Annotated in this window: 116 protein-coding genes, 1 tRNA gene and 1 riboswitch (1 of these 118 running past the window's edge); of the genes, 20 read left to right on the top strand and 97 right to left on the bottom strand. The window is 41.5% G+C overall.

The window, feature by feature from the left end; all coding sequences use genetic code 11:
• The 8 genes from DL92_RS0105195 to DL92_RS0105160 form a co-directional block, all read right to left on the bottom strand.
• Positions 1 to 929, bottom strand: partial view of an HD domain-containing protein gene (locus DL92_RS0105195; RefSeq protein ID WP_026667108.1) — the 5' portion only. 1636 nt of this gene lie to the left of the window's left edge; the window shows 929 of its 2565 coding nt (coding positions 1-929); its start codon is at positions 927 to 929; its stop codon lies off the left edge, out of view.
• 255 nt (positions 930 to 1184) lie between these two features.
• Positions 1185 to 2297 carry an HpaII family restriction endonuclease gene (locus DL92_RS0105190; protein ID WP_026667107.1) on the bottom strand — a complete coding sequence of 371 codons (1113 nt, stop codon included), beginning with the start codon at positions 2295 to 2297 and terminating at the stop codon, positions 1185 to 1187.
• Between the two features lie 5 nt (positions 2298 to 2302).
• Positions 2303 to 3310, bottom strand: coding sequence for a DNA cytosine methyltransferase (locus DL92_RS18330; protein ID WP_034468478.1), 1008 nt, complete (start codon positions 3308 to 3310; stop codon positions 2303 to 2305).
• Positions 3303 to 3722 (bottom strand): very short patch repair endonuclease, encoded by a 420-nt coding sequence (locus DL92_RS20985; RefSeq protein WP_026667106.1) that lies wholly within the window; start codon positions 3720 to 3722, stop codon positions 3303 to 3305. The genes DL92_RS18330 and DL92_RS20985 overlap by 8 nt, the downstream gene beginning before the upstream one ends.
• A gap of 257 nt (positions 3723 to 3979) precedes the next feature.
• The gene (locus DL92_RS20110; RefSeq protein WP_051625230.1) at positions 3980 to 4888 is read right to left on the bottom strand and encodes a GIY-YIG nuclease family protein; all 909 of its coding nucleotides are present in this window, start codon (positions 4886 to 4888) and stop codon (positions 3980 to 3982) included.
• A 211-nt stretch (positions 4889 to 5099) separates the two neighbouring features.
• Positions 5100 to 5306 carry a hypothetical protein gene (locus DL92_RS0105170; RefSeq protein WP_026667105.1) on the bottom strand — a complete coding sequence of 69 codons (207 nt, stop codon included), beginning with the start codon at positions 5304 to 5306 and terminating at the stop codon, positions 5100 to 5102.
• A 14-nt stretch (positions 5307 to 5320) separates the two neighbouring features.
• Positions 5321 to 5536: a HigA family addiction module antitoxin gene (locus DL92_RS18320; protein WP_034468541.1), complete on the bottom strand. Its 216-nt coding sequence runs from the start codon at positions 5534 to 5536 to the stop codon at positions 5321 to 5323.
• A gap of 35 nt (positions 5537 to 5571) precedes the next feature.
• Positions 5572 to 6726, bottom strand: coding sequence for an AAA family ATPase (locus DL92_RS0105160; protein ID WP_026667104.1), 1155 nt, complete (start codon positions 6724 to 6726; stop codon positions 5572 to 5574).
• 197 nt (positions 6727 to 6923) lie between these two features.
• Between DL92_RS0105160 and DL92_RS0105155 the strand changes: the two genes are divergently transcribed.
• Both DL92_RS0105155 and DL92_RS0105150 read left to right on the top strand, forming a co-directional pair.
• Positions 6924 to 7211 carry a hypothetical protein gene (locus DL92_RS0105155; RefSeq protein ID WP_026667103.1) on the top strand — a complete coding sequence of 96 codons (288 nt, stop codon included), beginning with the start codon at positions 6924 to 6926 and terminating at the stop codon, positions 7209 to 7211.
• 30 nt (positions 7212 to 7241) lie between these two features.
• The gene (locus tag DL92_RS0105150) at positions 7242 to 8327 is read left to right on the top strand and encodes a radical SAM/SPASM domain-containing protein (protein ID WP_026667102.1); all 1086 of its coding nucleotides are present in this window, start codon (positions 7242 to 7244) and stop codon (positions 8325 to 8327) included.
• Positions 8328 to 8382: 55 nt separating this feature from the next.
• Here the strand turns inward: DL92_RS0105150 and DL92_RS20105 are convergent, their stop codons facing one another.
• From DL92_RS20105 to DL92_RS0105115, 7 genes are all read right to left on the bottom strand, one after another.
• The gene (locus DL92_RS20105; protein WP_139233789.1) at positions 8383 to 8844 is read right to left on the bottom strand and encodes a hypothetical protein; all 462 of its coding nucleotides are present in this window, start codon (positions 8842 to 8844) and stop codon (positions 8383 to 8385) included.
• Between the two features lie 401 nt (positions 8845 to 9245).
• Positions 9246 to 9734 carry a flavodoxin family protein gene (locus DL92_RS0105140; protein WP_026656025.1) on the bottom strand — a complete coding sequence of 163 codons (489 nt, stop codon included), beginning with the start codon at positions 9732 to 9734 and terminating at the stop codon, positions 9246 to 9248.
• 74 nt (positions 9735 to 9808) lie between these two features.
• Entirely contained in the window at positions 9809 to 10009 is a 201-nt protein-coding gene (locus tag DL92_RS18310) for a hypothetical protein (RefSeq protein WP_051625229.1), read from the bottom strand.
• A 172-nt stretch (positions 10010 to 10181) separates the two neighbouring features.
• On the bottom strand, positions 10182 to 10625 hold the full coding sequence (locus DL92_RS0105130; protein WP_026667101.1) for a GNAT family N-acetyltransferase: 444 nt from the start codon (positions 10623 to 10625) through the stop codon (positions 10182 to 10184).
• Positions 10626 to 10641: 16 nt separating this feature from the next.
• On the bottom strand, positions 10642 to 11094 hold the full coding sequence (locus DL92_RS0105125) for a PaaI family thioesterase (protein ID WP_026656027.1): 453 nt from the start codon (positions 11092 to 11094) through the stop codon (positions 10642 to 10644).
• Between the two features lie 21 nt (positions 11095 to 11115).
• Positions 11116 to 11895 carry a recombinase family protein gene (locus DL92_RS0105120; RefSeq protein ID WP_026667100.1) on the bottom strand — a complete coding sequence of 260 codons (780 nt, stop codon included), beginning with the start codon at positions 11893 to 11895 and terminating at the stop codon, positions 11116 to 11118.
• 269 nt (positions 11896 to 12164) lie between these two features.
• Positions 12165 to 12932, bottom strand: a complete 768-nt coding sequence (locus DL92_RS0105115) for a nucleoside phosphorylase (protein ID WP_026667099.1) — start codon at positions 12930 to 12932, stop codon at positions 12165 to 12167.
• A gap of 281 nt (positions 12933 to 13213) precedes the next feature.
• Between DL92_RS0105115 and DL92_RS0105110 the strand changes: the two genes are divergently transcribed.
• Entirely contained in the window at positions 13214 to 15259 is a 2046-nt protein-coding gene (locus DL92_RS0105110) for a methyl-accepting chemotaxis protein (RefSeq protein ID WP_026667098.1), read from the top strand.
• 67 nt (positions 15260 to 15326) lie between these two features.
• Here the strand turns inward: DL92_RS0105110 and DL92_RS0105105 are convergent, their stop codons facing one another.
• From DL92_RS0105105 to DL92_RS20980, 3 genes are all read right to left on the bottom strand, one after another.
• Complete coding sequence (locus tag DL92_RS0105105; RefSeq protein WP_026667097.1) at positions 15327 to 15575, bottom strand: hypothetical protein; 249 nt, start codon at positions 15573 to 15575, stop codon at positions 15327 to 15329.
• 43 nt (positions 15576 to 15618) lie between these two features.
• Entirely contained in the window at positions 15619 to 15873 is a 255-nt protein-coding gene (locus tag DL92_RS0105100) for a helix-turn-helix domain-containing protein (protein WP_026656033.1), read from the bottom strand.
• 710 nt (positions 15874 to 16583) lie between these two features.
• Positions 16584 to 16664, bottom strand: a tRNA-Leu gene (locus DL92_RS20980).
• A gap of 552 nt (positions 16665 to 17216) precedes the next feature.
• On the opposite strand from DL92_RS20980, the gene DL92_RS20100 reads away from it, so the two are divergent.
• Positions 17217 to 19316: a pectate lyase family protein gene (locus DL92_RS20100; protein WP_051625228.1), complete on the top strand. Its 2100-nt coding sequence runs from the start codon at positions 17217 to 17219 to the stop codon at positions 19314 to 19316.
• Between the two features lie 77 nt (positions 19317 to 19393).
• On the opposite strand, the gene DL92_RS18305 is transcribed toward DL92_RS20100, so the two are convergent.
• The 12 genes from DL92_RS18305 to msrA form a co-directional block, all read right to left on the bottom strand.
• Positions 19394 to 20524: a phosphoribosyltransferase domain-containing protein gene (locus tag DL92_RS18305; RefSeq protein WP_051199000.1), complete on the bottom strand. Its 1131-nt coding sequence runs from the start codon at positions 20522 to 20524 to the stop codon at positions 19394 to 19396.
• A gap of 311 nt (positions 20525 to 20835) precedes the next feature.
• Positions 20836 to 22509: a vWA domain-containing protein gene (locus DL92_RS0105085; protein ID WP_026667096.1), complete on the bottom strand. Its 1674-nt coding sequence runs from the start codon at positions 22507 to 22509 to the stop codon at positions 20836 to 20838.
• A complete protein-coding gene (locus tag DL92_RS0105080) occupies positions 22506 to 23312 on the bottom strand; it encodes a hypothetical protein (RefSeq protein WP_026667095.1) in 807 nt (268 codons plus the stop codon). Before DL92_RS0105080 ends, DL92_RS0105085 begins: the two co-directional genes overlap by 4 nt.
• Positions 23309 to 23719 (bottom strand): hypothetical protein, encoded by a 411-nt coding sequence (locus DL92_RS0105075; RefSeq protein WP_026667094.1) that lies wholly within the window; start codon positions 23717 to 23719, stop codon positions 23309 to 23311. The genes DL92_RS0105080 and DL92_RS0105075 overlap by 4 nt, the downstream gene beginning before the upstream one ends.
• A 382-nt stretch (positions 23720 to 24101) precedes the next feature.
• The gene (trxA, locus tag DL92_RS0105070; RefSeq protein ID WP_026667093.1) at positions 24102 to 24419 is read right to left on the bottom strand and encodes a thioredoxin; all 318 of its coding nucleotides are present in this window, start codon (positions 24417 to 24419) and stop codon (positions 24102 to 24104) included.
• A 42-nt stretch (positions 24420 to 24461) separates the two neighbouring features.
• Positions 24462 to 24632, bottom strand: a complete 171-nt coding sequence (locus DL92_RS0105065; protein WP_155841038.1) for a hypothetical protein — start codon at positions 24630 to 24632, stop codon at positions 24462 to 24464.
• Positions 24633 to 24766: 134 nt separating this feature from the next.
• Positions 24767 to 25030, bottom strand: a complete 264-nt coding sequence (locus DL92_RS0105060) for a hypothetical protein (protein ID WP_026667091.1) — start codon at positions 25028 to 25030, stop codon at positions 24767 to 24769.
• Between the two features lie 120 nt (positions 25031 to 25150).
• The gene (locus tag DL92_RS20095) at positions 25151 to 25558 is read right to left on the bottom strand and encodes a hypothetical protein (protein ID WP_051594165.1); all 408 of its coding nucleotides are present in this window, start codon (positions 25556 to 25558) and stop codon (positions 25151 to 25153) included.
• A 46-nt stretch (positions 25559 to 25604) separates the two neighbouring features.
• Positions 25605 to 26033 carry a hypothetical protein gene (locus DL92_RS0105050; protein WP_026667090.1) on the bottom strand — a complete coding sequence of 143 codons (429 nt, stop codon included), beginning with the start codon at positions 26031 to 26033 and terminating at the stop codon, positions 25605 to 25607.
• Positions 26011 to 26271 carry a hypothetical protein gene (locus DL92_RS0105045; RefSeq protein WP_026667089.1) on the bottom strand — a complete coding sequence of 87 codons (261 nt, stop codon included), beginning with the start codon at positions 26269 to 26271 and terminating at the stop codon, positions 26011 to 26013. The genes DL92_RS0105050 and DL92_RS0105045 overlap by 23 nt, the downstream gene beginning before the upstream one ends.
• 120 nt (positions 26272 to 26391) lie before the next feature.
• A complete protein-coding gene (locus DL92_RS20660) occupies positions 26392 to 27048 on the bottom strand; it encodes a metallophosphoesterase family protein (RefSeq protein ID WP_081816835.1) in 657 nt (218 codons plus the stop codon).
• A gap of 21 nt (positions 27049 to 27069) precedes the next feature.
• Complete coding sequence (msrA, locus tag DL92_RS0105035) at positions 27070 to 27561, bottom strand: peptide-methionine (S)-S-oxide reductase MsrA (RefSeq protein ID WP_026656044.1); 492 nt, start codon at positions 27559 to 27561, stop codon at positions 27070 to 27072.
• A 133-nt stretch (positions 27562 to 27694) separates the two neighbouring features.
• On the opposite strand from msrA, the gene cobI reads away from it, so the two are divergent.
• Positions 27695 to 28354 (top strand): precorrin-2 C(20)-methyltransferase, encoded by a 660-nt coding sequence (gene cobI / locus DL92_RS0105030; protein WP_026667088.1) that lies wholly within the window; start codon positions 27695 to 27697, stop codon positions 28352 to 28354.
• Positions 28355 to 28367: 13 nt separating this feature from the next.
• On the opposite strand, the gene DL92_RS0105025 is transcribed toward cobI, so the two are convergent.
• The 20 genes from DL92_RS0105025 to DL92_RS18275 all read right to left on the bottom strand — a co-directional run bounded on the left by DL92_RS0105025 (position 28368) and on the right by DL92_RS18275 (position 45022).
• Entirely contained in the window at positions 28368 to 29048 is a 681-nt protein-coding gene (locus DL92_RS0105025; RefSeq protein WP_155841034.1) for a Pr6Pr family membrane protein, read from the bottom strand.
• A 193-nt stretch (positions 29049 to 29241) separates the two neighbouring features.
• A complete protein-coding gene (locus DL92_RS20090; RefSeq protein ID WP_051198997.1) occupies positions 29242 to 31404 on the bottom strand; it encodes a DUF6055 domain-containing protein in 2163 nt (720 codons plus the stop codon).
• Between the two features lie 296 nt (positions 31405 to 31700).
• On the bottom strand, positions 31701 to 32234 hold the full coding sequence (locus DL92_RS0105015; protein WP_026656047.1) for a transcription repressor NadR: 534 nt from the start codon (positions 32232 to 32234) through the stop codon (positions 31701 to 31703).
• An 8-nt stretch (positions 32235 to 32242) separates the two neighbouring features.
• A complete protein-coding gene (gene nadC, locus DL92_RS0105010) occupies positions 32243 to 33094 on the bottom strand; it encodes a carboxylating nicotinate-nucleotide diphosphorylase (protein WP_026667086.1) in 852 nt (283 codons plus the stop codon).
• Positions 33095 to 34405: an L-aspartate oxidase gene (locus tag DL92_RS18285; protein WP_026656049.1), complete on the bottom strand. Its 1311-nt coding sequence runs from the start codon at positions 34403 to 34405 to the stop codon at positions 33095 to 33097. It abuts the gene before it with no gap.
• On the bottom strand, positions 34405 to 35316 hold the full coding sequence (gene nadA, locus DL92_RS0105000) for a quinolinate synthase NadA (RefSeq protein ID WP_026667085.1): 912 nt from the start codon (positions 35314 to 35316) through the stop codon (positions 34405 to 34407). Before nadA ends, DL92_RS18285 begins: the two co-directional genes overlap by 1 nt.
• Before the next feature lie 404 nt (positions 35317 to 35720).
• Positions 35721 to 36476, bottom strand: a complete 756-nt coding sequence (locus DL92_RS0104995; RefSeq protein ID WP_026656050.1) for a tRNA threonylcarbamoyladenosine dehydratase — start codon at positions 36474 to 36476, stop codon at positions 35721 to 35723.
• 137 nt (positions 36477 to 36613) lie between these two features.
• Positions 36614 to 37300 carry a DUF4143 domain-containing protein gene (locus tag DL92_RS18280; RefSeq protein WP_026667084.1) on the bottom strand — a complete coding sequence of 229 codons (687 nt, stop codon included), beginning with the start codon at positions 37298 to 37300 and terminating at the stop codon, positions 36614 to 36616.
• Positions 37266 to 37481, bottom strand: a complete 216-nt coding sequence (locus DL92_RS0104985; protein ID WP_026656051.1) for a hypothetical protein — start codon at positions 37479 to 37481, stop codon at positions 37266 to 37268. The genes DL92_RS18280 and DL92_RS0104985 overlap by 35 nt, the downstream gene beginning before the upstream one ends.
• A 158-nt stretch (positions 37482 to 37639) precedes the next feature.
• Positions 37640 to 37951 (bottom strand): type II toxin-antitoxin system PemK/MazF family toxin, encoded by a 312-nt coding sequence (locus DL92_RS0104980; protein WP_026667083.1) that lies wholly within the window; start codon positions 37949 to 37951, stop codon positions 37640 to 37642.
• The gene (locus DL92_RS0104975; RefSeq protein ID WP_034468474.1) at positions 37948 to 38190 is read right to left on the bottom strand and encodes an AbrB/MazE/SpoVT family DNA-binding domain-containing protein; all 243 of its coding nucleotides are present in this window, start codon (positions 38188 to 38190) and stop codon (positions 37948 to 37950) included. Before DL92_RS0104975 ends, DL92_RS0104980 begins: the two co-directional genes overlap by 4 nt.
• A 94-nt stretch (positions 38191 to 38284) precedes the next feature.
• On the bottom strand, positions 38285 to 38836 hold the full coding sequence (locus DL92_RS0104970; protein WP_026667081.1) for a flavin reductase family protein: 552 nt from the start codon (positions 38834 to 38836) through the stop codon (positions 38285 to 38287).
• 27 nt (positions 38837 to 38863) lie between these two features.
• Positions 38864 to 39343: a YbaK/EbsC family protein gene (locus DL92_RS0104965; RefSeq protein WP_026667080.1), complete on the bottom strand. Its 480-nt coding sequence runs from the start codon at positions 39341 to 39343 to the stop codon at positions 38864 to 38866.
• 325 nt (positions 39344 to 39668) lie between these two features.
• A complete protein-coding gene (locus DL92_RS0104960) occupies positions 39669 to 40118 on the bottom strand; it encodes an Hsp20/alpha crystallin family protein (RefSeq protein WP_026667079.1) in 450 nt (149 codons plus the stop codon).
• Between the two features lie 456 nt (positions 40119 to 40574).
• Positions 40575 to 41348 (bottom strand): HD domain-containing protein, encoded by a 774-nt coding sequence (locus DL92_RS0104955; protein WP_026667078.1) that lies wholly within the window; start codon positions 41346 to 41348, stop codon positions 40575 to 40577.
• A gap of 101 nt (positions 41349 to 41449) precedes the next feature.
• Positions 41450 to 41605 (bottom strand): hypothetical protein, encoded by a 156-nt coding sequence (locus DL92_RS20975; protein ID WP_155841032.1) that lies wholly within the window; start codon positions 41603 to 41605, stop codon positions 41450 to 41452.
• Positions 41606 to 41612: 7 nt separating this feature from the next.
• Entirely contained in the window at positions 41613 to 42032 is a 420-nt protein-coding gene (locus DL92_RS0104945; RefSeq protein ID WP_026667077.1) for a 2-thiouracil desulfurase family protein, read from the bottom strand.
• Between the two features lie 137 nt (positions 42033 to 42169).
• Positions 42170 to 43591: an ATP-binding protein gene (locus DL92_RS0104940; protein WP_026667076.1), complete on the bottom strand. Its 1422-nt coding sequence runs from the start codon at positions 43589 to 43591 to the stop codon at positions 42170 to 42172.
• Positions 43592 to 44022: 431 nt separating this feature from the next.
• The gene (locus tag DL92_RS0104930; protein ID WP_026667075.1) at positions 44023 to 44748 is read right to left on the bottom strand and encodes a MerR family transcriptional regulator; all 726 of its coding nucleotides are present in this window, start codon (positions 44746 to 44748) and stop codon (positions 44023 to 44025) included.
• 55 nt (positions 44749 to 44803) lie between these two features.
• Complete coding sequence (locus DL92_RS18275) at positions 44804 to 45022, bottom strand: hypothetical protein (protein WP_196803696.1); 219 nt, start codon at positions 45020 to 45022, stop codon at positions 44804 to 44806.
• 665 nt (positions 45023 to 45687) lie between these two features.
• Between DL92_RS18275 and DL92_RS0104915 the strand changes: the two genes are divergently transcribed.
• Both DL92_RS0104915 and DL92_RS0104910 read left to right on the top strand, forming a co-directional pair.
• Entirely contained in the window at positions 45688 to 46650 is a 963-nt protein-coding gene (locus DL92_RS0104915; protein ID WP_026667074.1) for a hypothetical protein, read from the top strand.
• On the top strand, positions 46641 to 47393 hold the full coding sequence (locus tag DL92_RS0104910) for a hypothetical protein (RefSeq protein ID WP_242845833.1): 753 nt from the start codon (positions 46641 to 46643) through the stop codon (positions 47391 to 47393). The genes DL92_RS0104915 and DL92_RS0104910 overlap by 10 nt, the downstream gene beginning before the upstream one ends.
• Before the next feature lie 548 nt (positions 47394 to 47941).
• On the opposite strand, the gene DL92_RS0104900 is transcribed toward DL92_RS0104910, so the two are convergent.
• From DL92_RS0104900 to DL92_RS20085, 5 genes are all read right to left on the bottom strand, one after another.
• Positions 47942 to 49174 (bottom strand): site-specific integrase, encoded by a 1233-nt coding sequence (locus DL92_RS0104900; RefSeq protein ID WP_026667071.1) that lies wholly within the window; start codon positions 49172 to 49174, stop codon positions 47942 to 47944.
• Between the two features lie 39 nt (positions 49175 to 49213).
• Positions 49214 to 49378 carry a CopG family transcriptional regulator gene (locus DL92_RS18270; RefSeq protein ID WP_242622791.1) on the bottom strand — a complete coding sequence of 55 codons (165 nt, stop codon included), beginning with the start codon at positions 49376 to 49378 and terminating at the stop codon, positions 49214 to 49216.
• A 99-nt stretch (positions 49379 to 49477) separates the two neighbouring features.
• Positions 49478 to 49756, bottom strand: a complete 279-nt coding sequence (locus tag DL92_RS0104890; protein WP_242622789.1) for a DUF6462 family protein — start codon at positions 49754 to 49756, stop codon at positions 49478 to 49480.
• 563 nt (positions 49757 to 50319) lie between these two features.
• Complete coding sequence (locus DL92_RS0104885) at positions 50320 to 50562, bottom strand: hypothetical protein (protein ID WP_155841028.1); 243 nt, start codon at positions 50560 to 50562, stop codon at positions 50320 to 50322.
• Entirely contained in the window at positions 50549 to 50986 is a 438-nt protein-coding gene (locus tag DL92_RS20085) for a sigma-70 family RNA polymerase sigma factor (RefSeq protein ID WP_051625227.1), read from the bottom strand. Before DL92_RS20085 ends, DL92_RS0104885 begins: the two co-directional genes overlap by 14 nt.
• A 172-nt stretch (positions 50987 to 51158) precedes the next feature.
• Here DL92_RS20085 and DL92_RS0104875 point away from each other — a divergent pair, with 172 nt between their 5' ends.
• From DL92_RS0104875 to DL92_RS0104855, 4 genes are all read left to right on the top strand, one after another.
• Positions 51159 to 51776, top strand: a complete 618-nt coding sequence (locus tag DL92_RS0104875) for a type IV toxin-antitoxin system AbiEi family antitoxin domain-containing protein (protein WP_026667068.1) — start codon at positions 51159 to 51161, stop codon at positions 51774 to 51776.
• 16 nt (positions 51777 to 51792) lie between these two features.
• Positions 51793 to 52647 carry a nucleotidyl transferase AbiEii/AbiGii toxin family protein gene (locus DL92_RS0104870; protein WP_026667067.1) on the top strand — a complete coding sequence of 285 codons (855 nt, stop codon included), beginning with the start codon at positions 51793 to 51795 and terminating at the stop codon, positions 52645 to 52647.
• 438 nt (positions 52648 to 53085) lie between these two features.
• Complete coding sequence (locus DL92_RS0104860) at positions 53086 to 53430, top strand: plasmid mobilization protein (RefSeq protein ID WP_026667065.1); 345 nt, start codon at positions 53086 to 53088, stop codon at positions 53428 to 53430.
• The gene (locus DL92_RS0104855; RefSeq protein WP_026667064.1) at positions 53379 to 54830 is read left to right on the top strand and encodes a relaxase/mobilization nuclease domain-containing protein; all 1452 of its coding nucleotides are present in this window, start codon (positions 53379 to 53381) and stop codon (positions 54828 to 54830) included. Before DL92_RS0104860 ends, DL92_RS0104855 begins: the two co-directional genes overlap by 52 nt.
• A gap of 50 nt (positions 54831 to 54880) precedes the next feature.
• Here the strand turns inward: DL92_RS0104855 and DL92_RS0104850 are convergent, their stop codons facing one another.
• On the bottom strand, positions 54881 to 55864 hold the full coding sequence (locus DL92_RS0104850; protein ID WP_026667063.1) for a zinc ribbon domain-containing protein: 984 nt from the start codon (positions 55862 to 55864) through the stop codon (positions 54881 to 54883).
• A 16-nt stretch (positions 55865 to 55880) separates the two neighbouring features.
• Entirely contained in the window at positions 55881 to 56171 is a 291-nt protein-coding gene (locus tag DL92_RS0104845) for a hypothetical protein (RefSeq protein ID WP_155843281.1), read from the bottom strand.
• 177 nt (positions 56172 to 56348) lie between these two features.
• Between DL92_RS0104845 and DL92_RS0104840 the strand changes: the two genes are divergently transcribed.
• The 6 genes from DL92_RS0104840 to DL92_RS18260 all read left to right on the top strand — a co-directional run bounded on the left by DL92_RS0104840 (position 56349) and on the right by DL92_RS18260 (position 60093).
• Positions 56349 to 56594 (top strand): DUF6061 family protein, encoded by a 246-nt coding sequence (locus tag DL92_RS0104840; protein WP_026667061.1) that lies wholly within the window; start codon positions 56349 to 56351, stop codon positions 56592 to 56594.
• Positions 56595 to 56765: 171 nt separating this feature from the next.
• Entirely contained in the window at positions 56766 to 57383 is a 618-nt protein-coding gene (locus DL92_RS0104835) for a TetR/AcrR family transcriptional regulator (protein WP_026667060.1), read from the top strand.
• Entirely contained in the window at positions 57380 to 58267 is an 888-nt protein-coding gene (locus DL92_RS0104830; RefSeq protein ID WP_026667059.1) for an ABC transporter ATP-binding protein, read from the top strand. The genes DL92_RS0104835 and DL92_RS0104830 overlap by 4 nt, the downstream gene beginning before the upstream one ends.
• A 13-nt stretch (positions 58268 to 58280) precedes the next feature.
• Complete coding sequence (locus tag DL92_RS0104825) at positions 58281 to 59075, top strand: ABC transporter permease subunit (RefSeq protein WP_026667058.1); 795 nt, start codon at positions 58281 to 58283, stop codon at positions 59073 to 59075.
• A 12-nt stretch (positions 59076 to 59087) separates the two neighbouring features.
• A complete protein-coding gene (locus tag DL92_RS0104820; RefSeq protein ID WP_026667057.1) occupies positions 59088 to 59873 on the top strand; it encodes an ABC transporter permease subunit in 786 nt (261 codons plus the stop codon).
• Between the two features lie 58 nt (positions 59874 to 59931).
• The gene (locus DL92_RS18260; protein WP_034468524.1) at positions 59932 to 60093 is read left to right on the top strand and encodes a nuclear transport factor 2 family protein; all 162 of its coding nucleotides are present in this window, start codon (positions 59932 to 59934) and stop codon (positions 60091 to 60093) included.
• A 511-nt stretch (positions 60094 to 60604) separates the two neighbouring features.
• On the opposite strand, the gene DL92_RS0104805 is transcribed toward DL92_RS18260, so the two are convergent.
• The 29 genes from DL92_RS0104805 to DL92_RS0104660 form a co-directional block, all read right to left on the bottom strand.
• A complete protein-coding gene (locus tag DL92_RS0104805) occupies positions 60605 to 61405 on the bottom strand; it encodes a helix-turn-helix domain-containing protein (protein WP_002575858.1) in 801 nt (266 codons plus the stop codon).
• A 206-nt stretch (positions 61406 to 61611) separates the two neighbouring features.
• A complete protein-coding gene (locus DL92_RS0104800; RefSeq protein WP_026667056.1) occupies positions 61612 to 62991 on the bottom strand; it encodes a hypothetical protein in 1380 nt (459 codons plus the stop codon).
• A gap of 51 nt (positions 62992 to 63042) precedes the next feature.
• Positions 63043 to 71949, bottom strand: coding sequence for a YodL domain-containing protein (locus DL92_RS0104795; RefSeq protein ID WP_026667055.1), 8907 nt, complete (start codon positions 71947 to 71949; stop codon positions 63043 to 63045).
• Between the two features lie 72 nt (positions 71950 to 72021).
• Positions 72022 to 73170, bottom strand: coding sequence for a DUF5688 family protein (locus DL92_RS18255; protein ID WP_051212532.1), 1149 nt, complete (start codon positions 73168 to 73170; stop codon positions 72022 to 72024).
• Positions 73167 to 73322 carry a hypothetical protein gene (locus tag DL92_RS20965; protein WP_155244367.1) on the bottom strand — a complete coding sequence of 52 codons (156 nt, stop codon included), beginning with the start codon at positions 73320 to 73322 and terminating at the stop codon, positions 73167 to 73169. The genes DL92_RS18255 and DL92_RS20965 overlap by 4 nt, the downstream gene beginning before the upstream one ends.
• Positions 73312 to 73470, bottom strand: a complete 159-nt coding sequence (locus DL92_RS20960) for a hypothetical protein (protein WP_155244368.1) — start codon at positions 73468 to 73470, stop codon at positions 73312 to 73314. The genes DL92_RS20965 and DL92_RS20960 overlap by 11 nt, the downstream gene beginning before the upstream one ends.
• 5 nt (positions 73471 to 73475) lie before the next feature.
• Positions 73476 to 75581, bottom strand: a complete 2106-nt coding sequence (locus DL92_RS0104775) for a DNA topoisomerase 3 (RefSeq protein ID WP_026667054.1) — start codon at positions 75579 to 75581, stop codon at positions 73476 to 73478.
• Positions 75582 to 75591: 10 nt separating this feature from the next.
• Complete coding sequence (locus DL92_RS0104770; RefSeq protein WP_026667053.1) at positions 75592 to 76080, bottom strand: hypothetical protein; 489 nt, start codon at positions 76078 to 76080, stop codon at positions 75592 to 75594.
• 60 nt (positions 76081 to 76140) lie between these two features.
• A complete protein-coding gene (locus DL92_RS18250) occupies positions 76141 to 78057 on the bottom strand; it encodes a CD1107 family mobile element protein (protein ID WP_081816832.1) in 1917 nt (638 codons plus the stop codon).
• Complete coding sequence (locus DL92_RS18245; protein ID WP_034468466.1) at positions 78035 to 78346, bottom strand: hypothetical protein; 312 nt, start codon at positions 78344 to 78346, stop codon at positions 78035 to 78037. The genes DL92_RS18250 and DL92_RS18245 overlap by 23 nt, the downstream gene beginning before the upstream one ends.
• 15 nt (positions 78347 to 78361) lie before the next feature.
• Positions 78362 to 80839: a CD1108 family mobile element protein gene (locus DL92_RS21435; protein ID WP_026667052.1), complete on the bottom strand. Its 2478-nt coding sequence runs from the start codon at positions 80837 to 80839 to the stop codon at positions 78362 to 78364.
• The gene (locus tag DL92_RS18240; RefSeq protein ID WP_330371025.1) at positions 80820 to 83408 is read right to left on the bottom strand and encodes a VirB4-like conjugal transfer ATPase, CD1110 family; all 2589 of its coding nucleotides are present in this window, start codon (positions 83406 to 83408) and stop codon (positions 80820 to 80822) included. The genes DL92_RS21435 and DL92_RS18240 overlap by 20 nt, the downstream gene beginning before the upstream one ends.
• Positions 83335 to 83763 carry a PrgI family protein gene (locus DL92_RS0104745; protein ID WP_026667051.1) on the bottom strand — a complete coding sequence of 143 codons (429 nt, stop codon included), beginning with the start codon at positions 83761 to 83763 and terminating at the stop codon, positions 83335 to 83337. The genes DL92_RS18240 and DL92_RS0104745 overlap by 74 nt, the downstream gene beginning before the upstream one ends.
• 19 nt (positions 83764 to 83782) lie before the next feature.
• On the bottom strand, positions 83783 to 84655 hold the full coding sequence (locus tag DL92_RS0104740; protein ID WP_026667050.1) for a VirB6/TrbL-like conjugal transfer protein, CD1112 family: 873 nt from the start codon (positions 84653 to 84655) through the stop codon (positions 83783 to 83785).
• Between the two features lie 17 nt (positions 84656 to 84672).
• Positions 84673 to 84888, bottom strand: coding sequence for a Maff2 family mobile element protein (locus DL92_RS0104735; protein WP_026667049.1), 216 nt, complete (start codon positions 84886 to 84888; stop codon positions 84673 to 84675).
• A gap of 304 nt (positions 84889 to 85192) precedes the next feature.
• On the bottom strand, positions 85193 to 87139 hold the full coding sequence (locus DL92_RS0104730) for a VirD4-like conjugal transfer protein, CD1115 family (protein WP_155841024.1): 1947 nt from the start codon (positions 87137 to 87139) through the stop codon (positions 85193 to 85195).
• Entirely contained in the window at positions 87136 to 87612 is a 477-nt protein-coding gene (locus DL92_RS0104725; RefSeq protein ID WP_026667047.1) for a PcfB family protein, read from the bottom strand. Before DL92_RS0104725 ends, DL92_RS0104730 begins: the two co-directional genes overlap by 4 nt.
• Before the next feature lie 209 nt (positions 87613 to 87821).
• The gene (locus DL92_RS0104715) at positions 87822 to 88502 is read right to left on the bottom strand and encodes a hypothetical protein (RefSeq protein ID WP_026667046.1); all 681 of its coding nucleotides are present in this window, start codon (positions 88500 to 88502) and stop codon (positions 87822 to 87824) included.
• A gap of 46 nt (positions 88503 to 88548) precedes the next feature.
• Positions 88549 to 89787, bottom strand: coding sequence for a zinc-ribbon domain-containing protein (locus tag DL92_RS18235; protein WP_051625226.1), 1239 nt, complete (start codon positions 89785 to 89787; stop codon positions 88549 to 88551).
• A gap of 3 nt (positions 89788 to 89790) precedes the next feature.
• Positions 89791 to 90111 carry a DUF6050 family protein gene (locus DL92_RS0104705; RefSeq protein ID WP_026667045.1) on the bottom strand — a complete coding sequence of 107 codons (321 nt, stop codon included), beginning with the start codon at positions 90109 to 90111 and terminating at the stop codon, positions 89791 to 89793.
• Positions 90104 to 91219, bottom strand: coding sequence for a DUF6017 domain-containing protein (locus DL92_RS0104700; protein WP_026667044.1), 1116 nt, complete (start codon positions 91217 to 91219; stop codon positions 90104 to 90106). The genes DL92_RS0104705 and DL92_RS0104700 overlap by 8 nt, the downstream gene beginning before the upstream one ends.
• A gap of 1 nt (position 91220) precedes the next feature.
• The gene (locus DL92_RS0104695) at positions 91221 to 92141 is read right to left on the bottom strand and encodes a ParB/RepB/Spo0J family partition protein (protein ID WP_026667043.1); all 921 of its coding nucleotides are present in this window, start codon (positions 92139 to 92141) and stop codon (positions 91221 to 91223) included.
• The gene (locus DL92_RS0104690; RefSeq protein WP_026667042.1) at positions 92131 to 92916 is read right to left on the bottom strand and encodes a ParA family protein; all 786 of its coding nucleotides are present in this window, start codon (positions 92914 to 92916) and stop codon (positions 92131 to 92133) included. Before DL92_RS0104690 ends, DL92_RS0104695 begins: the two co-directional genes overlap by 11 nt.
• Positions 92917 to 92938: 22 nt before the next feature.
• Entirely contained in the window at positions 92939 to 93136 is a 198-nt protein-coding gene (locus DL92_RS20645; protein ID WP_081816829.1) for a DUF3970 family protein, read from the bottom strand.
• Positions 93137 to 93963: 827 nt separating this feature from the next.
• Positions 93964 to 95184, bottom strand: a complete 1221-nt coding sequence (locus DL92_RS0104680) for a tyrosine-type recombinase/integrase (RefSeq protein WP_034462090.1) — start codon at positions 95182 to 95184, stop codon at positions 93964 to 93966.
• 162 nt (positions 95185 to 95346) lie between these two features.
• A complete protein-coding gene (locus DL92_RS0104675) occupies positions 95347 to 95568 on the bottom strand; it encodes a DUF6462 family protein (RefSeq protein ID WP_026513616.1) in 222 nt (73 codons plus the stop codon).
• A 12-nt stretch (positions 95569 to 95580) separates the two neighbouring features.
• Positions 95581 to 96129 (bottom strand): sigma-70 RNA polymerase sigma factor region 4 domain-containing protein, encoded by a 549-nt coding sequence (locus tag DL92_RS0104670; protein ID WP_051563168.1) that lies wholly within the window; start codon positions 96127 to 96129, stop codon positions 95581 to 95583.
• A 111-nt stretch (positions 96130 to 96240) separates the two neighbouring features.
• Positions 96241 to 96615, bottom strand: a complete 375-nt coding sequence (locus DL92_RS18230; protein ID WP_034462092.1) for a helix-turn-helix domain-containing protein — start codon at positions 96613 to 96615, stop codon at positions 96241 to 96243.
• Positions 96616 to 96888: 273 nt separating this feature from the next.
• Positions 96889 to 97131, bottom strand: a complete 243-nt coding sequence (locus DL92_RS0104660; protein ID WP_026513614.1) for a hypothetical protein — start codon at positions 97129 to 97131, stop codon at positions 96889 to 96891.
• 254 nt (positions 97132 to 97385) lie between these two features.
• A riboswitch (cyclic di-GMP riboswitch) is annotated at positions 97386 to 97461 on the bottom strand.
• Between the two features lie 192 nt (positions 97462 to 97653).
• On the opposite strand from DL92_RS0104660, the gene DL92_RS0104650 reads away from it, so the two are divergent.
• On the top strand, positions 97654 to 97938 hold the full coding sequence (locus DL92_RS0104650) for a hypothetical protein (RefSeq protein ID WP_026513613.1): 285 nt from the start codon (positions 97654 to 97656) through the stop codon (positions 97936 to 97938).
• 43 nt (positions 97939 to 97981) lie between these two features.
• Here the strand turns inward: DL92_RS0104650 and DL92_RS0104645 are convergent, their stop codons facing one another.
• The 5 genes from DL92_RS0104645 to DL92_RS0104625 form a co-directional block, all read right to left on the bottom strand.
• Positions 97982 to 98422 carry a flavodoxin family protein gene (locus tag DL92_RS0104645; protein WP_026667040.1) on the bottom strand — a complete coding sequence of 147 codons (441 nt, stop codon included), beginning with the start codon at positions 98420 to 98422 and terminating at the stop codon, positions 97982 to 97984.
• Between the two features lie 100 nt (positions 98423 to 98522).
• The gene (locus DL92_RS0104640; protein WP_026667039.1) at positions 98523 to 98903 is read right to left on the bottom strand and encodes a hypothetical protein; all 381 of its coding nucleotides are present in this window, start codon (positions 98901 to 98903) and stop codon (positions 98523 to 98525) included.
• Between the two features lie 20 nt (positions 98904 to 98923).
• Positions 98924 to 100456, bottom strand: coding sequence for a DNA/RNA non-specific endonuclease (locus tag DL92_RS0104635; protein ID WP_026667038.1), 1533 nt, complete (start codon positions 100454 to 100456; stop codon positions 98924 to 98926).
• Position 100457: 1 nt separating this feature from the next.
• Complete coding sequence (locus tag DL92_RS0104630) at positions 100458 to 103469, bottom strand: ATP-binding protein (RefSeq protein ID WP_026667037.1); 3012 nt, start codon at positions 103467 to 103469, stop codon at positions 100458 to 100460.
• Between the two features lie 3 nt (positions 103470 to 103472).
• Positions 103473 to 105107: a hypothetical protein gene (locus DL92_RS0104625; protein WP_026667036.1), complete on the bottom strand. Its 1635-nt coding sequence runs from the start codon at positions 105105 to 105107 to the stop codon at positions 103473 to 103475.
• Positions 105108 to 105331: 224 nt separating this feature from the next.
• Here DL92_RS0104625 and DL92_RS0104615 point away from each other — a divergent pair, with 224 nt between their 5' ends.
• Positions 105332 to 105709 (top strand): hypothetical protein, encoded by a 378-nt coding sequence (locus tag DL92_RS0104615; RefSeq protein WP_026667035.1) that lies wholly within the window; start codon positions 105332 to 105334, stop codon positions 105707 to 105709.
• A gap of 159 nt (positions 105710 to 105868) precedes the next feature.
• The gene (locus DL92_RS0104610; protein WP_026667034.1) at positions 105869 to 107548 is read left to right on the top strand and encodes a hypothetical protein; all 1680 of its coding nucleotides are present in this window, start codon (positions 105869 to 105871) and stop codon (positions 107546 to 107548) included.
• Between the two features lie 285 nt (positions 107549 to 107833).
• On the opposite strand, the gene DL92_RS0104605 is transcribed toward DL92_RS0104610, so the two are convergent.
• The 6 genes from DL92_RS0104605 to DL92_RS0104580 form a co-directional block, all read right to left on the bottom strand.
• On the bottom strand, positions 107834 to 108595 hold the full coding sequence (locus DL92_RS0104605) for a hypothetical protein (RefSeq protein WP_026513608.1): 762 nt from the start codon (positions 108593 to 108595) through the stop codon (positions 107834 to 107836).
• 44 nt (positions 108596 to 108639) lie between these two features.
• Positions 108640 to 109221 carry an alpha/beta hydrolase gene (locus tag DL92_RS0104600; RefSeq protein ID WP_026667033.1) on the bottom strand — a complete coding sequence of 194 codons (582 nt, stop codon included), beginning with the start codon at positions 109219 to 109221 and terminating at the stop codon, positions 108640 to 108642.
• 86 nt (positions 109222 to 109307) lie between these two features.
• A complete protein-coding gene (locus tag DL92_RS0104595) occupies positions 109308 to 110105 on the bottom strand; it encodes a hypothetical protein (RefSeq protein ID WP_026513607.1) in 798 nt (265 codons plus the stop codon).
• Positions 110106 to 110190: 85 nt separating this feature from the next.
• Positions 110191 to 110835 (bottom strand): MBL fold metallo-hydrolase, encoded by a 645-nt coding sequence (locus DL92_RS0104590; RefSeq protein ID WP_026667032.1) that lies wholly within the window; start codon positions 110833 to 110835, stop codon positions 110191 to 110193.
• 87 nt (positions 110836 to 110922) lie between these two features.
• Positions 110923 to 111513, bottom strand: coding sequence for a hypothetical protein (locus tag DL92_RS0104585; protein WP_026667031.1), 591 nt, complete (start codon positions 111511 to 111513; stop codon positions 110923 to 110925).
• A gap of 30 nt (positions 111514 to 111543) precedes the next feature.
• The coding region (locus DL92_RS0104580) for an AAA domain-containing protein (protein ID WP_026667030.1) at positions 111544 to 115343 on the bottom strand (3800 nt) is incomplete at its 5' end.

Raw genomic sequence — 115343 nt, 5'->3', positions numbered from 1 at the left:
CACTTATACAATAAGTCATTTGACTTTCTCAATTCATTATCAAGAAGTTTTACCATATCATACGCAACATTCCAGGCCGCAACATCTTTTTCCTCAAAAGATTTGTTTGATTTTATTACTAATCTAGATGCATCATCCCTATCAATCATTATCTGTGATAGGTAGTTCTGTGCTATCCAATGATTCTTTGATATTCCATCAATTCGTCTTGAATGAAATATCAAATCGGGTGCTCTATTTCCATCTATATGACCAGCATCGGCACATCTAAGAATACATGCTATTTTTATAGGATTTATACTCCATTCAATAGGAAAACCAGCGGGTGCTCCGAATTGATTATCAAGTTCTTCAACCTCTTCTATGCTCCAATGATGACTTGCAGCAATCTTTCCAATAAGTTCGCCCAGATGTTCTCTTAAACTCAAATCATCAATTATATAAAAGCTAGTCCCATCTTCTCTTTGAAAAATCTTTGAAAAAATCTCCTCAGCTTTATTAGCATGTAATAAACGTATTGTCTTAAAATCACACTCTTTCAATATTTCTTCTGATTCCACATTTGAATCATAGTCCGCATAATAGTCTTTCCACTCACTGGTACTTCTAAGTACATCTACACCGCCAATCGCATCATATGACAAAACTGCATCATGCACCAAAAAAGCACACCCCAAAACAAAACCTTCTAGTGGATTTATCTCGTAATCCTTTCCAGTTATTGTACTAGCGATGTGCCATAAGTTATCAATATGTGATATATCATGCATCGTCAAATTTGGAAAATCTTTCTGAATTTTAGCCAGTAAAAATTCTGCCTTTTTCCGCGATGATTCATACTCATCACACAAGCTTTTTCGCAATCTTACTTCCTGATAGCTTTCATTTCCCAACGAATTACACCATAAACTCGATTCTTTATAGTCCATACACCCTCCCATTCTCCATACACTCGTCTGCCTCGGTGTATATTTTCACTTGCCATGATTTCGATACAATCTAAACATGCGGTAACCAAAGGGTACCATCATACATCATTCAATAATAATATCATCAAATAACGTTTTTTACTCTATTTTTATCAGCGTATACGGTAAAACACGCTTAGTATTCACCATCGCCAGTCCTTAGCTATCTTTATGTATTTTAGTCTGATACTCCCCTTATTCTAAACTGACATATTATTACTTAATCCTGACTTGAAAATTCAGTTTAAAATAATATTCCCCATTCTCTTCGTATATTCTTCCATAATCACCATGCTTGGGATCCGTAGAAGGGAAATCTAAATAGCAATGTTTAAACAGAAAATTCTTAAAGCTCTCAGATTCAAGAGCATAGTTTGCGACAACCTCTCCTGTCTCCTTAACGGTGATATATCCGCCTTTCACATTACTTCGACCATCCCATAACGTACTGGCTGTCATTCCGCAATATGCCGAATAAAGAAACATCTTTACCATATATGGATATTTACTCTCGCCAAGCGATATATCACATGGATTCTCCGTTATAATTCTGTTTGTGACAGATTCAATATCAATTTCGGTCTGGCCTGACATAAAATGGTTCCACATCATTCTCTCAATAACATATGGAAGCCTGGGATTGATTTGATCAAGATTTTCTTGAAAAGCACAACACTTTGCTCTTGGTGCGTACTCATACCCAACAAAGCTTAAATCGCATCCATTTTCTCGCAACAAAGCGCATCTACCTGTAACAGAAGCATGTCCTTTTGCATCGATAATAGAATTGATTCTGTCCATTAGTTGCGAATTCATTCCTGAAATACGATATTTAGCAGCGGACGCTTTTGCTGTATTGAACAAAGTTGGATTCTCACCAAATTCACACTTGATGGAAAAGCCGATATTTTCTCTAACAATTGAATTTCTGGGATCTCTTGCACTGATAAAAATATCGCTTTTTTCAATACTTTTTGCTTTTAAGTGATGCATCTCAGCGCCTTTAATAAACTCCAGCACTTCATCAGATACATTAAACGATCTTCCTTTTGCACCACAAATATCTTCTTTAAGAGACTCTGCTATTCTAAGAAAATATTCAGCAGGAATCGTCGAAACATGCCGCTCATTAACTACAACATCAACATTCATATCATTAACATTGCAATTATATGTAACCAAACGATCTGCTGTCTCCTGACGAACAACTTTTAAAACTTCCATCCATTCATTGGGATTTGCATTACCATCTTCGTCGGAAAGAAAAAGTTTTCTATCTCCAAGCAGTCTCAGCGCTGCATAAGGTTCCCCCCATTCGCCACGATTCATAAATATTACCCCTCTAAAATCTTATATATTTCTTTCGCAATTGCTTCTATAACATTTACCGTTACGCTATTTCCAAATTGCTTATATAAATGCGTATCTGCAAGTTCCAATTTAAAATCTTCAGGAAAACCTTGCAACCTAGCCCACTCACGCGGTGTCATCTTTCGAATATTTTCTTTATTTATTTCGCCCTTTATATGCGTTGTGGGAACCATCGAATGTTCTCTGTCGTCAACAATCAAATTGCGTTCTCTTCCCATTCCTCCGCACACTATAGTTCCGGCTATATCATTAATATTCCTAACTTCATAACCGAACCCGTGTCCTGCTGCTTCATGCCTTGCACGATGTTTTCTCAATGTGTCCAAATATACATCGCTCAAATAATACTTGGATGGAACAGGAGCCGGATCCATAATGTCGCGAATACAAGTATCCTTATCATCTCCGACAGGAAAAATAAACCATTCAGAACATCTTTCCTTAATCAGATCATTTCGAATACAAACCAGATATATTCTTTCTCTGTTCTGCGGAACACCAAAATCCTTGCTGTTCAAAATTTTATCGTATACAGTGTAACCGATTTGCTCAAAAGCTCCCTTTATTACTTTGAACGTTCTTCCTCTGTCATGAATCGTCAACCCTTTTACATTCTCACAAAAAATGATTTTAGGTTTATGATATTCACATATTCTGACCACATCTTGAAAAAGTGTTCCTCTGCACTGTCCCTTATAATCATCCTTAAAGCCCATATGCTTGCCTGCCATTGAAAATGCCTGGCAAGGAAATCCTGCCAAACATATATCGAAAGGTGGAATATCTTTCTCATCTATTTGAGTGATATCCCCTGCAATTTCAAAGGGATCATCAAAATTAGCTTTGTACGTCTTTTGTGCAAATTCATCCCATTCGCTCACAAATACCGTCTCTATATCTTTTCCGAAAGCCTTATCAAACCCCTTTCTTATTCCTCCGATTCCCGCAAACAAATCAATTGACTTATACATTCTTTCTCTCCTCGATGGCGACTTGTATTACGTCCGCGCATCTTTTTGTTTCTTTCTTTATTTCTTTTCCCCAAAACCTTATGACTATCCAGCCTTCACTTTTGAGTTTTTCATTTACTTCTTTATCTCGTTCTATATTTCTTTCGATTTTTGGGATCCAAAAATCTTGGTTTGATTTAAAATCCTTCTTCCGTTCTTCCCAGTTATAGCCATGCCAGAATTCACTATCACAAAAAACTGCGATTTTTAGCCCAATAAAAACAATATCGGGATTTCCATATATTTTTCTGACATTCTTTCTATATCGTATACCTCTTTGCCATAGTTCTTTCCTAAGCAAAAGCTCTATATCGGAATCTTTATTCTTTACTTGGCGCATATTGTAACTAATCTGTTCTTCCGTCTTTTTCATACTATCACCGCCATAAACCATCTTCCGTCTTTAAACGAATAATATATGCCCCTAATATGCATATAAAAAAGTATACCACAGCACGTCTCCAGAAAATTTAAAAACTAACTTTTTTCTATATAAATCTTTAATCCACAAATAAAATTACCATAACTATGAGTCCCATAAAAATACCTGTTATGTGCTCAAAAAAACATCTTACAAAGATGCAAAAACGGAGTAATCTCTTTTGAGACTGCTCCGTTCAATTTCGCATATCAGTATTCTACTCGTTTAACTATAAATCTACTGAAATCTATTCCGCTTCTTTTATCTACAAATCCTTGAACATCAAGCTTTAAATCAATCAATTCCGGTTTATCACTTCTCACAAACAGCCCGTTTTCATCACTCTTTGAAAGTTTTAGCGAATTAGCCGGAATACACATTATTATCAATTCCATCCTTGAGGTATCATTAAGAATAATGTCCCAATCTTCTTTTAATAACTTCGTTCTGGGATTAGCCCAAAACGATGATTTATCGTCAGACAATACCGAATATGTAGCTTTATTATCTATAGCAACTCCATTATCGTTTAAAAAACTTATTGCTTCGGACTTAGCTCTTTTTCCCAATGCAAGTTTTGTTTTTATATCGATCGTATTTATCAACGCCGCCCCACCTGTCTTGACATCTGAAAAAACATTAATCCCAATAAGCTGCATAAGAAATAATGCTTCATCAAGATACTGCCCTAAGTATACTTCTCTGAATTTATCTACTTTAGGCTTATTGCCTTTATTCTTATTGTCGCAATCAAGTTTCCCTATCTTTCTTGCCTTATCAATCAATACAGATTCAAGAAAATCAATATCTGAATGCGTAAAGCTGTCATCCTTGGTCGTAAGAATTAAAACACTTTCCCACCAATCTTTTCCCATTATATGCTGAGTGATTCTTTTAGCAAGATCCGATGATTGTCCCACATATACCATATCTTTGGAAAGCAAAAGATATACTCCATACTTCTTACAAGCATCAGTATCAAGAAGATCATTAACAGAATCTCTGGGTGCAGAATACAATTCTCCGGAATTCCAGCCGGAATCCTCTATACTTATTACTCCTGATAAATTTCCTTCGTATAAAAGAAGATTAATTGTTTTTGCTTGTGCATTCGCCATTTATATCCCCCTTTAGAAAAACCCTTACTTCAAGTATAGTTGCATATAAATGTGCGATCAAATACTTTTTCTCTATACACAAAAACTCCTTAGACACTGACTCATCTGCAGCATCTAAGGTGCTTTTTTCACCATCTGTCACTTGGCAATTCTTCCCTCTGTCTTTCCATATCTATGGTAATGCTTAATTAGGTTTTATTTCTATTATTTATCAATCATTAGTGATGATATCATATTTTTTGTAAAGAGCTTCAATAACATCATCTTCTGCATTTAATGCAATTAAGAAATCATCAGAATCTCTAGGAATAGTTCTAAGAAGGAGCTGATATTCTTTTCGTCCTTCTATTCGTCCTTCTTTTCGTCCTTCTTCAAGTTTTTCTCTATCTCTCATTAGAAGTGTCATATTCTGCCTCATAATAATATCTCTTTCTACTGCATGTTCATCCAGCTCTCTACAGATGTTCCTGTTACTTTACTAATTCTCAATGCCAAATCCGAACTCAAAGGTACTTTTTCATTTACAAAATCAGCCAAAGAATCCGTGCTTACACCAAGCATTTTTGCTGCATCATCCACTGTTATATTTAAAGGTTTCATTACGTCTTCTAAAAATATATTTCCTGGATGCGTAGGTTTTCTGATCATAGTTCTCCTAATGTACATTACAATCTTTTGTACATTTATTCCTCCAAGCTCTTAATAATACGCTTTTGCAAAGCAACCAGTGATTTATACTTCGGCGCTGTTCCTCCTAGGAAATTGCTCTGATACACTTCGCTCTTTTTCATATCATTTCTGCTTAAGAGCGAATTGAGATTATCAACGCCAAGCCCTTTATCACTTCTGGTTATAAATACTGAATCATTTCTATCAAGCTCGTCCAAAAGCTCCGGATAATGAGTTGAAAAGATAATAACCGCGCCCTTAGGATTTGTTTTTTTATTTGTGAACAAACGAATCAACGATGCGACCAATTCACGATTAAAATGATTCTCAATCTCATCAACAAGTAAGTATCCACCATTTTTCAGCACTCTTGCAGCATCAGTAAACACTCTTACACCTTTAACAGTTCCGGATGAAAGATATACGTTTAATTCATTTGGCTCCAAAAGTACAAGTTCATTCTGATTGAAGAACTTTAATCTGGTGATAACCTTATCATTTACATTCTCTACTGTGATATGTTCAATAGTAGGATCGAGTAATGTAATAATCTCTGTCGGAATATCTCCTCCCTCCGGGAAAAAGAGATTAACATTGGTAAATGCTACAAGATCAACAAATGTAATCTTATCTTTTATCTGTTTATTTACGGCAATCATAATACTGACATCGTCCGGTAAATATTCATCTGAACTATCGCGAACTCTGGACGGTGCTATTTTATCAAAAGAGAGTAAGTTCGTTTTATTAACTTTACTCGTAATACTTTTTTCCCACAATTTCTCTGATAGTATTTGGACAACGTTACTGCCATCAGCATTCCTGTTTTTTACAATCCGGCTATAAAGATGGCAAATCTTATTATCTACATAAAAATCAATATCAAATTCTACCTTGGTGTTCTCTCCTAAAATCTGCGGAATAAAATCTGCATTTAACGGCATTGCTCCCAAAAGCATACTTGCGAAAGAAATAACCTTCAATGCCATTGTTTTTCCGGAAGCATTTATTCCCGCAAATGCCTCAACAGTGTTCACATATATATTTCCAAACAAGTTATAAACAGAATTCATGTGATTACTCTGAACCCTTTGAACAGCGCAAAATGAAACGTCAAATGGCTCTTTATACAGCGGAAGCCCGTTTACTCGTATTCTTAATATTTTCATTTTTGCTCCTTAAAAACAAATATCGTGTTGTTATTCGTTTGTATAGCAATATAATACATTATCTCGCTTCTGCTTGCAACGTAATTTTCGTTTTTATAATCCCGAACAACAATTATATATACCTTCACTGATTGCCCAATTTGATAATTTTTCCCTTTTAGATTAATATATTATTAATATATTTGGAGGCATTGCTTATGAAAAAAAAGACAAAAAAGGTAGTGATAGCCACATCAGTAAGTGTCGCTAGCATGGTACTTAACGCCGCTTGCGCTTATGGTCCACCGCAACATTATGAAGATGCCGATACCTACAGCTCATATGAATCATCTGTTGCTGATGAAGAATCATCTATTGATAATGCAAACGCTGACACTTCAGAAGCACCTGAATCCGCTGAACCGACTGATGATGCGCAAGACAAGAATCCTGATATTGATTTTGAAAAAGGACCTGTAGTATACGGACCGCCTAAGGCAAAGTAATAACCGTTTGATAGTATTAGGAAATCTGATATGAATAAAAATAAAATGAAGTTGTCACACCTTGATCTTCAGTATGATGTGAGAAAAAAGTTTTTTAAAAAGCCCGTTCTCAAACAGCTTTTCTTTGAACTTACTCTCAACTGCAACGAGCACTGCTGGCACTGCGGTTCAAGATGTGGTGATATAAAAGCAGAGGAAATGAATCCTCAGGAATGGAAAAATATCCTTGATCAGTTAAAAGAGGACTTTAAAAACCGACTTCCGCAAATAAATGTTACAGGCGGAGAGCCTCTTTTATACCATGGTTTTGAAGATGTTATGGGTTATGCCCACTCACTTGGTTTTAAGTGGGGAATGACTTCCAACGCGGTTCTTATCACTCCCGAAGTTGCCAAGATGCTTCAAAGATGCGGCATGAACACCATATCTGTCAGTATCGACGGACTCCCCGAAACGCATGATAAGATAAGGGGACTTGACGGTGCGTATAAAAGAGCCATGGAAGGTATTCAGAACCTCATAGATCTTGATTGCTTTGATGAGATCATGGTGACAACCGTCGTTAATCACCAAACTATATGCGAATTAGAGCCTCTTTACGAAATAATGTCCGATATAGATATCGACAGCTGGCGTATCATGGGCATTGAGCCTATCGGTAGAGCACTTGATCATCCCGAGCTTCTTCTTACCGCTGATGATCAACGAAATCTTCTGAACTTTATCCGTGATAAAAGAGCCGATAACGAGCCAGTGACCTACGGTTGCTGCCACTACTTAGGCCTTGAATACGAAAGAGAAGTAAGGGACTGGTACTTCTTTTGCATGGCAGGCATTACTGTTGCCAGCATAACTGTGACAGGTGACGTTTACGGTTGTCTTGATATAGACAGAACACAGCCCGGTATAATTCAGGGCAACATACATGACAGGCGTTTCTCCGACATCTGGGAAAACGAATTCAAAGCTTTTCGTTATGACAGATCCAGCGATAACGAGAAATGCGCAAACTGCTCAAGCAACAAGTATTGTATGGGCGGAGCTTTCCATACATGGGACTATGTAAACAAAACTCAGCGCCTATGTCTTATGGATTCACTTGAAAAAAAGATATGAAATGCACCCCGAACGCTGTCTCTCCTGCAGCATGCGAGGTGCATTTTTTTGAACCCTATCTTCTCTTTTCTTCTTTTGCGATTCTTTCCTCTTCCTTACCCTGTTCGATAAAGTGCTCCAGAAGGGCATCACCGTCGGGGCCGATCTCGATCTGGAGATCAATATTGTTCATGTAGTAAGTGTATGCGTTGAATTCTTTGGTGTTTCCTTCGTAGGTCTTTAGTGCTTCAATTTCTTCTTCAACTTCACTTGTAAGCGGAACCGTATCAAGCGCTACGGGGTAGCAGTTTCTGCATGGTTTATAGCCATCGTCTATCGCCTCCTGAAGTGTTATCGAAATGCAGCTCTTACGAAGACTGTTACAACCTGAGCTATGATAACAATCGCCTGTCTTGGTAACATACACGGTAGTATCACTACTTGCTCCCGCGCCTGCAGCATTGCTCTTTACCTCACCCGTTACAAACATTGCGGCAATCACGAGAAACGCTGTTATCACAGATAGATTTCTTTTCACAAACATCTCAATTGCATTTCCTCACTTTCTACAAATTATGTAATTGCAATTATAATCATGAGCGCCGACAAATGAAACAAACTCGGGATAAAAAGAATGTAAAAATATTTTCCCTAAAAATAAAAAAAGTATAGAAAAAATGCACTTCTTATGCTGATCTCTCCTGCAGCATATGAAATGCATTTTTCCCTGACTCTTTCCTTTTGCGTTATACCTCAGCCTTACCCTATCACTTCAACGTTAAATAATGATCAGGTTGGCCTATCCTGCCTACGCCCGGTACAGTCCATAAGCTCGAACACTGCATACCGAAACGCGACTGGGAAGTATGTAATTGCAATTATATATGTTCGGGTCACCAAATAAAACAAAAATGAAATTAAAAGATTATAAATTAATTTTTATTGATTGAGCGCCACGCAAAAACCGTTGATCTGCGCCTCTTTCTCAGCGTTTGGCGCTGCCTTGGGATCTATAAAAATTGAAGTAGCTTCAAAGCCGGGTATCTCAAGAAACTTCGCAAGTTTACCTATAGCTTTTGCTCCGCCCGATCCGGCCATGCAGGCATAAGCGCAGAATCTTTTTCCCGCGAGGTTTTTTCTGTTATCCTCGACGAAAGTACGAATCGGCGGTGTGAAAGTTCCTGCCCACACAGGGAAACCAAAAATGATGCGGTCATACTTTGAAAAATCAACACTGTAATCTTCAAGCTCAGGCTTTTCCGCCATGAGCGCACTCTTTCCGCCCCAGAAGAACTTTGCAAAACCCTTGTCGTTATAGGCTTTCTTGGGCACAAGGCGAAGTGTATCGGCATCTACCTTTTCTTTTACCTTGTCTGCAACGTACTGCGTGTTTCCTTCCATTGAGTAGTAAACTATCAGCGTCTTCATGCGACCTCCCTCTCTCTTCAATTGTCAGCATCCTAATTGCACTTCAATTGTAACGAACAATTTTCCGCTTGTCATTAATTGAATAAATCATCCATAAGCACTTCTTTTCCAATATAATTACTGTACATATTCTTTTTCACACCATACGTAGTAATCATGGTAACTATTATTGTGTTAGTGTTTTTAGTAGCTTTTCTGAAAACTTCAACCTTATTTTTTAGCGCAAGGTCATACGTTTTGTCTATCTCATATTCACGCCCTATAAGATTTTCCATAACGGCCTCCTGAACGACTTTTATCTTTATCTCTGTTTATTATTGAGATAAAGATAAAAGTCGTCATTTTTACTTGCCGCAATATTTCTTTATGGCCTTGTACGCGAATTCTGCAGTTCCGGTGCCGCCAATTTTATCTTTTTGATAGGGGCATACATGCTTCATTATCAAGTTATTTTGTGGCTCGTTCCATCTTCACATGAGGAATCCCGTCCTCCATAAAGACATCTGATACAACTTCAAAGCCTTCTTTAGCGTAGTAGCCAATGGCATACTCCTGAGCTTCAAGATATATCTTTTTTGCGCCAAGCTGTTCTGTCGCTATCTCTACGCCCTTATGAAGAATCTCTCGGCCTATTCCTTTGCCGTGTTCAAGCGTCACAACCCTTCCAATCTGTGCAATGCCGGATGCTTTGTCATTCCAGAATACTCTAAGGCATCCGGCCACACGACCACTGTCATTTATGCAAAAGACATGAATCGCGTCCTGATCTTTATCATCAAGGTCTTGGTATATGCACTCCTGCTCGGTTACGAATATCTCGAATCTGGTTTTCAATATTTCATAGAGCTCGCGTGTGCTAAGCTCATTGAAATGTTTTACGATCAATTCCATAATCAGTTAACCCTTATCAGAATTTAAGATTGTCACCAAGTACCGGAACTTTGCTTGCAAAGAATGAAAATTCTCCACTATCCAGAAGATTTCCGTTATCATCGGTAACTCTGATATCGAATACAAGGATGTGCTTACCTGTCTTAAGCTTCATGCACTCGCAGTAGATATACTCAGTGTTTACTGCAGGAAGTAAGAAGTTCAGATTCGCTGATACGGTCGTAACATAATGTCCGCTCATGCTTCCTGTTGCTCCCGCCATTGCATCGACAAATGAAAGAAGTGCTCCACCATGGATGCTTCCGTATGTGTTGTGCAATCTTGAATCAGCTTTGATTCTGGCTTTACTGTATGTTGAGCTTAATTCCAATATTTCAAAACCTATAAATTTATTGTATTCGTTTGCATATAATTCAGGGATTATCTTTTCCCTCATTGCATTTTCTTTTTCTGTGTGTGTTGGTCTCATTTTGGTATTCCTTCTTTCCTATTACTTAGCATCCGCATACTCTTTGTATCTTCTTAAAAAAGTCGATTTACTTATTCCAAGCATTTTGGATGCCTCTGCGCTTTTTATTTTTTTTGCCGAATAATCCAAGAATATATCTTGCGCGGCTAGTTTGTCTATCCTTATTCTTCCTCTGCCCTTATAATTGCCTTTCTTAGCCGAAGCGGCAATTCCTGCATTTCTGCGAGAATCATGGAATCTTCGTTCTGTACTATATATTGCCATCAATAACTCAAAGTACTGTTTTCTGTTTTTATCATCAACTTTAAATTCCGGTGTTAACACAGTATTTCCATAACATATAGCATCTAACATTTTTCTGCATATAACCGCACTTCGGTTTCCGAGAGCGTTTACCGAATCTGCTTCTATTGTTTTATCCTCCGGTCTTTGAACAAAAAGCTTATCGCCGGAATACTGAGTTTTTGTTCTTATAAGCCACTCTAACTGATTCAAATATTGCATATCGCAATCTTTTAGCAGTTTCCAAAGATCCTCGCGATTCTTCCCCGGAGCCCTTTCACTGATAAATACAGGCACTATATTTTCTCTTATATACGTCTTCTTTTTAAGACTCAGATCTATTCCGGGTATCCCCTGAAAATCTTTTACAGACAAAAGACTAATAACACTATAGTTAGGCTTTATCTTATATATAAAGCTTTCATCTTCGCGTTCGGTATAAAGAATTTCAGCGACCTTATAAATAATATTGTATTCATCTTTTAAACAAATATCTCCACGTGTCGTTATTTCTCTCATCTTATTAACCTCTTATCGCAAGTCTGTCAAAAGACTCTTTGAGAATTTTATCATAAAATCTAATGAGTTTTCGCGTCAATAGAGTTCCGTTTTATTTTTGACACACCTTAATCTTCTGCTATAATTTCATCTGCGTCAAAATTAAATCAGAACTCTATTGACGCACTTTTATTTATAAAAATAGGCAGCTATCCATTGCAAATAGCTGCCCCACACTTAATTCACTCCCATTTTTTTGTTCCAAATATCTGTATATTCATTTCTTTTCCTCACTTGTAACTTCTTAATATGTCCAGTCCCAGCAAAAGAGCTTTCTCGTGCGAATCCATTCCGAAATCGCGAAGATCGTATTCATGCACATTTGCAAGTGAATCTGCGGTAAACAGGAACTGTCCAAACTTTGCTCCACGCTTTCTGCAGCAGGCCGCGAGCGCCGAGCACTCCATCTCGACTACAGAACAGCCTTCTTCCAAGCGGTACTTCACCATATCTTTTGTCTCCCTGAAAAAGCCGTCGGTAGACCAGGTTGTGCAGGTCACAAAAGGAAGGTTGTGGGATTTGAAGCAGTTCTCGATAACTGATATCGGCTCTTCATCAAGCTCTATATATCTTGAAGCAGGCAGATACTGATACGATGTGCCTTCGCCGCGAAGTGCTCTTGTCGGAACAAGAAACGCATTCTCGGGTATATCAGCCAAAACTCCGCATGAACCGACCGCGATTACTTTTTTACACCCGCAATTAACAAGAAAATCCATCAGCCCCGTTGCGGCAGGAGCGCCAATTGTCGGCTGGACAAGGCAAATATCCTCTTCTTCCTCATGCAATATATAAACGTTCACGTTATGTGAGACGGTAATGTATTCATTTGCAATTTCCGCATCATGCTCTTTTGCATAATTATGTACAACATCCCCAAGGAAAGCAAACAAGCACTTCTCCGGAAGCTTTAAGTCCTCATTACCATGATTCGGCGTAATAACTTCCAACGAACTGTCATCATATTCAAGTATAGGTATCTCATTTTTTATAATCATATTGTCTCTCCTTATAATGTCAATTTACTTAATATAAATACTAACTTCTTTTTACGTCAATAAGGTTTCTAAAAATTTGATAAAAAGTCTATAAATATGCATTATTTTGTTTATTTTCATTGTAAAATTGAAATTGACCCCTTTATTGAGATTATTTCTTTTTTTTCATTTATTTAATAGTAATTTACTATCAACATCCATAGCGGAGCGTTTTTTATATCATAGGAAAGCAATTTTCTATGATATAAAAAAGTTTTCTTGATTTCTTCAAGGAGGTATCTATGGCGGCGAAATCTAATGTTAGTAGCAAAAATGCAAGCAGTAACATCAGTTTCAAAGACAGCATCAAGACAAAACTGGTCGCAATCTTACTGGCAGTTGCAGCAGTTCCTCTCACAATTGCCGTAATCGTAAGCTACCAGACTTCCACAACCAAGGCAAAGAATGATGCCTTAAACCTTCTTACTTCTGATGCAAAAGTGGTTGAAGGTAAATTTGCAACAATTGTCCAGCAGAATGTAATAGCACTCCAGACCTGTGCCTCAGCGCAAAGTACCGTTGATTATCTTAAAACTTTTAATATGAGCGGTGCTGAGAAAAAAAGTGAGCTTATCATGGCACAGATGGATGCCATCAATACGAACATCAATGATGGCAATACTAACTGCATTCTTTCTATTTCCACCGGTGATCAGCTTCTTAGAACCGACCGTAAAGAACACACAAATATAGCTGACAGAGCATATTTCCAGGAATGTTGGGCTAACAAAGCCATCGCTGTATCAGAGATTGTCGTAAGTAAAGCAGCCGGAAACAGAATAGTTATCATCATTGTTCCTGTCTTAGATCCGGAAACAGGTGAAATGATCGGTTCTTTGCAGCGAAGCTTTGATCTTAACGTATTGCACGAATTCCTTGCAGACAACGTTAAAAACGGATATATCCTCGATAAAGCCGGAACTGTAGCCGCACATTCGCAGTTTGAGATATCTCCTGAGGATGAGCCCATAGTACATACTGATGAAGAATACATGACTTCTTCTCTTACAAGCAACATTTTTAACAGTGTGATTGACGGCAAGCCCACATATACGGCATGGATAAAAGAGCCTGCAACAGGCTTCGTGGTCGCGGTTTCCGAGACAAACGCAGAGATAATGGGACCTGCAATTCGCTCAGCACTCACCGTTATAATAATCGGAATAATTCTCCTTATTGTCGCTACAGTTATTTCACTTATGATGGCAAAGAGCTTTACCGATCCCATCGCTGCAGTTAACGAATCACTCGGAGCTCTCGCTGACGGAAGATTTGTGAAGGTTGACAAGTTCGATAAGAGAAATGACGAATTCGGAACCATTTCCAAAGCTACCAACTCCGTCATCGGAACTCTTGACGATATAGTAAGCCATATAAAAGAATCTGCATCCAGCGTAGGAGTATCATCGGAAGAACTCTCCGATATGGCCAACCAGATTTCTCAGACAGCGGAAGATGTTTCAAACGCAGTTCAGGAAATTGCTTCGGGAGCCACACAGCAGGCGGATGAGATTCAGAGTGCTTCCGAAAATGTAAGTCTCATCGGCGACGCGGTAACTGAAGTACAGACATCTACCGGTAATCTTTCTGACCTTGCAGGTAAGATGAAAGAAGCATCCGAAGTATCAAGTAAATCACTTACATCTCTTCAGACTTCATCCGTTGAGATGACATCTAAGATAGATGATATTGCTAAGACCATTCAGGCAACTCAGGAAGCTGTTGATAATATCAGTGAAAAAGTTGAAGGAATCACATCGATCGCAACGCAGACCAACCTCCTTTCACTCAACGCTTCAATCGAAGCTGCAAGAGCAGGAGAAGCCGGAAAAGGCTTTGCGGTTGTTGCGGAAGAAATCGGAAAACTCGCCGACGATTCCAAGGCAATGGCTGACGATATCATGAAAGAAATGAGCACACTTCTTGAACAGAGTAAAGCTGCCGTTTCTGCTGCCGAAGATGTAAAGAACGGAAATAACGAGCAGCAGATTGCTATCGGAGAAACACTCGATGCCGTAAACGGAATGCTTCAGGACATCGGAAGCACTGTAGGCGGAGTAAAAGATATTTCAAACGGCGCCGACACCTGTGCTTCATCCAAGAATGCCGTAGTCGACACTATGAGTGCTCTTTCAGCCATCTCTGAAGAAAACGCCGCTTCTTCACAGGAGACGGGAGCATCCATGCAGGAACTTTCCGCTACAGTTACTACTCTTGCATGCTCAGCCGACAACCTGAAAGATATCGCCGAACAGCTCAATGAAGAAATAAAGTTCTTCAAATCATAAATCAACATGGCTCAGCATAACCAAAAGGAGACGGTCGCATCAATATCAATGGCCGTCTCCTTTTATTTTATTCACCGCTCAATTCTCTATTTGTCATAAACATGGAAACAAATGTCCAGATCAGGTTCTTGATAATAAGATTCCAGATTACTCTGACTATCAGATATGGAAACAAGAAAATCCCGATTGCAGCCCATATAAGGCCAAAAACAATATAAAAGAAAAAAGATTTTCCGAAGATCATTAATATGGCTACCTTTCTAAATAAAAGAAAACAGGGGATGTCACCGTTTTCCTGCGAATCTACGCAAAACATGCGGAACATCCCCTGCATTTATGTCTGAGACGATCATGCTTTTTCAAGCACAGATACGTGCTCTTGCACCTGTATCCAAAACAATGATGTCTTCCATAGATACTTGAAAGATCATTGCAAGAGCAATAAGGTTGTCAATGGTAGGCATTGTTGTTCCATGCTGCCATTTGTAGATTGCCTGTGGAGTTGCAAAACCAAAAATGTGCTGCAATTCTTTAACAGTCAATCCAGCTGCCTTTCTCATCCTTACAATATTTCTACCTGTAGCCGCCATATCTATGGAAGGCATTGTTATCATCTCGTCCTCCTATTCCGGCATCCGCCAAAGAGATGGTTTCTCCTTGACGCGATGCCTTTATGTATTTAAAATGAGTATTATTATGTCAATGGATTATGTTTTACAGTTTCTCTGAGTACATATTTTTATGTCCTCCTAGCCCCTTGTATGTCATAGGTTTCTCTGTTCAATGTATTTTCTTTACAATTCTGTTTTTAGATGATCTCTAAGCTTTCCTCAACAAAAATCTATTTAGAATCAGCACTTTCTCTCTACAATGGGCTGCTGTTTTGCGCCCCTTCCGTTACAACTCCACCTGTCTCAATATAATTATGTGCATCAAAAAGCTTAAACCCGAATTCATTTCCGTTATACCAAACCAGCAATCAAGTTCATTAAACGCCTCTTCTCTTCACCCTGTCCCATTTACACGTATAGTCTGATCGTTTGGTTTTATATAAATACGTTCCGAATCCGATATCGGTGCAGCCAACTAAAGAACTGTCTACCTGTAAGAATTATATGTGGTTCCTATGGCTCAACCTCTACCGGACCGAACGCCGGTCATAATTTCGGTCGTATAACCTCTGTCGCAGGATAATCACATATCCGTCTTGTCTATTTAGCTATCTCGTCTTTGACTATCCTTAAAACAAAAGATTTTACTATAGTCTCCTTTCACTACGGATCATTTTCCAAAAACTATATTGTTCAACAAAATCATTGAACAGTACACGAGGAGGGATTCGAACCCACATGCATTTCTGCCGCTGACTTTACGTCAGGTGCGATTACCGGTTTCGCACTCGTATAAGGAATTACAAGCTTCACCAGGCTCGAAAGAACCTCGCCAAATGAACTCGTATGGTTCGCACTAAACTCGGTAACACCTCGTTAAGTGCTCTACACAAAAAACCGCTTGCCTTCATACAAGGCAAGCGGTTTGCTTTTATGTTTATCTATATGCTTTGATTCTTTATTGAATCTCTGCTAAACCAACATCTTCCAGCATCTGCTTTGTCTTATATGAACGCACAAAAGAAAATCCCCACTCGAATCGTTTAACGAATGATGATTTTTTAAAGGATTTCATATTTTTTTTGCAGAACATGCTATTGAATGTTGTCACTTTAATTCTTTTTCCTTTCCCAGAGCCTTTTTGCAAGCCCCGTTTGTAGCTTATGAATGTATGATAGCACCATTTCAAAAAACTGTCATTATACTTCTGGTATAAATATATAAGATGTCAGATTATTTGCATCATATGGCCATATTTGTTACTTGCTTTTTAACATATCTACTGCTATAAATATCTGTATAAAGGCGAATACCGCCAATTTGCAATAAACGGAGGAAGAAAAGGTATGGTCAAATTATCAAAGCGCATCGGCTCACTCTTAACAGGTGTAGCAATGTTCGCTTGTTCATTGTATATAATACCGCCAATTACGGCTCACGCCGAGGCTATAACGCCCGAATCAGGCAGTGTTTACTATCTTAAGAGCAAAAATAGCGGATTATATCTAACAGTTGAGAACGATTCCGCAACAAATGCCGCTAACGTAGTGCAGTCTAAGGGAACAGGCTCTCCCGGTCAGAAATGGATCTTAGAGGAAAACAGCTTGGGAACATATCGCTTGCATCCCGCAACAGATACATCAGGCGGCATGTCTCTTGATGTAGCATACGGTTCGGCAAAGGATGCGACCAACGTTCAGATTTATTCCAACAACGGTGCTTCCGCACAGAACTTTAAGCTCGTAGAGGCAGATTCCAAAAAGGGCTACTATATAGCAACAGAAGCTTCTAACTTTGCATCCGTACTTGATGTAAACAGAAAGAGCACTTCATCGGGCGCAAATGTACAGCAGTACAGAAACTTAAAGCAGAGCAATCAGATCTGGTACTTTGAAAAAACTGATATGCCTTCCGGCGGCAATTCTTCCAAAAACAAAAGAAGTAATAACAGCAATTCCGGAAACAATACATGGAATCAATGGTGGAATAACAATAGCAACAACAATAATAACCAACCCGCAGATCCGCAGCCTGCTAATCCGCAGCCAAGCGGCAACAGCTCAAACACTGCTTCAGCAAAGCTTGATTCAACATATCCTCAGCAGCAGATGCAATTCCAGAACTGCTCTGACGGAAAGTACGTAACTGCAAACGGCGGCTCGGTTACAACAAGTAATTCATCTTCAGCAAACACAAGATGGGTCATTGATTATATAAGTAACGATTCATTCAGAATTATAAATGTAGCAGACGGAACATGCCTTACTCAGGCAAACAACGCAGTGTCCACGGCACCTGCTTCTTCTAATGATAATGCTCAGTGCTGGACCATAGCTTCCGTAAAAGCTGACGCAAACGGTATTCCTCTTAACTACAAGATCGTAAGTAAGACCAACAACTCACTTGCGCTTACTCTTTCAGGAAACAACTATACCCTTAGCTCTTTTAACGGATCTGCAGCGCAGTGCTTCAGACTTAATTCATACGGTGCAGAGGGCTTTGCGGGATACAGTCTTGATATGAGCAAAAGAGAAAAAGCATCCGTAACGGGTGGTGTTCTCGGACAGGTTGTAAAAGTAAACAACCTCTCAGATTTACAGCGTTGTGCTCAGGGCTCTAATCCATGCACAATCGTAATAACCGGTGACATATCGGCAAACTCACTTACAAAAGTATCGGTTGGAGCAAATAAGACCTTTATCGGATCTTACGGCGCACATACGCTTAACAACATACACTTTAGAAACATATCCGCTTCAGGAAACAATATATATAAGAACATTACTTTCGCGCACTCTGTAAACATCAACGATAACGACGATATTCAAATGTACATTACAGACGGAAATAATTTCTGGCTCGACCACTGCTCATGGACAGGCCATGACATGGCAAAAGACGGAAATATTCACGGAAATGACAAAGACAAGTTCCTCTATGTAGGACTTAAAGCAAACTTCGTATCAGTTACAGGCTGCTACTTCGGCGGACATAAATACGGTCTTATCCTTGGTTATCCCGAAGAGAACGGCGCTCCTACATATAACGGATATCCTTGCATGACTATATGCAACAGCTACTTCAACGGTACTCAGACCAGAGCACCGGGACTTATGAGATACGGTTATTTCCATTGCTATAATAACTTTGTCTACAACTTTAATATAGGATATACACCTTATACCAATTGTAATATCTTCTCAGAGAATAACTTCTTTGATAAAGGAAGAGATTCAGGCGGTGTTGTAAATGATATGGGCAGAGGAAACTTCACAGACCAGGGTTCTGTTCTTTCTTCAGACGTATCAAGACTCAGCATCGGAGGCTGTAACTGGAGGCCTTCATCCAACTACGGTTACAGAGCAAGAAACGCAGCAGATGCCAAAGCATGGGCTACAAGCCATGCAGGTTCTCAGAACTCTCCTTTAGTATATGCAATTGATTGAGTTTCCACCAATAAAACGGGTGCTGTCAGATGACAGCACCTTAAATATTTCATATTCATTTGTTTTAAGCCAAAAGCTTATCCCCGATACAGAACAACTTTTTCGTTTCTTTCTTTGAAAAGAGCTTCTATAAGGCTGTGTCTTTCGCAAAAAGAATCGCGTTCGCTGTCTGTTACAACAATTACCATGTCATATTTCTTGAGATTATATATGTAGCTTTTCCTATCATTGGCATAAAAGCTCTTTATCCTATATCCGCTTTTTATCGGATATCCATCCGCCCTGCAGATTCCTATAGGACTGCGGGTTGTAGAATAGGTATAAACGTTGGCCTTTGTATTCCTCTCGATTATCTCGCCAAGAACTATTGCAGGATACATGCACTCTTCCGTTCCGAGTATCAGGATACTGCTGCAATCACATTCTTCTGCCAATTTCTCCTGGATCACATAATCATATGCAAACATCTTGCAGTTTTCCACATATTCCCTTGTATTTACCCCAAGTCTCGGATTCATAAGATTTACGCGTGAACTCAGACTCTCATATCTTCCCACGCCTATTTTCTCATTTATTTCATCCGCTTCGCATATGTCGTATTTTTCCACATCCTTGGAAAAATCGGTATCATCCGGCTTAATAAGTGAAATAACTTCTATGCCGTCTGCTTTCATCTTTTCGTTTTCTTCTTTTGTCGCACGGTCAATGATCGATGCCACGACCAGCTTCTTTTTACCGATTTCCGGATATTTCTTCTTTAACTGTTCTATGTAGTTGATTATTGGTTCATCAGTTGAGATCTCATCATCAACAAATACGATAGTCTCTGTATTCGCAAACCATTTCTCCAGATGTGAAGCAAGCAGCCTTTGATCGGTAACATGACTCTTTTCCTCCTGGAACTCGATCCATTCCGATTCCTGCAAAATATTGTCTCTGGTCGTATGAATATAGATACAATCATCCGGCATTTCTTCTGCAACAGCCATCCCCACAGCAGTTGCAGTTTCCGCAAAGCCTATAACAAGCCTTGTCTCCGGATATTTTTCGCTCACTAATTGTCCGAATGAGCGAAGCATGTCCATAGCATCAGATGGTTTTACCGGCAAATGCTTGCCCTGTAAAGGATCCACCAAAAGATATGTTTTTTCCGTATCGTGAAAACACTTCGCCAATCTCAACAGCTCATGTTCTGTATAATTCCTCACTTTATCTCCTTGTAAACATATCCCCACTCAAATACTCTTTCCTTTTTAGCGTTATCTGTAAAAGCACCGCGGTTAACCTTGTAGTAACCTTTACCCCTTAAGTACACTTATATCATACTTATAATGATTACACAATAATTAACTGTGTGTATTTATATTTTACATATTTTAATATGATTTATCAACTAAAAAATATAAATTTTTTTCAACAAAATTGAACAAAAAAACTGTCGCCCGAATCCACTGAATCCATGGGCGACAGTCCTCATTATTACATAATTACATTATTGTTTTATTATAAAAACACATTATTACAGATTTACATTAAACAGGTTTCTGAGCTGGTTTACAACGTCATCACTGTTAGCTTTGATCTGAGCCGCTTCGTTGATACCCGAAAGTGTCTCAAGATCTTTTACATTGTCATAGTTGTATGCAATGCTGTAAACAGGGATCTTAAGTCCGCCGACAACATCTGTGATACGCTCCAATGAATACCCCGTATTCTGGTCACCGTCTGTAAGAACAAACAGCATAAGCTTTGCATCAGGAACCTGCTCCTTATAATCCTCGAGCATCTGCATACCGGTAAGAACCGCGTCATATGTTGCAGTTCCGCCACCTGCAGAAAGATTTTTTACCTCACCTGAGAAGTATGCTCTCTGCGTTGAATCAAACTGAGCTATCGGAAGATTTACAGAAACTCCGTTTGAATAGCTTACAAGTCCGATATGATGATCTGAACTTATATATGAAGATGAACTTATAAGTGACTGCTTAAGTGAATTAAGAGGCTCACCGTCCATTGATCCCGAAACGTCTGCAACGAATACAGCTACAATGGGCTTACCACCGTTTTTGTTCTGCTTCCAAACTTTCTGTGCAGCGATATAATCAGCACCTGACATTCCTGTGTCCTGAGCGGCATAATCGTCATCCTGATTGAATCCCTTATCAGTAGCGAGCTTCTGCATATCAGCACTCTTGCAGAACTCAACAAACATATTTGCTGCTGCCTTTTCCTGATCGTTAGTCCACTCAAAAGTATATACAGGATGATCGTGTCTTATTCCAACAGGAGTATAAATGTAATTCTTGAGCTCAGGAGTGTTTGAATAAGCCTGTCTCTCCATTACCATCGCATTTATGATGCCTTTTGCAGCCTGGTTTCTGAGAACCGCTGTTGTGTAAGCAACCGGAGGAGATTTCTTCTGATACTCCATAAGTGCATTTGTAGCGGTATCTGAAAGAGGATTTGAAGCATCAAATGATGCAAGCATCGCACAAAGAACGTTAAGTCCTGTTGATGATGTGTAAGGATTGGTATATGCAAAAGTAATATCGCCTGCGTTAGCTGCCGCAAGAACATTTCCTACGGTAACATCGCCGTACTTTTCCTTAAATGTATCAAAAACATCTTTTTTAATAAGGATACCTGCAGTATTGCCTGCTATACGGTCGGCAATTGTCTCAGTCCTGCATCCCGAAGCATCAAGCATCATTCCCCATGCGGCATTACTGGGAATGAATACGTCAGGCTGATAGCCGCCTGCTGTAATGTATGTTACAACTTCACCTGATGTGATCTTACGAACCGATACAGAAACGCTGTTGCCGTCTATCTCATAGCCTGCCTTATTAAACTTCTCGGCAACTTCATTTATCCAGTTATCGGGAGCATCGGCTGAAAGCTCTGTTGCAGCAGCAATCTCGATATTGATCTGTCCGTTACCTGTAACAGTGATCGGAAAAGTATCGATATCTGCAAGAGTGTCTGCTTCAGAAACATCTTCGGCGTAGATATCCAGAACAGGATTTGAATTGGTATCAACGGAAACCTGTGTCATAAGAGACTTAAGTTCCTTTTTGGCCTCATCCTCGGTAAGTTTGCTCACAACACCATCATTGTGACCGTTGCTACATCCAACAAGCGATGTTGTAACCATTGCCGTGGCAAGCAACATTGATAAAACTTTCTTTTTCATGAATAAATTCCTCCCTCTTCTATCTGCGTAGTAAGAGCATTCTTATATACTTCAACCTCATTTATGCTACTTCCACTGTCTCCCTGCGAGTTGAGGAATTCAGTTACCGCAACAATAAACTCCTTTGTAGTCTGTAAAAGTCTGTTGTTATCTTCTGCACAATTCTTAGCTGTAAGTTCAACAACATCAAGATCGTTCTGTGTATTCGGGCTCGAAACCGTCATTATATTAAGAAGCTTTCTGACATTTCTGCAGATATGCTGCTCAACACCGTCAAGCACTTCCTCTGTGTCCCTAAGTGCATCTGCACCGTTGCTGTCCAAAAGATTTTTTAGCCTGAGCTGGTAATCATCCATCTGCGCCATAGTCTCTTTTACACTCTTAAGAGCTACGTCCATCTCCTCTGCTTCCTTCGGATTAGTCGGCGAAACGACGCTCAGCCACTTATCACCCTCTGTGATCAGACTGTTCCTGATCTGAACAGGATCAAGCTTTCCCTTCACTTTCAAAACAGGACCTGCGTTTGAATCGGCAGACTCAACCGCTTCCAGTTTCCTAAGTTCAGCGCGCGATTTAAGGAGGATAGCCAGTGTACCCGCACCTGCGGCAATTCCCACTATCAAAAGAATAGTCGTAAGTGCCGAAAGCACTCCGAAAAGACGTATTCCGGCGTAGACAACAAGTATGTCCGTAAACAGTCCGACTACTATCTTCAAAACAAGTGCAACAACGAAAATAGTCGCTCCGATTCCAAATCTAACTACATTCTTTTTAAATTTATCCAGTAAAACATCTTTATTCATGTAAGCTCCTTAGCTGCAGCCTGTAGGTCGCTGCACCTCTTCAATATTTCTGCCATAAGTACCTGTTTACCTGATTCATCCAACGCTTTAAGCGATACGCTTATTGAATCCGCGATCCCCGAAAGCTGCCCGTGCAAGCCATCAAGTAGCAATATCTGCTGCATTATCACCTGTTTCGTTACGCTATCCGATTCGTCAATCCCTGATAGTGTGTCATTCATATCGGCCTTTAGAGCCTCTATCATGGATTTAAGATACCGTAATCTCGGCACAAGCAATCTTAACTGCATATCGTCGCCCTTTTGGGTACAGCCGGATATCTTATTCAATATATCCTGAAGCGAGTCCTGTATCTTAGCTATCTCATCAGGATACTGCTGTATTTTCCCTGCAAGTCGTTTGTCCATTCCTAATCTCCCAATAATAGCGCACAAAAAAAGAGCCACTTTCCTAAAAATACTAAAAAAGTGACTCTTAAAGTCTTAAATTTTCTGCCTGCCATCGCACTTTTTATCGATTTTACACACAAAAATATTAACCTTTATGCAACATTATATTCATTTTTGGTGCGACTTTCAACATATATTTTTTTGTCAGATACCCTCAAGAATTGTCTTAAGGTAATCCATGTATTTGTAGTATTCTTCGTCTGTGCTGAGGTGCTCAAGTATTATAGGCATGTCCTTGTCTAAGTTTTTTCATCATCCAGTATGCATCTGCATATGTGCCGTCGGAATATTTCATACTGTCGGGGAAAGTGCCGTTACTATATCATATTTTGCCGAGTACTTATAGCATTTCCTGTAATTTAGCCGCAAGTCTGTCCTTGGGAACGGCGCCCATCTCATCAGAAACAAGCTCACCGTTCTTGATGAATGCAAAGTACGGAATGCTCATAACTCCGTATTTCTGAGCAAGCTCAGGCTGCTCATCTACATTAATCTTACCTACTTTCGCCTTGCCGTCATACTCTTTTGCAAGTTCCTCAACTACAGGTCCCATCATCTTGCAAGGTCCGCACCAATCCGCATAGAAATCGATAAGTACCGGTACTTCACTATTCATAACTTCTGTATCAAAATTTTCATTTGTAAATCTGTATTCCATCTTTTTTACCTTTACACCCACTAATTGCAGGCGCCTTTCCTTTTACTTGTTTGAACTATTATTTTTTTCAATCTTCTCTGCAATTACCAGATAACAATATCCAATCCCCGCATAAATAGCGTAAAGCAGCGGAGGAATGATAACATAGATGACGTTTTTCTTTTTGATTCCAGCACCGGGTGCAATTACAAAATCGTGTGTAATTGTATTCATGACGCATACCTCTTTATCTGTAACAATCATTTTCGCTTGAGCTTTTACAAAATTATATTGCACACAATCTAAAATGTCAAGCATTAGAAACCCGCGCCCATGGCGCGCAAACCTAAAAGGGTCTGACCCTCAAGTCAGACCCTCAAAACGAATTTTTTTACAAGCTGTTCGCTAAATTCATAAAGTTTTTTGGCAAGATTCATATCTTTCGATCTTCGCGATGAGTAAGCAATCTTGCATCTGTAAAAATATTCCCCTGTAATATCTTTTACCGAATCATCAGTAACAAGAAAGATGGCTGTCCTCGCGCCTTCGTCACTTAGTGCCTCCACCGTAGCCATTCCCATACCGGAATTTGCCCCGGTTACTATTGCGAGTTTGTTATCCATTCGTCCCATAATCTACCTGCGCTTTCGCCTATTGCTGTATATACTTTAATTTCATACCTTTGAAAACTAATACCATATTATTGCAGATAAATTCAACCTCTTTTTCTCATAAACAGGCATACAACTAAATCATTTACCATCTAACAATTTATTTTCGTATTCATTTTCCAGTGACATCCACGCATAATCTGAAATGAAACCGCTTGGTACATCCTTTTGTCGATCAAGCTTTTTTATTGTTCGTACTCCATCAGCAATATAGTCTATCTCATAGTAACCATCAGCTGATAAAAGCAATTTCCCTGAAACATCATACTCATCACTATGAGTAGTCTCTATTAAAGACTCTCCTCTGTCTCTATATATTGCTTCTGAAATTGCTCTATTAACAAATTCGCCCATAGTTTCACCCATAGCGTTTACATGAGCTTTAATGAATTCAAGATTTCCCTTTTCCGTACGGACACTGATCTGATCGGTTAAATTCACATATCTTCGCGTAGCCTCTTCTTGTACTTCAGAATTAATTTCCCCCATCTTTTGCCTCCCAATCTCTTAATCTGGCTAAACTATAGTCTTATAATCATCTGATGGTTTGCAAATCATTAACCCGAACACGGCTAACCTCCGTTACAATATCATTTTCAAAATGAATATATAACATCTCATGTCCTTTAAAAACACTGTACCCCATTATGTAATCCCAATAATAATCTGCATCATCCATATTACCGGTAGTACTGTGATATTCATCACATTTTCCTAAAAGCTGATTTATTTCTTCAGTATTCATTCCAATTAAATTATTGCTTTTGACCAAATCATCATACATAGTATGGCGCGTAGTTCTATCGCCTTCCTTCCATTCATAACTAATGAACGGCGTTTGTGGACCACTGCTCATAAAAGCGTGAAAATATATAGCGAATAAAACACCACTCAGTAGAATAAAAAAACTAACTATACCTATTATTAAAATAATTATCTTTCTACTCTTGTTTAGGGAATTCATAATCCACTCCTTGATATGTACACAAAAGCCACTGCATAAATATTTTTTTGGCTTTTTGTACGTCTGTTCCATTTCCTTCTTGAATATAAATGCTTCCAACAGATTTTTCTTCAATAATCTTTCGCGTATTTATAATACCAATGTCAGCATGACCATTACCCATATTTTCCCAAAATTCAACTGCACGATGCCTACTATCATTATCAACATCTGTATAATAAGATGCCCAAGTGTTCATGCCAAAATCTCCGTTTTTGACCATTCGTTGATATATATTAAAAGAACGTATTTAAGCTAAAATCATGCAAAAATACGCTCTATTTTCATTATTTGCCATGTGTTACATCCATCTTAAAAGTCATCCAGAAATCCTCTGCAAGATTCCCGCCACATCAACTCCGGGATGTGTGAGGTACATTCGACAGATACTCTCTGCGAGTTCTTCAGATATTTTAAGTTTCTTTGCGATTTCCTGATAGGACTTTCCGCTATCAGTCATGGACATTGCTCTGGAAATAATCCTATCGATGTTCTTGGGAAGTTTGGATTCTGTGGTTGATCCCGAAGTCGCAATAACCATCTTCTTAAATTCAAAATCCTCACGTCCATTCACCTCAAGAATCGCATACGATATTTCTTGTCCTGGTCTGCGCTTTCCGCAGCATCCGGGGTTAAACCAGACTACGCCTTCCTTCTCAACAAGGCTATATTTATGGCTATGTCCGTATATAACTATAGAAACTTCTGCCGGAAGCTGAGTTATCTTACCCTTGTTGTGAATCACAAATATCTTATTACCTAGATAATCTAAAGTAGCACTCTCAGGAATATCTTTTGCCCACTCTTTATCCGCATTTCCTCTAACAACCGTTACCGGCGCAATTTTCTCCAGCCCCTCGATCACGCTTTTATCATCTATATCTCCTGCATGAATTATGTAATCCACACCGCGTAATCCTTCAATAACTTCCTGTCTCAGAAGTCCATGCGTGTCAGATACTATTCCTATGCGCATAAATATCCCCCTCATGCCGCTTTACTCAGCTTTTTTTCTTCCTGACTCTATAAGTTCTTTCTCAAAAGCCTCAGGGTTCTTCAGATAGTAATCCTGATGATACTCTTCCGCCTCGTAAAAATTCTTATAGGGCAAAAGAGCTACGTGCGTCTCTTTACCTGCGTTCTTTTCAATCTCTTCGAGTTTAATACTTGCCAGATTCTTTTCATCTTCATCGTTATAGAAAATCGCAAGAGTATATGAAAAACCTTTATCAATAAACTGGCCTTCGGAGTCGAACGGATCAACGTTGGCAAAATAAATATCCAACAACTTTTCAAACGAAACTTTCTCAGGATCGTAGACAAGCTTGATTGTTTCTCTATGACCTGTCTGCTGATGCTTTACCTGTTCATACGTTGGATTTTCTTCACTTCCACCCGCATAGCCACAGATTACCTTGTCAACTCCGTACATCTTGTAAATCGGCGTAACGCACCAAAAACATCCGCCCGCAAAATATGCCTCTTTCATTTTATCTTTCCTCTGTTCCTTATATAATCGAATTTAATAAGCACTGATTGTAATAAATCCATGCTTTATTATAATATATCGTAGCTTATGGCAAAACGAATTGTTTTTTAATAAAAGTGCAAAGGAGTTTATGATGAGCGAAGTGTTATATGCAATAGGCGTTGGCCCGGGAGATCCGGATCTGCTTACATTAAAGGCTGTTAAGACATTAGAAAAAGTAGATGTGATTGCTTGTCCTGCAAAAGATAATGAACCGGGAATCGCATATACAATAGCCTTGCAAGCCTGCCCCAATATAGCATCGAAGAAAACGCTTTCTCTTAATTTTCCGATGCAAAAAGAAAAACTGACGGATGCGCATAATAGTGCCGCAGAGAAGATCATTGCAGACCTAAGATCCGGCAAGAGCGTAGCATTTCTTACTTTAGGCGATCCCGGTTTTTATTCGACATTTTCCTACATTTCCGATGCGGTAAAAAAATCCGGTTATAACATCGAAATTATAACCGGAATTCCTTCTTTTTGCGCTGCGGCCGCCAAAATTGGATTATCAATTGCCGAAGGTGATGAAGCTGTAATGATCACAGCCGGCGAATACAAAACTTTTGACGGAACGCTTATAATCATGAAAGCCGGCAGTAAACTAAAAGAGTTGAAATACGCAATAAGAAATGACGGAAAAACTGCGTATCTCATTGAAAACTGCGGCATGCAAAATGAAACTGTTTATTCAGGTGTGGATGCAATACCGGATAAAACAGGCTATTTCTCTATCCTGATAGTAACCGCTTAATTATAATTTAGGATTACTTACCCTTTTTTCCCATATGATCCACTATCACCAGATACACATATCCCATGATGATAAGGAAAATAAGCAATGCCAATATCCACCATACACATCCCATAAAAGGTGACTCTTTTATAAATCCAAACGCTCCGGCAGGACTTCCCCAATTTAGGAAAAAGTATGGGTATGTATTTCCTTCATAGAAATCCCAACCTCTGACATAGCCTATTCCGGCATATATCACATATATAAGCGGCGGAATGATCACGTAAAGGACATCCTTCTTTTTGAACTTTACTCCGGGAATGATAACAAAGAAATCTGCAATGGACGCTATCGGAACAACAATATGCGCAAGCACGTTATGCAGATCCCATGCTTCCGGTCCCGAGGCCGGCGCAAGTACCGCAATAAATACAACGCCTGTGAGTGTAATGGCAACAGTTCCCACATACTTCACAATGTAATGTAATTCGCTTATCTTTTTGTTTTTCACGATCAAGTATAAGCCCACAGCACATATAACCGCTATCACAATATTTGATTGATTGGTGAAATACATAAAGATATTGAGGCCGCAAAAGAATACATTTCTGTCTCCGTAAGCACTTATGCCGGTTCCGATAAACGCAGACAATATTACGATCACCTTTAAAACACAGCTAAGCTTTTTTTGGGTGCTTGTCATTTCATTCATGTAGTATCCTTCTCCCTTCCTGCAAAGTCCTATATATTCTCTCTTTCTTTTTATACTACATTCTTTATAAAAAAATAGCCATACATATCTATTCGATATATACATATATTATAAACGTTTTTTTGTAAAAAGACCTCATCAAACTGTATACCAGCCTGATAAGGTCTTTTAATCATATTTCAGTATTCATTTATCAAAATCCGAAGAATCTCTTTATTATTGCTCCTATTATCTTCCAGATCGAACTTCCGGAATCTTCTTCCTCAAACATGTAGTCAAAATCTACTGTATCGGTTCCCTGCGTGCTTGTATCAAATCCCTGAGTGTTGCCGCATGTATTTCCGTTTGTATATCCGGGTCCTATCGGTGAAGGCTTGTATCCTGTACTGTCACCACCACAGGATGTATCTGTCGGCCATGTTCCGTTATTGCAATTACCTTCTGTTATTCCGAACGGCCAATTACCGTTGTTTCCGTTATTACTGTCTAAGCCGTTATTGCCACTGTTGTCATTGCTGCTATTATTGTTGTTATTATCGGATGATGTATTATTGTCCTTGTTATTGTTTTCATCACCACGATAATTTGTATCGGTTGAAACTCCTGAGCTGATCACATCATCTTTCTTGTCAGATGTGTCTGTAGGCTGAGCAGTATTTCCGTTTGAAGCACTGTCAGTTGCATTCTTATTTGCGTTATCCTTGTTATCGGTTACCTTTTGAGAATCAGTCGATGTTTCTTTATTTCCGTTGTCCTTATTTGAATTCTCTTTATTGGCATCATCCTTATTAGCATCTTCTTTTTTGTCATTATCCTTATTCTCGGTAACCTTCTCGGACTCTGAAGGTGTCTCATCAGTCTTCTTGTCAGGTTCAGGTGTTACCGCTGAAGTATCTTCCTTCTTCTCAGGTTCGGGTGTTACATCTTCTTTTTTCTCTTCCTGAGCAGGTGTAGGTGTACCGTCAACGCTTGATATCTTAACTTTATATGTAAATCTTGTATCGCTCTCAGTTGTCTTTGAGTTCCAGTCTGTGTGATATCCCTTAAGTCTGTCGGGTGTTGCACAAACTACAAGATAAGCCGCCGTCTCATCGCCATGAAGTGCGATTGTTCCTTTTCCGCTGCTGAAAGTCTCTGAATAACGAGTCTTGTTGTCAGCTGTATTTGTAACCAATGTTACTCTGAAATCAGATCCCTGTACTCCTGATGTGTTAACGAAGTCTGCAGAGATTCCGCCCTTCTTAAGATCAACATTAAGAGGGATTACGTTAAATCCGGTCTGCATAGGAGCCTTGTTTGCAGGAACTGCCTGGTAGCCCTGTGCATCTGCTCTTTCAAGAGTTGTATAGATCTTCTCACGATTTCCGGGTTCTCTCAAAGTCTCATTGTTGAGATGCTCAAGATAGAACTTCTGTCTGCTGAAATCCATAGTTGCAAGTCTCTTTGACATTCCGCCGAGGATTGTCTTGATTGGCACTCCTGAAAGTCTCTCGATTGTTGCATACATGGAATCGTCTTTCTGCTTGTTTTCCAAGATCTTATGAATAAGATCCATTCCAAGTCCCTGGATGTTATCAGGGTTCTCTGAAATATAAAGGAAGATCGGCCATGTGTCATACCAGTTGAGCATATGAGGCACATAGTAATCCGCATTTATCAAATATGGTGAAAAGAAATCCGAATAAGGTCCAAACTTCTTACCATGATAGCAATAATATTCACTTCCGAGGAACTGATCTCTGAACCAGTTAGCTGTTGACTCATACCAAGGATAGTCGATTGTTCCGCCCTGATAGTAAGTAAACACATGTGCAAGCTCATGAGGAAGTACCCAGCTTGGATTAGGATCGGATACTACCATTGCTCCCGGTGCAACAAAAAGGAATCCAAAGCCCTCTCTGTCGGTGTTCATATATGCCCAGTTATCTTCAAAGGCTCTAAGTCCTGTATTTGAAATATATACGTTAGTCTTGAATTTTGAATTGCCCGATACTCCGATATCTTTCATCTTAAGTTCCTGAGTATAAAAGGCGTAGATGTTTTCAAGATTTGTCAGATTTCCCTTGATGAATTCCTCATCAATTCTAATATTAGTTGAGTTGCTTTTTCCCCATATAATCTGGAAATGCTCAGAAGCCATACGGTTTACGCTGTTGTCAGAAAGTGAATAAAAAGCATCACGTACTTTGTAAGCGTCATTTCTTGTAAGATCGACAATATTTGAAGAAGCGACAGGTGTTGTTGAGATAGTGTTAACCGGTGCTGCTTCTATATCAATACTTTGAACCGGCGAAATTGCCAGCACCGCAGCCATTCCGACTGCCGTAAAAGTAGATAATAAGGTTTTTTTGTTCATATTGTACCCCCAATAGCAATGTAGGTAGTGTCATACATTTTATAAGAGACATTGCTAACGGGCATTTAACAATTTTTCGTAAATCAAAATGCCTCAAAAAATAAACTTTTTCAGTAAATATACCCCCAACGTCTAAATACTCAAGTTTCTCTCATAATTAACTCGACACCAACTATTAATATATTTGTTACAAACATTACTTTACCATTAACCTTTTATGAAATCAACCAATATAGGCTCTGATGTGTCGCACAATATGCAACAAAAAAGGAAACGCCTCGCAGCGTTTCCCATACTTACTTATTTTTTGAGATCCAATCATCAAGCGGTAACCAGTATCCCTTGGCCTTCAGCTCTTCTTCGATTATATCAAGCGTAGCTTCATCATCTGCGCTTATTACGTGATAATGATATCCACTTGTTGCAGAGCTTAACGTTTTAGATTTACCGGATTCAATCGCTTCCATAAATTTTTTTGCCTCACGGCGCGAACTGACATTGAGTGGTGCCTCCAGCCTGTTATAATATCTGTGATTTATTATAGTGCTCTCTGCACATCCTCCGTTATCAACTATCGTAAACAACTCATCCAGAATCTGCTCATCTGTGTGCCGGCTCTTTATTATCCTTTCACATCTGCTATCTGAATTAATGATATACCCTCGATTAGTGGATATAATATTTACACCGTTTGCCCTGATAAGTGCAATATCCGTGACCACCACCTGGCGGCTGACTTCCAACTGTTCAGCCAAAAATGTACCGGACACAGGCTTGTCAGATTTTTTTACAATCTCAATTATCTTATTTCTTCTGGCCTGTCCATCCATATGCCCTCCTATATTACGTGCAAGTTCTTCATTGAAATATCCAAGATCGGTGCCGCATAAGTAAGAGCACCACTTGATACATAGTCTACTCCACTATCGATAATATTTAAAATGTTTTCTTTTGTAACATTTCCGGAACACTCTGTTTTTGCACGTCCGTCAATGATCTTAACGGCCTCTTTCATTGTAGCAGGATCCATGTTATCAAGCATGATGATGTCTGCGCCTGCTTCTACCGCCTCTTTTACCTGATCAAGTGTCTCTGTCTCAATTTCAATCTTTCTTACAAAAGGAGCATATTCCTTAGCAAGCTGTATAGCCTTTGTTACAGAACCTGCCGCACCGATATGATTGTCTTTTAAAAGAATTCCGTCAGAAAGATTGTATCTGTGATTCTGACCGCCGCCGCATTTTACCGCGTACTTCTCAAAGATTCGCATATTGGGCGTAGTCTTTCTGGTATCAAGAAGAACTGTCTTGCTGCCTTCAAGAAGAGCTGCAACCTGATGTGTATATGTAGCAATTCCGCTCATTCTCTGAAGATAATTAAGCGCAACTCTCTCACCTGATAAAAGAACTCTTACGTCGCCTTTTACCTTTGCCATAAGCTGACCTTTTTTGACTTCATCGCCGTCTGTAACATATTTTTCCACAACAACGCTTTCATCAAGAATTTTAAATACTCTCTCGTAAACATCCATACCGCAGATGATTCCGTCCTGCTTACTGATAAGCTCAACTTCACCGTCCTGTGCCTTTGGCATAACAGCGTTTGTACTTACATCCTCACTTGATATATCTTCTCTGAGAGCCATCTTTATCAGCTCATCTGCATTTAATTTCATAGTTATATCGTTCATTTATACAGCCTCCTCTTTTAAAGCTCGTAATCTGGCTTCTTCTTTTATTTCTTTTACCACCATCTTGTGATATTTTTCCATAATTCCCTGAAGATCCTCATAATCATCAAGATTAACCAGATTATCAAAATCCTCTGTCTTTTTAAATTCCGGTACTGTCATAATATCTGCTGCCGCACGTTTTGCGAAAACAAGACTCTCCAAAAGAGAATTGCTTGCAAGACGATTTCTTCCGTGTACACCGTTACAGCTTGTCTCTCCGATTGCATAAAGCTGCTCCATAGTGGTCTTGGAATCCTTGTCCACATATATTCCGCCCATGAAATAGTGCTGTGCGGGCACAACGGGAACCCAAGTCTCCAATGGATTAAATCCCGCTTCGGCACAGTGCTTATATATATTTGGAAAGTGACTTAAAATCTTTTCTTTGGGAATCGGAGAAAAATCAAGCCACACATGCTCTGTTCCCTGCTCTTTCATCTTGGCAAATATCGCATTGCTGACCACATCTCTCGGCTGAAGCTCATCTGTAAAGCGCTCGCCGTTCTTATCACGAAGCACCGCGCCTTCGCCTCTTACAGACTCTGAGATAAGAAAACTTCTGCCACTTTGCTTTGTAAAAAGAGTAGTCGGATGAATCTGCACATAATCGCAGTTCTCAAGTCGCACATTGTGATACAAAGAAAGAGCCAGCGCATCTCCCGATATATGACGGTAATTGGTTGAATGCTTGTAAACACCGCCCAATCCTCCGCAGGCAAGAACCGTCACATCCGCTTCGATAGCTTCTGCTTTACCGTTCTCATCCGCAACTACAATACCATAACATACATTGTCTTTGCATACCCAATCCACCATTGTAGTATAGTCGATCAATGTGATATTCTCTCTCTCCTGCGCTCTTGCCAACAGTTTACTTGTAATCTCTCTTCCTGTGACATCAGCATGAAAAAGAATTCTATTGTCTGAATGAGCACCTTCCTTTGTAAATACAAATTGCCCATCCTTTTTCTCAAATTCCACTCCATAGCCCTCAAGATCGTGAATTATCTGCTGAGAGCTCTTTATCATGATCTCAACGGATTCTTTGCGGTTCTCGTAGTGCCCCGCTCTCATGGTATCCTCGAAATAAGAGTCATAGTCGTTATCGTCTCTTAACATGCAGATTCCGCCCTGAGCCAGAAAGCTGTCGCTTCCGTCAAGTGCATCTTTTGAAATGCAAAGGATTTTTTTATCCTGCGGAAGACTAAGTGCACAGAAAAGTCCCGCAGCACCTGTACCTACTATTACAACATCATATTTTTTTTCCATTATTTTGCCAGCTCCAACATTCTCGAAAGAGGCTTTAACGCAGCCGCCCTCGTATCATCACTTACTTCAACCACTCCCGTGTTGTCTCTCAAGCAATCTCTTACTTTCTCAAGAGTTACCTTCTTCATATTCGGACAAGTCTGTGTACTTCCTGCCGAATAGAATTTTTTGCCGGGATTGTTAAGTTCCAACTCATATAGCACTCCGAGCTCTGTTGCAACGATGAACTCTTTGCTGTCGGACTTCGTGGCATAATCTATAATGCCAGCCGTACTTCCGATATAATCCGCATACTCAAGCGCTGCAGAGGTGCACTCGGGATGTGCAAGAACTTCCGCACCGGGATGCTCCTCTTTTGCCGCCTTTAGATTCTCAGCTGTGATTCCTTTGTGTACATGACAAAATCCGTCATTAAATATAAAATTCTTTTCCGGAAGCTTAGATGCGATATATCTTCCGAGATTTTCATCGGGGATAAAAAAGATATTCTTATTAGGAAGAGATTTTACGATCTTCATTGCATTTGAAGAAGTCACGCACACATCAGAGTGTACCTTCAGCTCAGCAACTGAGTTGATATAACATACAACCGCAACATCATCATACTTCTTTCTTACCTGCTTGATGCGCTCAACATCTGCCATATGTGCCATCGGGCAGTCCGCCTGCATATCAGGCATAAGCACTGTCTTATCGGGATTAAGGATTTTTGCCGATTCTCCCATGAAACTTACTCCCGCAAAAACTATTGTTTTTTTATCCAATCCTGCTGCCACCTTTGCAAGATAATAGCTGTCTCCGACATAATCAGCGATTTCCTGCACCCAGTCAGTAACATAATAGTGAGCAAGGATCACTGCGTCCTTCTCTTCCTTCAGCCTTTCAATTTCCTCAATTATTTTACTTGTCATACATAGCTCTCCCTTTTATGAGTCATACATTGGTTTCCACAAGTCTACCACATGTAAAGTCTACTGACAAGACAGCTGTTAATTCACTTGAACATTGGCGTGTCAAGGAGACGGTTCTTCCCCTGTCTGCAAATACGGCAACTTCAGATCCCGTAACTTTTGCATCGATTTTCTTTCCATCAAGCTTCACACCTTTCATAAGCGCACTACGGTAACAAGCTCAACTAGACTCGAAAGAACCTCGCCAAGTTGACTTGCGTGGTTCGCACTAAGCTCGTAAAATACCTCGCTAAGTGCTCTACACAAAAAAACTGTAGTAGAAATTGTTTTCTTCTACTACAGTTCATAATTTAACTTATATATTTGTGCTTTTTATGTGGTTTTAAAAAATTCCCGAAATGGCATCATTTGCCTGTGATGTCGTTGATTATCTCACCTGCGATGATCAAGCCCACTACTGAAGGAACAAATGCGGTCGATCCGGGGATATCTCTTCTCTCTGTACATTTTCTTGCTGTTCCCGGAGGGCAGATGCAGTGCTGTCTGCAACTTATCGACATATCCTCATACGGTCTTATCGGCTTTTCCTTGGAATATACTACCTTAAGAGATTCGATACCTCTTTTCCTGCATTCACGTCTCATAACCTTGGCCAGCGGACAAATTGAGGTTTCATATATGTCAGCCACCTCGAACATTGCCGCATTTACTTTATTTCCGGCACCCATTGATGAAATGACAGGCACGCCTGCGTCTCTTGCTTTTTCTATTATTGCAAGTTTACCTGTAACCGTATCAATTGCATCGACAACGTAGTCATATTCTGTAAAATCAAACTGATCCTGAGTATCGGGAAGGAAAAAGGTCTTATATCCTCTGACTTCGCAGTCGGGATTTATCTCATGTATACGTTCTTCCGCAACGTCCACCTTGTACTTTCCGACTGTTTTCCTTGTTGCAAGTATCTGACGATTTATATTGGTAAGGCACACCTTGTCATCATCTATAAGATCAATGGCGCCTACTCCGCTCCTTACAAGAGCTTCCACGACATAACCGCCAACTCCGCCTATTCCGAAAACGGCGACGCGGGAAGCCTGCAGCTTGGCCATAGAATCTGCACCATATAACAACTGTGTCCTTGAAAACTGATTAAGCATCACAACCTCATTCTCAGGGAGTAATTCCCTCTATCTACTTCATTAACTAATTAGCCAAATCATAATATCATACTTCATACTAATTGCAAAACACAAAATAGCGGCAGTTTGCTATAGTTACACCTACGCCATCGCCATCAATTATATTTGATATAGCTATCAATATTCCATTCCAAGTACAAAGGAATATTGTAAGTTGTAGTAGATTCGCACAGATTCTCGGCTATATTCTTCCGGGATAATTTCAATCCCTTCTTTGGTTGATATTTCCTGCAAAATTGCCTATAGCTCTTTGCCTGCGTATTATCTGCTGTTTTTACTTCTACCGGAACAATCTCGCTTTCCTCTTCATAAATAAAATCAACCTCTGCCGTATTTCCTGAGCGCCAGAAAAACGGCTTTTTTCCAAGCGACTTAAGTTCATTTAAAACATAATTTTCAGCAAAGGCACCTTTATATCTGACGTAAAGATCCGTCTCTTCCAATATTGTATTCACAGATACTTTGGATTTTGCTCGCAACAAACCAATATCAGACATATATACCTTAAAATATGTTTTATCAGCCGCACCTTCCAACGGTAAGTCCGGCTTCTCAACCAATTCTGCTTTAACAAGCAAACCTGCGTCTACCAACCACTGTAAAGCATCCTCATTCTCAAAAGTTGAATCCAGCATCAGATCGGCGTTTGAAGCTCCGCCGTAGCAACAGCGGCATCGTCCGTTACTGACATTTCTCTGTAATTTAGCATTTACAAATTTTCCATCCTTCTTGGCGCTATCGCCATTATCAGTATATTTTCTCGATTTTTCCTTCGATTCCATACATGCGCATGAACTCTGCAAGATCGTCATCTCCCCTGATAAGCATGACTTCCTCAAACGCCCCTGTATGTATATCTCGGAAGCCCGCGACCTGCTCGCCGTTACATATGCTTGCTTTGATAACAGGACGCAGGTTCTCCCTGTCATATGTTTTTATTTCTCTTTTTTTCTTAAAAAACATATCGGTTCCTCCATCCTATATCATTTCTATATATCAAGAAGACGGTTCCAATGTCACAACCGTCCCCTTGACTTTTAATCTTGCTTTTCTAATCACTTAATCTCTTCAGGTACTAAAACTCTGGTGGAATAGCAAGCACTCCGGTTCTTCAACAAATATCAATCATACTCAAAAATTCCTTGAACCGCATCGGATACATTCACAATATCCTCATATGCAAGGAGATCTACTCTTTTACACCCTCTTGCCTTAGGGTCAATTGCTTTTATCTGTTCACAAATTACTGTTCCCGACTCACCTTTTTTCCCACATATCGGAATATGTATAGGACCGGCCTGAACATTAGGAAGCATCGGACATACATGGAATATTCCGGTTGCCTTTATAAATGCATTTTTACTAACTATAACAAAAAGTTGTTTTTTATAACCTGTAATCTTTATAATGTCGCCCTGATAATACTCGTTCATAAAATCTCTCTTCCTACCGGCTCGCCCCAATCAAAATCGCTGACCGTTATCTCACCGTTATATTCTGCCAGTCTTTCTTCAAAAGTTTTATGAACAAACTGTTTTCGGAGCACAATACTGTCATTTTGTACTTCTATGTCCAATACATCAGAAACCTTCCACTGAAGTTTTTCCAAAATATCCTTAGGTATGCGTATTCCCTGGCTGTTACCCCATGTCCTTATTGCTACTTGTTCCATGAAATCACCTCCTCGAATGTATATACATTATACGGTATATCCGTGGTGTCTTCAACAAAAAAGACGATGAGTCTTTTAACTCACCGCCTGAACCTTACTTCAATTTTGCACCATCCTTAAAGGCATTGCCCACCTTTTTCCCAATTCCGTAATATGCATTACCGAATGGATCAAAGCTTATCGGCTTAACTTTTGTGACATCAACAACTCCGTCTGTCACTACGCTTTCATCTGCTGAGACATTTACGATCTCTCCGACAAGAATGCCATCTTCAAAACTCTTTACTTTACACTCAAGAGCAACAGGAAGTTCATCAATTAAAGGAGCATCAACGAACTCGCTCTTTGTTGCGTGAAATCCGGCCTTTTCAAATTTATCAGGTACTTTTCTTCCTGATTCTATACCGACATAATCGCTTGGAATCACCTGCTCTTCTGTAGCAAGGCTTACTGTGAAAGCTCCTCTCTTTGCGAGATTGTCAGTAGTCTTGTGTTCAGACAAACTGATCGATATTTCTTTAAAATCAGTGGTTATGCCCCAGGCAGCATTCATAGCATTCGGCACTCCATTCTCATCATATGTTGCAATGATAAGCACCGGCTGCGGGTACATAAGTGGTTTTGCTCCAAAATTAACTCTGCTCATCTGCTTCCTCCTTTAACACAAGTTCTTTTACTCAGTATCTTCCCATCCCTTGCATACATCGCACCAGCCTTCGGCACCTGTAACCGCTTCGAGCTCTGAAGGTGTAATCCTGACGGAAGTAAACTCATTTCCTCCTGCCGGATGGACATATTCAAAACGCTTCATGGAAACGTCAAGCCAGATGGGGATATCATCAGCTATAGCAAAAGGACATACTCCTCCCGGCTGAAATCCCGTAATACTCTCCACCTGATCTCTGGGGACCATGTGAGGTTTAGTATGAAATAGTGTCTTGAACTTCGAACTGTTAACTCTTCCATCGCCTGCCATTACCACAATTACAGGTTTTTCATCAACAACAAAAGACAACGTCTTGGCAATCTCCGGCTCGGTACAGCCTATCTGCTGTGCGGCATGTTCCACCGTATCAATCGTTTCTGCATGCTCTGTAAGCCTGTCACCAAGGTTGTTGGAGATAAGAAACTCTTTTACCTTTTCATTAACCATTTCTACTCACCCCTCACATTTATTTAGGAAAAGAAAAATATCTACGCTACCATTATATCGCTATCCACGCGCTTTTTGCGTAAACATTTACCTATTGCCGGTGATAGCCGGAAGTTATAGCGCCTACTGCTTCCATGCAGTCCGGGCACATCTCATTTCCATATACTTTTAACATATTAAAGCATACTTCATGATCGAGAAGTCCTTCTGTCTCAGCCGTAAGAACTGTTGCTGTAGATTTAATACGAACACGCGCACTAAAAACAAAGGCCCTCCGCCATTCATAATGATGAACAGCGGAGGGCGAGATGTGATTATTATGTTGTTAGCCTTCAATGGCTATAAGGTTCTTTTCAGGGATTTTTTCCATTGCCTTTTTAGGAATGGTAAGTTTCAAAACTCCATGTCTGTAGGTGGCCTCAATGTCTTCTTTCTGAACATTCTCACCAACGTAGAAGCTTCTTGTCATTGATCCCGCGTACCTTTCCTGTCTGATGAGTTTTCCTTTCTTGTCATTCTCATCCTTATCAAGGCCTTTGGCGGCATTGATGGTAAGATAGCCTTCATCCAGCTCTACAGTGATCTCTTCTTTCTTGAAACCGGGAATATCAATTACTACTTCGTAGTTGTCATCTTTTTCCCTGACATCGGTCTTCATCATCCTGCCGGCTCTTCTTCCGTAGAGCTTCTTCTCCATGTTGTCGAATTCCTTAAGTTCTGGGAATCCAAACAGGTCATCCATAAATTTTTCTTCGAAAATACTAGGTACTAACATAATTCTTACCTCCTTTGCACATAGACAATTTTTTTGAATATGAGCATTGGGACGGAGGGTTCGGATCATTGGAACGTTAAGTCCTAACGGTCTTCTCTGTTCCTTTGTTCTACTTATGGTATAACACCACAATTAGCACTCGTCAATAGAGAGTGCTAATCTGATTAAAAAAGGCTTATTTCCATAAAAGAAAAAGCAGCGGAAACACTGATGTTTACGTCACTCTTTTATCTAGCACATATTAAAATGATTAAAAAAAGCTCAATCCGTTCACACACGATTTTCACGGGTAACATAAATATGACCAACGCCAAAAATGATTCCGAATACTATCAGTAGGAAATCTCTTCCTTACTCCTTTGCTAATAACTTTAATCCGGCGATTCCGACTACAATTAGAATAACACATATGACCTGTGGAACTGACAGTTTCTCATGAAAAAGAAAAATCACAAATTAGCAGCCACCGCCGTAAAACATCTCCAATTCTTCACGGGTATCCTTCAGAGCCTTCAATGTCCGCTCATTCCTTGAAGGAAAGTCAAACATTCTATAAATGTAACCCTGCTCCTTTGCTATCTCCCAGCTTTTTGGATATACCAATTCAAAAGCAAGAGCTATATGTCCGATCAAGTGCTCTGCGGGGGAATCCATCACGTCACGGTTTACTGCATGATGCTCCCTTACCTGATCCATGACTTTTTCAGAGACACCTGATGATAACAGCTCATCTTCAGAAACGTTGTATATCTCTTCCATAGGCGTCTCTACATTTACTCTTAATATATCAACCTTATCTGCGTCTCGTAAAATATTGCAGAAGATAAGAGTTTTTCCGACAACTGCTTCATCGATTCTGTATTTGTTATGCTGTCTTATGACTTTTTCCATCATCTCGTCAAAAGACCTGTCATCACAATAATTCAAGATGAGGTGCTCATCTCCAAATAAAAGATCCGCTCCAAACTCTGCATGATCTACTGATTCTGAATCTATGAAAGTGTTATATCTTTTTACCTGCTCAAATCTTCCTATATCATGGAGCATTCCTGAAAGCCATGCAAGCTCTATATCCTCATCAGATAAGCCAATTGACTTTGCAATCTCTTCACAAATATCTGCTACACGGTATGTATGGGCTATTTTTAGAGCAATCTTAGGATCCTCCGGATCATAATTCCTTGTATAGGAGGCAAACTGCTCCCTGACTTTTCTTCTGTCTATCTGCATAAATCATTATCTTTCTTATGTCTATGTACTTCTCATGTTTTTCTTTTGAACAAATTTTAATATACATTGGCTTCCCCACGCAACCACTACAATTGTATGCTTCAACTCTTCTTTACCGCAAATCTAAACATATCTGCACCAAGGATTTTCACATTCAGCTTATCTGCTTCATTTTCAAGAAGCTTCACTTCCTCGTCTGTGAGTTTTGTGTTTGCTGCCGCGAATAGATCATCAACCTGGTAAGGCTTATTTTCCACATAAGCCTCAGTCCAAGTCCTCCACATCAATCATCTTTATTGAAGTTTCACTAACCTTCTGCGCAAAGACTCCCATTCCTGGGATCTTCTTTCCGGTAAAAGAACCATCGTAAACCTCTTTTACTCCGCAGCTCGGGCTTCTTGACTGAAGAATACAAACTTCAACACCTGCATCCATTATCTTATTAAAGGCCGCCTCTGCTCCGGATCTGAACTCTTTATCAACAATCTTGCCTTCTTTATTGGTAACAACTCCGTTCACTATCTCAGCAGGAACCCTTGGTGTAGGAAGACCTCCCATTACCTCAGGGCATATAGGAATCACCTCGTGCCCTTCACAGAAAGCCCTGACCTTCTCGCTGTAGTTATTCCCACCATTATATTTGCAGTTCTCACCTAAAAGGCATGCGCTAACAGCTATAACCATTACCATACATACTCCTCTAGCATTTCATTTACTGATGCCTCCACCCTCTCATCGTCCTGCCTGCTTCATATCCCTGATACCGGATGATGCGATTCCCTTTATGTGTGTTTATCGGTATTTATGTGTGCTAAAGTTTTTTATAAATATAAATCCTCAATAGTAATCTTTACTATATTTTGAATATTCTCTTTTTCAAACCATTTAGTAAATCCATTTAGCGAAAAAAGCAGGAAACATATAACATGATAATTTCCGGAAAGTAGCTTTGATCTCCGCAGAAGAGTTTCATATATTTCCTCATCTATCTTCTCATTCTTAAACTTGCATTCTCCTATAACCGCAGTCTTATCTACAGAAGAAATGCCAACCACGTCAATATCCGCCGATTGTGTAAACTTCCGTCCTTCATCATCTATGATCTGTTCCACTCCCCACCAGGTGCCTGTCTGAGTCAGGAAGGAACCGTATGCACCCTGTATTCCTTTCTCTAACGTATAATAACGGCACATTTCTTCAAAAACAGATCCCATATATGAATGGATCTGCGGTTTGACAACCTTTTTATAGTATGAATCACCCTGTCCCATTTCAATTACACTTATCGCTTTGGGGATAAACTGATACCAGAATTTAAACATATGATCTTTTAGCACATACTGGGTTTTCTTCTTATTTTTTTCCTCCGTTATACAGTTCTTTTTCTCCACCAGGCCGACAGCGATCAGCTTCTCAAGGGAATATAAAACGGTGGTATCCTTCTCGTGTACTTTGGAAGCTATATTATTTAATGCATTTTCACCGGAAGCCACCTGCTCGATTATGTTGTTTACCAATGTCACATCTGAAAACTCCTGAATGAGGAGATTTCTGGTTTCGTCAAACAAATATCCATCCACATTAAAGAAAAGTCTTATAATATTTTCATCAAGACTCTTCCCTGCATCAAAAAGCGAAAGATATTTTGCCACGCCTCCGGTAACTCCATAACAGATTGCTTTTTCTTCTGCAGAATATTCAGGAACAAACAAAGCCGAATCCCTGTAATTAAATGCCTCCAGTTTTATCTGTGAATCACGCCTCCCGAAGATCGGACTTTTTTTACTGAGCACCTCTTTTTCCATAAAACTCAAGGCAGAGCCGCAAAGTATTATCATCATATTCTTATGGGTCCACTGTGTATCAATGTACTTTTGAAGAACTGATAAAAGTGCTTCATCCTTCTCTGCCCAATACGGCAACTCATCGATCACAAGGATTGTCTTGTGGTCATCCGGCGTCTTATTGGTAATAATGTCAAATACACTTTCTATCGAAGAAAATGTTGCCGAGCTCATAGCAGGATCCAGAACATCCAATACCTGCTTTGAAAACAATTCAAGATTTCTTTCTGCGCCAACCTTTGTAGCAGTATAAAAAATAACGTTTTTTCCTTTGATAAACTCCTTGATCAAGGTTGACTTGCCAACCCTCCGCCGTCCATATATGATAGTCATTCCAAAATCTTTCTTATCATACACATCTTTTAAGGCTTTCAACTCCCGCTCTCTTCCTACAAACATCTATCTACCCTCGTTATCATTTTCGTTCAGTTGTTTTTTATTCAATTCATTTTTAATAAAAACTTCTTGAATATAATTTACTGCTTTCTGATATTTTTTTCAAGATTTTTATTAAAGCATTTTGGCCGAAGCCGACAGGGAAGAATAGTCCTTCCCTGTGAGCAACTCCTTTGGAATCTCTACAGATGCATATTGTTCCGCTTGCGCGCCGTAAAAATAAAGCGCCAGGCTCACAACCTCTTTCGAAGTCATGATCTGACGCTCATCATTGCCGGTATTCTTTTGCAAAAGAAAATGGACTCGGCGGCTCGGGTGTTTTTTGTTTTCCCGTTCGCTTTGTCCATTGTAAATATAACACACCTATTTTGAAAAAAGAATACTCAAAACCTACCACTTTCCTACCAAAAACCTACTTTTTTCAAAAATTTGTATCATCCGCAGTAGATCTGTATCGCCCGGTGAGTAAATTCAGCAGTTCCTTCTCCGCCCATCTTATTAATGTTCTCGGTGAATTCTCCGCCACCGGCATACATCTTACCAAGCCCGGAAAGAATCTCATTAGAACACTTATAAAAATGCTCGGTAATAAAGCTCTGCAGCTTCCTTACCTGATCCTGTACTTCTGCAGAGGCAGGATCCTGATCCTTCATAGCTCCGAACTCTTCAAAGATTTTCATAAAATCGGCCATCATACTTTTTTCTTCGCTCTTTGACCGCTTACCGTTCTTCTCTTCGAATTCCTTATATTCCGGAGTATTGCCCCACCGTTCTTTTGCACGCTTAGCGTATTCGTCTAATTTGCTTGAATCAAATACTGTAAAATCCAAATGTCTCACTCCTCTCAGTTTTAAACCACGGCACATACTGATCAAATTTTCGATATGTTCCTTCTTTAATTCAAGAAGTTCTATCTGCTGGTCAAGTGCCAATCTCTTGTCAAAATCAGATCTGGTTACGATATCCTTGATATCCTTAAGCGGAAACTCAAGCTCACGAAACAGTAAAATCTGCTGAAGTCTCTCCAGCGCCGCATCGTCATACAGCCTGTATCCGGACTCGGTATACTCCGCCGGTTTTAAGAGTCCTATCTTATCGTAATACTGCAGCGTGCGTATACTCACTCCTGTCAGCTTACTCACTTCATTTACTGTCTTCATGGCTATCATCTCCTTCACGTGTGATTACATCATAAACTATTACGTTGCGTCATAGTCAAGCAAAAAATATATAATTCTGCAAAAAAAGATCGGCATCAAATCCATTTCTGAATTCTTTGCCGATCCTCTGCTTTTCCTTCTTTCGATTGTAGGTCTTTCCGCTCGGTACGCTCCTTGTCACGGGATTAAGTTCTCCCCAGGTGCGTCTCTGCTTTGCGTGATACTCGCGCTGCGCCTTCTTACTTCGCTTATCCAGCGAAACATACTTGTTCATGACTGTTACCTCCATAGTATATTGGGTTGCCCATCCATTATATCGGATGCGCAACTGTCTGTCATTATATCTGCGGATCCTCCTTGCATCGGAGTTTTAACTTCCAATTGAACTAAGTCGCTGCGCGACGGCCTGCCAAGGCTGTGGCGCAGCGTTTCTTTTACTCAAAAAGCAGTAGATAGTGAAACTATGATGATGTATGTTTAAGTTACCACACAAAAACCGAACATTACCAAGACCACTACTACTGCCATGAAAAGCGTATCATTTATCATTACTTCATACAAGCACTTTCATTGGGAACGTCCGCCTCCATGGTTAGGGTAACTTTCAGATTACTACTAACTATGGAGGTTTTTATGTACGAAGAAATTCTAACAAAAATTGAAAAGGAATGCGAAATAAGAAACCTTTCGCCAAGAACGTGTTTTATCTATAAGTTTCATACTTATCTGATTGGTCGTTCAGATTTATCCCAGGTTTCTTTAAATTATTCAGTTTTCAAATTTTTTCCTTAGTCTAATTATACTTATTACGCTTATATGATGCCACTTTCACTCACAATCAGCTTGATTCAAGTTGCCAATACCAGATAATTGCATTATAATTACAAATAAATAAACTATTACAATTTGAATGTAAAGGATTATATAGGTGTAATTATTATGTTTGAAAAAGAATTAGAAAAAGCTTTTGGCTTGGATTTTAAAGTTTCAGACAAATTACAAAAAACAGGTCTTCCCAGATATATGGCATCAGGAAGAGATATCTACATGGCAGAATCAGACGGTTTTGTTTTCTATATCATTAAAATTTCAAAAGCTGTTGATAGCAGGGTATTATCTAAGGAGATGGCACTTTACGAAGAAAATTTCCACGCTCCTGTCGCTTTTTTATTTAACGAACTTACCAAGAATAACAGAAACGCTTATATAAAACACCATATTCCTTTTATATTGGTACCGACACAGATTTATCTTCCATTTTTAGGAATGCTTTTTAGCAAGAAGCTTTCTGCATCAGAAAGAAAAGAATCGCTCCCGTTATCTGCCAACGCACAGAAAATTCTTTTTTACCTTATATACAATAAAAAAGAACAGTATTCGAAACAGCATCTTGCAACCACTCTTGATATTGATCCGGTCTATGTTACCAGAGGTACAAAAGAACTTGTATCAAGAGCCCTGATTACAGAAGTAAAGAATGGACGCAATATAGTGGTTGAACGAAAATATGATTCCAAAGAATTATTTGATATGTGTAGCACGGCACTCATTAATCCCATAGACAAAGTGATATTTGTAAAAAAGACAAATCTAGTTTCATGTCTTCCAAAATCATTTGACTATGCACTATCAGAAATCAGTATGTTGAACCCACCATCTGTGGAATCCTATGCTTGCTATAAAAAGGACAAAAAAGTTGAGCTTTTTGAAATTGTCGATGAACCAGAGTGGGAAGATTCTGATAAAATATGCAGAGTTGAGCTTTGGAAATATAATCCAAGTCAGCTAAGCAAAAATGCTTTGGTTGATGAGCTTTCATTGTATTGCTCATTAAAAGATACAAAAGATCCCCGAGTAGAGGGAGAACTAGAAAAAATGTTGGAGGACTTTAAGTGGCAGTAATTGGTATAGAAGAATTTGCAAGGCATTTCGCCGGTTATGAAGATTGTTATACTATCATAGGCGGTGCTGCATGCGAGATATTGATGTCTCAGACACCCAGAGATTTCAGAGCAACAAAAGATATTGATATGATCATCCTTTTTGAAGATAAGTTCAAAGAATTTGCCGAATTATTCTGGAACTACATTAAAGAAGGCGGTTATACATATGGATGGAAAAGCAACGATGAACCACACTTTTACAGATTCACCAATCCTAAAGAAGGATATCCCAAACAGATAGAACTTTTTTCAAGAAAACCAAATTACCACTTGGAAGCTGCAACCACTATTGTTCCTATCCATATTGATGAAGATGTCTCTTCACTTTCAGCCATTCTTCTCAATGATGATTTTTATGATTTTATGCTCAAAGGTCGAATTGTGATTAATGGACTAAGCGTATTAAAGACCAGTTATATCATTCCTTTCAAGATGATGGCTTGGATCAATCTTATGAGTGAAAAAGAAGAAGGCAAACACGTTAATGCAAGAGATTTAAAAAAGCATAAGAACGATGTTTTCCAATTGTTACAAATTATTCCGGAAGGAGAAACTGTTGAAGTAACCGGAGATGTTTCCGATGCCGTTGATAAATTTCTGGAAATGATCGTAAATGAAAACATAGTATTTGCTAATCTTGATATCGAAAGCGATATGGATACAGAAATAAAAGCGTTGCGGGAAATCTATATTAAAATTTGAAAAAAAATCCAAGAATCCTATCAGAAAGGTCAATTTGCATAACACCCAAATTGACCTTTTATGTACACCCCCTCCTTACAACACCGAAAGCGCCCTCACCTGCTCGATCTTCCTTTTTTAGAAAAATGTGGTCTTTATATCATGTTTTTTTATGAACTGATCATTCCTCTGACACACCATGTTTGTCCTGATATTTTATTGAGAAAACTACATACCGGTCCGAATATCTCCGTAGAAATTGAATAGTAAAAGATACTGAAAAAACTACGCCACTTGTTTTTTCAAATGGCGTAGTCAATGTACTTATATTTTTGACAACAAAAATCGTTTCAAGCCCAGTATTTATCAGCTGTTCAGCGATTTCAAGGTTGGAACGACTGCTCACTATACTGTCGTTACCCTGCATCATCCTGCAGTCCCAACATGTTATCAAGCTTCTCACTTGCCGTTACACTGCACCATACTGCACCTTACATTGGAATATCTGTGGCACAGATGTGGCACTCGGCAAATTTTTGTGGTACTTGGGAGTCCATCAAGGACTCTTCCTAAATGACATCATGATCATTTAACTGATCAAATATATCCTTCTTTTTACTCTCCGATACTTCGGCGTAGATGTCTAGGGTTGTCTGGATATCCTTATGCCCCATAACGGATTGTATTACCTTAACATTTGTTTCATTCTCACAAAGCCTCGTACAGAATGTGTGCCTTGTGATGTGGCAGCTGAAATCCGGTATTATTACCGGCTCTCTGCCTTCTTTCTTTGCATCCACTATTTCCTTTGCGTTATGATCCGATACTATGCGCTTTATTACCTTATTCACGCCAGCCGGATTGAGCAGCCCGCCAAAACGATTACAAAAGATGAAGTTCTTCATTCCTCCAAGCTCTACAACGCAATGATAGCCGTACTTTTCCTGGTTCTCTTTTTCAAGCTCCAGAGCTTCCTTGACCTTCTTGAGCATCGGAATAGTTCTGATACCCGCCTCTGTCTTTGGAAGTGCAAGCTCATATTCACACTTGTAGTTCTTGTCAGATCTCGGATAATAGGTAATATCGTGATCAATGGTTATAATCCCATTATCCATATCGGCATCATCCCAACGCAGACCGATAACCTCTCCTATACGGCATCCAGTACCAAACATCACGGTAAACAGTGGCTTCCATTTCAGATTCTTCTGAAGATTAAGACAATCAAGGAATGCCCTTTCTTCCTCTATTGTGAGTGCATGTCTTACCCCGGTCTCGCCGTCCCACTTCTTATTTACTTCAGCCATTGCTCCATCCGCAGGGTTATTACGAATGACATTATCCCTGACTGCGAGCTGGAAGGTGGGGCGTAGCACCGTATGAACAGAATCCACCGTGCTTACGGATAATCCCTTGCCAAGCAAAGCATTGTAAAACAGCACCACATCAGAATACCTGACACTTGAAAGTTTCTTCTTTCCGAATCCGTTTCTTACGTAGCGGTCATAGGTATACAGGTAATTGGTTCGTGTCGAACTACGAAGTTCAGTCTTAGTAGCTATGTAGCGGTCAAATGCGAAGTTCACATCTGCTTTGCCCTGGACATACATATCAAGTCCATCAAGCTGATCCCGCTGAAGCTGCTTTTCCTTCTCCCTAAGTTCCCCTAAGTCCTTGGAGTAGATACATCTCCTTTTTCCAAGGGGATCCGTATAGGAGTATCGGTAAAGCTTCTTCTCCTTCTTGTAGTCCTCGCCCTTGTGTAGTACCTTGCCCTTAGTGTCTTTCCGTATTTTTGCCATAGTTCATCCCTTTCTATTCAGGAAAGAGATTTTGCAAAATTACTTGTGCTTGGTTTCAAACAGTAGCCTGACACCTTCACGTATGGTTTCTGTTATGGTCTGGTCGTTTTGGTCTGCACGCTGCTTTAACTGCTCAAATTCTTCATCGGTAAAGCGGATGGATATTTTACTCGACTTAGGCTTTTCTGCCTTCGGTCTTCCCATCTTTGCCAAATCAGCGTACCTCCCTTCAACCATCCTCATTATACTTTTTGTCCTACAACATGTCAAGGTTTTTGTCCTGCAAAATCTCCTAACCGAACCTTATGAATTGTTGAGTTTTATGTACTCTTCAACCTTTTCAAGATCCACAAGCGCTATCTTATCAACATGTACAACCGCATCGGAATTGTTTGCCAGATCAGTAAACTTCCTCTCGCTCATGCTATACAGTTCTGCGCCTTCTTTATACCTAACATATTTCTTTGTTGAGTATCTTTGCGTCCGCAGGAGAACAATAGAAAAGACATCACTCGGCACATAAAAGACCATATCGTTATAGATGCACTTAACGAGGCTCTCTTCATCTTTCTCTTTCGCCATAGGCTTATGCTCCTCTCGCTATAATATTTCATGGCTAATCAGCCAGTAAAGGCGCACTTATCCCCTAAAACTCAAATTCTCTTTCGCAAATGCGCTTTTATTGACCGATAAACCTTTTTCTTAAAAAAATACTTTGCAGTGATCCTGGGTACAGATCACATTGGAATTCCACCAGCTTCATCAGCCCCCACTCTCCGGGGAAGTAACTTTAACTAAGGAACGCATCATTGCCATAGGATCCCCAATCCTATTCTCAGCAACATATACGACGCTCCACAGCTCATAGAGAAATTCGCTTTTCTTCCTAAATATAAGAGCCGCATCATGGCGTACTTGCTGTTTGGCTTAACGCTCCGGTTGTTCTGCAAAGTACAACAATATTCAGTTTTCAAAGTTCAGTGCCACCGTTACGGTGGTAATTCCTAACGCCGGACTTGTCAGCCCGAAAGGTACATAAGCGACACCTGCAGCTGCTACACCGCTTTTAGGCTTATGCACCTTATGAGAATGACAAATAATAAATAATGAAGGCGATAGGAATCAGGAGTTATCGTTATAGTTGATTATTCCTTAAAGTTCATTACTGCGTTATCGAGGATAACGCCAATATCCCCGAGGAGATTGTCAAAGTCAAACATATCGGGGCTGAAGCCTATAGCCTCTGACAAGGCCATTATCTCTTTGTTCAACTTATAACGCATAAGCCTGTCATAGTGCGCTCTCACATCAAACAGCGCAACAATATTGCCGGTAATAGCTGGCCTGATGAGATCAGCCTCCGGCGGAGTATATTTACGCCTCTTCACTTTCACTTGCCGCTCCTTTCCTCAATTCTTTAATCGCCTTCGATTTTGTTGATTTTACTGTCTCGTACTCAATGCCCAGCTCGTTAGCGATTTCCTCAAGCGTCATATCCAGCAGGTAATACATAAGTAAAATCTCACGCTTTCGTTTCTGTAATTTGGGGAGCAATTTTGCAAGGCGCTCATCTCCAATGAAGACATCCTTGCCCCGTACTGTCATTTTTACTGCGTACAGGTTGTCATGCTCATCTTCATGCATCATCATCGACGGATCTATCTCACCGCCGCCAAAATGAAGGATCAGGTACTGTGCCTGTTTGAATACCAGGTTGTGTGCTGCTCTACCAATCACCTCCTTGCAGTAACAGTCAAACCTGTCCCTTAAACTCCCATCTTTATCTTTTGGATCGAATTCATAGCCGCTCATAGTTATCCTTTCTACAATTGGCTCCTGATTCCGTCCTTCATTACAGAGAAGTATTTTCGAGGTCCAAATGTGGGTATAAATTTTGAAAAAAATTATTTTTCTTTCAAAACTTTACATTTAGACTTTACTATTATATAATTAAAGTGCGTTAGTTTCGAGGAGGTGATGCAAAATGTCAAAACTTCGAGAACAAAGAATTGAAATGCTAAAAGAAATGGCCGAGAAGACCGGCGGCATGATCACAACATCCCAGATAGAAAAAGCAGGTATCAGCCGTGTACTGATACCCACCTTTATTGATGAAGGCATTCTTGTAAAAGAAGCTCGTGGAATATATTATTATGCAGATGAGTTCCCGGATGATCTCCAGATCATACAGGCGAACAACCCAAGAGTAGTTTATTCCTATGGCACTGCCCTTTACCTTTGGGATATGTCCGACCGTACTCCCCACGTATGGGATGTCTCCGTGCCACAGGGATTTAATGCAACCCGGTTAAAAAAGGACAATAAGAATATCAGATTACATTATATAAATGCCGATAAATGGAGTGTTGGCATTACAGAGACCTTGACACCGGACGGAAACAAAGTCCGTCTGTATGATAAGGAACGATGTATAATTGACCTGATCAAGAAAAAAGACAAGATAGATAAGCAGTTATATCTGCAGGCTCTGCACGAATACTTTAATGACCGAACTAACGACCATGCGCAGCTTATCAGATATGCTAAGATCTTCCATATAGAAAGACCTGTCCGAGATTACATGGATATACTGACAGGCTGAAAGGAGCACACCACAGATGAAAACACCGGAGCAGCTTAAAGGCGCGATCCGCAATATAGCCAAAGAGAAAGATCTTCACGCTCAGGAAGTATTACAGATTTTTATGTTCGAGCGTATTCTGGAGAGATTATCCCTCTCTCCATATAAAAAGAACTTTGTCCTTAAGGGCGGTCTGTTGATTTCTTCCATGATTGGCATTTCTGAAAGAACCACCATGGACATGGATACAACTGTTCGTGGAATAGATATGGACGAAGAAAACATTGAAAAAATCGTAAAAGAGATCTTCGACATTGATACCGGAGACGGAATCATCTTCCGTTTTGAGAAGATCGAGCCTATCCGTGAAGATGATGATTATAACAATTTCCGAGTTCACTTTGTTGCAGAGTACGGCAAGATAAAGAACAAAATGAAGATTGACATCACCACCGGGGATGAGATCACACCTGCAGCTATCGAGTATTCTTTTCATACCATGTTCGATGAAAAGGACATTGATGTATATGCCTATACTTTGGAAACGATCCTTGCAGAAAAATATGAAACAGTTATCCGCAGAGGCATCGGGAATACCAGATCAAGGGACTTCTATGATCTGTATGTTCTCTTCCATCTTTACAGGGATTCCATCAATCCGGCACATTTCAGATTGGCTGTAGAGCATGCTGCCAAGAAAAGAGGATCCTTTGAACTTTTGAAAAAATATGAATCCATCTGCGCTGATGTAAAAGCAGAAGAATCTCTGGCAAATGACTGGAGCAATTACATTGCCGACGAGACATATGCAGCCAGGCTCTCATTTGATGAAGTGGTCGATAATGCTATTGTAGTCGGAAAATATCTTGAGAACATTCCGGAAAATAATTGACGTCAGGTTCCTGCTCTGCTAACATGACCTCAGTTCAAATTTTATAAGACACCTAAACTGCTACTATTATCGGTGCACCCGTGCGCCCGTACTGTGGCAGTTTTTTATTTTTCCTTTATATTCCCCACAGTACAAAAGCATAAAAGCAATCGCCGGATACGGCGTTATGGGTTCAAAGCCGCCTGCCCTATGGCAGTCTGAACCCGCAAATCCGAAGGGATTTGCAAGAAGAATACCAAGCATTGGATGTGTCATGACACATCCACATTTGCTGGTCATTTCTCCTGTCGGAAAATGACGCAAATGAGCTTGCAAGGGGATACTCCCCCTGACCCCCGTTAATGCAGAACCTGCACCTTCTTTCCTCTGTGAAAATGATTCAGATCTGCCAAAAAAGATACCCGCCGGATACGGCAATTTTGAAAGGAAGTGTCCTATATGAGCAGAGAACGTGATCGCAAGATACCCATCCAGGTGTATCTGAGCGAAAATGAAAAATATGTCCTCGATGAGAAAATCAAAGAATCCAAAATGCGGAATATATCCGAGTATATCCGCCACCTGATCTTATACGGTTATGTCTATGACATCGACTATAACGGGCTGAAGGAATACAACTACCAGATAGCCGCCCTCGGCAGAAACATAAACATGATTAGAGAGCGGATTATGAAAACAGGGAACGCTTACGAAGAAGATCTAAATGAGATAAAGGAGCTGATGGATAAGATATGGCATACACACGAATCCATGCTATCAAAAGTACCGTTACAAAAGCTGTAGCTTATATTTGCAACCCGGATAAGACCGAGCAGCAACTGCTCGTTGATTCATTTGGCTGTAGTCCCGAAACAGCCAGGCATGACTTTGACTATGCTCTTTCCCGAACAAAACAATCCGACAAAAATCAGGCTTATCATCTGATCCAGTCTTTTGCAAAAGGCGAGGTTTCTCATGAAGAAGCACATCGTATCGGAATTGAACTTGCAGACAAACTGCTCGGTGGCAAATACTCCTATGTTGTCGCAACGCATACCGATAAAGGTCACCCACATAATCACATTATATTTTGCGCCGCCGATAACATAGATCACAAAAAATATAATGCCTGCAAGAAAAGCTATTATCACATCAGGCAGCTTAGTGATGAATTATGCAAAGAACATGGTCTTTCCATCATCGAACCAAGTGGCAGAAAAGGCAAAAAATATGTTCAGTGGAAAGCTGAGCAGGAAGGCACATCTTGGAAAAAGCGGCTTCAAGAGGATATTGACGAATGCACTAGAATCGCCAAATCCTACGAGGACTTTTTACGCCTTATCAGAGAAAAAGGCTATACAGTTACCGGTGAAATAATCGGAGATCCTCACGCAAAATACATAAAGTTCACCGCCCCGGGCCAAGAGCGACCTGTGCGTGGCAGCTTCCGCAATTTTGGAGCAGGTTATACAAAAGAAGAAATCAAAGACAGGATTGAAAATCCCGAGAAATGGCAGAAAAAAGAACAAACTGTACAGGAGCCAAACACCACAGAAGCTCCAAAGCAGAAATCACGGATCAAGATACCAAAGAAGGATATCGTCACCAGAACCGGTGCAAGCAGAACGCTCATAGATACCTCTGGAGAAAAATTTCAAAACAGCCCCGGTCTCCAGCACTGGGCTTCCGTCAAAAACCTTAAGACTGCCGCCGCCAGCTATGCCGTTGCAGATAACCTTTCTCAGCTTCAGAAGCAAATTGACAAAAAGACTGCCGAGGCGAAATCTGCCCGTACTGAGCTTGTAGAGCTGGAGCATCAAATGAAAAAAGTCTCCGAACTGCTCCTATATGCGGAACAGTACAGGGACAATAAACCCTTTCAGGATAAATACAAGAAATCCAAGGATCCGGACAGATACCTTCGTATGCATGAAACTCAGCTTATTCTATATGACGGTGCTGAACGAATGCTTCGAAAGATGGGACTTGACCCAAAATCTGTCGAGCCGTCAGAGATACGGGCCGACTATGAAGCCATGCAATCTCGAAAGACTATCCTCGAAAAAACTTATAAATCTGCTGAGAATGAAGTCCAATCACTTCAACAGAAAATGGACAACGTACAAAAGTATGTTGGAAGAGACAGTTCTCACGATTATGTTCAACAGCAAGTCACTACAGGGCACGATAAAAGTAGAACTTAAAACAGAGGGAGTGAATACCACTCCCTCAAATTCTCAACTAATCCTTTACGTCAATTTGAATAAATATCAAGCATCTTCTGCGAACACCTCGTGGTCACCTCAAGATAGTATTTGGCATCTTCAGTAGACATTTCCTTTGAATCATACTGATCTACCTTTTCCGCGAAATCTGAATATTTTCCCATGATCTCAGAATACTCACTCAGCATTGAAACGGCATTTGTTGGATCTGCCATATACTTCTTCATAAACACTACATACTCATCAACAAATTCCTCGTAACTATCAAGAAATGCCTTTAAATCCGGATCCACGCCAGATGTTTGATCAGTGGTTTCAGTGATATCCTCGTCCTTGCTCTCATCTGTCATATCGGAATCCGTTGCAGCCACAGCATCATCCTGATTGCCTGCAGGTTCATTATCCAATTTTTGATTAAACAGTTCTGTCTTAGTCCCATCATTCACGGACGGTGGTTCACTTGCTACCTGCTCGGTTGCTGTTGCTGTTGATGCCCGCTCCTCCGTTAAATCCTCGGCTATCTTATCATTACCGGGAATCTTAAACATGCCATATCTATTTGCCTGGTTTACTCCCGCTAAAAGACAAAATGCTGCAAGAACTATAGCTGCTATAGGGAAGCCCTTAAGCTTATACTTCTTTGTAAGGCAAAAGATCGCTCCTCCGATAATTGCCGTTGAAAGTATTATTGTAAGTATTGGCGGATCAGTGGCGAAATCAACCACTGCAAGGATTAAAAGACCTATACCTATGAACTTTCCATATTTTTCAAGGCCGCTTACATTATCTGTCTCCACCAGTCCTCTCTTACTGGTCTGCTGTTGATATACATCTTGTTCATATACGCTTTGATTATTTACGGCATATGCCGAAGATACAGACGAAGTTTCCGGCACACTATTTCCGCCAGCATTGGTCCCATCATTCTGAGCATTACCTACCGGCGCACCGCAATTAGCACAAAACTTTGTTCCTTCAGGAATCTCACTTCCACAATTCGTACAAAAAGCCATATTTTTCTCCCTTCTCCTACTTGCTATGGTAGGTAATCAGCACATTAGAATTTTTCGGAAAGATATCTCCTTCCTCAAACTCGTTATTTCCGTTGATAGTAACCTCTTCTACCTGCCCATTTTTCTTCTGATTAAACATATTAAGATCATTGAGCGGCACCGCAGTTACATTCAAAAAGCCGGCACCCTTAAACAGCATGACTACACTGTTATAATTTCTTTCCGTGCATTCTGTCATAGCTTCCGTTATAGCCACCTCGTTTGCACCTACAGCTATATGTGCCTTTTTCTTTTTGTTATCTCCCATAAACAGTCCAATGCCACGGCAGGATTTACCGGGCATGATGAAAAGTCTCAAATCGTCTTATAAGACCTGAAAATAAGCGTTTTTTGTGTTTCGCTCTCAATTTTACCAAAGATTTACCAATATTTCTGGAGAGTCAGACTTGCGAAAATAGGATACCAAAATGAGGAGAAAATCAAAATGAGCGATTTATTAACTTGTGAATTTAATATCGATACTGCCTGTGTGGAGCTTTGCTTCGCTGATGGCAGCATGATTTCTATAGACTGCACCGCCGTTGAGAACGAGGTCGCAGACAATATGTACCAGAGGTCAGAGCTTGACTATCTGATATACAATGACCCGGTAGCCTATGTGAATTTAATTCTCAATGGTGACCCGGAAACATACTTGAAAACCGTTACGGAATACAACCCTTTGGACTGATTACCAGAGATAAAGCAAGCCGTCTGTGCGGGCATGAGAAATGCTTGTACAGACGGCTTTTTAGGTGAGTATCTGTTTTCAAATGATAATTTTTATTGCTTGACCGATTCGGTTATTGGTGCTATACTCTAAATAACCGAATCGGTTATTATGTAAAAAGGAGAAAATGAATTGGACAAATTTTTGGCCCTGACCGAAGAAAAGAGAACGGCTATTCTCAATGCGGCGCTCCAGTGTTTCGGCAAGTTTGGTTATGAAAAAGCCTCAATCAATGATATTGCGGTAGCCGCACACATTTCCAAAGCGTCTGTGTTTCAGTATTTCGGAAGCAAAAAACAGCTCTATATTTATCTGCTGGAATACTGTAAAAAGGTCATTGAAGAATTATTTGAAAAAGCACATCTGGATTCCAAAACGGATTTGTTCGACAGGATCCTGGCATCCAGCCGCATGGAAATGGAGAGCTTCCAAAATCAGCCCTTCACCCTGCAGTTTATTACCAGCGTCTGGGAAGAAACTTCTCCCGAAGTAGCCGATGCGCTGGTGATTCTGACAGAGGAAGCCTGCAGCTTCAGAAACGATATGGTTCTTCGGGAGGAGGACGCTTTGAAATTCAAAGACCCGGAGGATGCCCAGCCGGTCTTTCAAATGCTGCTTCTGATGGCCGAGGGCTATGCAGCCCGGTACCGGGGGGCGGCGGCTTTCGATTTTCAGGCTGTCATGGAGGATTTTGAGAAGAACATCGCAATTCTGCGGAAAAATTTTTATAAGGAGGAGTATCAAAAATGAGGGAGCAAGCAATTGTCTTAAACCAGCTGACCAAGCACTATGGAACCCATCGGGGGATCAACGACCTCAGTTTCTCGGTGAATGAGGGCGAGTTTTTCGGCTTCATTGGCCCCAACGGTGCAGGAAAATCCACCACTATCCGCACGCTGATGGGCCTGATCCATCCCAGCGGCGGCAACGCCTCTATTTTCGGTCTGGACTGCCAGACCAAGGCCAGTGTCATTGCCAGAGATGTGGGCTACCTTCCCAGCGAGAACAGCTATTATGAAAACATGAAGGTACGGGAACTGCTGCAATACACCGCTGACCTGTACGGCAGGGACTGCGAAACGAAAATGTATGAGCTTTCTGAGCGCCTCAATCTGGATTTGACCCGGAAAATAGCAGACCTGTCTCTGGGTAACAAGAAAAAGGTGGGGATTGTGTCTGCCATCATGACCTCGCCCAAGCTGCTGATTATGGACGAGCCTACCAGCGGCTTAGACCCGTTGATCCAGCAGGCTTTCTACGATATTCTGAAGGAGGAGAACAGCCGGGGAACCACCATTTTCTTCTCATCCCATGTCCTCAGCGAAGTACAGAAGCTGTGTGACCGGGTGGCAATCTTAAAAGAAGGCAAGCTCGTGGGCATTCAGTCCATCAAAGAGCTTCGGGAAAGCGGCTATAAAAAGGTCAGCATCACCGTCAAAACAACCATTCCCCGTGACTTCTGGGGATTGCCCGGCATTGCCAACTACACCGAGAGTCCTGACAAGACCTCTGTTTCCTTTATGTATAACGGCAATATCACAGCGATCATCGACAAGCTTCACCTGCTGCATTTGGACGATGTGCTTTTGGAAGAGCCCTCTTTGGAGGAAATCTTCATGCACTACTATGCGTAAGGAGGTGTTAGGCATGGTCATTTTGAAATATGAACTGAAAAGGCATCGAACCTATATCCTGGGCTGGGCTATCGCCTTGGCACTGTGTATTTTTTTGATGACGCCGACTTATTACAGCTTTCTGGATGCTGCCTCCGTGGAACTCTTTGAAACCATGGGCACCACGGACTTTTACAGGAGTGTCGGCGTATCGATGGAATACCTAACCTCTTCGCTGGGCATTTATGGGTTCCTGACCAGCTTTTTCATGATTGCCTCCGGCATTTTTGGGATGCACTTCGGCATTTCCATTCACACCAGAGAATGTACGGAAGGAACCTCGGAATATCTGTTTACAAAGCCCTTTCCCCGGAAAGCAATTTATTGGGCAAAGGCATTGACCGTGTTTGTCGGCGTGGCGATTGTGGGTACGGGGTATCTGCTGGCTTCCCTTTTCGCCATGGCAATATTCCGTTCCGGAACTCCTTGGGGAGAGTTTTTCCTGATTGCCCTGTCCCTGACCCTTGTTACGCTGTTCTTCGCTGCAATGGGCCTGATGGTGGGAATTTTGTTTTCCCGCAACCGCAGTCCGCTGCTGACCGCCGGATTAGTCGTATTTGTGGAGTATTGCATTACCAGCTTCTCCAACATCGTCAGTAACCGAGCTATCAGCTTTCTGTCTCCCTACTCTTTCTTCGGAGCCGCTGATATCTCCAAAAACGGCTTCTATGACCTCCGGTATCTTGGATGGTGTGTGCTGCTGTTTGCCCTGTTTTTGGTGCTTTCTTACGGTGTCTTTCTGAAAAAAGACATTCAGTTCCGCAGCTAAGGAGGTGTGAACATGAAAACATTGATTAAAAATGAATTCCGCCAAACCAGAAGACTTTTGCTGATCTGGCTGGGAATCATGCTGCTTCTGTGCGGTTTCTGCTATTTTGAGCTTCTGTCCCTACGGGACAGTCTGGATGAAATGGCAGCGATGGTCAGCCAATTTCCGAGACTGATCATGATCATGTTCGGAGTCAAAGGCGACTTGACGACATCCACCGGCTGGTATGTGTGCATCTATTTCTGGGAGGGACTGCTGGCGTTTCCTTATGCCATGTCTTTGGGACTGTCCTGTGTGGCAAGGGAAAAGAAATTCGGAACATCGGAATACCTGTTCACAAAGCCTGTGAAGCGGAAAACCATTGTTCTGGCGAAGGTGATCGTTTCGGCAGTGAACCTGCTGGTGTTCGCCCTGTTCAGCGGCGTGTGTAATTATTTCACGATCGTTCTTCCTTTGGGCGGTCTGGATCAGCCGGGAGCGGTGCTTTCCACAACGATGGGAATGTTCTTTACCCAGACTCTCTTTTTTGCCCTGGGTCTGCTGTTTTCCAGTGTGCTTCGATCCTATAAGGCTGCGGTGCGGACAGGAACAATTTCCATGCTGGCTGCCTATGGGTTGGCCTTTACTGCCGAGTACACAGGAAATCATTTCCTGGACTACCTGACCCCATTGCGTTATTTTGATGTGTACGAGGTAGCACTGCACGGTTTCCACCTTCCCTATCTCGTCTTAACGATCGTTGTGGCAGGTATTTGTGTCGCAGCTGCCCTGGATCAGTGGAAACGGCGGGAATTGTGATGTTACATGAATCGTGTATCTTGAAAACAGCAGCTAACGATATATGGAGGAAATATTTATGTTACGGCCAAAAGAAATAGTATGTAAATGGGTAGATGCCTTTAACAACCATGATGTAGAGGCAATTATGAGCTTGTACCATGATAACGCAACCAATCATCAGGTGACCAATGATCCCGTGATTGGGATAGATGCAATCCGTGAAATGTTTACAGCATAATTTGCCTATTGAATCGTTGTGAAAAGGTGAACAGAGCACGAAGTTGAAGGAAGGGCGAAAATGGAGCGAGGAAGAATTATTGTAATTACAGGCCCTCCGGGAACTGGAAAATCGACAGTATGGATGCCATGGAAGGAATATTCTTCTTCGTCGATGCGGGCGGCTTCCTGAAGCCAAACATACAGGTCGTTGCTCTCTGGGTTACAAGGAAGCTCTGAACCACGCCTCTGACGATACAATGCGTACAAGAGAAAAGAGGGAAAGACCGCTGACAGCATTAAAAAAGATGCAATTTTTTCACAGCATACTTTCCGAACCATGTGTGGTGTATGGCACCGCATTTCTCAGCAACACAATATACCAAGTTCGAGGCGGAGAGTCTATTGAAATAAAAAAATCCGAGGAAGAGAATATCTCTCTGCCTCGGATTTTTCGTTTCATCCCTCAATCGGCTGGTGTAGTACCTTCAATTTCAAGATGTCCCTGTGCGGACACGCCCTTCAGGCATTTTTTATCTTCGTCCTCTCTGCGGTTTTGGATTCTTCAGCAAGTCGGATTTTTCCGCAATCTTTTTCAGCCACTTCCGTTCTTCTACTGACAGCTTCCTAAAATTCAGCTTGAGCCGTTTGCAGATAAACGCCAAGTACGCTTGTTCCGTGTCGCTGTCCTGGCTGACGATTTCACCAGCAGTTTCCAGCATTTCTTTTAGCGGGTTATCCTCTGGGACGCTGAAAAAATCGTCCTTGTGTGTTTCCCGCAGAGCAAGGGCAATCCCGTTTATGTCCCGTTGTATCACATAGCGGCAAAACTCGTCCTCATCAATATGGGCGGTGATAAGCTGTCTTAACTGCGTATCACTCATGCCAGGATTATGCTTTTTTATAACAGTTGCGCTCATCGTGTCCACTATGGCGTTTGCACCCTGCGCCTGTTTCAGTGCCGTTCCGTTCACATAGATTTCAAGGTCAGCCATCAGCCGGGGGAAATCCGGGTGCGCCGCCAGCTCACACAGCAGGGTATTGTCTATCCTCCCGCTTTTCAGCAGGTCAATCATTTCATCACTCAAACGCAGGTCTGCAAGATCGGCGTTTGGGTGATTTTTCATTTCAGACAGCCCCAGCAGATAATCAGCGGTCACACCGTAAAACTTCGCCAGCCGGATAAGGGCATAGTGGCTGATGTCCTTGAAGTCTTCCGTTTCGTAACTGCCCAGCGCAGACTTGGAAAGCCCGGTCTGCTCCGCAAGCTGCCCCAGCGTCAAGCCACGCTCCACACGTAGGTCTTTTAATCGCTCTTGTATGGATAAAGACATATTCACCCTCCTTGCTAGCTCAACGAAAGAGAAGCCGTTATGCTATGTACTATGCTCATAGCATAACGGCATAGGCATTTACAGTTTTATTTTACCATTTGCTACATCTTCACGAAATTTGACCTGATATAAAAAAAGAGACCAGAACAGGGTATTTCCCCATCCTGATCTCATATTACAAATTTACCTGTCCAATAAAAACACCTTTAAAGCTCAATATGTGGTTTTACCGGCTCATTTTGCACCTGTCGCTGTGTTTCTCTTTGGGGGACTGCACTGTTTGCGGCTACTATAGCTTTCTTGGCCGCAAGTCTCGCCCGTAGTGATGGGCGTTCCCCTCTTGCCCTGCGTTTTCTTTCCTCTTCCTCGATGCGTTGCAGCTCTTCCAAGCGTTCCTGCTCCGCTTGCCGGGCTTCCCTTTTCTCCTCAGATTTTGGAACCGTATTGCTGAGTACATTGTCGATCTGGTTCAGATTTACCTCCTCAAGCTCCTCCACCTTGGCAAGCGGCTTGTATTCAGCCAACTTCACAAGAAGCTCCGCCGCCTTGCGGACATCCTCGATGTTGTCACTCTCTTCTATCACAGTTCCCAGGTACTTCTTATAATCCGCAGAATTGCCGTTTCGGATATCATCCGCTATATTCTGCACCTGTAACTCCCAGTTATCGACCGTATCCTTGTACTCATAGGGATCAAAGTCACTGGAAAAGCGGTCTATTTCAGCCGCCAGCTTCGCAGCCTCGTCCACATATACCGGCTTTACGGCATCCATATCCTGTTCCGGTCTATCCTGTACAGTCAATCCCGGCAGTGTCCCGATTACCTTTACATCCGGGAATGCATCTATGATCTGCCCGATCTTTGACAGTCCCTCCTGATCATTCCATATCTGAGGAACATACCGCAGATTATCAAGATCTATGGTGTTTCCATAGAGGACATCCATCTGCACATCATCTATCTCCGGTGTCCCAGCTTCATGTATGTTGATGCCGACAGCAGGGATCATATTGCTATGATTTTCACGGATGCTCTCAAACAGAGCTTTTGCCTCTTCTATAGTGGAAATTCCCTCATGATAGGTTCCCATGCTGTGAAATTCGCCGCACTCCGCAACGGTATAGGTTATCTCTGTGTTACGCTGCTGTGCTTCCTGTATTATTTGAGCCTGTTTTTCTGTAAGGTACGCTTCCACACCGGTCAGATACTCGGAAAGACTCCCATGCTGTTCCTGTGATATCGTGTTTATATCGAGCTTTACACCACCCATAATGATATTTCCCTGATTAAGAGTGTTAAACAGATCGTCCTCCCTCACCGAGCCGCTGTAATACAACACCACATCAAGGTCAGCTCCTTTCTCCTCCATACCCCTGCAACGACTGCCGGATACAACGACATCCTCAATGATTACATCCATCCCATAATCATTCACTATGCCCTGCACTATTGTTTTAACATTAGCTTCTATCGTTTCAGGATCCATGCCGTCAAGCTCATGGAACTTCTCTTTGGTCTTATCCTTAAATGCGCTTATGACAGCGGCATCGTTAAGGCTTTCGCCTTTTGTTTCGTCTTTTGCCATTTCAGCTCCTTTCTAAAAGGCTCCGGAGATAATCCCCGAAGCCCTTTGATCTTATGCTATAACCTCTTCTTTTTTCTTTGCTACCGCAGGTGCTTTCTGATCCATGGCAGCTACAACCGCCTTCTTCTCATTAAGCCTTGCGACAAGGGACGGTCTTTCCTCTTTTGTCTCCGGTTTTGTTGCAGGGTTCCCCATATCCTCTGTTTCTGATATATCAGCCTCCTCAGCTTTTTCGCTTATTTCAGCCTTATCCTCCGATATGTGACCTGCCTCTTTGGTAGCCTCCTGTGCCGGCATTACCGTCTCGGTCTGTTCTGCTGTTTCTTTCTCCGGCTTTGGAGCATCTTCATCAAGATCAACTGCATCCTCGCCTTTTTCATCCATATCAAGCAGGCTGTTCAGTTCTGCAAGCCTTGTCAGCTTATCGTTAAGCTCCTTCTCCTGTGGGAATGGCTTTTCCACCTCAATCTTTGCGGTTTCAAGCTGCTGTTCCACATTGGCATGCTTCGCAATCGCATCCTCAAGCTGTTTTGTCATGGATTCCATGGCATTACCGATACGGGTAATGTTACCGGACGGGTCAGAGCCAATCTCCACTTCATGGCTGAGTTTTCCTTTCATGTTCAGCGTAAACTTCCTGAAAAATGAATCAAAGGTTATATTCATCTTCATGCCAAGGTACTCACCGATTGGCACAGCCACATTGGCCTGCTTCATCTCCTTGCAGATACCGATGATTGCTGTTCCGGCTTCCTTCCTGTCATCATAGGTCTTTCCGGCTACCGTCATGGTAAAGACATCCTTATCCGCAGGCTTGCTGGCATTGTATGTTGCAATATCTGCCTTCATTCCGGCGATACGCTCCTTCAGTGCTGATATCTGCTGTGGGTAGTTCTTTGCGATATTATCCTCCAGTCGGTATTTCTGACTGGTATGGTTCGCTTTCATGAGCTTCAGCTTTGATACCTGGATGTCGAGATCCATCTTTTCTTTGATATAAGGATTTCCCGTAGCAAGAGCCTTGACCTCCGCATAGGTAAGTGCCGCCTCGTCAATATCCTCACAGCTTCTGACTGGAGATTTACTGGTCATGATCTGCCCGATGAACTTCTGCTTGTTCTCGATGAGCTGCCACGAGTACGCATCAAACGTACCCTCTGTAACATAGCGGAAGATCTTTACCTTTGGATTAGTATTGCCCTGTCGTAAGATACGACCTTCCTGCTGTTCAATGTCAGAGGGTCTCCATGGCACATCCAAGTGATGAAGTGCTATCAGCCTGTCCTGCACATTGGTACCGGCTCCCATCTTCTGCGTTGATCCCAATAAAAAACGGACCTGTCCGCTTCTTACTTTGCCAAACAGCTCCGCTTTCCTCGTCTCGGTATTCGCATCATGGATAAAAGCTATCTCTTCCGGTGGTACTCCTTTTGCTATCAGCTTGTCCCTGATATCCTCATATACATTGAAGGTTCCGTCTCCTTTAGGTGTACTCAAATCGCAAAAAATGAGCTGGGCTGACCGCTTATCTTTTGTCTCCTCCCAAATCTCAAAAGCTTTCTCCACGCAAACACTGGACTTACTGTTTTCATCATCCGGTAGCATATCGTTCATAAGACGCTGATCCAGTGCCAGCTTACGCCCATCGTTAGTAATTTTAAGCATATTATCGACGGATGAATCCACCATACGGTTACGCACCCGCTCTGCTCTGTCTGCCAGAGATGCCACCATTTCCTTCTGCGCTTCGGACGGCTTTAATGTCACATTTTCATACTCTGCCTCCGGCACAGGGAGTTTTAACATATCTGGTGTCTGTATATCGGCACTCTCCTTAAAGAGTGCGATCAACTCAGGCAGGTTAAAGAACTTTGCAAACCTTGTCTTTGCCCTGTATCCGGTTCCCTCCGGTGCAAGCTCTATCGCCGTCTGTGTATCACCGAAGTTAGCCGCCCATGCATCGAACTGTCCCAGTCCCAGCTTCTGAAGCGTACCATACTGTAAATATCTCATATTGGTATATAGCTCCGTCATGCTGTTGCTGATCGGTGTTCCGGTTGCAAAGGTCACGCCCTTACCACCAGTCAGTTCATCGAGGTACTGACACTTGTTAAACATATCCTGTGACTTCTGAGCTTCAGTCTGTGCAATACCTGCCACATTCCGCATTTTCGTATATAAGAACAAATTCTTGTACGAATGCGACTCGTCCACAAAAAGCCTGTCTACGCCAAGCTGTTCAAAGGTTACAACATTATCCTTACGGCTCTGATCATTTAATTTATCAAGCCTTGTCATGAGCTGCTTCTTGGATTTTTCCATCTGCTTGATGGTATATCGCTCACCCCTGTCAGCCTTTGCCTGTGCTATAGCCTCCGTGATCTCATCTATCTGCCGCTCCAGTATCGCCACCTGCCTTTCCTGTGACAACGGGATCTTTTCAAACTGCGTATGGCCGATGATCACGGCATCATAATCGCCTGTTGCTATACGGGAGCAGAACTTCTTGCGATTTGCAGGCTCAAAGTCCTTTTTCGTAGCCGCAAGGATATTCGCTCCGGGATACAGACGCAGGAAATCTGATGCCCACTGCTCTGTCAGGTGGTTTGGTACTACAAACAGCGACTTCTGAGCAAGCCCAAGCCTTTTAAGTTCCATAGCTGCCGCAGTCATTTCGAAGGTCTTGCCAGCACCTACACAGTGTGCAAGGAGCGTGTTATCTCCATACAGCACATGAGCTACCGCATTCTTCTGATGCGGCTTAAGCTCTATATCCGGTGTCATACCCGGAAACTGCAAATGTGAGCCGTCATATTCCCTTGGTCTTGTGGAATTGAAACGCTCATTATAAACCTTTACAAGATCAGCTCTCCGCTCCGGATCCTTAAAAATCCAGTCCTTAAAAGCTTCACGGATTGCCTCCTGCTTCTGTGCAGCAAGGGTGGTCTCCTTCTTATTCAGCACCCTCTTTTCCTTGCCATCCTCCACGATAGTATCATAGATACGCACATCCTTAAGGTTCAGACTGTCCTCCAGTATCTTATAGGCATTCGCCCTGCCGGTACCAAAGGTCATGTTGGCAAGGGTATTGCCATAGTCTGCATTCTTACCCTTTACATTCCAAAGCCCGGTCACATCCGAATACTGTATGCCCATGACATTCCGGTCAAAAAGATATCCCGGTGTCTGGAAAGTCTCACGCATGAAGTCCTCGATATACTTCGGGTCAACCCATGTTGCCCCAAGACGGACTTCTATATCCGATGCTTCAAGGTCTTTCGGCATTACCTGTTCAAGATGCACCACATTCACCTGATACTCAGGGTGATTTTCCGCATAGTTCTTTGCTATGGAAAGCTTCTCACGGACATTACCGGACAGGTATTCATCCGCTGTCTCCCACTGGTCGGTCAGCGGATTCCGGAAGATAACTCCTGCAAGCTCCTCAGTTATGGCTTCTTTTTCCTTTCCCGTAAGCTCTGCCATATAGTCAAGGTCTACCTTGGCTTTTTCAGCCAGGGAGACCGCCAATGCCTCGCTTGCGGTATCAACACTTGTCACCACCTCTGCGTGTTTGATGGTACGCTTCGTGAACATATCCGCTTTTCCAAGAAACTTCCCCTCATCATCCAGCTTCTCCAAAGAACAGAGCAGGCAGTATGAAGAATCCTGATTAAAGGCTCTCTTATTGGTCTGAGAACTGATAAGCCCGTATTTATCGGAGAACTTATCATATAATCCGTTCAGTTCTGCCTGTTTGTCCGTAATGGCTGAGTCGGGATAATCCTCCATCTGCATCTGAATTAGTTCCTGCGTACAGTCACGGATAGCGATCATACCTTTGATGCGGTCTTCCATGGTATCTGACACATCGGCAGGCTTCATGACGGAATTCTCACGATAATACACATGATCATCCACCATACAAAAGCTGTAATTCTTCACATTCGGATCTGCTGGGATTACTTCAAGGTCAGACTTTCCAAGCTCGTCCGCTGAAAGCTCCACCGCTTCATATTCTGCATGAATATTGCTGATTGCCTCACGAAGCTGCTCCTCAAATGGTCTGCTCTCATCCGGTACACAGGTACTCTCCATACCAAAGGGTCCCGATACCATCTCCATTTTCCCTACGATCATCTCCGGATGGTCGGCAAAATACTGGTTCATGGCTATACCGTTTGCATCCATGCCGAGGTGTACCCAGTCCGGCTCGATATCCATAAGCCTGTCCCTTTTCTGGAAAAAAAGAATGTCGGACGTGACTTCTGTACCGGCATTCTCCTTAAAAGCTGTATTAGGTAATCTCACCGCTCCGAGCAGTTCTGCCCTCTGAGCAAGGTACTTTCTCACCTGCGGGCTTTGCTTGTCCATGGTTCCCTTGCTTGTAACAAATGCCACGATACCGCCCGGTCTTACCTTATCCAGTGTCTTTGCAAAGAAATAATCATGGATCTGGAAATTCAGCTTATCATAAGGCTTGTCACTTACCTTATAATTCCCGAACGGCACATTTCCCACAGCAACATCAAAGAAATCATTCTGAAAATCGGTCTTTTCATATCCGCTGATACGCACATCTGCCTGCGGATAGAGTTGCTTTGCGATGCGGCCTGTCAAATCATCCAGCTCCACTCCGTATAGCTTGCTGTCCTGCATCTCCTCTGGCAGCATACCGAAGAAATTACCTACACCCATGGCAGGCTCAAGTATATTTCCCTTTTCAAATCCCATCTGTCCCAGTGCTTCATAGATATTTCTTATGATTACGGGGCTTGTAAAGTGGGCATTTAGGGTACTCTCTCTTGCGGAATTATATTCCTCCGGTGTCAAAATGCTCTTTAATTCCTGATATTCCGCAGACCAGTTACTCTTGGTTTCATCAAAGGCATCTGCAAGACCACCCCAGCCGACGTACTGTGATAAAATCTGCTGTTCCTCCGGCGTGGCTGTCCTGTGTTCGTCCTCGATCTGCTTCAAAGTTGTAATCGCCCTGATATTGTCACGGAACTTTTCCTTTGCGCTGCCTTTTCCCAGGTCATCATCTGTAATGCGGAAATTCTTTGCCGCAGCTCTTGCGTCTTCAGACAGTTCCGCTTCCCTTGCGTTATAGGATTCCCAGAACCTTCCGACAAGCCTCCTTGGAAAGCTCTCATCATCCATAAACTCATACTGGATGTTCTTAACTGCATCAAGGCTATCAGCTTTTTCAATCTTCTTTTCATACTGCCCGACCCTTACTTCATCTGACAGTTTCTCTTCCAGCTTGCGTAGCTCCGGTTCAGAAAGCCTGTCATAAATATCGTTACTTTCAGTATGGATGGAAAAGCTCTCTTCATCCCCGTCATGCCTTGTGACCTCATACCGGATCTTCTGATGTTCTCCCCGGATATCGGCTTCAAGCTCATACTCCGCAGTATGCCCGAAATTGCTGTACTCCGCTCCAATATAGGAAATGTTCTGTATATCCTCTGCGGTAAGCTCCATGTTATGGAACTTCTCCCAGTCCTCTTCTGATACATAGGTAAGCTCGTCAAAATCAAGGTACTTAAGCTCATTTTCTATAAGGTCAGTAAGGGTATCATATTCATTCTGAGAAATGATCTGCCCGTCAATCGCAAGGCGGATGCTGTTATGCTCAAGGTCTACAGAAGCCTGTATCGGGTACTCTTTTCCATCTGCTTCATCTATAAGGTCGGTATAAGCTATCTCCACATTGGAAAGATCCGAGAAATCTGCATCATGATCATACTCCCTGTAGCAGAACTCATTGATAAGCTCCTTTGCCTGCTCCTGCTCCGGAGTAAGGACTGCTTCTTTTTCCCGAAGAAACTCCGGCACTTCCGAAAATCCAAATGAATCCACGAAATATGCCTTGTCCTCACCATTCTGATGCAATACCACCACATCCGATACGGACATGGAGCGTCCCTTGTAATCTGCCGGATGGTCTATGTTAAACTTCTCATACAGGTCATCGAGAGTAGCGCTTTCCTCCAGTTCTCCGGAATATACTGCCTCATAGTTTGCCGCATCAACAGACAGTCCTCTGTTCTGCAGGTGCTCCAGATTTTCAAAGATGATATCCCGTCTGTCCTCAGCTTCATCCGATATCTGATAGATTGTATATGTTGAAGATTCCTGCTCTAAAGCCTGCTCTTTAAGCACTTCTCCCCGCATGGTCTCGTCAACATACTCCTGCGCCTCTTCAAGAGTCCTGAAGGTCTCCGTAGGAGCAGCAAGAGAATCAGCAACCGGATGAATCCCATATGAACCATCTTCCTCACGGTCTATCCATACATACTGACCGGAAGGGAGCTTTGTTGCCCACTCCTGGGGATTATCATTTTCATCATCCGCTTCATGGACTATCGACCAAAGGCTATTCTCTCCCCGTCCGACAGGCGGACCGAATTCGGGATTATGATCCGCCTCTTTGCTTTCAGGCTCTTCCTGTGCATCCCCGGCTTCAATGGCATCAACAAGTTTTTCCTGCTCATCAGCAAGAGCTTCCTTTTCCTGCTCCTTTTTATACTCTGCATAGGCTTCCTTTGCCTTTGGAGACAGGTACTTATCCTCTGCAATCAGTTCACGGATACGCTTTTCCACCACATTCCAGTTAAGAAGCACGGATGTATAAGGCTCCATGATACTGCCTTTGTCAAGCTGAATGCCCTTTGCATCATGGTCTTCCCAACTCTTATCATTTCCAATCAGTGCATCTGACTGACCACCAGTACCGTATTCGCTCTTAAGGAACGCTACATTATCTTTGCTGTCATGCCCTTCCTTAAAATAATCATAGATACGGAAAAGTCCCTGCGATACACCGCTTCCATGGGTGAGCCTGCTGTCAATCTCATCCTGGGTAATGAAGTTTTCAAGCCTTACATTTACCTCATCTGCAAGAGGAAACTCCCTACGCTCAGCATCGAGGTCGGCAATCTCTGAAAGCAGATACTCCGGCTCTTTTACATATCGCCACCGAAGTTGAAGCTCTCCGCTCTCTATCCTGTCCGCAGCCCTGCCGATTTCCTCTGCAAGCAGCTCTCTTCCCTCATGGGTAGATAGCAGCTCTACGATATGTGCCTGGCTGTCGGGATAATTACTTCCTTGGATAGAAAGAGAATCAGGCATATCATCAATGCCGTCACGGAAAAAGAAATAAATCTGATCAGCCACCCTCGCCCGTTCGGTGCTGTCCACAAGAAAGGCTTCATTTCTCGACATATATGAGCCGTTTTCCACCATCTGACGGGTGAACTCTTCCACAAGGCTCCAACTATAGGTAGTGGCAAAGTCCACCTGAGCGGAATTGCCCGGTGCGATGCTCATACCATTTTCATTAAACCAAACAGATACCCTCTGCCCGTCAAATTCAAAGCCCTTACCGGTAGTTCCGATCTCATTCTTTATGAAATCAGTCATTTCCGCAGCATCTTTTCCTGCCTGGTACTTTGCATAGATACGCTTACGGTTATTCTCTTTGCCACCACCGGATCTGATCACATCAAGAAGCTGGTCGTCTTTTAGCATAAAAACAGCGGGAGCCTTCGTTTTCACGCTTGCTTCCGCTGCTGCTATCGTTCCCACCTGTTCCGCAAATGATGGGAACAGGTCAAACATATTCAGTTGTTCGGGTTCTGCATCCGGAGGGTTTAGCTGTAGATCAGCTCCGATAAAACTATCTCCTCCGCCGATGCCCGGATGTTGTTCATCAGACCCACCCACTTCATCTGGTCTGATGCTTTCAGGGCTTCGTTCACTCCCTGGGACTTCGCCATCTGGGATGTCAACAGATCCATCCTCTCCTCTGCCTGCTTCTGAATCATCAGGCAGTGCTCCTTCAGATTCCCCTCTAACATCATCCCGCTGTAGGTTCCTCTCCTGTGTTCCTTTAAGAAGTTCCTCCGCATCAGTCCGTACTTCGTTAAGGGTTCCTCCGGCTCGCTGTTCGCGATCAGGTTCGGGATCAGATAATCCCCGCTCTGCATGTAAGTCAGTTCCATGGTCATTTCCTCCTTGTTCTGAAATATTAGCGCTTTCGCCTTTTTCATAATCATCGGTGGAAATATCACCTTGCCGCTCGCTTTCACGCTTTAAAGCATTATATTCATTCTGAGCCTCATTTGCAAGCGAATTTTGGCTTTTTTCTACGGCTTGTGATATATTCTCCGTTTGTCTTTCTACTTCGCCATATCTGGCGATATGACGTTCCTGTACCGTTACCGCTCTTCCGATTTCCATGAGTACCGGCTCAGTCATTTCCGATACTGCATTTCCAAGTACCGACAGCGTTTTCACATCGCTGAACTCATGCAGATAACGAAAATCAAAATCATAAAGTTCTGTATCCACACCGCACCTTGTAAGAAGCGTATATGCGATGGAATCTCTCATGGTCTCTTGCAAGCGCAGTTCAAGATTCAGTTCATCATATCCATGCAGAAAGCTTCCATCCACCCGGTCCTGCAGATCAGGCATTACATCCCTGTAATAATCATCCGCAATACGATGTGCCAGCTCCACCAGCCTATCTCCGAAAGGTCTGCTTTCATCCGTTTTTCCATATATGTTTTCAAGTCTGTTGAGAACTGTCTGTTCATTCCGTTCCCTGACCTGCCATATGTACGGGAGTCTTCCAACATTCCATCCGGGATGCACATTTGACACATCAAATACATACCGAAGTCTTGGTCTGCCGCTGCTTTCATCCAAAAGAGCGATACCCTTGGACCCACGGTTGACCCAGCAGTTCATCTTCTGATTCCATGTTTCAAGCTCTGCACATGCTGTGGCATCCGGTCTCTGGGCATAGATAAGCAGCTGATCCATGAAAGGATACCGGTATAGCCTTCCGGCAGTGGTAAGGAATCCTTTCCACTTTTCCATATCTGCCGATAAATCCTGTGCCGTAGCCTGTGCAAGCCATTTGATCTCATCATATTTTCTTGCCATAGCCTGTTTCTCCTTATAAAGATTATGGGAGAAGGACATCGCTGCCCCTCTCCCGTTCCAAAACAAAAATCCTTATGCCAAAGCCTGTCCTCTGTCCTTATTCATCTGACGAGGCTCCCTGGTTGCCTCATTCTTGGCAACAATGTCTTTCTTCTGAGCAAGTCTTTCCTTAAGGGAAGGACGCTCCTGCTTCTTTTCCTCTTTTGCCGCAGTCTTTACTACAGCAGTTTCTTTTGAAGCCTCGGTTTCCTTTGCCGCAGCTCTCTCCTCTGCCTTGTCAGCACGGAAAAGCTCATGCTCCTTTGCGTCATAGGCATATACGTGATCGGAGAGTCTTTCCTCCGGTGCTACCTGTGTGGCATTCACATCCTGCACCATGCTCTCCAGTGTCTTAAGATCCATCTGGTCATTCTTAGGTACGATCAGCACCTCATGCACACTCGAAGGTAAAATGAAGTAGTCCTGACCCAGCTTCTCGGTGATATCATCCATGACCTTATCGTTAAGGAGAACTGCCGCACCGTTAAGCTTATCCTCATTGGAAAGTACATACATCATCTCATCAGGTGTAGGCGGGATCATACCGGCGATGGCCTCCCTTGCCTCTTCCTCAGACATTCCGCTTCGCATCATATCGGGAAGCATCATATCAACCATGGTCTCCGTCATGCTCTTAAAGGTTGCCGGAGTAAGTGTGTCCATGTTATCGAGGGCAATCTGATGAAGCTGTTCTACATCCACACCGTATCCTTCCATGAGCCTGTTGGTGATAGGAGCAGACATATTGCCGCTCTCTTCTTTGCCGATTGCGATATGGTATGTAACAGCCAGGTCATCCACCATGGTATGAGGCTTATCTGCAAGATACTCCGCATTCTGCTCTGCATTGATAAGACGGCAGGTGATACGATCCTTCACGCTGTCAAAATCCGTAAGCCTGCTAACATCGAAATCCTGTGACATCTCATGCTGAGTGCGGACATCTGCGATTGCAGCCAGGATATCATCCATAGGTCTGCCGTCCTCATGCTGCTCATAAAACTGGTTAAGGTAAATGTTGGGAGCGATATTGCTGTCCTCAAGCTTTACCATAAGACCATCCAGCTTCTGATCATTGTTCTTTACAACGGTCTGAATGGAAACATCCGCATTTTCATACTTCTCAGGCAGAAACTCCTTGATACGGTCTGCCACTTCCTGCTTAAACTCTTCGTAATTCATGCATTTGTTCCTCCCTTCATCATAGCTTCCTTCTGCATCTGTGCCTTACGCTCCAACTTCTTCATGCCCTGCATATAGGCTGTGAAGCGGGCTTTGCCGCTTGTCCTCTGCTTTTCTGCAACCTCTGTTGCGATCACGTTGTTATTCTGCATCTTCTGTAACCTCCTCCATATAGTTAAAATAATCATCACAGAAATCCTTGTTTTTTCTGTCCTTGTACTTCTTTACTGCATAAACGACGGCGGAAACAATGGTTCCTGCCGCCGCAATGCCCAGTAATACCTTTACTGCTTTCTTCATGTTGCTCACTCTCCCTTCTTCTTACGCTCCGGAAACTCCATGGAAAACTTGAACTGGAAACCGCTCCTCTCTTCGCCATCCTTATTGGTGTAGTCATACGCCTCCACACCTTCAGGCTTAAGAAAAGCATCGTAGCTCTTGCCCTTCTTGCTCTTAAGACCTTTCATAAAGATCTTTTCTCCTGCAAGAAGCTTCTTGATCTGCTCCTCGTCAAGCTTTCTTCCCATGGCATAGCCAAGGCTCATGCCGCACTTCTCGGTGCAGTATGCTCCATACTTGCCGACAACAACATCTCCGCCACACTTAGGGCATTTTCCGATTGCTTCTTCTGAACCAAACATCTTCTTTTCCTCCTCGCTTACGCTACTGTATGTTTTTATCAAATCAGTTACCATGTCCTTAATGCCCTTAATAAAGGCATCCGCACTCATCTCACCCTTGGAGACAAGGACAAGTGCGTTTTCCCAGTCCGCCGTCATCTGCGGAGATTTCACCGCATCAGGCAGGATGGTTATGAGCTTGATTCCATCATCCGTGGGAACCAGCTTTTTCTTATCTCTTTTGACAAAACCGTCTTTTACCAGCTTCTCGATGATATCCGCTCTGGTGGCAGGTGTGCCGAGACCCTTACGCTCTACATCATCGTCCATTTCCGAAGCACCGGCAGTCTCCATATACTTAAGGAGCGTGTCTTCCGTAAAAGCTTTTGGTGGCTGCGTGAAGCCCTCCACCACTCTCGGATTCACATCACGGAATGACTGTCCTTCCCTTATTACTGGAATAGGCTTTTCTTCATCTTCCGCATCAGTCTTTACCTTAAAGCGGTTCCTGAGCATCTTTTCATACTTCTTAAAGCCTTCGGATATGACCGTCTTTCCGCTTGCATGAAACTTAAACCCATCACAGTCAAGTTCCACCTTTACACCCTTATAAATGTGCCTCCCGGATGTAGCACACAGAACACGATATGAAATGAGGTAAAGAATCTTCTTCTCTCCCTCTGCAAGTGCATCCATATTTTGTTTGCCTATTTCCATCGTGGGAATGATGGCATGGTGGTCTGTGACCTTTTTACTGTTTAAGACTCTGCCGATATCCGGCGAATAATCCTGCGGAATCTTTAATATGCTTTTAAACACCGCTCCGATCACATCTTCCGCAGTCTGTCCCATATCATCGGATAAAAACTGGCTGTCCGTCCTCGGATAAGTACAAAGACGCTTTTCATAAAGGCTCTGGGTATAATCCAAGGTCTGCTTTGCCGTAAATCCAAAGATACGATTGGCATCCCTCTGCAGGGTGGTAAGGTCATAAAGTCTCGGCTGTGCGATACTCTTTTCCTCTTCCTCCACCTTCGTAATACGCACCGGGTTAAATACGGCACATCCCTCTACGGACATTGCCTCATCTTCGGTCTTGAACTTATCGGATACCGCTTCCATGCCATTTACATCTATATGGCAGGTATAAAACGGCTCTTTCTTAAAGGTTCGGATTGCTTCGTCTCTGTCCACAAGCATTGCAAGTGTAGGAGTCTGCACCCTTCCGACTTTCAAAAGTCTGTTATAAAGCACCGTGAAAAGCCTTGTACCATTGATACCCACAAGCCAGTCAGCCTGTTGTCTGCATAAAGCACTCTGATACAGGTCGTTGTACATATATCCGGGTTTCAGATTGGCAAAGCCTTCCCTTATGGCACTCTCTTCCATGGATGAAAGCCATAAACGCTTGATGGGTTTATCACAGCCTGCCTGCTCATATACAAGTCTGAATATAAGCTCGCCCTCTCGTCCGGCATCGGTAGCACAGATAGTCTCATCCACACCTTTATCGTGCATGAGCTTCTTAAGTACCTTAAACTGGGCTTTTGTATCCTTTTTGATCTCATACTGCCAGTTCCCCGGCATGATCGGGAGCGAATTATACGACCATTTCTTTAGTGCAGGATCATAAGAATCCGGCTGTGCCAGCTCGATAAGATGTCCTACGCACCATGAAATGATATAACCGTTTCCCTCGATATAACCGTCCTGTGCATTCTTTACGCCCAGTGCATCCGCATAGGCTCTGGCCACACTGGGCTTTTCAGTAACCACTAACTTGTATCCCATAGCAGCCTCCTTATAAAGAAGCTTCCTTTGACTTGGTGGCAGTCTTCTGAGGAGCATCGTGCTTCTGCTGTGATACTTCCGCCTTTTTCTCGGAAAGCCTGTCCTTAAGAGATTCTCTCGGCTTTTCCTCCTGTTCCTTGCCTCTGGACTTATAAAACTCCACCATGCCCTTCAGATCTCTGTTGGATACCTTGGTCTTTTCAGTCTCCCAGATCTTTTTTCCATCTGCGCCCTCACCGACGCAGTGATCCTTGCGTACTGTGGTATGGCCATCAGCAGGTAGCTTCATCCACATGCCCTTACCATACTGATCCTCATGCACCGCATTTGACCTTGCTACAAATGTTGCCCAGGGACTATGATCATTTTCATCCTTGTTAGGAATAAGGATCTGCTTATACTCCTTGCCGTCCTTACCCGTAAAAGGCTCTCCGACACATCCCTTGCCAAACTTGATGGTGATCTCATCCATCTTCTTTTTTTCTGCTGTCTGTTCCATAAAACTCATTTCTCCTTTCAAAAGATGACGGAGAGGTTATCCTCTCCGCCGTAAATGTGTTTATTCATCTTTTTCTGATACATCTGCTGCGCTCTCCTCTTCCGTATCAGCTATTGTTGCATCTTCCATATCCTCCGCCGTAGGAGCAGGTCTGTCTTTCTGTTCTTCTGTAGGTTCAGGATAATCTGCCGCATCATCGGCATTATCAAACCAGGCGTCATTAGGATCCTTTTCCTGCTCATCCGCATCGTCTGCATATACTTCCTCTTCGGCTTCTTCATCTTCATCCTCGACAAAATCGCCGTCCTGCTTTTTCTTAACTACCTTGAAATAATATGCAGCCCCGATCACACCGCCGCCAAAGATAGCCATGATGATATATCCCAAAATCGGATTGCTCTTAACAGGCTCTTCCGGCTCCTCTTCGGCAGGCTCTTCCGGTTCAGTCTCCTGTGGTTCCTTCGGTGTCTCAGTAGGAGTCTCAACTTCGTGGGTATCGTCGATATCCGTATTGTTATTAGGCAATGCGCTCTCCGTCACAGGGATCTGCGATTCAAGAGCCGCTGAGTTCTTAGGCAGAGTCTCCGAATTATCTGTTGTTACATTAAGCAGGTCATTCTCCGTGATCTCTGTCAGGAAATAAACCATCTCCTCCTGTCCGTCACGATCAATGATCAGATAAAAGACCTTGCCGCTTGCAGCTTCGATGGTATAAAACTCTTTTCCAAGGTTCATATCCTCGCCGTTCTCTCCATCTGATAAAGCAGCCTCCTCTGCATCAGCCTTGGCAAACTCGGCTTTTTTCTGCGCCTCGGGAGATGTATTGGTGCTGGTTGAGGTACTTGTAGTGCTTGTCGTATTTCCATTACTGTCAGTCTTTGTGTGATCTGTAACCGTTGCGGTCGCACTGGAAGGCTTCGTAGCCTCCGCACTTGCAGGAAGCTGTTCTGCCGGATTACTGTCATCATCAGAGTTAGGATCCTTGTAGTAAGGATTCTTTGTCTTATAAACCTCCGATACATTCCCGGCATTATCCATGGCTGTGATCGTGAAATACTCATAGCCTGCATCGAACTGGGAAAGCCTGATATTTACGGTTCCGTTCGTAACATCAGTAAACTCATATCCGTTCACATAGATAACCTTTACGCCGGAGTCATTATCGGATGCCTGGATAGTGAGAAGTCCGTCCGATACCGCCGCATTCAGCGTAGGCTTGCTTGTATCAAAGCACTTGATGGAACGGCTTCTCTCATAGCTCTTATCATTAGCATCCGTCACAAGCACATATACGGTGCAGTTCTCGGAAATCTCAAGGAACATATCCTCTGTTACATCGTTGTAGCTGCCATTCTGTCCGATCTTTGCTTTCACGGACTTTATGGCAAAGTTCCCTGTATCAAGGATATCTTCGACCTTAAAAGTGACCTTTGCAGATGTACCGCTTGAGTACCATCCCGAAGGAGTATTGATCGTAATCTTTACGCTCGGCTCCTTATATGCGCAGTCCTTATAGTTCTGACTACATACAGGGCAGTCCTTGTTGTAATCATACTGGCTGCACTTGTGGTCACAGATACACTCAGGTTCCGGCTCAGGTGTAGGTTCAGGAGTCGGTGTGGGATCATCTTCTCCAGTCTCACCACCGTCCTCACCATCCCCGGATTCATTTTCGGAGGCGCTGTCTCCTGTGTTGGAACCATCCCCGGCACCGGAATTATCCCCGCCTGTAGGATTCTCAACTGATGTATCTGTTCCATCTTCAGATGAACCATTATCCGTTGATCCGCTGTCTGACGCATCAGCACTTGATGACGAATCATCTGTAGTTCCTGCTTCATTACCTGTCACGCTCTCTTCGGCATATACCGATACCGCCGTGGAGCTGTTCGCAATGAATGCCCCGACCGGCAGTGCAAATAGCATCACCGATAAGATCAGCGATGCAATAATCCTAACTGATAACTTTCTTTGCATTTTCGTTTGTCTCCTTTTCATTTTCTGCATGAAAGGCCCCGCCTTCATCGGGCGGGGTCTGTTTTGATTCCTTGTCCCTTGCAGCTATCATGTCCGCAACCTCTTTTTCAGAAAGGCTGTTAAATAGTGCCAGCTGCTCTGGTGTTATATGTTTCTTTCTGATGATCTTCATCGCTTCCGCATCATCCGCTTCCTGCTCAAGTCTCGCCCAGTATTTTTCACGCTCGGTGTAATACTCTTTCTTCTCGGCGGCATGAATGCGGTTTTTCTTGATTGTTTCTCTTTTCATCTTGCCTCCTTATACTTAATGCCCTGGAACTCTCGCAAATGAATAGAAATGCGATTGCCAGTATGGTGTGTTGATGGAAGAGTATTTGATTGGATCGCCTGCGTGTATCATCTGTCCATTGCCAGCATAGATACCGACGTGGGTTACAGGATTGCCGGAATTGTATGTACCCGTAAAAAAGATAATGTCTCCGGCTCTCGCTTCTGATGCACTGATCGGTGTACATTGGTTATAAATACCCTGCGCCGTGGTTCTTGGCATGTTGCAATAACCGCTGTGAGTAAGCACGTAACATACAAATCCCGAACAGTCGAAGCTCGTTGACGGGTTGCTACCGCCCCATACATACGGGTATCCGAGGTAGTTCTCCGCTTCTGCTATAAGTGCCGCTACATCGCCACTGCCACCAATAGGATCTGTCGTACCGTAAATGGATCCGTTACCGTTTTCAAAATAGAAAAGCGGATTATAATACTCTCCATCCGATAAGCACTCCAGATGTAAGTGGCTTCCCGTTACGGCTCCCGTACTTCCGGTCTTACCTATAATCTCTCCATGCCTTACTGTCTGCCCTGCGCTGACATTCATACTTTCAAGATGCGCATACTTCGTAGTAAAGCCTTTTGAATCCGTGATCACGATATAATTCCCATAATCATCGTCATAGGCTGCCGTGGTTACTGTTCCGTCATGCGCGGCATAAACCTCTGTCCCTTCCGGTACTGCGATATCAATACCCCTATGAAACTGGTTCTCTCCGGTGATAGGATTCTTCCTGTAGCCGTAGTAGCTCTTAATCAGGCTGTACCAGTCCGTATCAAGAGGCGTATAAAACTGCTGAAGCGCACCATTGGTCTGCTGATATGCCGCATAAAGCGTACTTGCATCATCATTCCCGGTAAGACGCTCCGCTACGATATCCTCCAAAGGCTTACGGGTAAGCTCCACATCAAGGATCGTTACGGTATATTCCTCTTCCACTTCTTCCTCTTCACCGGTTTCCTCATTCGTAACAGTTACCGTGCGGGTTCGTGTCTCTTCCCTTGGTGTAAGGGTCAGCTCATACATCTCATCAAAAAGCGATTCGATCTCCGCATCACAGTCCGCAGCCACCACATCAACCTTTATGGCTGACAGGTAATTGATCAGCGTAAAAGGATTATGCCCGATCTCTTCAAGGTTATAGTTGTACTCGTCATAATCGGGATAATCTTCCTCAATACTGTCTATGGTGTTCTGCAATGCCATTTCCCTTGAAGTCATAGCTTCATCCGATGCATCAAGCTGAGCTGGCTGACTCTGATAGCTTCCTGCCATGGTTGCCGACAGGCCACCATTAAGTACAGCAGAACAGCTTGATATACCTGCGGCAATGAGCATAAAAAAGAGTCCGAACAAGCCTATTGTCGCTATCGCTCCGATATGCTTCCTTGCGAACTCTGCTACCTTTCTTGCCATATTTGTGGTTGTTGTTGCCGCTTTTTTTGCATATCCGGCAGCCTGCTTTGCCTCAGTCGTCCCTTTCTTAAGTGCCTTGGCATACTCACGCTTGATACGCTGCTTCTGCAGACGCTTCTGTATGGCTTTCTTTTTGACCTCCGGGTTTTCCTCCAAATACTTTTGATATCTGAAGTTCACCTCCGCCTTGAACTGCTTCTTTTCAAGAGCCGCTACCTTATTACTTCGCTTTGCCTGTACGCCATGCTTTATATTTCTCGCATGAACGATAACGGCTTCACCAGCCTCTTCTGTCCTGTGGGCAGCTTCAACACCGGAGTTATCCTTTTCATCCTCCGATATCTTGTCATGCACCAGTCCCTGTGCTTCCATCATCGCCCTGCGGTTTGCGGCAGTTATGGGATTATCTGACTTCGGCTTTTTTAGTACCTTATTGGTCTGAAGCTCATAGGTTACTTTCCCGGTCTTTTCATCGAAATGCCGTACCAGCTTGTACTCCTTGCGCTGCGGCAGCTTCTTCCTTGCCTTTTGTGCTTTAGCACCAGCCTTTTCCGCTTTCTTTTCAAGCATCTCAAGCTTATGGCTCTTTGCCGTTTCAGCACCTGCTTCTTCCACAAATCCGGTCTTTCCATGGAAATCTCCATCTGACTGTATGAAGCTATCCTTTACCCTTGCACGGCTCTCATGCTGCCTGTGCTTACGGAGTGCCCTTGTTTCCTCACGCTGAGAAGCATACTCGGTATTTTTATCATCTTCATTCTCATGTTTTTTAAAGAATTCCTGATTGACCTTTCTGCTCTTTTCTTCTGCCTGGGAAACCGTATTTGCAGGTGCAGCATTAAACATCTCCTGTGCTTCGCTTACGACCTTGCCTTTGTGAGCATTGCTCTTTACCTTTCCATCAGCGGATCCCGTAGGACCCGCCCGTGCTTTCTTAAAATCACCAGCATCGGCTTTCGCATCAAATCCCTCGGGTTTAGCCCTGGTTATATCCGATACTGCCTTCCTTGCCGTATTATTCTTTTTCTTCGCCATCCGCATCATCTCCCTTGTCAGCAGTATGTTCCTCTTCCTCCTGTGGACGAGTGTTCATGATCGCATACGTCTTGGTATCTGTCGGATATCTGTCCGCAAACGGAATGACCACATCATTAAAAAGAATGAGTCCGCATCCGGATTCAGAGTTTGTTACATACTGGAGCTGCTTCTCAGAAAGTCCCAGCTTGTCTGCCAGGATCACCTGATCCTTTGCGTTCTGGTTAAGGAGATATACAAAATCGCTGTTACCAAGGATACCCTCGATCTCCTCCGAACGAAGGAAGTCTCCCACGTTCTGCGTCAGACCTGTAGGAATACCGCCCCACTTTCTGAAACGCTTCCAGATCTCCACTGAATACTGCGCTGTCTGCTTATCTCTTAAAAGCAAGTGAAACTCGTCACAGTAGTAACGGGTAGCCACCCTACGCTCACGGTTACGGGAAACCCTGTTCCATACCGCATCCTGCACGATCAGCATTCCCAGTTCTTTCAGCTGCTTTCCAAGGTCTCTGATATCAAAGCAGACAATACGGTTCTGAGAATCCACGTTTGTCCTGTGATTGAAATAGTTCTGAGAACCATGTACATATAAAACAAGGCTGTTTGCGATACGCACCGCCTTCTGCTTTGCATCAATGGCAAGCTCCTCTGATACTGCCTTATCCGGCTCATACTTAACCAGTGCGTTATAAAGATCTTCCAATATCGGCATATTCTCCGGTCTCGGGTCTTTGAAATACTCATCATAAATACCCTCAATACAGCGGTCGATGATACCCTTTTCATCATTTGCAAGACCTGTCTCCCCGCCTGCGATTGCATCACAGAGCGTGATTAAAAAGTCTGACTTAAGCTTAAGTGCCTCCCTGTCATTCTTATGTGAAAGCTGTATATCCATCGGATTAAGATAATCCTTTGAATTGGTCGCCAGCTTAACCACCTCACCGCCAAGTGCCTTTACAAGCGGGTAATACTCGCCCTCGGGATCACAGATCAAAATGTCATCCCTTGATACAAGGAAACTTCCAAGAATCTCACGCTTTGCAGAAAATGATTTACCGGAACCGGGCGTACCTAAGATTACGCCGTTCGGTGTACGAAGCTTCTTACGGTCTGCCATGATCATGTTGTTGGAAAGGGCATTCAGTCCGTAATACAAAGACTGTCCCGACTGGAAAAGCTCCTGTGTATTGAACGGCACAAGGATTGCCAGGTTCTTTGTGATCAGATGCCTGCCCTCCTTCGTTTCATTGATGCCTATGGGAGCTGCGGCATTCATAGCCACTTCCTGCTTGTACTGAAGGTCGATAAGCCTACAGTTTGCCTGCTGAATGATACCCGACACCCTCTGTGATACACTCTCCAGTTCCTTCTTGTTTCTTCCAAAGCTCGATATCAGGATTGTTGTCCAGATTAGCTTCTGATTACTGGTATTCAGATCATCCAAAAGCTCCATGGTGTTTTTCTCATACAGAACGATATCCGTAGGAAGAATGTCCATGTCATACCCGGCTCTGACTGCTTTTTTCTGCTCGTCGATCTTTGTTTTCTGAACATCCGACAGTGCTCTTTTTAAGAGCTTGATCGCTTCTGTAGGCTCAATGGTTCTCATGTGGATAGATATGGAGATATTGCTGTCTATATCCAAGAGCCTTTTTAAAAGCTCGTCATTCAGTTTCGGGGATATGATGTCCAGATACTTTGTAGCTCCAAACATATGCCCCATCTTGTATCTGCCGGGGAAACGGAACTCAAAGCCCTGCGGTGCGATATAATCCTTAACCGTATTGCCGGACTCCGCCATTTCCTTAAATGAAAAACGGAAAGGCTCCATCTTATCCTGATTGAAAAACTCATACAGGACTCTTAAGCGTTCCTTTCCGTCAAGGCACTTCGCATTGGTACCAAGGTTTTTGAGGTTCTTTATGATATCTGCCTCAAGGCTTATGAACCTCTGCCTTGCTTCCTTGATATTCTCTGCTTCAATGCCGAAAATGATATATTTGCTCTTGATGACTCCGTTATTTCCCTTTGCAGACAGGCTCTTTAACATATCCGAAAACTCCTCACGGATATCATCGAACCTATCTCCCTGGGGAGAGATCTCAAACTGTGCCGCCAGTGTCTCCTCATTCACATGTCTGTTAAAGAGGAATATCTGAAAGTTGATGGTCGGATCAAAATAGTTTATGAGCTGTGAATACAGCCCCAGTATATCCGCCCTTTCTTCCTCATCCAGAAGCACATAGTTTAGATCATAAAACTCGATCATCTTCGTATAATAATTCTTTCTAACCTTGCAGATGCCATCCTGGTACATCTTGTCAAAGGTAATGGTCTGCTGTGTGGAAATCTGCTTGCCGGACTGACCATTATCTCCGGAGAGCGTTTTCTTAAGCTTTTTCAGCTTTAAGAACTCAGCAAGCGTAAGTCCCGTGAATCTCTCAAACAGCGACTTGCCGCTTTTCTTACTCTGCACGGCTTTTGCAGGCTTATTTGTCTGCTTCACGCTTTTCTGCGACTTTGCCGTAACGCTCTTCTTTCCACTTTTTTTGCTTGCGTTCAAGAGCTTCCACCTCCTTTTCCATAGATTCTCTTTCTCTTAACTGCTCGTAGAGGTTTTCCACCTTGTACCTTCTTATCCCGGGCCGGATGAATTTCATCTCAATGACCTGCTTCAGATACTGCTCTGCAGGCACTCCGTCCTTTTCATACATTGCTATAAAGAAGAACGGGAGCATGACTGCCACCATCATGAGGGCAGCCACGTCCGTCCCGATTACCTTTCTTGTCAGAAGATAAAATGGTACTCCCACCACGGCAGCCGCTCCAAAGCAAATGACCTGACGCTTTGTGAAATTCCCGATGAATTTCGACTTGATCGCTTTCGGGTCCTTTGCCACATCAACTGCGATTGCCATGTTTTTAGTCACCTCCGTTCTACGACGCGTGAAGGATGCTCTTCGCAAGTGATCCGGTCTTAAACAGGGAGAAGCACAGGACAACGGTATAAGCCATTACCTGCCAAAGTGCTGAGTGCAGATTTGAAGCCACTGCCACAGCATTTACAAGGACTGCGTAGATTGCCACGCAAACCATAATGAAAAATCCCTGAAAAGCCAGTGCTATGCATCCTTTGATATAGTTGGATCCGATGCTTCCCCACTCCCTGTTCACAAGGGTTGCAAAAGGCATCGGTGCTACCGAAACATAAAGATAGATTTCAATCATGCGCCCGTATAATATGACGGTGATCAAAACGGACATGATCTTCATACAAAAGCTGCAGAACATCGTTTCTATGCCAAGACCTATCAGCTCGCCTATCTCCATGGTTGACAGCTGTGACGAAAACATTGACTGAATCGTGGCTCCCACATCAAGGGATGTGGAACCTGTGATGGCACTGGCAGCTTCGCTTACCATGTGACCGCCCACATCGAAGATCGCCATAACGATATCCGAGGTCTTGCTAAGAAGCATTACTGCTATGCAAGCCTTGAAAAGATATCTGAAGAAAAGGCTCGTATCGAATTCATGCATGTTGTTCTTGTCTATTACCATCGTTATCAGCTCATAACACAGCACATAGGTTATGATGATCCCGGCTATCGGTATGATGACCGTATCTGACAGGTTTTTGATCATATTGAAAATACCTGCGTTCCATGCGCTGGGAGTCTGGCTAACCTCTCCGGCGATTGTTCCTACCTTTGTATTCACATCGGTAAACATACCTTCGAGGTTAGACATTACCCAACCTTGCAGCATTTCCTTTATGAGTTCGGTAATCTTTTCAACGATAGTGTTCATCTATCGTGATCTTCTCCTTATGAGAAGAGGGTTGTAAGCTGAGGGATCACCGTCTGGGCGATGATTACGATACCTCCGCCCGCCATCAGCTGCTTGATTCCCTGTGATTTTGCACCGGGGTTATCGTTACCATAGCCCTCCAGCAAGTTGATGATTCCCCATACGGCTACACCTGCGCCGATGGCGGTTACGACAGTTTTAAGGGCAGTTACGCTATTAGTAAAAAAAGCCATGATTCTTGAAACCCAAAAAATTTTACTCTTGGGTTATCCTCCTTCCAAATGTTTGATATTGTTTACTGTTCTTTTGGAAGGCATAAAAATACCCTGCTTCATCTATACTTAATATGTGCGACTGTCGCACATATCTGATAAAATGAACGCAGGGTCTGGTTATGCCATTCCCACTTGGGGCAGATGATGATATTTGCTTGGTAGGCGCTCATCGTCTGCTTCCTTTATGGATGGAATCCGCATCAGGTTTGTCCTAAAGGATCCGTTTAGCTTCATCCTATGAAGTTGTAGTTTCGGTCTTGGCTCAGGTTTGGGATTTCTCCTCCGTCTCGCCTTTGACCTGTTCAATTTTTCCTGTTTCGGCATCATATTCAAATGCCGCATCCATCTTGTCATCCGATTTAACTACCGCATGACAGAGGTTCTTGACATATTTTTCAATGTCAAATTCGTTTTTCTTGTCATAATCGGACAGCTTCTTGTACTGCTTATGCTGCGTTATATCGTATTTGTCTGAGAAAAAAGGTCTCACGCCTCTCAGCTGCATGATACATTTCCCACCGTCCATGACTGCTATCTCATCCTGACTCATGAGTTCTTTTCCGGTCTTTTGGTAATTCAGACCGTAGGACTGGCTTGTACCTCTTGTGTCCGAGGTATTATATAGGTCAATGGTTTCTTTACCGAGGATCTCTGCCATTTCTTTCAAGGTCGTCTTTTCCTTGCCTCCCAAAAACAGGGTTGTGTCGCAGTTGCCTTCGATGGTGTCCGCATTGTCCTTATAAATAGCCTTGAGCTGGGACTTTGACTGTAAAATAATAGAAGCAGATATTTCACGCGATCTGATGGTCGCTATCAGCTTCTCAAACTTTGGGATCTGGCCGATATTTGCAAACTCGTCCAAAAGACATCGCACATGAATCGGCAGTCTCCCGTTATAAACATTGTCAGCAATCTCGCAGAGCAGGTTAAATAGCTGGGTGTACATGATACTTACAATGAAATTGAATGTATCGTCTGTATCAGAGATGATAACAAACAATGCCGTTAGTTCCGTTCCCAGCTTGTCAAGCTCAAGCTCATCATAGCTTGTAAGCTCCCGAAGCTCTGCAATATCAAACGGTGCAAGCCTCGCGCCGCATGAAATCAAAATACTTTTTGCGGTCTTTCCGGCAGCTAATTTATATTTTTTATACTGACGTACCGCAAAGTGGTTTGGATCCTTCGCCTCAAGCTCATCAAAGAGCAAATCCACCGGATTCTTGAAGCTTTCATCATCCTCCCTTGCTTCACTGGCATCAATCATATCGATGAGCATGGAAAAATTCTGCTCGCTCTCAGGGGCTTCATACCAGATAAAGCCGATGTATGCCGTATATAACAGCTTCTCGGCTTTCACCCAAAAATCTTCCCCGGACTGCTGGCCCTCTCCCTTCGTGTTTACTATGATCGTGTTTACCAGTTTTAAGATATCCTTCTCACTACGGATGTAGGCGAAGGGGTTATAGTGCATGGAACGTGCGAAGTTTATTGTGTTCAAAACCTTTATTTTATATGGCTTGTAGATGATTTTCCCTTTGTCATCTCTCTTGATATTTCCATCATCATCGACATCCGGAATGCCCTTTTTAAGCATCCTCCCGCACTCAACCAAAACCGTGCCTTTCGGGTCGGTAACTACATAGGAACTATGCATCTGCATCAAATTCGGCTTCACGAAAAAGCGGGTCTTGCCGCTACCACTTCCACCTATGACCAGGATATTTTTATTCCTGGCATACTTGGGTGAGCTTGGTCTGCCCGACATCATCAGCCTCTCCGATGCTGTTAAGATGATATTGTTCTCGAATACCGGATCCATATATGGCTCGATATCCTTTGCATTTCCCCATCTTGCGCTGCCATACTCCACTCCGTGTCTGAACTTTTTGGCGTTCTTCGCCTTGAAATACACAATCAGACGAAAGCCAACTCCACACGCTACTCCAAAAAGCAGATCCATTGGATTGAAACTCGGCAAAGGGTTGGCAAAAGCCTCTCCCAGCCTTGAAGCTGTATCCATAAGCCTTGGGAAGAGATCTCCCTCGACCTGTCTGAACATCCACGCTGACTTATCACAGAAATATCCTACGATAACATAGGGGATGCTCATACGGATCAGCTTATTCTTATCCGTGCCTTTCATCTTTTTCCGCAAGGATTCGGGTATGTTCTTTAAATCTTTTATGATTCCGTCTACTACCTTACTCATAGGCTCTGTCCCCGATCCTTGGTTTTTTCTCTGGCGCGTTCCCTGTTCATTGTTTGAGTCCAGAGTTCCTTATAACGGTTCAGCCTATCCCTTACGGATTCACGGTTCTGCCTCTTTTCGTTTCCATGCACAAATTCTTTGAATGCCATCGCAATCACGTCGGCATCCCTGCCCTTGAAGAAAACAACATACTTTGGCGGATCCACGGTCTTGTCTTTTTTCACGGCAAAATCAACATTGTACTTCTTCGCAACACGCTCAAAAGATTTGATGTTATTCTCCGTTATTTCCATGGTATTCGCACCCTGATCCTTGCCCATGAGCTTCTTTACGGAAATCTTTCCATGCCAGTTAGCCTGTTTGTTCTTAAGGTGATTCAAATAGGCAATCATGGCTTTCTTAAGCACATCGGCAGTCAGTTTGGAGGTTCTGATCACAAGGGCAATAGATTTTTGTGTTACTTCTTCCTGCATCATTATCCTCCTGTCTTTCGTTTATCTTCCGGTAATGTTCACAGCCAGGGAGGCACCAGCAGCCTCCGCAGATATATTTTTCTCATATAGTTCCTTTCCTCCGGTCTCCTGCCGGATAATAATCTCCATAACGCAAAAAGGAGCAGCCTTTACGTCTCCGAAGAGATATAAAAACTGCTCCTATCGCTGTATCTACTGTTTTGTTGTTCCTACCGTAGTAAATATATCGTATACAGATTTGCAAATACCATGCCGTTTTCAATCTTAAGATCATCCAGTAAAAGGCACTGAAAAAGAACTGCTCTGATTACATCATCATTCAGCCTGAAAAGCTCACTGTATTTTCCATAATCCGCCTGCTGTGTGCCTTCATCAGTGGCATGTGGTGTAACTTCATCCCATTCCATATTCTTTCTGTACTCAAGGCAATCCGCATAAAGAGAACGAATCTGATATTTTCCAAAATAGAAAGAATAGGCTTCTTTCCCATCATAGGTTTTCTTACATTTCTCCAGTTCATCATCTGCTATGGAAAAAGCGCATACATCAGTCTCTATCACGGTTTTTCCATTATAATCCGGCTTAAGCTTTCCGCCGTACCAGTTGATGTGCTGATAAATTTCTTCACGCCCGGTAATGAGCGCAGCTCTGTGAAAGTCTGTCTTGCCAAGGAATACATCCATATAGACATTGTTGGCAGACAGGGTATCGTTCCAGATGAGCTTTTTATGCTCTCTCACCCGGAGAAGATACTGAAGGATATTGATGAGACGCTCTCTGCTATCTATATCCCTGAAGCCCTCTACCGGAACCATAACACTGTCGAGCTTTAACGGCGTCGATCCCTTCTGAATTTCTTTTTCTACTAGCGATTCTATACTCTTTGCCATTCCATCCTCCCTTTTTCAAATAAAAAAGGCAGCTACAAGATCTCTCTCATAACTGCCCTATCGCTGTATATTTATCAAATAGATGTGGTCGGTCTGCTTTTACATCAATGCTTATTTCTATCCTCAGTATATGAAGCGCCAGTTCTATGGCATCCCCAAGTGCTTCATCTGAATCGTTGAGCCTTGTGATGCATACGCAGTCCTCAAACTCCTTATCTCTTTGCCTTAGAATACGGATCAGTTTTATTCTTGCGTTTTTGCATAGCTGCGTCTTCGCAAACTCCCATCTGTATCCGTCTTTTGTATTATAAAACGGTTTTGAGAATTCAATAACCGCATTCTTTTCCTTTATGTAATTTGCAAGAGGAATGCCAATCAGCTCTTCCTCATCTATGATAACCTCATATCCTGCCTGCTTTAAGTAATGCATCAAAAGGATATCGGGGAACTCCTTATCAAATTCTTTTCTGCATATATGGCAAGGCTCCTTATCAATGGCTCTGTCAGCTATTTTAGCCCGCCATCTGTGACCTCGACTACATCTCCACCAGACTATCCTCAAAGAATTCCGATGCACCTGTTCCGGGGAAATCATCGTATTACGATCATAGTCCCATTCAGATATCAGTTCGGGATCCGTGGTAGCAAGGTCATTCACACCGGCTACAACAACTCTGTCAGAGCATACCGGACAGGATGAACCCTTTACTCTGCTGTCTATGACTGCCCGCCATTCATAACCGCATACACGGCACTTCCACCAGACATTTTCCCTGGACTTCGGAAATACTTCATCAGCCCTCTTTGGAGCATTTTTCTCTGACCACTCCTTGGCAAGTTCAGGATAATTACTGGCAAGATCATTGAAGCCCTTATAAAGCATGTGTCCTTCACAATACGGACACTGGCTCCCATAGTACCTGTCAGCTATCTTTGCTATCCACTCATGCCCTTGGATGCATCTCCACCATACGGATTTGTTGGTGCAGGATAAAACCATATCCGGCATAAGCGGATGATTTTTATCTGACCACTCGGATACAAGCTCAGGCTTCATCGTAGCAAGGTCATTAAAGCCTTTTAAGAGCTGATTGCTGTTGCAATACGGACAATCTGAACCATTAACTCTGTTCTTCACTATTGCCTGCCATTCATGTCCGCAGGAGCCTCTCCACCACACACGCTTATGTGATCCAATCGTAACATCAGATGGCATAAGGGGAAGATTTCTGTTACTCCATTGTGCGGCAAGCTCCGGACATTTCTCAGACACCGTTTCCTTCATGCATCACAACCTCCCCGTTATGACCTGTACGGTCGTTGCTACCGCTTTTATCGCAGCCACAATAGCCATAAAACCGCCTATGATTCCTCCAACGATACAATCCAGGGCTATCACACCAAGAGAGCCTGCAATGCCGTAATTCCTCGGTATCAGCCACAACCACATCCGTCTGATGCCGAATGGAAATCCTACGAGGATCCAGAACAAAAAGAAATCAAATCCTTCAGGTTTATTGCAGACCGGATAGCAGAACAGCACCATAAAGCTGATTGCCAGTACCGGCAATATAACTTTAAATATCATCGCTGATAATCTCTCACTCATTGGCTGCCCTCCTCATGTTTTCTTCGTCACTTGATAATTGACCGATTTGCCTTTCTTCAAGCTCCTGTATCTGTGCGTTTCTCTCAGCCTCCCTTTGACGAGCCATCTTCTGAGACATCTCGTACCATTCCTCTGTGTGCATATCGTGATGGACAAGCTGTGTGAAGTAATTATCCATCGTTGTCGGCGCATTAAAGAGTGATGCAATCATATACTTCCGCATATTGTGTATCTTGCCGAGATTCTCGGCTATCATCCCCATAACATACTCAACATGGCTTGCTGTCAGTGATAAGATTCTTTTACGAACAAGCCATTGGGGATACTCTGTTCCTCCAATATTCAGCGACTCTCTTTTTCCGGCTATGAGATCAACCATAACTTCAAACAGTTCGTCAAATCGGCTGTTATATTCTGCTCTGTACCTTGCAGACATTTCGTCGTAATAGATATTCTCCTTGATCTGTGCAATATCTTCACGTATCACATCCTCATCCCATCCTGAGTTATCCACAGGCGAAGCCGCTTCTGTAGTATTACCAGTAACCTGGATAAGATTATGATTAGGCTCAATAATATTTTTTAAATAATTATTAGGATCTATTGGTGCGGAATTTCCCACTTCAAGAACAAGGAAATCCCCATCTCTAGAGATTGGTTTTTCATCATTCAAGACTTCGGTTTTTCCTGTTTCAGAAAAAAGTTTTCCACAATCATCCGTTTCTTCAGAGTACGATTTTTCCGACTTCTTGCTGACAAAATTCTTCACATAAATGATATCCGGTTTGCCCTGCCCTCTACGTTTTTTCTCGATAAGTCCAAATTCTATGAGATTTTTCAGAGTTGACCTTGCTTTATCAGCACTGCAATCATGAAGCAGTTTCTGTATGGATTCCAGTGATCTTATGACATAGGTTTTTCCTGCCTCATCAACCCATCCGTTCTGCTTTGAAAATGCAACCTGCTCATGTAGAAAACCATACAGGATGCATTCTGCTAGACCTAAATCCAAGTAATCAGGATCCTCGAAAAACACTTTCGGTATCTTCAAGAATCGGAATTGTTCACTTTCTGCACCAGAATAGTAATCGTAATCGAACTTTGGCATTTTACACACCTCCATGCGTCTTACGGTAATCTGCAAGGAGTCTTACGATCAGACTCTCAATTTCTGCATCGCTTGCCTCTGCGGGGAAATACTGCATAATCACTTCATGCTTAATGACAACATTTCTTTCCTTAATACTGGCTACCGCCAACAGAGCGTGGAGTGCTTCCTTTGTGCAGCGTTTTTCCTGTGAGAGCTTCTTTATCTGCTGTGCCTGCGAAAGAGACGGAACAACATTATCCTCTTCCATGACTTCCATAAGAAGAAACTGCTCACTCGGAGTGATATATGATAACTCAACTGCCGGGTTGAACTTTATCTTCTTGTTATCAACCATTTCCAACAGCTGCGGCAGAAGCTCTGTGAGACGGATATACCGCTGAATAGTTCTTGCACTATCACTGTTACCATCGCTGAGTTGATTCACGCTCCATAAATTCTCGCCAACTTGGCGAGAATTATTTGATTCAGGTCTTCCCGCTTTATTCTGTCTTTTGATTGCATCAAGCTTCATCTTGTAAGCAAACGCCTTCTCACTCGGCAGAATCTCTTCCCTCTGGAGATTAGCGTCCACCATCGCAATCACAGCTTCATCATCGGTCAGATCCCTTATGATAACAGGAACCGTCTCCAGTCCGACTATCTCAGCCGCATGTTTACGCCTGTGACCGGATATCACTTCATAGCCGCCTTCAGGTCTATTACGAACCATGATCGGTACGAGGATACCGTTCTCACGGACGCTTTCAACTGTCTGAGCCATCTTTTCATCATCCAAGACCTTAAACGGATGATTCTGAAATGGGAAAAGCTCTCTGATTGGAACCTCAAGCACCTGTCCGGTCTGCTCCTGATCAATACCAAAAAGAGAATCCAGTCCTTTTAGCTGTACCCTGTCCGGAAGTGGTTTCTTAGCAGCCATACGCCAGCACCTCCTTTGTCAGTTCTTCAAACGCCCTTGCAACCTTGCACTTAGGATCATGCTTATATATGCTGTGTCCGTATGCAGTACACTCCTTTGCCCTTACGGACTCCGGTATCATCACATCAAATACCTTTATCTGACTGCCATAGGCTTCACGGAGCTTTTCTATGATATCTTTCTCATGGTTGGTACGGGTATTTACCTTATTGATAACGATGCCCTCAACCTCCAACTTACGATTGAGTTTTCTCTTTGTAGAGCCTATTGAAGCAAGTAGCTGTTGAAGACCTGCCATTGAAAGATACGATGCCTCCACCGGAATGATCACAGAATCCGCAGTTGTCAGCACGTTGATTGTCACAAGATTAAGGCTGGGAGAACAGTCGATTAGGATATAATCGTATTCGTCCCTGACGCTTGATACAAAAGCATCCAGCAGATGCTCTCTGCTGAGAGCGTTCATTATCATGTAGTCCATACCGGCAAGCTTTATATTGCACGGCATGAGATCCACGCCTTCATCGTTATGTAGAATATACTCCGCAGGATCTATCGGATCCTCATTTATCTCACGCTCTATGAAAGAAGCAAGAGTGTTCTCCAGTTCATCCGCATTATCTATACCGAGACTGGATGTTAAATTTCCCTGGGGATCAGCATCAATGACCAATACCTTTTTGTCATTCATGGCAAGACCAACGCTCAAATTGCTTGCCAACGCTGTCTTCCCGACACCCCCTTTTTGATTAGCTACTGCGATTACTTTAGCCATAACCGTTCCTCCTGTTCTTTTTTTATCTGTTGCCCTGCCTTTTGCGGGCTTCTATTTTTGTTCTTTTGTCCACATCCGAAAACACTCGGAAGATCTTGTTGGTTCCCTTATTCTTTAAGGGCTTGGATTGGCTTGTGACCTGGTACACCTTGTCTTTTTCCATGTGTTCCAGATAATCTTTCAGCTCGTAGGTCGGTCCCGAAACTCTTACTTTTAACATACTCGTTCATTCCTCCTCTAATTTGGTATAGTCTCTGTCTTAGTTCGGGAACGGTTATCATCATAATCGCTCTGCCTGCACCTATCGCTGTACTTATTTTCATGGCATCTCCTCCTTGTAAATGTATTTTTGACCATAACAAAAAGGACACTCTCAAAAGATTTCTCTTTTAGAAAGTGTCCTTAATTTTGCAAAATATTTGATTGACTACCCAAGGAGTAAATGCATTATCATGTACTGTTCTGCATCTACAATTGGAACTATTGTGGCACTTTTGTGGTACCTAAGTTCCTTTTACCACTTGAAACCCTTGATTTTACTGGGGTTTACTTGCTTGTTGACTTCAGTGTCGGGAACACCAGTTCGACATCTCTCCTCTTTCAGAATTGAAGCGAATTAAGGAGAACCAACACTTTAGAATTCTTATCAAATATGGATATATAGCACCATAGAAAGGAAGGATAGTGTTGTAATCGGTGTGTATATCCCTATTTTTCGTGGTCTTCTATTCCGAATCCCACTTTATAGTACTTTAGGTTCCTATTTAGACCTTATATAATCCGAGGACAACGCGCTCTCCAAAGCACATCTCGGAATCACTATTTATTACATACTCATTGTATCATTTTGGAAAGGATTTGTCACTATGTTTTTCAAAAAATCCAGCATTCATGCGGGTTTGGAGACTACACCACAACAAAACCTACTTTTTTGTCGTCTTTAATATGTATTGACTAAAACCTAACAACAACACGTCTCTTTTTTTATGCTCTGTAGTCAAAAAATCATTCGATAAAGGTATCAAGTAATCCGCAGCCTGCTCATTATCAAAATATAATCTTTCCCTGTAACTCTTCGAAGGTCTCAAGCTTCTTTTCTTTCTTGACCTCAGCATAGATGTTCATAGTCGTCGTTATATCTGAATGTCCCATTATAACTTGAATAACCTTGGGATTAACATCATTCTCACAAAGCCTTGTACAGAATGTATGTCTTAAATGATGACATGAAAAATCAGGTAAAAAGATTGGCTTCCTATCTTCGTATGCCGCTTTTGCTTTTTCCTCACTATTATAATGGACAATAGCACGATGAATAGCATGATTTATTGCTGTAGGAAGATATACGGTATGACTCGCTGTTGAGAACACAAATCCGGAATAGCCATCAATTTCTTCCTCACAGAATCCAATGCATTTTTGAAACTCATATTCATCAAGGAAAGCCTGATATACCTCATCAAACATTGGAATCGTTCTTATTCCTGCCTTAGTCTTTGTAGAATGGATACGCTTCCTTGTCTTGCGATTCTCATCAGGGCTGTCGGAAAAAGCATGTGTAATAGAGATTGTCCTTTCATCAAAATTCAAGTCATTCCATGTAAGCCCCAAAGCCTCTCCGATGCGACAACCTGTACCTAAAAGAACTGTAATGATAGGAACCCACCCTGCATACTCACGATTTCCTCTAAGAAACTCCATAAAATTCCTTTGCTCATCAACAGACAAAGCTTCTCTTTTTTCCTTCACAAAGTACTTACTCGCTTTTACCTCAGCCATGACTCCTTCAGCAGGATTCGTCCTTATCAAACCATCCCTTATCGCCATCTTGAACGCAGGAAAAAGGATTGTATTTACATGATCTACCGTACTTCCACTATATCCATCATTTTTTATCAAACCATAATAATATGTAAGGATATCAGTATACTTTATACTTATTATTTTTCTTTTACCAAAATCCTTTTTGATAATGTGATCAAAAAGGTATACATATACGCCCTTAGTGTTGGTCGCAAGATTATTTTTATTATCTAGGTACCTTTGAACCATATCGTTTACTGTGATTGTCTTAGCTTTTGCCGGATCAAGCCCGTCTTCATAATCTCTCTGAAGCTGTCTCTCCTTTTCTCTAAGTTCTACAAGGGTCTTTGAATAGATGTAATGCCGCTTCCCCAATCGGTCAGTGTAAGCATAACAATACTTTCCATCCTTTCTTTGAGACTCCCCTGTTCGTAACTGATAACCTTTGCTATCTTTTCTTGCCATAATCTTCCTCCTAAAAATTGGAGGAACAGTTGAATTATTTTCATTATAATCCGCACTGTTCCTCGCTTTCAATTGACTTTTCTTTTGATTGGTTATAGTGTTTTTTCTTTATATAAGTGATTGGACAAAAATGTATTTCATTGTACCAATCTGTTATAAAAATTATCTTTCTTTGAAATTCTCCAAAAACTCCTCGAACAACTCTGTATTGATCAAAACAACTCTCCCCACCTTGTAAGTAGCTCCTGCGTCCTTCGCAAACTTCCTCACCGTCTTATCGCATATAGAATAAAGCTCCACTGCTTCATCATATCTGACAAACTTCTTTCGCCCATTTTTTACCTTTTCCTCAAGATGAGGAATCTCCGCTCTGGTCTTTGGCATAGCACGTACCTCCTAAATACTTCCTTCCATATACATAACTACCTGTTTCATGAGCTTCTGCTTGATTCGAAAAATGCACTTTCTTGCTGATTCAACCGAAATCCCATTTGCATCTGCAATATCTCCCAACGGCGCATGTGACTCTATGCGACTCATAAAAATATCACGTTCTCTCGGTTTCAAGCTGTTAAGCTGAGCATTATACAATTTGTAATCCAGCCTCATCTGTCTTATAACAAATGCGTCTTTCTTGAACTCTTCTTCTCTATCTGTCCCAGTCAGTACTCCGTTGGAAAAATCACACCCCATCAGTGCGTCACGTATCAGAACATTATTGGTAGCTGTGTTTCCTGTAATATCACTGATTTTGTTATCCTGAACTCGGACTCCCAGATCCTCTATACCTCCTCTTCGATTGGAAGCCTTCTCCCTCTCGATGAGATATACAAGACCATCGATATGGCTATCGATTATTCCAAGAAAAGTTACAAAATTGCTACTGATCAACCTCACTCTTTCTGCAGCATCAGCCACAGCATATTGTTTTACCAAACTTGCCATTGTAAATCCTCCAACTAAAGAGGAAACAGCTGTATTCAAGAAATAGTTACCGGTTATTTCTATCTACAATTACATTCTATGGGCTTCTATGGCATGCAACGAGTCCCAAGATTATGACTCAGCGTCAACGCAGAATTGACTTTTCAAAGTTCCGAGCGCCCTCAACTGCTCCAAAGCAACTCTCTTAAGCTCAGGTCCCAGATTCTTAAAAGTGTTCATCATCTCCTTCTCTTCGAAAACATCCTTTATACATCCACACTCTTCTTCATCGATAAATATTGATGTCGGAACCTCCAAAGCCACGGCAACCCTCTTAAGCATTGATACCTTAAGTTCAAGCCTATCCTGTTCATATAAAGAAATTGTCTGCTTCTTGGTAAATACAAGCGAAGCCAACGTTTCCTGACTGATTCCTCTCTGCTTCCTGATAAATCTGATTCGCTCCCCAAGTGTCATCACATCAAATCTTTTGCTCTCATTACCCATATCTCCCCTCCGTTCCGGAGTCCCAAAACGGAAACATACTTAGCCAAGAGCAGATATATCAAGAAACAAAAATAGAGCCTGCAAAACACAATAGACCTAAGGTCAAAACCTTTCGGTATATTTCCGTTTTGCAGGCTCCTTCGATGCTACGTGCCACGCACGACTCTTTAAGCTCTTGGCAATACTTTTGATAAATGATGCTGTTCCTCGCTCAATGGCACTGCACTAGTCCATCAATTATCTCATCTATATGAAATTGTAAATATAAGGCTACTAATAAGCTTCTATCGCAAGCCCTAACAGCTCTTTATGATACCTATGAAGTATCTCGATCAGCGCTTCATTCTCATCTTTAACAATAGTAGTAACAAACCTTTTGGTCGCACAAATCCTGAGCACCGATCCGCAGACATCACACTTTTCAACACATGACGCGAATTCCGCTCGCATAATCTTATTTCCGCATACTGGGCAATTCACCCACAGTTCGCCTGTTTCCGGTATTTTAGTTTTCATAACCTTCTACCCCATACTCTTTCCACAGATTAAGGAAAATATTTCTTACAATAACCAATTGACTACCGGCCTTAATCTGTATGTCCACCCTACGCAAGCACTGTACCTACATAGTCAGATGCACGAAAGAAATGAAGAACTATTGTGCGATCATCCCTAATCTATTTTACTAAAACAACGTAAAAACAATCTTCTCCTTTCGATTAGAGTTTTAAAGGTTCGAAAAAAAAGAAGCTGTCACCAGCTCCCTTCATACTCGCAACTGGCTGACTCTTGTGAGTCCCTATAGCTTTGTGCCACCGGATTGCTCCAGCTTTACCCTTGGTATTGTTCTGTTCGAACATTTTTTACACTTTTATTTTAACCGAGACGCCCCTAAAAAGATACGGCAAATCCTACAAAATAAAGCAGTTTATTTTACCAATTTAGCAAAATAAAGCGTGCTCATTTTGATTGAAACATCTTTGCTAAAGGTGTATTATATATGCGAACATCAGTTCTTTTTCATTGAGGTTATTTGTTATGAGTAGAGTTATTGATAATGTAGACGTCATCTGCCAGCACAAGGCAAACGGAGAAGTTATTCCTCTTCGTTTTCGCATTATGAACGAAGACGGTCAGTATGAAAATTATACGATAAAAGGTTATAGAACCATTACCCATCCGGGGCCTTATACTACTCCGGACGGGCTCTATGTTTCTTATTCCACATTTGTTTTTGAATGTGTAGTTGTTGTGCTTGATTACAAGCGGAAGGTACGGTTATATTTTGAAACCCATAACAGTAAGTGGCGAATTGCGATATGAAACAACCTTCCAGAACCAAACCTGCCATACTCACACCATTCTTTTACAAACCTTTATAGAACTCCACCGCGTCTGCAATTTCATCCTCTGTGGGATGCCCTTTCTGAATACCACCAACGAGCTTAAACGGGCCAAATGTATCAAATCCTTTACACTGAAATCTACCAAGCTCATTACACTGCTTATCCTTAGTAATCTCTGCTATACTGTCAAAATACCTTTTCAGAGGATTCCCTGCTGTAGCTATGTAAAAGACATCTTTCTGCGGCGGAAGATTAATCTTGGCAAAGTTCAAAATCTGCTCAGCGAATTTGCTGTAATAAATCCCGGATGCAAAACCAATCCTATCATATCCGTGAAGATCTGCTTCTCGCTTCTGTGCAGAATCAATAAGCACCACATCAGAATCCACAGCCTTGATCGCATCAAGGACTTTCTTGGTATTCTCGTGGTGCTTAGAATAGTAAACAATACATGTACTCAAACGTTTTCACTCCTCTGCATTTTTTATATAAGCCATACTCAATCAGAACACAGTAAATGCTCTTACTATTGTAACAGAAAAGTGTTTCTTTGGTCTGTTGTTATTCGATAATCAATTCAACTGTATTATCCACTTCTTTATTATATACATGCTTACCAATAATCTGTCTTAACTTAACAATATCATCCATATCATCAGATGCAAATTCCAAATAACATATATTTGATTTTTTTACATTCAAATCATCATAAAAATCTGTAATATAACAATAAAACTTATCAAGTATATCTTCTAAAGGATACTGAGATATTTCTTCAGCGTTTTCTCCTTCTCCCAATTCCGGCTCCTGTTCAAATATAAGAGAAGTAACAAACAATGTTTCATCGCCGTTTATCTTCTTAAAAACTCCATCTGCTGCTTGCTTATACTCGCTACTACCAGCACTATATTTATCTGCATTATAATTTTTTATATTTTTCATATAGTTTATCCTTTCAGCTATCATACTTTGAATGGTAATGCATTTTTAATATTAAAATCAGTTATAGCCGCCTTTACTTCACTAACAGCAGCATCACCAAATTCTGCCGCCATGTTAATGGTATTATGAGCAATTGACTCTGCCTTATTTTGCAACTGTTCAAGTTCATCTGCATGAGCTTCTATAGCATCTCCTGCCTTCTGAACTACAGTTTCATAAGCTCCTGATGTAACAGCATATCCTACCATACCGCCAACAAGGCCTGCACCTGCTCCAACCACTGTTCCTGCTCCAGGTACAATCGACCCTATCGCCGCTCCTGCTAACGTTGAACCACCAATAGCACCTGCAACTCCTACTGCATTCTCACCTAAATCATATGCTAATTCATCTGCGCCTATTTCGCCCTTCGCATAATCAACCACTGTGTCATAGGATGAAATCCCAAATGATACCGCCGCCGCTGGAATGCACGAGTTTCCTAATGATGAAATCAACGAATTAGTCGACGCAGACATAGCTGTTGCTACTTCGTTAGTAATAAAGCCTGCACTATATCCCACAGCCCCCGCCGCCGCTGTCTCTTTTGCAATATTAATTGCTGCCTCGTCTGCAGTTATTTCACCGTTGATACATGCCGAAACATTGTCCACTGTTGACATAGCACATGTCACTGTCGCAGCAAATGCCCCCTGTTCTACTCCTACCTTATTTGACAATCCGTGTTTTTCTCCTATATCCACAACAACTTTCTTAACAGCACTCGAATCAGAATCATTATAAATTTTCTTTAAATCATTCGGTAACTCGTATACTTTATCGTCATATTTTATCGTTGGTTCAAAAAAAGAGGGTCGTTGCTCATCTGCAACATAGTTCACCTTCACCTCATAATCCACTTTATGACCATCCTCTTTAAGCTTTCTTACAATATTTTCCACTTGCTTCATTTGGCTTCTATTCACCTTAAAGTCCTGTGGAACTACATTTTCTTTTGTGGCTGGCCCGCCTAAGATATCAGCAATAATATGCCCCCTCTCATCTTTAGGTCGGTATGTAGCATCTTTTAATTTCTCACTTAGAATTTCTCTCGAAGACGCTTTTACTTGTACATCATCAACCTTACAACTAATAGTCCTTCCAAAATCATCTGTCTTGGCAACAAAATTTTCTTTGATAATCTCTATATCAGGCTTAAGCTTTAACTCCGTTGTATACTTCACAGTATCAGTGATTTCTTCTAGATAAGCTGTACCTTTACCATCATAGCTAGTTGTCTTAGTAATCCCATCTTCAATCAGTTCAACAGTCTTTACAAGTTTATTCTCTCCGTCAAAATAGTTTTTTACTGCATTTCCAACTTCATTTCTACCAATAGCCTTGGATATAGAATCACCCATAGATTGCTCAATCTGCCCAAAACTCCCCTTAACGTCCTCAACACTTGATTTAAAAGATTTGTTGAACGATTCTATCTTGCCAGAAATATCAAATTTTTCGTTCTTAGCCACATTACTATCAAGCTTCTCAAAACCATTCAGTCCAGCACCCATACTATTTCACCACCTTTGTTAATACATGACAAATTTCATCAACTTCTTGAGCACCAAAACCTTTTGTCTTTTTTATCACAGCTTCTCTAAGCATATCTGGCATTTCCGAATCAATTATCCTTTCATAATCTGATTCTGTAATACCAAGTATAGCCATCAAACTTTTCTGTAACTTAGGAATTTCCTCGACATCCCATACAAGTTTCCCACAGAAAAAAACATAATCATTTATATACTTCATAATTATTTTTCTATGATTACTTGATAAATCTATTGCCTTCAAATCCTGAAGTAGCACTTTTTTCCTAATTCTTTCATGCTTTATCCACGGCGACATCAATACAGAGACAAGTTCCAATCTTGCCTCCTTTAATGGTCTTATTTTGACAGGATTACTATTAACATAAGGAACATCATCTATAACAGGAGCCTTATCAATCATCGTCAATACTGGGCTGACCCAATCATTCTGATATACTACCGCAACTCCGCTAGGAAGTTTTGCGATTTCATTTACCTGATCTTCTGTAAGTCCCATGGATCTTCCTACAGCTTCTCTATCATTTGCTTCCGGTGTCCTAAGAACTATCTTTGTATTAGTATTCTTTATTGCAGAAATATCAACCGATGATGGTGACTGATCAACAATTATAAAGCCTTCTCCATATGTACGTATTTCAGCAATAGTTTGCGTAAGCATTTCTACAGATTTTCCAACAAGTTCCGAATCTCCACCACCAGACGTATTCTTAAGTAGATTATGCGCTTCCTCAAGCACTGTTACATGCTTAAGCCCATTATTATTTGCTACTTTTCTATCCACCCTATACTCATTCAGGATATATACTATAAGTCCCATAATCAGAGCTTTTGTCTCACCTGATTTCACTCTGCTGATGTCCAAAACACAATTATCATCAAAAATCCTTTTGTATGGAGTCTGTCCAGAACAAAAAATATATTTATTAAGTCCGACAGTTAACGACCTTACTCGTGTAATCAAAGCTCCTCTATAGTTAGACTTGATATCTGATGCATAGTCTGATTCCTCAATCAATTCATTTAATTGTTCAGCGAGAATCTCAAAGTCTGGATATTCCACTTCTTCACCATCAAATGTCGAAGATCCCAAGTCCCATCCAACTATTTCATATGATTTTAGAATCGCGTCTTTAAAAAAAGCCGGCATAGCATCGTACATAGGCCAACAAACGCTAAATATTTCAACAAGACCATCCACATGTTCCAATACATGTATTGATTCTGGAAACATAAATGGATTTATATTTATTAATTCGGCAATCTTAGGATTTGTAGAGAACACATTAACATCACTATAATTACCAAATACATCCTTATACTCGCCTTTCGCAGGTTCAACAACTAAAAAAGGGATTTTATCCTGATGCAATTCATTTAGCATCTGATACACAGTATTACTTTTACCCGATCCAGTAGAACCAGTAATAAAGGTATGCATATTTAGACTTTTATTATCAAGTTCCACCACTTTGTTAGTTATTTGACCAAGATCAAACACCCTGCCAAGTGTCATTCTATCTTCAGGAGCCAAAGAAGTTTTCTTAGAAAACAGTCTATATGAAAAAACCTCCTTACCAAATTCAGCATGTTCTATTACAGGTAATCCCGGAACCGTAGTTCTAGGAAATCCTAAATGAAGCCCAAGTTCTTTTCCACTTATTGCTGTAGAAGCATCAGTTAATACAACATAGTCCTCACTATTCCCATAGCAAAATTTAGGATGCACAAACCTTGATATATATGTAGTAAGATCCGAAAAATCACCATTTAGATTAGGATTATTGCTTCTCCAAGAATTAATTGCAGCAACTTCTCTCCCAGATGTATCTCCACTCATCAATGACCGATAATTACTTGCGGCAATTTCAGCCGCTGACATATCATCAGACGCAAAATAACCTGCTACATTCCACATTCCATAACTATCGTACTCATTGGTTTTCTTTATAGATTCATCTATCAACTGTAATATATCAGTAACTTCTTTATTTTCTGTAGTTGTGGATGTCTGCGTAGTTGTATTTTTCGTCAATTGTTCATTAGGAGCCAAAGAATTGATAAAACCATTAAGTTGACCTGCTACTTGCCCTCCAAACATGGCTCCTCCAGTAGCTCCTACTTTAGCTGCCTCTCCTAAAAAAGCTCCTCCTACAACGCCAGCTATAGAAGCAACTGCTCCTCCTATCATAGCTGCTTTCTGCTTTCCATCCATCTCAGCAAAAGACTTACTTCTACTGCTACTCTCTGATTCGCTTTCAGAAAACTGAATTTTCTGTAATGGAGACAACTTAGTATATAGATTTTGATAACTTTTCCTTAGATTTTGAATCATTTGAGGCGATTGATTCTCAGCAATAATGATTCCAACATATTGCCGTCCATACATAGCTAAAGCTAATTTTTCAAGGCCTTGAACAAACTGTTCATTATTCTGAGCATTTACCAACTTATTACTTCCCACTACACTTACTGATGCAACATTATGTTGGCTATATATCTTGTTTGATAATTTCTCAATTTTTTTTCGGTCCTCATTTTGAATTTTTATTCCTGGGAAATGACCAATTAAAGTATTCTTCAGAGTATCTCCAAGCGTAACCGTAGATCTCTTCAACAGATCATCCGTCTCATTATTCCTAACCCCGATATAAAAATCTGTTTTCTTTCCATCAGAGTCAATTATTATATAAACTGAGGCATTGTAAGTAGAAATCGTATTAAAAACAGTGGTAAACTTATCAACAGCAGATTCTCCTTTTTGATAAACCATCTCTGTAACACGATATAAACGAATATTATCAATGATGTCTTCTTCAAGAGAACAAAGATTATCCACAGAAGCTATAAACATATCACTCAATCTTGCAAGATATTTTTTTCTTATTCCATCTTCAATTATCTCTAACCTATTTTCTATCGATATATCTGTTTCAGCGATATCTGTAGGGTTAATCTTAGCTACATCATTCATATATCAACACCTCTCTAGATTTCTTAGCTTATCTTCAAATTCTTTTACCCAATCATTATCATCCTGTAGCTTCTTTTCATCATCTGATAATTGGCTTGATACAATATCCCTTTCATCATTTTTCTTAAGTATTTCTTCTGATAAATGCTGAATATACGCCGATACTATCTGTTTTTTATAATTACAGATACCGTTAAAGTACTCTGTCATAACCTTTTTAGCTAATGGCTCCACAAGCCCATATACATAGTCTCTCCATTCTTGTAGATAAAATGTTGTCTCCAGCATCATCTCTTTATTATCATCACCTGATTCTTTAAATAATTTTTCGATTAATCCTTCCTTTGCATAAACGTACTGTTCGCTCTTTATATCCATAAGATCGTCTTCAAACGAAACTATCCCCTCTGCTATACATATCTCTTTATCAAAAATCTCCGGATCAAACGCATCTTGGTAGTCTGCTTCATAATACCATTCCTTAAATTGAAAACTTAATTCATCAATATTGTGTTTATATAATTCATCTATTTCTTGTATATACTTTGCAAACCTTTCGCTAACATCAGCATAAAATTCACTTGCATACCTTTGAGCATCACTTAACCTTTTTATATTAGTTTTCTTTATTTTCCAGTCCTTAACAAAATTAAGTAGTTTTTCTTGGCTTTTCCCCCATTGTTCAGGCATTTCATTGTTATAATCGTTTTCAAAACATTCCTCTGCCCTTTTAAGCTTATCAATCACTTCATCGAGTTTTTCCAATTTATCGTATACTTCTCTATTAGCTTCAGACTTTTCACGATTTTCTTCTTCCAGAACCCCTGTTACCTCATCTATCTCTTTTCTTAAAATAACCAAGACATCATGAATGTAATCAGAATATGGATATAATTCCAGATAACGCAACACTATCTCATCATCAATCTTCGAAACAATTTGAGGATGCTCAATGCCAATATCAATCAGTATTCTTTCAATACGAGCTCTGCTTAGTGGTTTCTCGACCATGAAGAATAACTGTTTTTCTTTTACATCATCTCTTCTAGAAAGTGTAGTCACTATTGATGCTAGTTGATTATAATTATTTCCCGCCACATTAATAAGAATCGGGGTATCTTCTAAAGCTGTATGCGTCACCTCTTCTACAGCATCTATAAGCTCCACCGAAATCTCTGTATTTTCAAATGCCGAGATATCAATTCCATGTCCATTAATGATGATAAACGGATATAGACCCTCTAATAAATCATCATTATCTCTTTTAAATTGAGCGAAATCAAAATGTGCATTTTCATTATCTTCGAGCCATTTTAGCAACATCTCAATTTTTGTATTTTTTTCTTTTCTACTATCAAGAATATTCTTATGGAAGATACGTACCTGTCCTTCACATATCCCCCCATTCTCAAAAGTTGTTTTTAGCTCTTTATAGTCTCTCTCTGTTCCTGAAAATTCTAGTTCAAAATCATATCCGTTCATTTCATCATAAAAAATGCTCGGAATCTTATTTATCCAATTTCTGAGCGGTTCATATTCATATTTCTCAACCAGACTATTAATTCTCGGCGCCTGTCCATTGAATTTTATTGTTGTTTCTAATAAATATGGATTATACTCAAGCTCAGCCTTTATCATCTGCTACCTCCATTTCAATGAAAGCTAAATTAATTCTACCATTAACCACTTTTAGGAGATATAAAATAACCATAAACTTTCCGCTATATCAAGCACTTCTATTCATTTACATGTATTTTTACCGACTTATCCAAATACATGTAATCAGAATTCCCCCACGCCATTATAATGTTGTAAAATAAAATTAGTATTATCGATTAATCATTACGCAGGAGAACTTGACAATGGTTATTCTAATTTTTTTTGCAGAAGCAGGCCTTGTCGCATCATTAGCTTTACTTTCATTTGCGCTTGGTGCATGCTACTTCTTTGATCTGCTCCTTATCTTCATTTCAACAGGAATATTTATTACTATTATTTCTAACAACCCTACACTTGCACTAATTATTGCATTATTAGCCTCATTCTGCTTTCACCGCAATAGAAATAAGCATTTTATTCAAAGAACTATGACGATTATTACATCCATCATATTGGGAATACCGGTATTTTTTCTTACCAAAATTTTGGGAGATATATTACTCACCATACTAAATACAGCAGTTGCAATCGGAATAAACATATATGTAAGACGGAAATATAGATTTGATGATTTATCATAGCGTTTGCAGTCTAGACCCGGAGGTAAATTTTCTTGACAATCAACATCGGATTATAGTGACTTATCATTGCTCACCTTCTGATATCCAGTTGTACTCCCACCCGTTTTTAATGTATCCTTATCAATATAGACATACCCCAAAGATACCGGAGGAACGCATATGCCAACACCACTATTTCCGTTCAGCAACGATTATTTTGAAGAAGTTTCCGAACAAGAGCTACAAAAGCATTTCGAAGCGAAAAAAGATCTTGCCGGAATCATGATGGAATACTTTGGTCAAAATGAGAATGAAAAAATAGTTGCTCCTGACACTGCAGGAGTTGACTACTACTTCTTAGAAGACTTCCTTACCGCAAATATGGAGATAGATTTTGCCCTGATTGAGCAGGATTTTTTAAAAAATTGCAAAGACAGGTTGCATGAGTTTAATGAAGTATGTACATTTAGCTCTCTTTCTTTCAGAACCAGAAAGCCATCATATTCAACCCACAAAAAGATTGTTGCACTGATATACAGCGGAGCAAAGCTTGGTGATTCCTACTGTGTCGAACTTATCAAATACCTTTATAAGACTTACCATAAACCGGAATACAGCAAGCTGAAAAAATTCCGCAAAATATCCACTGCTGAGATTTTCGGACTTTCAGAAGACGAAAGAGGCGGATGTGACTATTCTGCAATGGGAAGAATCTTGGGTATGTGCCCATTCATGTACATTGAATATAACAATGACTGCTCTATTCTCTTTAAACTACTGTTAAAACGCAGAGATGACTGGATTCGTTACGACGAAGAACTCTGTGAATATCAGACTGTAGATTCAGACCTCTATGCAGAATGCAAAACCCAGATTGACGTATGGTTTGATGAAGAAGAAAAAGCCGGTGCTCACTATGATAGAGTCCATGAAGCATTCTACGACATAAATGATTTCACTTCCACATGTCTGAGAGGCCGCGGTTTTAGTGAAGATTACCTTTATCACTGTATCGATCTCGTTTTTGAATTAAAGCATCAGATGACTCGCACTCTTGCACTTTTAAAAACCGAATATCCGAATAAAGAGTTCACGTTCGAACAGGTCCAAAAGCTCACCAATATCCATAATCTTGTCGAAGGGCTTGCAGACGTATCCGACAGCTATGAAACTGAGATCAGTTATCTTTTGGGCGAAGAAGTAGATCCGCTCGATTATGAATACGCCCAGTTTAACCCGAATGACATCACATCCAAAAACACTTCAAAGAAAGAAGTCAAAAAAGCCATGACGACTGTTGCTCCCGTAAGCAATGGAGCAATCGGTGAAGAAGATTATATAAATGAGATTGCCGAGCTTCGAGCAAAGCTCCATGAAAAAGAGCAAGAGAACATGTATCTCCGTGATCAATATAGATCAGCAAAACGCTCTTCTGACGAGGCAAACAGCCTTCTAAAAAAATATGAAGAAGAAAGAGATGAGCTCATATCACTGCGCGAGTTCGCATATAATCTGGAACACGAGGAAGATGCCCCCGTAGAGGAAGACACTCTTTCAGAAATGAAAAAACTAATCGCAGAGAAAAAAATTGTCATAATCGGTGGTCACATTAATTGGCAGAACAAGTTAAAAGAGCTGTTTCCCAACTGGAAGTTCATTTCTGTAAATGCCTACAAAACTGTTGACGGCGCTATGCTTGAGAACAAAGACAAAGTATATTTCTACACCGATTACATAAGCCACGTCAGCTACTACAAATTCATTGCCGCCGTCAGGGAACGGAAAATTCCTTTCGGATATATCGGCACCTACAATATCGACAAAGCTGTAAGGCAGATTTATCAAGACTTGATAAAGTGAAAGTTTACACTTAAAATTGACCCGGATGGGTCAGTTTTAAGTATAAACATTTTAACCTAAGCTATAACAGTTCTGATAAGTTCCCTGCACAAAGATAGCGGAAAATCAGGAAACATCTCATCAAATTCTTCTTCCTCCGATGCGTTATTTCTTCATTATTTACGGTAATAACTTGAGTATCCATGCTAACCTCCGTAACTTGAAATCACAATACAGTATTCTCAAAGAGTTCTCTACTTCCCAAAGCTTTTGAAAACTCATTAAAACTAACAGTTTCATATTATATTAAAGTGTTTCCATCTTTCTCTGAAGCATGGCTATTGCCGATACGTAATTCATTGCCACACCTTTAGGATAGATGTTCATAAGCTCATTCACCAGGTATTCCATATCTTCAATTGTTATATTAAGGATCTTCTTTGCCGCATCGATCATTATTACTCTTGCCTCATCCGGCTCCATTCCCAAAGGACGAGACAATTCAGGAATTTCAAAATCAATGCAATCTACTGATATTGCAAAAGATGATCTACATCTATCAAGGATGTCCTGCGCAATCTCTTTTTCTCCACTTCGAAGCGCAGCCTCAAGGAACAATCCTCCCATATTAAAAGAATCACCGAAATCCACCTGTACTACTCTTCCCATGCTCTTATACAACTGCACGATATCAGAATTATTCAGCATGATTGCAAACGCAAACTGCGCAAGAATGTCTCTTTTCTCACGGTCTGTCAGTTCCTTTGAGTATTTCACGAACTCAAGGCCATCCAAATAATCAATAGCAACAGCGTAGGGACAGCGGAATTTCTTATTAGGTGTCAGCAGATGCGCTTTTGCAACCGGAATTCCCATCTTTCTTGCAACAAAGCTCGCCACAAATTCATTGCCTGCATCCGTCACTTCTGTATGTTTGATGATATATCTATTCCCATTTGGAGATGTTCCGAGTAGCAATTCTCCGGAAAATCCTTCTGTGAATCCGTCTACTGTCTTACTCCTTGGGTCTATGAACTTTTTGTATTTCAGTTTGGTTGAATCTATCAATAGCCTACAATTCCTCTTTCTGCAGGAACACTACATTGCACTCATTATACAGAAGTAGCTTCGGCTGCAAAATATTCTACAAGCTCTGCGAACTCTTTCTCCATTCCTCTGAATTGATGATCTGCGCCCGGAACAATATATAATTGGCATAGAGGCGCATCTATAAGCTTGATAAGCTCTGCGTATTTATAGGAAGGATCCTTATCGCCATACACGAACATCACTCTCTTATCTTTAGCTTTTTCAATGCCGCTCTTTGTTTTATGCCAGTTGATCATAAGCGGGCCGTTTATCAAAAGCATCTTTTCAATTATACTTATTTCCCACGCTTGCTGGGAACCTACCAAAGCACCATTGGAAATACCTGCAAAATATATTCTTTCTACATTCGGACAAACCGTTAAAAGGGCTTCAATCTCGCTCGTTAAATTGCATGTAGAATCAATCGGATTAGCAGAAACGCATATCGTATATCCATACTTCGAATGAATATCCTGAGCCAATTTTAGATATTTACCGTTATATCCATATATAGTTCCGCCACGACCTGTTTTTATAAAAAGACATGTATCTGTCCCCGGTATTATCCCAAAAAGTTCATCAAGTTCACGAGGATACCTATTCAATCCTACACTCCATTTTTCTTCATCAGTTCTATAAAATCTTTTTTCGACTTCTAACAGATAGATCAATTTAAAGTATAAATCAATAACTATCCAACTATCAGTGTATTATTCGTTAATACGTGTATAACCTTCAGAATCACTAATCCATAATCTACAAAGAAAGCCTTTTGTTCTTCAGAATATGATTTTCGTTCAGCAATTGCTTCATTAGTAGAATGCCTAAAGCATTGCATTTTCTTTCTGTACGATGTAATCTTTTCATCCGAAACATAATCAAAACATACTGATGCGTAATTCAGATTTATAAATTTTCCATTCTTCTTAAGCATGTATTCTATGAGATTGGCTATTTCTGCTAATTTTTCATCCGTACTCATATTGTTAAATGATGCATTTCTATTTGAAATTTCTATAAATTTTTGTTCGATTGAATCACCTATATCTATATGAGTATTCTTTATTTCAAATGTTAGTCCCGCAACAAACGCTCTACGAGTCGCATATCTAACTGTTCCATTATCATCCTCGCCATTAGCAATGATTCTATTTCTAATATCGCTATATGTGAAATCTGATGGATTCCTAGGCGGACGTGCTAACAGCCGTGGAAATTCCTTAATCTCATATCCCATAGAAAATAAATAAAACGTCAACAGGTAAAACCAACATGTTTTTTCTTTATTAAAATTGACATCTGGCTGACATAATTCTTTAAATTTTACTATTGCCTCTTCTACATCAAAAACCTCAAATTCATAGTCCTTAACTTCTTTTTCTCCATCAAAAACGTTGTAAACTTTATTAACATTCTTTATTGAGTCAAAAAAAATGTAATGATAAGCATCCGGTTTGATATTTTGAAAATAAAATTCTTTAAGATTCATTTCCGCTTTTTCCTTTTTAGTTCTTTATTCCATCATTCGCTTGTAATTTCCAAGGTCACATCCCCATAAGCTACTTCGCCCTATCTCAATCAAAATACTGCATCTTCTCAACAACCTTCACAGGGCTCTTTACAAGCGAAGCAAAAATCTGAGCGTCGCTCTTTTTCCCAACAAGTCCGCCGTAGTGGACGGGGATGGCGTATTCCGGCCTTATTGTATTTGCAAGATCCGCAGCTCTTTTGGCATCCATAGTAAACGTTCCTCCAATGGGCAAAAGAGCTATATCGCACTTCACCTGCCTTGCCTCCTTCGTAGCTCCCGTATCTCCCGCAATGTAAATGCGCTTTCCGTTAACCCTAAGGATATAGCCAACCCACTCAGCGCGCTTTGGATGAAACGGCTTTATCGTGTTGTAAGCAGGAACAGTCTCCATCTCAAGGCCGTTTATCTCCTTGTAAATGCCAGGCTTAACCGTCACAATATCTTTTACATCAGGCTTAAGCTCTCCGGCGTCATCCTCCATCTTCTCAGGAACAACAAGAATCGTCTCCGCTTTGATCACCTTTCTGATATCCTCAATCGAAAAATGATCGGAGTGCGGATGCGTTATCAGAACATAATCCGCATCATGCGGCTCCTCCTTCATGTGAAAAGGATCCACATAAATCACGCCGAGGTCGCTTCGGATTCTTATGCTGTTTTGGGTAAAAACATCTATGTTGTCCAGCATTTCTTTATACTGCTCCATTCCAATGATTTTTTGTCACTACTCAAAAGTTTACTCAACTGTCCTCTTCTATCTCTATAAATTTCTTCCTTACTTTCTGCGTTTAAATATACCCGATAACAATTTACCAAGCCATCCCCATTTACTCTCTTTGTCTTGATTCTTTTCATCACTTTGAGGATGGTTGATCTTAGTATCGTCGACTGCAATCACTTTGCTTACTTCAATTTTCTCTTTTTCAGAAATAACCGCTACCTCGATTATCTCCAGATATCTTTTTGCCACACATATATCCAGTCCCAAAATCTTCTCGCCTACATTTTCAAAATCAATAGAAACGTGTCCATTTGATATATCCGTAATGAAGCCATCTCCAAATTTTTGATGACGTACCTTTGATCCTATAGGGTATATTTTTTTGCCTTCAGCATCAGTTATTTTTTCAATAGTCTCTTTTTTCTTTACCTGAGCATCAGCATTCACACTGACACCTTCTATCTCATTAGTCTTGTAGTACTTGCAATACCTGGATCCTCTGCATTCAATATACTGATATTTACAATATGAATCCTTTTTCCTGTAATATATGCAGTGGCTCTTATGTCGCCTTTCATCTCCCTCATTTCTAGTCAATTTCTCAACATGCCAAGGAGTTCCGGTCAATTCACTGACTTTAGGCATACAACCATCTCCTTACTTGGCGGTGATCAATCATTCCTGCTTCAAAGAAATAATATCTCCGTCAATTGTTACATCCCTCAATAGCATCAGTGCTTCATCAAGCTTTGCATAAATAGCCTCACCCATACGAGAGAATCCAAGCTGACTTACCAATGCCTTGTAAAGACCGTCCTTTTCAGCCGTGTAATTCTGTTTAAGCAGTACATGTAAGCCTGCCGCAAGTTCCTCCGGCGCGATATATTTGATATCACGCTTAGCGCCGGGAACACGTAGCATAAACGAATTCTGCTCTGACAGATACAGGAATCCGTTTCTACGTATGATTCCGTTTCTGTCACACCCTCTCATATCACTAGTAAATTGCTGTCTTACAACGCTTGTTACCTTCTCACGACCATAGATAAAGCAAATACGCTTCAAAAGGTATTCCTCAGACATTGGTGCCTCTACTTCAAGAATACTCTTTACAAAGCGCTGATTACCATATAAATGCTCATTTCTCAAACTATGTACATCTGCCTCAACATATTCCGGGAACTCCAAATGTTTAGGAGCTATTGTCTTTTCAAAAACAACCGGAGCTTCCTCTTCCTGTTTGCTTTCTTCCGCTTTAACATACCTTCCAAGATGTATTGCTTCTGTAGCAGCTTTAAGAAGTCTTTCTTTTTCTACAGCAGTATTTCTGAACCAGTCCGTGGACCAGATACGATAGAATCTCCATCCCATTCGCTCGAGGATTTCCTGGCGAAGCCTATCTCTATCCCTTGCATTCTTAGAAGAATGATATGTAGCACCATCACATTCAATGGCCAAAACATAATCCGAGCTGTCCGGCTTTTTTAATCCAAGATCAATTCTAAATCCGCTACATCCAACCTGAGTATCAACGGTAAAGCCGTGATCACGCAAGAAATCACAAACATCCATTTCAAATTCAGAATCAAACTGCTCAAACGGATTCACAGAGATAGATCTTTCAAGAGCAACTTCACCGTGCTCAGCGTAATCCAGATATTCTCTGAGAAGCCTTGCGCCTTCTGCAGAAGTACGTCCAAGGTCGATATCTGTTGCATGCATTGAAGACACAAGCTGAACATTCTTTTTTGCACGGGTAACAGCTACATTAAGTCTTCGTTCACCACCCACTCTGTTAAGTGGTCCAAAATAATGCAACAATCTTCCTTGAGAATCTTTACCATAAGCAACACTGAATATGATAGTATCTCTTTCATCACCCTGAACTGTTTCAAGATTTTTGATAAAGAAAGGTTCTTTTGCCACGTCATCACGTTTGAAAAACCATTCCTTAGAAGAATCTTCCTCTCTCCTCTTGGAAAGCAAACGCTCAATCAGATCCTGCTGTGCCACACTAAATGCAACGACACCGAGGCTTCGCTTTGGATGAAGATCAATATTCTTATAGATAAGATCTACAATAAATTCAGCTTCTTTTATGTTTGTATGGCTCTTTCTATCAAAAAAACCATCCACATGATAATAATCGACACCGATTCCTTCATGGTCAACCGTTGATGAAGGAAATGTTACCAGCGTATTGTCGTAAAAGTTCTTATTTGAAAACGCAATCAGCTGTTCATATCTACTACGATAGTGCCATTTCAAGCGAAGTTGCGGGAATGATGTGGAGCAAAGATCCAGTATAGACTCAAAATCTGTAATATCATCGCCCTCTTCATCATCGCCATCAAGTTCGACTGTTGAATTAAAGAAATTACTTGGCGGCATCTGCTTAGAATCACCAACTACTATAAGCTGTTTTCCTCTGTATATAGCTCCAATAGCATCCTGCGGAAAAATCTGTGATGCCTCGTCAAATACTACAGTGTCAAAAGTAATCCCATTATCACTAAGAAAAGTGCTCACACTAAGCGGAGACATAAGAAAGCAAGGCTTGATTACCTGAACAAGGTTTCCTGTCTCATCTAAAAGCTTTCTAATGCTCTTCTGCTTGCGTTTCTTTTCTCCTTCCCTGAGAAGAATAGATACTTCACTACCTCCTGCCATCATATCTAAGGATGGACGCTTAGCCGACAGTTCAGCCTTAATCTGGGCTTTGCTAATCTCAAACTGTAACCTGTCTTTCTGTGAAAACTGATTTACAGCCTTATCTTGCGCTATACGTGTAAAGTTTGCAAAAACCGGATTTCCGTAAATCACATGATTGATCCACTGTTTATAAAACAATCTCTGATATGCAGCTACAATCTGATCCTGATTGACTTTATTCTCAATAGCGCAGTTAACATACGAAAGCAAATCTCTTTCCTCTAACTGCTTTAACAGAATATAAAATCTGATCCAGTTACCCACTTTATCAAAAGAACTCAAGCACTGTTCAATCTTGGCAAGCAGTGAAGATAACGTCATTGATTCAAAGAATACATAATTAGAATCGAAATCCTTCTGAAGCCCTGACAGAACTTCCGTAAATGAGTTCATAGCCCCTGCCATAACATTTGCATGATTACCAAATACCGGCTTGGATGATGCGAATGTTTCATCGTCCATGATAGCGATGTTTCCACAGCTTATGCCACTTTCAAAGCATCTTACGACCAAATCCAATTCTAAATCAAGCTGAGACCAGTCAGTATCTACGCTTAAAAGCTCTGAATCTATAAGACCTGCAACCTTTGTTTTTTCTTCTTCAAATCGCCCCATGAAACTTTGATAATCCATGAGAGCCCTCATGTAAACCTGTGCCTCAGCATACCTCGGTTTCTTTCCGGTTTTGGAAGCCAACCTGATATCGGTTATCATACTCTTATAATCTGCGCTAAATATTCTGGGTAAAAAGCCGGCATAAAGCTTTATAAGTTTGTTATAGTTCTCCTGTCCATTAAGCTTATATATATCTTCCTCGAAAAAGCCATTAAGCTTCTCTCTGATAGGTATTATCTGCCTGCATAATTCTGCCATGTTCTTTGAAAAAGAAGACAGAATATTGATATTCTCAGTAGTTAGCATAACCGGACGCAAGAAGACCGACACTGAAAGAATATTGAGTAACTGAATAACCCTTCCGACTTCAGAAAGGGTGTTCATCTTCAAAGAATATTCATCATTAATACCATCAGCTTCGGATATCACATCTCTCAATCCCTTACTGATAATCTGAAGATCCTGTTTCAACTTATTTTGAGCTTCATAGGTAGCCTTATCACTCCTATATCCAAACCACTCATTTTTTCGATAATCCTGGCCAATTGTCGACACGTATTCTTCATACTGTCCGAGGAGATTTATTGCCTCGTTAAGATAGGCTTCATCCTTTTTAGCTATATCATTCAGTGTAAAATCTAAGTCTGGAGCTTTCCTATGTGCTGAATGAGCATCATAGAGCTGATACAACGACCTGTTTATCACAGGAATAGGTTTGTGAAGTTCCTCTGCATATGCATCCAGCTGTTTCTGCAATTTTGCTTTTGCCTGAACCTCAGCATCTGCTCTCGATGACACAGCGCTCCTGTCAGCTCTTAAGGTTTTGCAAAGTTCATTGATAACTTCTTTCTTATTTGCTTTATGGCTGTGAAGCTCTAGACAAAATTCCTCCAGACCTGCCTGCTTCAATTTGTCATATACAACACTAAGCGCTGCAAGTTTCTCTGATACAAAAAGAACCTTCTTACCATCATGGAGACACTCTGCAATAATGTTTGTGATAGTCTGTGACTTGCCGGTTCCGGGAGGTCCCTGAAGCACAAAACTCTTGCCGGTCTTTACCATCTCTATAGCTTCAATCTGACTGGAGTCCGCATCAACAACAGTATGTAAATCTATAATCTCGTTTTCTACTCGGTCCTGTTCAC

Source organism: Butyrivibrio sp. AE2005, assembly GCF_000686965.1.
GTDB lineage: Bacteria > Bacillota > Clostridia > Lachnospirales > Lachnospiraceae > Butyrivibrio > Butyrivibrio hungatei_A.
The sequence above is the reverse complement of the archived record's forward strand: the minus strand, read 5'-3'. Positions and strand labels throughout refer to the sequence as shown.

Excerpts from the sequence above, each read along its gene's own strand:
- nadA (WP_026667085.1), bottom strand. The coding sequence starts at position 35,316 with ATGACAAGTAAAATAATTGAGGAAATTGAAAGGCTGAAGGAAGAGAAG.
- DL92_RS0105045 (WP_026667089.1), bottom strand. The coding sequence starts at position 26,271 with ATGAACACTTGGGCATCTTATTATACAGATGTTGATAATGATAGTAGG.
- DL92_RS0104625 (WP_026667036.1), bottom strand. The coding sequence starts at position 105,107 with ATGATAAAGGCTGAGCTTGAGTATAATCCATATTTATTAGAAACAACA.
- DL92_RS0104730 (WP_155841024.1), bottom strand. The coding sequence starts at position 87,139 with ATGAGTAAGGTAGTAGACGGAATCATAAAAGATTTAAAGAACATACCC.
- DL92_RS20985 (WP_026667106.1), bottom strand. The coding sequence starts at position 3,722 with ATGAAAAAGACGGAAGAACAGATTAGTTACAATATGCGCCAAGTAAAG.
- DL92_RS0104800 (WP_026667056.1), bottom strand. The coding sequence starts at position 62,991 with ATGGCAAAAGACGAAACAAAAGGCGAAAGCCTTAACGATGCCGCTGTC.
- DL92_RS0105015 (WP_026656047.1), bottom strand. The coding sequence starts at position 32,234 with ATGGATGGACAGGCCAGAAGAAATAAGATAATTGAGATTGTAAAAAAA.
- DL92_RS0105080 (WP_026667095.1), bottom strand. The coding sequence starts at position 23,312 with ATGAATAAAGATGTTTTACTGGATAAATTTAAAAAGAATGTAGTTAGA.
- DL92_RS0104975 (WP_034468474.1), bottom strand. The coding sequence starts at position 38,190 with ATGGAACAAGTAGCAATAAGGACATGGGGTAACAGCCAGGGAATACGC.
- DL92_RS20085 (WP_051625227.1), bottom strand. The coding sequence starts at position 50,986 with ATGAGCGGCTATGAATTCGATCCAAAAGATAAAGATGGGAGTTTAAGG.
- DL92_RS0104585 (WP_026667031.1), bottom strand. The coding sequence starts at position 111,513 with ATGCCTAAAGTCAGTGAATTGACCGGAACTCCTTGGCATGTTGAGAAA.
- DL92_RS0104940 (WP_026667076.1), bottom strand. The coding sequence starts at position 43,591 with ATGTTTGTAGGAAGAGAGCGGGAGTTGAAAGCCTTAAAAGATGTGTAT.
- DL92_RS0104860 (WP_026667065.1), top strand. The coding sequence starts at position 53,086 with ATGAGCAGAGAACGTGATCGCAAGATACCCATCCAGGTGTATCTGAGC.
- DL92_RS0105170 (WP_026667105.1), bottom strand. The coding sequence starts at position 5,306 with ATGAGGCAGAATATGACACTTCTAATGAGAGATAGAGAAAAACTTGAA.
- DL92_RS18330 (WP_034468478.1), bottom strand. The coding sequence starts at position 3,310 with ATGTATAAGTCAATTGATTTGTTTGCGGGAATCGGAGGAATAAGAAAG.
- DL92_RS20095 (WP_051594165.1), bottom strand. The coding sequence starts at position 25,558 with ATGGGGGAAATTAATTCTGAAGTACAAGAAGAGGCTACGCGAAGATAT.
- DL92_RS20960 (WP_155244368.1), bottom strand. The coding sequence starts at position 73,470 with ATGAAGAAAGCAGTAAAGGTATTACTGGGCATTGCGGCGGCAGGAACC.
- DL92_RS0104660 (WP_026513614.1), bottom strand. The coding sequence starts at position 97,131 with ATGAAAACTAAAATACCGGAAACAGGCGAACTGTGGGTGAATTGCCCA.
- DL92_RS0105125 (WP_026656027.1), bottom strand. The coding sequence starts at position 11,094 with ATGAGACCAACACACACAGAAAAAGAAAATGCAATGAGGGAAAAGATA.
- DL92_RS18270 (WP_242622791.1), bottom strand. The coding sequence starts at position 49,378 with ATGGGAAGACCGAAGGCAGAAAAGCCTAAGTCGAGTAAAATATCCATC.
- DL92_RS0104805 (WP_002575858.1), bottom strand. The coding sequence starts at position 61,405 with ATGTCTTTATCCATACAAGAGCGATTAAAAGACCTACGTGTGGAGCGT.
- DL92_RS0104870 (WP_026667067.1), top strand. The coding sequence starts at position 51,793 with ATGAAAACACCGGAGCAGCTTAAAGGCGCGATCCGCAATATAGCCAAA.
- DL92_RS0104735 (WP_026667049.1), bottom strand. The coding sequence starts at position 84,888 with ATGGCTTTTTTTACTAATAGCGTAACTGCCCTTAAAACTGTCGTAACC.
- DL92_RS0105190 (WP_026667107.1), bottom strand. The coding sequence starts at position 2,297 with ATGAATCGTGGCGAATGGGGGGAACCTTATGCAGCGCTGAGACTGCTT.
- DL92_RS20100 (WP_051625228.1), top strand. The coding sequence starts at position 17,217 with ATGGTCAAATTATCAAAGCGCATCGGCTCACTCTTAACAGGTGTAGCA.
- DL92_RS0104840 (WP_026667061.1), top strand. The coding sequence starts at position 56,349 with ATGAGCGATTTATTAACTTGTGAATTTAATATCGATACTGCCTGTGTG.
- DL92_RS0104985 (WP_026656051.1), bottom strand. The coding sequence starts at position 37,481 with ATGTTTTTTAAGAAAAAAAGAGAAATAAAAACATATGACAGGGAGAAC.
- DL92_RS0105115 (WP_026667099.1), bottom strand. The coding sequence starts at position 12,932 with ATGATTATAAAAAATGAGATACCTATACTTGAATATGATGACAGTTCG.
- DL92_RS20090 (WP_051198997.1), bottom strand. The coding sequence starts at position 31,404 with ATGAACAAAAAAACCTTATTATCTACTTTTACGGCAGTCGGAATGGCT.
- DL92_RS0104640 (WP_026667039.1), bottom strand. The coding sequence starts at position 98,903 with ATGAAAAATATAAAAAATTATAATGCAGATAAATATAGTGCTGGTAGT.
- DL92_RS18255 (WP_051212532.1), bottom strand. The coding sequence starts at position 73,170 with ATGAATTACGAAGAGTTTAAGCAGGAAGTGGCAGACCGTATCAAGGAG.
- DL92_RS18310 (WP_051625229.1), bottom strand. The coding sequence starts at position 10,009 with ATGGAAAATCTTATAGGGCGTGAATATGAGATAGACAAAACGTATGAC.
- DL92_RS0104595 (WP_026513607.1), bottom strand. The coding sequence starts at position 110,105 with ATGAATCTTAAAGAATTTTATTTTCAAAATATCAAACCGGATGCTTAT.
- DL92_RS0104700 (WP_026667044.1), bottom strand. The coding sequence starts at position 91,219 with ATGCCAAAGTTCGATTACGATTACTATTCTGGTGCAGAAAGTGAACAA.
- DL92_RS18260 (WP_034468524.1), top strand. The coding sequence starts at position 59,932 with ATGTTACGGCCAAAAGAAATAGTATGTAAATGGGTAGATGCCTTTAAC.
- DL92_RS0104915 (WP_026667074.1), top strand. The coding sequence starts at position 45,688 with ATGTTTGAAAAAGAATTAGAAAAAGCTTTTGGCTTGGATTTTAAAGTT.
- DL92_RS18285 (WP_026656049.1), bottom strand. The coding sequence starts at position 34,405 with ATGGAAAAAAAATATGATGTTGTAATAGTAGGTACAGGTGCTGCGGGA.
- DL92_RS0104745 (WP_026667051.1), bottom strand. The coding sequence starts at position 83,763 with ATGGCAATCGCAGTTGATGTGGCAAAGGACCCGAAAGCGATCAAGTCG.
- DL92_RS18275 (WP_196803696.1), bottom strand. The coding sequence starts at position 45,022 with ATGAACAAGTATGTTTCGCTGGATAAGCGAAGTAAGAAGGCGCAGCGC.
- DL92_RS0105150 (WP_026667102.1), top strand. The coding sequence starts at position 7,242 with ATGAATAAAAATAAAATGAAGTTGTCACACCTTGATCTTCAGTATGAT.
- DL92_RS0104945 (WP_026667077.1), bottom strand. The coding sequence starts at position 42,032 with ATGGTTATAGCTGTTAGCGCATGCCTTTTAGGTGAGAACTGCAAATAT.
- DL92_RS0105025 (WP_155841034.1), bottom strand. The coding sequence starts at position 29,048 with ATGAATGAAATGACAAGCACCCAAAAAAAGCTTAGCTGTGTTTTAAAG.
- DL92_RS0105130 (WP_026667101.1), bottom strand. The coding sequence starts at position 10,625 with ATGGAATTGATCGTAAAACATTTCAATGAGCTTAGCACACGCGAGCTC.
- DL92_RS0104675 (WP_026513616.1), bottom strand. The coding sequence starts at position 95,568 with ATGCCAAAGACCAGAGCGGAGATTCCTCATCTTGAGGAAAAGGTAAAA.
- DL92_RS20965 (WP_155244367.1), bottom strand. The coding sequence starts at position 73,322 with ATGCAGAATAACAACGTGATCGCAACAGAGGTTGCAGAAAAGCAGAGG.
- DL92_RS0105060 (WP_026667091.1), bottom strand. The coding sequence starts at position 25,030 with ATGGGACGAATGGATAACAAACTCGCAATAGTAACCGGGGCAAATTCC.
- DL92_RS0104820 (WP_026667057.1), top strand. The coding sequence starts at position 59,088 with ATGAAAACATTGATTAAAAATGAATTCCGCCAAACCAGAAGACTTTTG.
- DL92_RS0104960 (WP_026667079.1), bottom strand. The coding sequence starts at position 40,118 with ATGTTAGTACCTAGTATTTTCGAAGAAAAATTTATGGATGACCTGTTT.
- cobI (WP_026667088.1), top strand. The coding sequence starts at position 27,695 with ATGAGCGAAGTGTTATATGCAATAGGCGTTGGCCCGGGAGATCCGGAT.
- DL92_RS0104680 (WP_034462090.1), bottom strand. The coding sequence starts at position 95,184 with ATGGCAAGAAAAGATAGCAAAGGTTATCAGTTACGAACAGGGGAGTCT.
- msrA (WP_026656044.1), bottom strand. The coding sequence starts at position 27,561 with ATGAAAGAGGCATATTTTGCGGGCGGATGTTTTTGGTGCGTTACGCCG.
- DL92_RS0104830 (WP_026667059.1), top strand. The coding sequence starts at position 57,380 with ATGAGGGAGCAAGCAATTGTCTTAAACCAGCTGACCAAGCACTATGGA.
- DL92_RS0104770 (WP_026667053.1), bottom strand. The coding sequence starts at position 76,080 with ATGGAACAGACAGCAGAAAAAAAGAAGATGGATGAGATCACCATCAAG.
- DL92_RS0104965 (WP_026667080.1), bottom strand. The coding sequence starts at position 39,343 with ATGGTTAATGAAAAGGTAAAAGAGTTTCTTATCTCCAACAACCTTGGT.
- DL92_RS0105105 (WP_026667097.1), bottom strand. The coding sequence starts at position 15,575 with ATGTTTTGCGTAGATTCGCAGGAAAACGGTGACATCCCCTGTTTTCTT.
- DL92_RS0104725 (WP_026667047.1), bottom strand. The coding sequence starts at position 87,612 with ATGCAGGAAGAAGTAACACAAAAATCTATTGCCCTTGTGATCAGAACC.
- DL92_RS0104635 (WP_026667038.1), bottom strand. The coding sequence starts at position 100,456 with ATGGGTGCTGGACTGAATGGTTTTGAGAAGCTTGATAGTAATGTGGCT.
- DL92_RS18245 (WP_034468466.1), bottom strand. The coding sequence starts at position 78,346 with ATGAAAAGAGAAACAATCAAGAAAAACCGCATTCATGCCGCCGAGAAG.
- DL92_RS0105120 (WP_026667100.1), bottom strand. The coding sequence starts at position 11,895 with ATGAGAGAAATAACGACACGTGGAGATATTTGTTTAAAAGATGAATAC.
- DL92_RS0104590 (WP_026667032.1), bottom strand. The coding sequence starts at position 110,835 with ATGCTGGACAACATAGATGTTTTTACCCAAAACAGCATAAGAATCCGA.
- DL92_RS0105110 (WP_026667098.1), top strand. The coding sequence starts at position 13,214 with ATGGCGGCGAAATCTAATGTTAGTAGCAAAAATGCAAGCAGTAACATC.
- DL92_RS0104615 (WP_026667035.1), top strand. The coding sequence starts at position 105,332 with ATGGTTATTCTAATTTTTTTTGCAGAAGCAGGCCTTGTCGCATCATTA.
- DL92_RS0104855 (WP_026667064.1), top strand. The coding sequence starts at position 53,379 with ATGGCATACACACGAATCCATGCTATCAAAAGTACCGTTACAAAAGCT.
- trxA (WP_026667093.1), bottom strand. The coding sequence starts at position 24,419 with ATGGAATACAGATTTACAAATGAAAATTTTGATACAGAAGTTATGAAT.
- DL92_RS0104775 (WP_026667054.1), bottom strand. The coding sequence starts at position 75,581 with ATGGGATACAAGTTAGTGGTTACTGAAAAGCCCAGTGTGGCCAGAGCC.
- DL92_RS0104630 (WP_026667037.1), bottom strand. The coding sequence starts at position 103,469 with ATGAATGATGTAGCTAAGATTAACCCTACAGATATCGCTGAAACAGAT.
- DL92_RS0104845 (WP_155843281.1), bottom strand. The coding sequence starts at position 56,171 with ATGGGAGATAACAAAAAGAAAAAGGCACATATAGCTGTAGGTGCAAAC.
- DL92_RS0104970 (WP_026667081.1), bottom strand. The coding sequence starts at position 38,836 with ATGAGCAGAGTTAATTTTGGAGCAAAACCACTTATGTACCCGCAGCCG.
- DL92_RS0104890 (WP_242622789.1), bottom strand. The coding sequence starts at position 49,756 with ATGGCGAAAGAGAAAGATGAAGAGAGCCTCGTTAAGTGCATCTATAAC.
- DL92_RS21435 (WP_026667052.1), bottom strand. The coding sequence starts at position 80,839 with ATGGCGAAGAAAAAGAATAATACGGCAAGGAAGGCAGTATCGGATATA.
- DL92_RS0104715 (WP_026667046.1), bottom strand. The coding sequence starts at position 88,502 with ATGGCAAAGAGTATAGAATCGCTAGTAGAAAAAGAAATTCAGAAGGGA.
- DL92_RS0104900 (WP_026667071.1), bottom strand. The coding sequence starts at position 49,174 with ATGGCAAAAATACGGAAAGACACTAAGGGCAAGGTACTACACAAGGGC.
- DL92_RS0104740 (WP_026667050.1), bottom strand. The coding sequence starts at position 84,655 with ATGAACACTATCGTTGAAAAGATTACCGAACTCATAAAGGAAATGCTG.
- DL92_RS18235 (WP_051625226.1), bottom strand. The coding sequence starts at position 89,787 with ATGAAGGAAACGGTGTCTGAGAAATGTCCGGAGCTTGCCGCACAATGG.
- DL92_RS0104955 (WP_026667078.1), bottom strand. The coding sequence starts at position 41,348 with ATGCAGATAGACAGAAGAAAAGTCAGGGAGCAGTTTGCCTCCTATACA.
- DL92_RS0104650 (WP_026513613.1), top strand. The coding sequence starts at position 97,654 with ATGAGTAGAGTTATTGATAATGTAGACGTCATCTGCCAGCACAAGGCA.
- DL92_RS18320 (WP_034468541.1), bottom strand. The coding sequence starts at position 5,536 with ATGATCAGAAAACCTACGCATCCAGGAAATATATTTTTAGAAGACGTA.
- DL92_RS0104980 (WP_026667083.1), bottom strand. The coding sequence starts at position 37,951 with ATGAACGAGTATTATCAGGGCGACATTATAAAGATTACAGGTTATAAA.
- DL92_RS0104690 (WP_026667042.1), bottom strand. The coding sequence starts at position 92,916 with ATGGCTAAAGTAATCGCAGTAGCTAATCAAAAAGGGGGTGTCGGGAAG.
- DL92_RS0104670 (WP_051563168.1), bottom strand. The coding sequence starts at position 96,129 with ATGGCAAGTTTGGTAAAACAATATGCTGTGGCTGATGCTGCAGAAAGA.
- DL92_RS20110 (WP_051625230.1), bottom strand. The coding sequence starts at position 4,888 with ATGGCGAATGCACAAGCAAAAACAATTAATCTTCTTTTATACGAAGGA.
- DL92_RS18250 (WP_081816832.1), bottom strand. The coding sequence starts at position 78,057 with ATGCAAAGAAAGTTATCAGTTAGGATTATTGCATCGCTGATCTTATCG.
- DL92_RS18230 (WP_034462092.1), bottom strand. The coding sequence starts at position 96,615 with ATGGGTAATGAGAGCAAAAGATTTGATGTGATGACACTTGGGGAGCGA.
- DL92_RS0105155 (WP_026667103.1), top strand. The coding sequence starts at position 6,924 with ATGAAAAAAAAGACAAAAAAGGTAGTGATAGCCACATCAGTAAGTGTC.
- DL92_RS0105160 (WP_026667104.1), bottom strand. The coding sequence starts at position 6,726 with ATGAAAATATTAAGAATACGAGTAAACGGGCTTCCGCTGTATAAAGAG.
- DL92_RS0105140 (WP_026656025.1), bottom strand. The coding sequence starts at position 9,734 with ATGAAGACGCTGATAGTTTACTACTCAATGGAAGGAAACACGCAGTAC.
- DL92_RS0105050 (WP_026667090.1), bottom strand. The coding sequence starts at position 26,033 with ATGAATTCCCTAAACAAGAGTAGAAAGATAATTATTTTAATAATAGGT.
- DL92_RS0104825 (WP_026667058.1), top strand. The coding sequence starts at position 58,281 with ATGGTCATTTTGAAATATGAACTGAAAAGGCATCGAACCTATATCCTG.
- DL92_RS0104695 (WP_026667043.1), bottom strand. The coding sequence starts at position 92,141 with ATGGCTGCTAAGAAACCACTTCCGGACAGGGTACAGCTAAAAGGACTG.
- DL92_RS0105075 (WP_026667094.1), bottom strand. The coding sequence starts at position 23,719 with ATGGACAAACGACTTGCAGGGAAAATACAGCAGTATCCTGATGAGATA.
- DL92_RS0104610 (WP_026667034.1), top strand. The coding sequence starts at position 105,869 with ATGCCAACACCACTATTTCCGTTCAGCAACGATTATTTTGAAGAAGTT.
- DL92_RS0105100 (WP_026656033.1), bottom strand. The coding sequence starts at position 15,873 with ATGATAACAATGCCTTCCATAGATATGGCGGCTACAGGTAGAAATATT.
- DL92_RS18280 (WP_026667084.1), bottom strand. The coding sequence starts at position 37,300 with ATGGAATCGAAGGAAAAATCGAGAAAATATACTGATAATGGCGATAGC.
- DL92_RS0104875 (WP_026667068.1), top strand. The coding sequence starts at position 51,159 with ATGTCAAAACTTCGAGAACAAAGAATTGAAATGCTAAAAGAAATGGCC.
- DL92_RS20660 (WP_081816835.1), bottom strand. The coding sequence starts at position 27,048 with ATGCGCATAGGAATAGTATCTGACACGCATGGACTTCTGAGACAGGAA.
- DL92_RS0105085 (WP_026667096.1), bottom strand. The coding sequence starts at position 22,509 with ATGAAAAAGAAAGTTTTATCAATGTTGCTTGCCACGGCAATGGTTACA.
- DL92_RS0105065 (WP_155841038.1), bottom strand. The coding sequence starts at position 24,632 with ATGAATACAATTACACACGATTTTGTAATTGCACCCGGTGCTGGAATC.
- DL92_RS0104795 (WP_026667055.1), bottom strand. The coding sequence starts at position 71,949 with ATGGCAAGAAAATATGATGAGATCAAATGGCTTGCACAGGCTACGGCA.
- DL92_RS0104850 (WP_026667063.1), bottom strand. The coding sequence starts at position 55,864 with ATGGCTTTTTGTACGAATTGTGGAAGTGAGATTCCTGAAGGAACAAAG.
- DL92_RS0104995 (WP_026656050.1), bottom strand. The coding sequence starts at position 36,476 with ATGCTTAATCAGTTTTCAAGGACACAGTTGTTATATGGTGCAGATTCT.
- DL92_RS20645 (WP_081816829.1), bottom strand. The coding sequence starts at position 93,136 with ATGTTAAAAGTAAGAGTTTCGGGACCGACCTACGAGCTGAAAGATTAT.
- nadC (WP_026667086.1), bottom strand. The coding sequence starts at position 33,094 with ATGAACGATATAACTATGAAATTAAATGCAGATGAGCTGATAAAGATG.
- DL92_RS0104930 (WP_026667075.1), bottom strand. The coding sequence starts at position 44,748 with ATGAAGACAGTAAATGAAGTGAGTAAGCTGACAGGAGTGAGTATACGC.
- DL92_RS0104705 (WP_026667045.1), bottom strand. The coding sequence starts at position 90,111 with ATGAGTGAGAGATTATCAGCGATGATATTTAAAGTTATATTGCCGGTA.